A 115,343-nucleotide genomic window follows, 5' to 3' on the forward strand; every position below is an offset into this window, starting at 1 on the left:
TCTAAACTACCAAAGCCTTCAAAATGACTGCCACTGGCGTTCGTTAAAATCACCACATCGGCACGGATAATTTCCGCCAGCTTTTTAATTTCGCCAGGAAAGCTGGTGCCCGCTTCAATCACAGCCGCGTCATGATCACCAGTGAGTTCAAGCAAGGTCTGCGGCACACCAATCTGATTATTCAAATTAGCGCGTGTTTTTAGCACATTTTTTTCGTCAAGAGATTGAGCCAGCCAATCTTTTACGGTTGTTTTACCGTTACTTCCCGTAATCGCGACAACAGGGCCAGTAAAAGCCTCTCTAATGGCGTTCGCTATGCGCCCATAAGCCGCTACAGTGGACGCCACTCTGATGTAACTCGACACCGAAATATCCTTTTCAGACAGCACGGCGATGGCGCCTTGATCCATAGCCGATTGCGCATAGTCATGCCCATCAAAGCGCTCACCTTTAATGGCAACAAACAAGCAGCCGCCATGAATCTTGCGAGTATCAGTAACCACATTCTTAATGACTTGATCTTCCCCAATAAGCACACCGCCACAAAGACTCGCGATTTGAGACAAGGAAAGTTTAATCAACATAGCCATTTAGCACCTTTGCCGCTTCTTCTTTATCGTCAAAATGATGCTTTACACCATTCACATCCTGATACGTTTCATGCCCCTTGCCCGCGATCAAAATAATGTCGCCACGCGAAGCGGTCTCAATGGCTTTTGCAATCGCACTGGCACGATCCACATCAACATTCACCTCTGACGCAGGTGCGCCAGCAAGCGCATCATTAATAATCTGCTCTGGGGATTCGGTGCGCGGGTTATCCGAGGTTAACCAAACACTGTCTGCAAACGCTAACGCCGCCTGCAACATCAAGGGACGTTTGCCTTTATCGCGATCACCACCACACCCAAACACACACACCAAACGCCCTTGAGAATGTTCTTTTAACGCTTGCAACGCGACCTTTAGCGCATCTGGTGTATGGGCATAATCCACAACCACTGCCGGCCCTTTTTCTGACACCACCCTTTCCATGCGACCAGGCGCCCCTTGCAAGGACGACAACGCAGAAATCAATAGCGCTTTATCCGCTACGGTGGACCATAAACTAGCTAAAGCGGCCAAGGCATTTTGAATATTAAAACGCCCCAGCAGTGGCAAAAAGACCGCATCTTCACCGTCTGGATGACACAATGTAAAATGACAACCATTGGGCGCCAAACGCAGAGAAGTAGCATAAAAATCAGCTTGCGAATTGCTCTCACTGTAATAATAACGCTCGCTGTCTGACGACAAACCTTGCGCCATAAAAGAAGCATACGGATCGTCCAAGCAAAACACCCCGCGAGTCACCCCCGGAAAAGAAAACAACCGACGTTTTGCAGCCGCATAAGCGTCCATAGTGCCATGGTAATCTAGGTGATCACGAGAGAGATTGGAAAACACCGCCGTTTGAAACGGCACGCCATACAAGCGCCCTTGATCCAAAGCATGTGAAGACGCTTCAAAGGCCACAAAATCAATCGATTTAGACGCCATATGGATCAGCAATTCATGCAATGACAATAGATCTGGTGTGGTTTGATTCGCCTCTTGCAGCGCGCCAATCGGCCCCACCCCAAACGTACCAATCAAACCACTAGAATGACCAATAGACTCAGCTAATTGAGCCAAGTAGTAACAAATCGAAGACTTACCATTGGTCCCCGTTACCGCCACCAAAGCGGCTGGCGGAAGCCCGAAAAATGAATACAGACACGCCACAAGAAAGGCCGCTGGATCGTCCACATGGATCAGCTGCAAGCGATCATGGGTCAATGAAAGATGCCCAGGCACAACAGCCACCTGACCACCCAACTCAGCCACTTTATCTAAATAAAGCCAGCCGTGACTGGTCACCCCTGGTAGGGCAAAAAAGACCCCATTAGGGTCCATTTTTCGGCTATCCGTTTCTAAATGAGTATAGATCTGACTGGCGGCAGGCTCATCGACGGTAAGCCCGACTAAATTAAGAAGCTGAGCATGCGTCAAATTAGCCATATTAATTCCCTTGCGCCACCCGATATGGCGCTTTTTTTGTATCAAGTCGCACTTCACGCAACCCATCAGGTAAGTCTGGTGAAATATTTAAAATCGTCAGCGCCCCTTCCATCACACGGGAGAAAACCGGTGCTGCGACTTCACCACCATAATATTGACGACCCTTTGGATCATTGATCATGATAACCATGGCCAAGCGTGGGTTCGAAGCAGGCGCAAAACCTGCAAACATAGCGTTGTATTGATCATACTCATACCCTTTTGAGCCGACCCTGTGCACGGTTCCTGTTTTACCCGCTACGCTGTAACCCGGTATTTTAGCCGCTCGTCCTGAGCCTCGCTGCACGACAGCCTCCATCATTTTCGTGACATTTTTAGCCACTTGACGCGGAATCACTTGTTTACCAACAGGCTTGCCATCTTGTTTGAAAATACTTACCGGCACACGATAACCGCCATTAGCCAAGGTCATATAGGCTTGCGCTAACTGCAATGTAGAAACCGATAAGCCATAACCATAAGAAAGCGTTGCCACTTCAGAAGGGTGCCACTTGGGATGAGACGGTAGATTCCCCGTCGCTTCACCAGGAAAACCAATGCCAACAGGAGAGCCAATACCAAGCTCATAATCTATGTTCCAAATGGCATCTTGAGGCAAAGAAAAGGCAATTTTAGAGGCGCCAACGTTACTGGATTTAACCAGTAATGTTTCTAAGTTGATTTTTCCATAATTGCCTTCGTCTCGAATCGTAAAGCGCCCAATACGCAAGTAACCAGGCGCTGTATTAATGGTTGATTCTGTGTTGTATTGGCCTGACATAAGCGCCGCCGACACCGTGAAAGGCTTCATCGTAGAGCCCGGCTCGAATAAATCGATCACGGCACGATTTCGTAACTCGTCGTATTCTAACGTTGAACGATCATTTGGGTTATAAGATGGTTGGTTGACCATGGCTAAAATCTCACCGGTCTTCACATCCAAAATCACCGCAGACGCCGATGTGGCTCTATGCTCAGTCACCGCCGCTTTCAGCTCTCTGTAGGCAAGGTATTGCAAACGCAGATCAATGCTTAATTCTATATTTTGACCAGGACGCTCTGGCTCATCTTCGCCGATAGAGCGCAACACATTGCCATTCAAATCTTTTAGGAAGGTGCGCTTACCAGGTTTTCCCTGTAACGCTTTATCATAAGCAAGCTCTATCCCCTCTTGGCCTTTATCATCAATGTTGGTAAAGCCAACCACTTGAGCGGCCACTTCTCCGGCAGGATAAAAACGTTTGTATTCACGGGTTTTGCTAACCCCCACCACATGAGCAGCCATGATCCGATCCGCTTCATGAGGTGCAACTTGTCGCTTCAAATACATGTAAGAGCGATTTTTGTTGCTCTCAAACTTGTCTTGCAACCAAGCACGCCCAACCCCCATAGCATCAGCCAAATGCTTGATTTGCTGACTCGGTGTTTTCCCCTGCTGTGGGTCCTGCTCCATATTCCAAAGCGCTTTTGGATTGGCAATCAAGGTCCATGTTGGCGTACTGACCGCTAACGGCTCACCACGGCGATCGAGAATCATCCCCCTTGTCGCAGGAATAGATTCACTTCTCACCGCACGCATCTCTCCCTGATTCTGCAAGAATTCTTTATCAACAACGGTCAGGTAAAAAAGACGGCCGCCTGCGACTAGAAATAATACTAGCGCAATGCCGTACACAAACCTAAAACGCCATTTTCCTGGACGGTGAGCACCGTTTTCAATATTCATGGTTTAACTATTATTAATTCATCCTGAGTGGGGGAATGCATGTGTAAATCCTTGATGGCAGCTTGCTCTAATCGACTCGGCTGAGTCAGAGCACTTTGTTCTAACAACAGCTGCCCCCATGTAACCTCATAATTCACTTCATCTTTCTTTAACGCTTGAAGATGAGAAAAATCTGTCCTGAAATCATAAACTTGTACAACGACTAAAATAGATATCATGGCTAAAACAACGATACCGAGGCTGGTAGGCCAAGGAGAAAAACGTTGCTTAATCACTTATCTTCTCCAGCACACGAAGCACCGCACTGCGCGATCTCACGTTGTCGCTCACTTCCGATTCTGAAGGTTTAATCGCCTTACCAATGGTTTTAAATTTAATGTCTAAATGCGCATTACGAATCGGCAAATGACGTGGCAATTCAGGCCCTTTCGCTTTCAATTTCATAAAGCGTTTTACGATGCGATCTTCCAAAGAGTGGAAACTAATCACCACCAAACGACCACCGACTTTTAAAGACTCGGTTGCGGCTTCTAATCCGGTTTCCAAATCCCCTAACTCGTTATTAATAAAGATTCGAATACCCTGAAAGGCTCGGGTCGCAGGATTTTTTCCTTTTTCCCAAGCTGGGTTGGCTTCCGCCACGACTTTAGAAAGCTGTAAGGTAGTGATGATTGGCGTGTGGGAACGGTATTCACAGATGGCTTTGGCGATGCGTCGCGAAAAACGCTCTTCGCCGTATTGATACATCACATCGGCAATTTCTTTTTCCCCAGCAACCGCAATCCATTCAGCCGCACTCATCCCTTTATCAGGGTTCATCCGCATATCAAGCGGACCATCATTCATAAAACTAAAACCACGTTCAGCGTCATCTAATTGGGGCGAAGAAACGCCCAAATCCATCATAATGCCGTCGACTTTATCGACACCAAACACCTCATTAATGTGCTCAGCCATGGCCGCAAACGTGTCTTGTACAATCGTAAAACGCGAATCTTCAGACTCCAGCGCTTTACCAAAACCAATTGCCACTGGGTCTTTATCAAACCCCAATAATTTACCGTCGTTCAATCGGTCTAACACTAGGCGCGTATGACCACCTCGCCCGAATGTCCCGTCGACATACAGTCCGTCAGTGTTGGTCACTAACATATCTACCGACTCATTTAACATCACACTGATATGTTTTGAGGTCGCGTCTGTCATAAAGAGATATCCATCATAATTTCTGGTTGCAGTTCATCGAGTGATTCTTGAGATAAGTAGTCGTCGCGCTGGGACTCCCACTCATCTTGACTCCATATTTCTAATTTCTTCCCTTGCCCAAGCAAGGTTACTTTGCGGTCTAAAGCGGCAAAATCACGCAATGGGGCTGGCAATAAAATCCTTCCCGCTTTATCCACTTCTAAATCTGTAGCATGACCAACCAAAAGTCGCTGAAGCCGTCTTGCCTGTGGCTGAAAACTTGGCAACTTATCCAATTTTTGCTGGATCTGTTCCCACTCAATCAATGGATAAAGCAATAAACACTTTGACGCTGGATCAATAGTGACGACGACACCTTCCTCTTCGTATTGAGCAAGTTCATCACGTAGGCGGGCCGGAAGCGTCATACGCCCCTTTGCATCCACACTCACTTGATGAATTCCACGAAACACGGCCATATCCCACTTATCGACACTTTATCCCACAATTTAACACCATTTGCTAAAAAGAGTAAAAAAAAATGCCCAAAATAAGCAAAAATAGATGCAATGATTCCGTAAAGACGCATTAAAGGAGATTTTTCAGAGAAAAACGCACAAAAAAGACAAGCTCTGTCTCAAGCAAGGGATTCAACGCGTTGGGATTGGTATTACAAAAAAAGAAGGGGGAAAAAAAGCAAGTTGGCCGATAAGCCGGGTTCTGTCGTGAACAGTCATTCATCTAATACGTACATCACTGCACGTCTTTAGCAACCTACCCGAACTCAGCGCGGGTCACGCCAATGAGTTCCTATTTGGTCTTGCTTCAAGTGGGGTTTACCTTGCCACGAACTGTTACCAGTCGCGCGGTGCGCTCTTACCGCACCATTTCAACCTTACCGGTAGTAAACTACTTAGGCGGTTTATTTTCTGCTGCACTTTCCGTAGGCTCACGCCCCCCAGGCGTTACCTGGCACTTTACCCTGCGAAGCCCGGACTTTCCTCCCCCTCTTACGAGGCGGCGACTGCCTAGCCAACTTGCGACGCGCATATTACTGACCTCGCCGCAGAATAACAAGCACTTTCTTGCAAGCGCCCCAAAAGCCCTGCAAGAAAGCCAAATAAACACTAAACCAAAGGCACTTTAAAGCAGACCTCTAAGCCGCCTTGCGGTCGGTTTTTCGCCTCGATACAGCCATTATGAGCGTGAATAATACGTTTAGAGATGGTTAAGCCCACACCAAAACCACCGCTATTTGCCTCGCGCGCTTCAGACGAGCGATAAAAAGCATGGAATATTTTTTCGAGTTTTTCCTCAGGCACACCAGGGCCATTATCACGTACAAAGATAAGGGCATTCCCCCCTTTCTCTTCCGTGGCCACCTCGATAATGCCACCCTCACCCGCGTAGAAACACGCATTACGCAGCACATTCTCAATCGCATGACGCAACTGCAAAGGGTCGCCCAATAAGGTTTTTGGCAGGGTGCCAGACTTGGTAACCGAAATGCCCTTAAGCTGACTTTCAAAACTCACATCAGCAACAATTTCATCCAGCCATTCTTGCAAGTGCACCGTTTCTTTACTCAATGCCGCCGCTTCAAGACGACTGAGCGTCAACACCTGTCCAATCAACTCATCCAACTCATGAAGCTCAGTTCGAATTCGGCAAAGGTAACTTTTCTGCGACTCGACAGCGAACTTATCTTCTGCGATCGTCAAAGCCACTTCCATCCGAGCCAGCGGCGTTCTCAATTCGTGAGAAACATCGCGCATCAAACGCTCTTTGGATGACAGCAAGGTATCGATGCGCACCGCCATTTCATTAAACTCTTGCGCCAGCTTACCTACCGCATCACTGCGCCTTGCAAGCTTATCCTCTACCCGCGCCGACATGTCCCCTTGACCAAATAGCCGAGCCACACGTTGCAGCTTCAACAATGGACCAAGCAGCCAGTAAGCCAACACCCCACTAGAGACCAACAAGCCCAATAATGACAATGCAATCACCAAACCAGGCGCCAAAGAGTCTATCTCAGGGTTCGGTCTAAAAATTAATAGGTATTGGACGTTATTCGCACCAATAACCTGGATAAACTGACTGTGTAAGAAATCCGCAGCGGGACGCCCATCCGCTCTAGCGCCTTTACTCAACGCGCTTCCTGCCGTCGTGCCACTTGTGTCGTTTTCACGGAAATTTCTTGGCAGCGGCTTAAGCAAGGGACGACCATTTTCTTGGTAAAGATAAATATTACCAGACAAGCGTTTTTCCGCTTTTTCTGCCTCCCCTTTTAACGCCGCTAAGCCAAATTTTTCGTACCCTGCTACCAGTTGAACACCAATATCACCTAATAAATCAGCAGACACCTGGTTATGTTTCTGGACAAATTCAACAATTCCCAAACCAATACTTACGACCACAGTATTAGAAAGCAGAACCACCAGAAACACGCGCAAAAAAGTACTCTTCATAAACTATTAAACGCCCTGTTCACTTGCTACAAAAATATAACCCACACCGCGCACTGTTTTGATTCTAGGATCGCCATTCTCCAGATTACCAATTTTCTTACGCAAGTTACTGATGTGCATATCCAAACTACGGTCATACATTGTTAACTTTCGACCCAAGGCTTTTTCGGACAATTCTTGCTTAGTCAACACCTGACCCGGCGCCATCAACATACACTCAAGCAAGGTGTATTCAGACGTAGTCAGCTCAACCAACTCACCTTCCAAGAAGACACTGCGATCTTTACGACGCAAAAGCACACCCGACAACTCGATATCCGCCGTTGGATCGTCTTCTTTCTCTTGGCTAGCTCGACGCAAGATGGCTTTAATACGAGCCAACAATTCACGTGGGTTAAACGGCTTAGACAAGTAATCATCCGCCCCCATTTCCAAACCTAGGATACGATCAATATCGTCTCCTTTCGCCGTCAACATAATAACGGGCACAGAACTTTTATTACGAATCTGTTTGAGTGTTTCAAACCCATCCAACTCAGGCATCATGACATCTAGAATCACAATATCAGGCATATCAGCTGCCATTAACTCCAACGCTTCACGACCATTCCATGCGTGAGCAACCTGGTAACCTTCACCATCAAAGTACTCTTTGATCAAATCAGACAAACGTGCATCATCATCCGCTAACAATAACTTCATCATAATTACCTTATCTCTTTTAAATAGATTCATTCTCTTACGACGCAAGTGCGTCCGTAATATCAATTGTAAATATTACCTTAGGGATAAATAAAGACCTGCCCCCATTTTCACTCTATTTACAATTCATACTAATAAATGACTCCTTCTCACTAAAAGCAAACAAAAAAAGCCGCATCAGCGGCTTTTTTGTCTATTTCACAAGCAATTAGCTTTTGAAAGGGTCACGCAAAACAATAGTTTCGTTGCGATCGGGACCCGTCGAAATAATATCAACAGGCACACCTACATGCTCTTCTAAGAAGCGAATGTAGTCTTGTGCATTTTTAGGCAGCGCTTCAAAGTTTGGCGCACCCACTGTCGATTCACTCCAACCAGGAAGTTCAACATAAACAGGACGTGCTTGCTCATAGCCTTCACTATCAACAAGAGAGCCAACCACTGGATTGCCATCGGCGTCAGCGTAAGACACACATACCTTGATCACATTAGAACCGTCTAGTACATCCAGCTTAGTTAAGCATATGCCAGATACTGAGTTGATCTGTACTGCGTGACGAAGCGCCACAGCGTCAAACCAACCACAACGACGAGAACGACCTGTTGTTGCACCAAACTCATGACCACGAGTACCAAGGCGCTCGCCATCTTCATCAAACAATTCAGTTGGGAAAGGACCTGAACCAACGCGCGTTGTGTAAGCCTTGGTGATACCCAAAACATAATCCAGATACAAAGGACCGAAGCCAGTACCTGCAGGGGCACCGCCAGCGGTTGTATTGGAAGACGTCACATAAGGGTAAGTACCGTGATCCACATCCAACAATGAACCTTGCGCACCTTCAAACATGATGTTGGCGCCAGACTTTCTCAAGTCATGCAAAATGGAAATCGTATCCGCAACCATAGGGCGCAAGAAGTCCGCCATTTCCAAACCTTCCGCGTAGACTTCGTCGTAAGAGATAGGCTCAACTTTATGGTAGCTTGTCAAAATGAAGTTATAGTACTCAAGCACTTCTTTCAGCTTACAAGCAAAACGCTCAGGATCCAGCAAATCACCAACACGAATCGCACGGCGCGCTACTTTATCTTCGTACGCAGGCCCGATACCACGACCCGTTGTACCAATTTTTTTCTCGCCTTTTGCAAGCTCGCGAGCTTGGTCCATTGCGATATGGTAAGAAAGGATCAACGGACAAGCCGCACTCACTTTCAAACGATCAACCGCAGGCACACCCTGTTCTTGAAGATCAAGCACTTCTTTCTTCAACGCAGCAGGAGACAGCACAACACCATTACCAATGATGCACTGAACACCTTCACGCAAAATACCAGAAGGAATCAAATGCAGAACTGTTTTTTTGCCATCAATAACCAAGGTATGACCCGCATTGTGGCCACCTTGAAATCGCACTACCGCTGCAACATCTTCAGTAAGTAGATCAACTACTTTACCCTTGCCTTCATCACCCCATTGGGTGCCTAGAATAACGATATTTTTACCCATAATATCAGGTCTCATCTTGATAGTTCTTAAAGAAAATCTATTGTTCGGCCGACACAAGCTGCCAAGCATCATCAACAAACACTAACGTAAAATCTATGGCGTCTACACAACCATCGTCCAACGCCTCAATCACTCGATATCCCTGAGCTCGCAATGCATTCACTTTCAACCACAAATCATCACTTTCGCAGACAGGAGACAACACAGTTTTTGGCGCCACAACGTCAATATTGGCCAGTGCCACCAAGGCTTTAACATCAGTACTAAAGCCAGTTGCTGGTCGAGAACGACCAAAAACTTGTCCAATATTGTTATAGCGACCACCTCGAGCAATGGCGTTACCATGCCCTGGAACGTAAGCCGCAAAAAGCAATCCGGTGTGGTAGCTATAAGACACCAAATCGCTCAAATCAAAATGCAATCCTATACTAGGATAGCGGCGAGCAACGACGGTGCTCACATTCGTTAGCAACGCCAGCGCACCATCAATCGACTGACTGATACCGCCTAACCCTTGAACAGCGGTTTTCAACACTTCAACACCGCCACACAGGCGAGGCAAAAGCACCAACCACTCAGACTGTTCTTGAGCCACGTCTAAATGTTTCACAAAAGCATCAAGCTCAGGAAGATCTTTAGCATTATAAAGTTCAAGCAGCTTACTTTCTTGATCATCGGTCAAGTCACAAGCGGCCAACACACCTCGCACGATATTAACGTGACTAAGGTCTAACACTAGATTTGATAGTCCCGCAGAAAAAAGCGTTTCCAACATCAAAGACAAGACTTCGATATCGCTCTCTAATCCACCGTGACCATATAATTCTGCACCCAGCTGTATTGGGCTACGAGTACCATCCAAGCCTGCTGGCATAGTGCGCAACACACTACCGCAATAACTCAAACGCTGAACACCTTCACCTTTAAGACAATGCGCATCGATTCGAGAAACCTGCGAGGTAAAATCTGCACGCACGCCCATAAGACGACCAGATAATTGGTCAATCACCTTAAATGTTTCGATTTCTAGGTCTGAGCCTGCACCGATAAGGAGGGAGTCTAGGTATTCTAAGAGAGGTGGGATTACAAGATGATAACCCCAACTTTCATGGAGATTCAGCAGGGTTCTTCGAAGATGTTCTATTTTAGCGGCCTGTTCAGGCAACGCCTCATCCACACCTTCAGGAAGCAACCAACGGTCTGCTAATGTCATTAAACTATATCCTCTTAGCTTCGAGTCAGTAAAAGGAGCATTAATCCAAGAAACATACTAACCACACCCAGAATACGCAAATTCACATCGGAACTCGCGAGTGCTTTCACCATGATTCGTCTCCATAACTGAGGAGCTAAAAACGGCAAAATTCCCTCGGCGATCAATAACAGGCTGACGCCAATAAGCAGCGACTGCAACAATTCCTGCATAGACTCTCTTTATTTTGACCATTAAAAAACCGGGCAGGACCCGGTTTGTGTAATAGTACCATGTTTCCTATTTCAACAAATAGGCTTCACGATCCAATATTGCTGAATAATTCATCCTTACTTAGAAGGAGTAGAACTATTCAAATACTTAAAGAACTCGCTATCAGGTTTAAGCACGAACAAATCCTTCTTACCAGAGAAACTATCTCGGTAAGCCTGAAGACTACGATAGAAATCGTAGAACTCTGGATCTTGCTTGTAGACTTTAGAATAAATAGCAGCCGCTTGCGCATCACCGTCACCGCGAATCATTTCCGCATCACGTTGAGCTTCCGCTTCAAGAACCACACGCTGACGATCTGCATCCGCTCGGATACCTTCCGCCAACTCAAGACCTTTCGATCTGTGCTCGCGTGCTTCACGCTCACGTTCCGTTCTCATACGCTGGTAAACAGACTCACTCACATCTGGCGGTAACTCGATTCGCTTAACTCGAATATCAACAATTTTGATACCCAACTCAGACTGAGCCACTTTATCCAAATTATCGCGAAGCTCTGTCATCAACTGATCACGCTGACCAGAAACCACTTCATTCATGGTGCGCTCACCAAACTGGTTACGCAAACCTGTATCTACTCGAGAAGAAAGCACTCGGTTAGCCACAAATTCATCACCTGAAGTCGCCTGATAAAACTTAGCAACCGATTCAATCTTCCATTTAACATAAGAATCAACGATGACCGCTTTCTTCTCAAGTGTTAAATATCGCTGTGGACGAGAATCCATTGTCAAAATACGTGAATCAAATTTCTTCACATCATTTACAACAGGGATCTTAAAATGAAGACCCGGCTGAACATCCGCTTCAACAATCTCACCAAATTTAAGCACGACAGCGCGCTGAGTCTCTTTCACGACATACAAAGTCTGAGACGCAACCAAAATAGCAATCAATGCAGCAAATAGAATTGAAAAAGAAAGTCCTTTCATTAGTTTCTCCCCTGTCTATTTACCGTCGTACCTTGGCGCTTACGAATCTCATCAATTACTTGATCCGTTATCGTGCCAATACTGCCAGAATCAAGAGACTTAACGTCTACCTTGCTTCCTGAAGCTTGATTTTTCATCAACTGGTCTAGAGGCAGGTACATCATATTGTTACCGTCTTTTGTATCCACAACGACTTTGTTGGTATCTTTATAAACAGATTCCATTGTTTCGATATAGAGACGACGACGCGTCACATCTGGTGCTTTCACATACTCACGGTAGAGGCGATCAAAACGATCGGCCTGACCACTCGCACGCGCCACTATTTCAGAGCGATAAGCTTCGGCTTCTTCACGAATTCGCTGTGCTTTACCACGCGCTTCAGGAATCACACCATTAGCGTACGACTCAGCCTCATTACGAACACGCAATTCATCTTCTTTCGCTTTAATAACATCATCAAACGCTTCTTGCACTTGCGTTGGCGCTTGCGTGTTTTCAACGTTAACTTTAGAGATCAATAAACCGGTACCGTAAGCATTATTGTAATCCTGTAGACGCACCTTAACTTCAGACGCAAGCAACTCACGACCTTCCGTCAAAATCTGATCCATTTCAGAACTACCAACAACATGGCGCAAAGCACTTTCTGTTGCTTGAGCAAGAGACTCTTCAGGATCACGCACATTCAAAAGGAAATCTTTTGGATTTTCTACTGAGTACTGCACAGAAACACTTACATCAACAATGTTGTCATCAACCGTTAACATCAGCGCTTTATGATCATGAGAACGTACTTTTGTCACGTTCACCTTACTAACAGAATCTATTAATGGCGCATTCCAATGTAGACCAGGCATTACTGTTTCGTAGTACTTACCCAATCTTAGAACAACACCACGCTCTTGCTGATCCACCTGGTATACGCCTGACGCTGCCCATAAACCAAGCAAAGCGATCAACACGATGGCAACTAAGCCACTACCAAATTTTCCAGAAAAACCAGAATCACCACCACCGCCAGAACCGCCTTTACGGCCTTTCTTGACGCCTAGCATCCCCATAAGCTTTCTAAAAGCTTCGTCAAGATCAGGCGGACTTTGATCATTGCCACTGCCTGCTTGACGACCCCATGGGTCATTACTATTGGAATCCTTCTCACGACCGTCGTTTGGGCGATCCCCATCTGTACGGTTTTTATCCGGATTCCATGGGTCCTTGTCGTTATTACCCGGTTCATTCCAGGCCATACTACATCTCCACTTTATTTTAATGATAATCAAATCTTGAGTTATGCAGCTTCAATCTGATCTTCAGACATTCCAGCACGCGCTAGTATTTGTAAATAGTCCTTTTTTGGCAACCTAACTTCTAACACAGATTGCCCAAATTCATCATAGCGTTCGGAGCGAACCGCTCCTTGCTCAAACAACATAGCCCTTAAGCGGCCATATTCATTTGGTAATACCAGCGTTTCATTGAGTACATCTTCCGCCAAAAGTTCCGCAATCGCTTGCTGTAATAATTCAATACCCAATCCATCGCGAGCTGACACCCACACCCGAACAGGTTTGCCATCCGCATCTCGATCTATTCGAGCTTCTGAGCCTGGCAACATATCAATTTTATTAAACACTCTTAACGTCGGCACTTCATCAGCGCCAATTTCTTTCAGTACACTTTCCACTTCCGCGATGTTTTCATCTCGTGATATATCCGCCGCATCCACAATGTGAAGCAACAGATCCGCCTCAGAAGATTCTTTCAATGTCGCCTGAAACGCTTTTACCAAGCGGTGCGGCAACTGTCGAATGAAACCAACTGTATCGGCCAACACCACAGAACCAATTTGCTCTAGGTCCAAGCGTCGTAACGTCGGATCCAAGGTTGCAAACAATTGGTCAGCGGCATACACATCCGCGCCGGTAGCACGATTAAACAAAGTAGACTTGCCCGCGTTGGTGTAACCCACCAAAGACACAGTCGGCACCGCAGAACGAGAACGCGCTCGACGGTTTTGATCACGCTGAGAATTTACCTTATCCAAACGTTTTTGAATGGACTTGATACGCTCACGCAACAACCGACGGTCTGTTTCAAGCTGGGTTTCACCTGGGCCGCCTCGTACACCGATACCACCTTTCTGGCGTTCCAAGTGAGTCCAACCTTTCACCAGTCTTGTCGACATATGCTGAAGCTGGGCCAATTCCACTTGTAACTTACCTTCATGGGATCGCGCACGCTGGCCAAAAATATCCAAAATCAATCCTGTGCGATCAAGCACACGACAATTTAAGAAATTTTCTAGATTTCGTTCTTGGGAAGGAGATAAGGAGTGATCAAAAAGGACGACTTCTGCCCCTTCTCGATCAACAATACCTTTGATTTCATCTAATTTGCCGGTACCGACAAAATATTTGGAATCAGGTCGCAGACGAGATCCGGTAACAACCGCTATCGGATCCGCACCCGCTGAGATGGAAAGCTCAACAAATTCTTCCGGTCCATAGGACACACGCTGATCGTGAAAATCCATATGAACCAATACTGCAATATCACCACTATCGGGGCGTTCAAAAAACAAATTAATATTCCTCAGTTTGCCCTGTTAACAGCAAACTATTCAGTAGCGTCTTCCGGCTGATCAGGAGAAGGGACGCGTATAGTACGAGAAGGCACAACAGTAGAAATGGCATGCTTGTATACCATTTGACTAACGGTGTTTTTCAAAAGAATCACAAACTGATCAAAGGATTCGATTTGGCCTTGAAGTTTAATACCGTTTACAAGAAAGATAGAAACAGGCACTCTCTCTTTACGTAAAACATTTAGATAAGGGTCTTGTAATGATTGCCCTTTCGACATTGGAATCTCCTTTAGCAAGCGCAAAAAATAAAATTAATCTTAGTAAAACAATACGGTAGATAGTACACGAAATCTTTCTGTATTTCCCCTATATAATCCTGCTTTCTATGTAATTCAAGGCCTGAGGAATAAGATCTTTTGCCAAACTGTCGAAAATCATCAAATCCTCCCAGCCTCGCAGCCAAGTTAGCTGCCTTTTCGCTAGCTGGCGAGTAGCAACCACTCCCTTAAAGATAGCATCTTCAAGCAAATCGTCACCATTTAAATAGTGCCATAGCTGACGGTAACCAACACAGCGCATAGAAGGAAGGTCAATAGACAAATCACCACGCCCATACAAGGATTCCACTTCTTGCAAAAAGCCTTGATCCATCATGTCGTAAAAGCGCTGCTCGATTCGTGCATGAAGCACGCTTCTTTCTTTTGGCATGACCGCCAAATTCACCATCTCAAACGGCAATGAAACAGGTGTCTGCTCAGACCACCATTGCGTCATTGATCGGCCCGATACTCGATACACCTCTAACGCTCTTTGCAAACGCTGAGGGTCATTCGGGTGAATTCGCAAAGCCGACTCAGGATCCACTCGCGCCAACTCCTCATGCAGCGCAGGCCAGCCTTTCTCCATCGCCTCTTGCTCAAGATCCGCTCTGATTTTGTCATCCGCACTTGGTAGTGGCGCCAACCCTTTTTGCAAGGCGTTAAAGTACATCATGGTTCCGCCAACCAACAAAGGCGTTTTACCCGCCGCGATAATCTCCTGAGATTGCGTCACCGCATCCTCAACAAAGTCCGCCGCCGAATACGATTCCAAAGGGTCAATGATATCAATAAGCCGATGGGGAGCTTTCGCCAATGTGCTGGCGTCCGGCTTAGCCGTCCCAATATCCATCCCCTTGTACACCAAAGCAGAATCAACACTGATAATTTCATAACCATGATTTTGCGCCAGCTCAACCGCCAACCCAGTTTTACCAGACGCCGTTGGCCCCATTAAACACACAACACTTGGCTTTGCCATACTAGCGCCCTCGCAAAAATAGTTTATCAAGATCAGACATTGTCATCTGAGTCCAAGTCGGGCGACCGTGATTGCACTGACCGCTTCGCTCGGTAATTTCCATGTCGCGCAGCAAGCTGTTCATTTCAGCAATCGTCAATTTACGATTGGCACGCACCGCACCATGACAAGACATGGTCGCCATCAACTCATTCGCCCTAGCCTCTAACAGGTCAGACACCCCATTTGCAGACAGATCGCTGATCACATCACGCACCAAGGCTTCAGTATCCGCTTTAATAAGAATAATCGGCACTTCGCGCACCATGACACTTTCTAGACCGGTGCGCTCAACCCTAAAGCCAAACGCAGAGAATACCTCGCCATTTTCCTCTACCAGATCCGCCTCGCTTTGCGACACAGACACATTGATAGGCACTAATAACGGCTGAGTGGCGATGCTTTTTTCATAGAACGAGGTCTTCATTCGCTCATACACAATGCGCTCGTGCGCTGCGTGCATATCCACCAGAATCAAACCATTTTCACTTTCCGATAAAATATAAACACCGTGCAACTGAGCAACCGCAAAACCCAAAGGAGGAACCGTTTGGTATTCTTCTTGTACACTGCCAGCAAAACCTGTCGCCACATTCAATGATGGCGCTGGGGTTTGCCGAATCTCACCGGTCAAAGGGTCAACCTGCTCATTACCAGCCGCCGGCGCATAACCGCCAGATGACGCATAGTCATTCGCATAACCAGACAAGCTTCGCATGCCTTCGAGTTGGCCCGCCACCTGATCCACTGCCACACGAGACTGAGGCGCGCGCATCCAATCGGTACTGTTCACCGGGCGATTCGCCAGAGGCAACGCGGATTGTTCGGTAATCGCCGCTTCTGGTTGCGCGACACCCTGAGAAACACTCAGACCACCCTCACTCGCCCCTTCAGTTTCGGACTCAGGTCGCACATCCGCAATCGCCTTATGAATACGACTGAACAAAAAGTCATGCACCAAACGGCCATCACGAAAGCGTACTTCATGCTTTGTTGGGTGCACATTGACATCCACCGTTGCAGGGTCTAATTCCAAATACAACACAAACGTAGGGTGTCGACCGTTGTACAAAACATCTCGATACGCCTGCCTTACCGCATGCGCCACCAGCTTATCCTTGACCACACGACCATTAACAAAGAAATACTGAAGGTCGGCTTGAGAGCGAGAAAAAGTCGGCAAACCAATCCACCCCCACAAACGCAAGCCGGCGGCTTCCACATCAATGGTCAGTGCATTTTCAATGAATTTTTTACCCAACAAACTGGCCAATCTGTGCTCAGCATGCAACTGATCGGTCACCGGGCGCAGGTCGTAAATTTGCTTACCGTTATGGCTTAATCGAAAGCCGGTATCGTAGCGACTCAATGCCAGTCGTTTCACCACCTCTTCAAGATGGTTGAATTCGGTTTTTTCCGTGCGCAAAAACTTGCGACGCGCTGGGGTATTAAAAAACAAATCGCGCACATCTATCGTCGTGCCTTTCGGGTGAGAGGCAGGGCGCACAGAGGTGCTCATATCCTTACCTTCGGTTTCCACCCGCCAAGCCTCAACTTCGCCTTCTGCCTGTGAGGTCAAATGCAAACGCGACACAGAACTGATACTCGCCAACGCCTCACCACGAAAACCCAGCGTTCGTACGGCTTCCAAATCATCGAGCGTAATGATTTTACTGGTCGCATGACGACTCAACGCCAACGACAAATCGTCCTTCAATATACCCACGCCGTTATCACGAATTTTGATACGCCTCACGCCGCCCTGCTCAACATCGATATCAAGCTGGGTCGCTCCGGCATCCAAACTGTTTTCAAGCAACTCCTTCACCACAGAGGCAGGACGCTCAACCACTTCACCAGCGGCAATTTGGTTTGCTAAACGAGGGGATAAAAGATTAATTCTTTGCATGAACTGCCTTTTATTGAGAAAAGGCCCCTGCCAAAAGGCAGAAGCCAGTAAAGATTAACTTGCGGGAATAAGAAGTTTCTGGCCAATCCAAATTACATCGTTTTTAAGCGAATTCGCACTTCTTAACGCACTCAGAGAAACATTATTACGTCGCGCAATTTGAGAAAGCGTGTCTCCCTTGGCCACAGTGTAAGCGTAACCAGCATGACGCTGCTGCTTCCATGCCACCAAGCTTCCTTTTGGTGCGTTTTTTGTAAAATACCCAACAATGCCGCTCGAAATAGCCGACGCCAGTTTATAACGGTAAGTTTTGCTGGATAAATTTTTAGCCTCGGTGCCATTCGAAACAAAACCGGTTTCAATCAAGATAGAAGGAATGTCTGGGGATTTTAACACCACAAAACCCGCTTGCTGAACCGAGCTTTTATGAAGTCGAGCCACGCCTTTTAAATCATTCAGAACACTATTCCCCACATTCAAACTCATTTGAATGGTGGAGTTCATCGACATATCCAACAGTACTTCTGCCAACAACTGATCCTTATCATCCAGCGATATGCCGCCCACAAGGTCGGCTGAGTTTTCTTGTTGCGCTAACCATCGCCCCATTTCAGAGGACTTACCACTTAATGACAGCGCCCACACCGAAGCACCGTGCGCGCTCGCCCGAGTAAAAGAGTCCGCATGGATAGAAACCATTAAATCTGCATTCGCCTCACGCGCCACTTTAGAGCGGTCACGCAACTTCAAAAAAACATCCGTGGAGCGCGTCAATACCGCCTTAAAACCATCCACCTTGTTGATTCGCCTGGCCAGTTCTTTCGCAATAGACAACACAATGTCTTTCTCACGCACTCGATATTTACCAAGAGCACCTGGGTCTTTCCCCCCATGCCCTGGGTCGATGGCGATAACAATATCGCGTTTAGCGCTCTCAATGCTCGCCAAGCTTTTAACCGTTTTGGCAACTTGCTTTTTGCCATAACTAAGCTCCACTAAAATGCGTGGACCATAACCACCACTGGCCGCTAATACGGTGCTTTTCGCTCGAACTTGCTGTGACAAGTCCAATACAAAACGAACCCCATCGTTACGACGCGCGTAGCGCACTCGCATCAGCACCCCAGAGGATAAGGCCGATAAATTGTTAACGACCTTTTCACTCAATTGAACCTTACTAATATCCAACACCACGCGGTCGGGGTTAGACAACGGAAACATCCGATGCTCCGACGCAGCAGACAACTCAAAAACCAAACGGGTAACACCGGCTTGTTGCCCTACTCTAATATCACGAATTTCTGCCGCCGATACATCAAAAGACACCAACAACAAAAAAAAATGGCAGAAAACAAACAGGTAAGTGCGAAATTTATTATGCATATCAGACAGCTAGCTAGTATATGTGACACACTATAACTGCTGACTAAGTGGATCTCAATCTTAGTCAGAAGAAAGACATTAACGGGGCAATCAATTTAACGCGTTAGCCAAACCACTGAGCGCCAACTGTCCTCTCTTTGTCCCCGCCTCCACTAACACCTTACGACCTTGCGCAATGCGCTCAATAGACACAACCACATCCGCGTCAGGCAAGACACCTTGGCCCATTTCGGCCCATTCAATCAGGCACAAACCTTGATCAGAAAAATAGTCTCTAATGCCCATGTACTCTAACTCTTCAGCATCCCCCACTCGATACAAGTCAAAGTGAAACACCTCAAGCCCGGTAAACTCATAAGGCTCAACGATCGTATAGGTTGGACTTTTGACAGGCCCTTCGTACCCTAAACCACGCAACACACCTCGAACCATGGTGGTTTTACCCATTCCCAAGTCACCTTCAAGGTATACAACCGCCCCTTTTTCAAAGGCTTGCGCTAAGCTCGCACCAAATGCTTCCATCGCTTCTTCGCCGTAAATTTCTTTTTCAACCTGCATTAACTCGTTATTCCTCAATAGTGTCTGATAATTCAATCCAAATACTCTAATACATCATAGGGCTGAGCACGATGAACCCCTCTCTTTCCAGCCATTTCGCCGGCGGCATAATTGTGCCAAGAAACCGCCATTAAAGCAGCCTCTAAAGGCGTTTTATAATACGCAAGTGTCGCACCCAGCATACCGCTCAGTACATCACCAGATCCGCCCTTGGACAGCACTGGCTCAGATTTTCCCGCAATATAAACCTGCCCTTGGGGATTTGCTATCACAGACGCTAGGCCTTTTAACACCACCACACAAGCGTATTGCTTCGCCAACGCCACACTCGCCTCAATAGGAGAACGGTTAATGGCATCGATACGCCAACCTAATAGCCGAGCAGCCTCACCCAAATGGGGGGTAATAACAGACCCCTCGGGCAAGCTTACATCACTCAATTGCGCCAACCAAAACAACCCATCCGCGTCCAAAACCAACGGCAGGGACAACGCCATCACACGCTGAAATAACGCCTCCCCCCATTCCTCTCGACCCAAACCTGGCCCAAGCACCACCACAGTGTCTTTTCGAATACCCAATGACATTGCTCGCTCATGGGCAAGGTCGAACGCCATGACATTAGGGTTTCTAACCAGAGAAGCCGCTACATGTTCACCACGAGTCATCAAAGCAACCGTACCAGCGCCCGATTTCGCCGCCGCTTCACTGGCCATAATCGCTGCCCCACCGTAACCATGATCGCCGCCAAACACAGCTACATGACCATAGCGCCCTTTATGGCTGTCGGCAAAACGCGGACAAGGCTTATGCTTAGCTAACTGGGCCACATCAAACCAATCGATTTGCTCGGAAAAAGAGGCAACAGCAAGAGACGAACGATCCCCTTCTGACATGGCGGACAACAAGGCATTCGACCCTAAATTCTCATTAACCAAGCGCCCCGAGGCAATGCTTCCCAACCCTAAGACATGACCAATTTTAGGCTGCACCATGGACAGGGTAATATCCGCCGCCACGTACGCTTGCGCATAACCTGTATCGGCATCCACCCCCGTGGGTAAATCAATGGCCATTACCGAGGCACCTGCTCGCTTCGCACGATTAATCCAATCAACAACCGAACACAAAGCATCGTCAAGCGGTAAACGCGCACCAATGCCCAGCACACCATCAACCACCACAGACCCAACGCATTCACGCAGAGCGTCAAATGGTTCGATGTCCACACCATCCGCAAGCGCCAAATCAAACGCTTTTAGTGCATCACCCCGTCGTTCGGTTTTTGCACAATCCAAAACCAATACATTCAACTCAGCTTGTTTTAATAAGCGCGCCAATAGAAGACCATCGCCGCCATTATTGCCACCACCAACCACAATGACAAAGTGCTGGGAATCGGGCCAATTTATGGCAATATGCTTAAACAGCATTTGGGCTGCACGCTGCATCACAGCAAAAGGGTCCCTCTCAGCCGCAAACAGACGCTTTTCTATTTGCCTGATGGCCGCCACGGTGAACACTGGCTGAGCAACAAAGCTTCCAATATGTTTGATCATCTTCATCACCTATAAATACACGCTAAGGTTATCTATGGATTGGCTACTTATTTCACTTATTGCGATTGCGGTTGTACTAACTGGCATTTCTAAAGGCGGCTTTTCAGGGGCATTTGGCATTCTCGCCGTCCCACTGATCTCACTAACAACCTCCCCCATGCACGCAGCCGCCATCATGCTTCCTATATTATGTCTTATGGATCTTTTTACCGTGCAAAAGTTCTGGAAAAAATGGGACACAGCACAACTTAAAAAATGCATTCCACCGGCCATTATAGGCGTGATTATTGGCGGTTTAACAGCCAATTGGTTTTCTGAAGACTGGCTAAAGACGTTAGTCGGGCTCATTGCCATTGGCTTTTCCATTAACTCATGGCCAACCGAAAAACGAAAACGCACCCTTAACCCGCTCAGCTTTATCGCGGCAAACGCCTGGTGCACACTCGGTGGTTTCACCAGTTTTATTGCCCATGCCGGTGGCGCACCAATGAGCGTTTACCTGTTAAGAGCAAAGCTCGATAAAACACGCTATGTGGCCACCGCCGCGGTTATTTTCGCCACCATCAACTACGTAAAACTGATCCCATACACCTTGCTCGGAGAATTTAATACTCACACAGTGTTACTGTCTCTAAGCTTCGCTCCACTGGCCTATCTGGGTGTTCAATTGGGCGCCTGGCTACACTACAAACTGTCTTCTGACGTGTTTTTTAAGTGCATCTTTGTGTTTTTATTTTTAACGGGGCTCAAACTTACTTACGATGGCCTATCCGCCATTCTATAAAAAAGGCGCGCTGGTTAAGCGCGCCTTTCAAAAAGCAAAGCTCAGCGATTACGCGAGGCCAAACATGGTTTTTCGATAGTGCTGCAACTCACCAATGGACTCCATAATATCATCCAGCGCCAAATGCGCCCCTTTCTTAGTAAACCCTTCTAACGCCTCTGGCTTCCAGCGTCTTGCCAACTCTTTAATCGTACTCACATCAATATATCGATAATGGAAAAACGCTTCCAGCTTCGGCATATACTGGTATAAAAAGCGACGGTCTTGGCCCACACTATTCCCACAAATTGGCGACGCGCCAGCGGGTAAATATTGCTCTAAAAACGCAATGGTTTCTGACTCTGCTTGCGCCATACTGATGTCTGATGACAAAACGCGTGCCGTCAATCCTGACTCACCATGATGCTGGGTACACCACTCATCCATGGCGTCCATAACGGCTTTTTCTTGATGAATAACAAGATTCGGACCTTTCGCCAGCACATTAAGATTTTTATCGGTTACCACAGTGGCAATTTCGATAATGGTTTCTTTCTCAGGATCCAATCCGGTCATTTCTAGATCAATCCACACTAAATTTTCATTACTAAAGCTCATCTTCGTCCAAATCCTTTATTATCAATGCTAAGCATTATACTCTATGCCCCTTACTATATGACCAGTCGAATCTAATGTCGAAGCGAAAACTAACCAAACAACAAACTTGGCGAATTGAAAGAATTCAAAAAGAACGTGTAGAACGCACACAAAAGCGCGATGAGCGCGCCGAAGAGGTCTTACAGTCGTCAGATCTTGGCCCAGAGACAAGCGGAATTATCTTGTCGCACTTTGGCACCCAGGTGGAAGTTGAGGGTATCCAAGAACCTTTCATAGGCGTCGCGACACGCTGTAATTTGCGCGCTAACCTAGGCCAGCTCGTTACTGGCGACAAGGTGATTTGGCGTCCAAAACAGAACGAAGGCGGTGTTGTGGTTGCGACCACCCCTCGCGTTACCTCCCTGTCTCGTCCGGACATGCACGGCCGACTCAAACCCGTGGCCGCCAACATAGACCACATTGTCATTGTGATTGCCGTTGAACCAGAAGCGCACGCGAACCTGATCGACCGTTATTTGGTCGCCGCAGAAACAGTGGGCATTCCACCGGTTATCTTGCTCAACAAAAGCGACCTGATCAACGAGAAAAACAAAGCTGGGCTCGACACGTTAATGAGCACCTACGAGAAGCTCGGCTACCAAATCATTCGCACGTCAATTTCCAATCAAGCTGGCATGGAATCCCTATACGATTTTATGCAAAACAAAACCAGCGTCTTTGTTGGTCAGTCTGGAGTGGGGAAATCCTCTTTAATCAGCACATTGCTGCCTGGCGTGGACATCACGGTCGGGGAATTGTCGCAAAAAAGAAAGAAAGGCGTTCACACCACAACGGCGGCTCGCCTATTCCACATGCCTAAAGGGGGAGATCTTATCGACTCACCTGGTATCCGGGAATTTGGTTTGTGGCATATTTCAGAAGACGAATTGTTAAATGGTTTCATTGAGTTTCGTCCGCACATTGGCTATTGCCGATTTAGAGACTGTGCCCATGAAAAAGAGCCTGGCTGCGCTATTCTAGAAGCCCTTGAAAAAGGCGAAATAGAGCAACACCGCTTCGAAAGCTACCTAAGAATCAAGCAGTCCATCCGAGACAATAACGCCTTCTAAACGAAGGCATTATGCTTTATCACCCAGCACTCCTAAGCAACCCTCTGCTTAGAAAACAGACTCAGGCGACAACTTCAAATCTGCTTGCTTAATCGTTGGGCCGTAATTCAGCTCATTGCGCTTTAACAAGGTTTTATAAGCGGAATCGGTCAGCAATGTAATGCTAATACGACGGTTTTCTGGGCTATTTGGGTCCACTCGATTGTACGGCACCGTATCAGACAAACCGATTACTTGCGCCACTCGACGATCCTCCACTCCGCCTTCTTCCAAGATTTTTCTGGCGGCATTGGCTCGACGCGAAGACAAATCCCAGTTATCCAATCCATTACCACCAAATTTTACCGAATCCGTATGCCCAGTGATCGTAATAGGATTACTCACCTTGGCAAAAATAGGCGCCATACTCAGCAAGATGTTTTCAAAGTCTGGAATAAACTGCGCACTGCCGCGCTCAAACATTGGCTTATCTGGATCATCCAACAAGGTAATCCGCACCCCTTGAGGGGTAATTTCAATGCGAATATTGTTCATTAAGGCGTTGCTTAAATTCATATTTTTAAGATCTGCCTGCAGCGTTCGGTTCATTTCCTCCAGCTCTTTCTGACTGTCGTCTTTGGCTTTTTCTGTCTGCTTATTCAACTCTTTTGTACTTCCTGGGTCAGGCAAATCAAGGTCCAACTTCTTTTCCGTACTTTTTGCCGGACTGCCGCCTAAATCAATCGGCTCAGCACTAAAGCCTGACTTTGACTGCCCAAGAGGGTCGTTAAAATAACCTTGAATCACCACCAACTCTTGAGGAGAGGCAACGTTGATCACCCACAACACCAAGAAAAAAGCCATCATGGCCAACGCAAAATCCGCTAAGGCTATTTTCCAAGCCCCGCCATGATGACCGCCTTTTTTGACTTTTTTTACGCGACGAATGATGATGTCGCCAGAACCTACCGCCATAAAACAGCCTCCACTTCCATCAACCGCGATGCACTCATCGGTACTGTTTCAATTGGTCAGACAGCTCAATAAAGCTTGGTCTCATTTCTGGCGGCAATAACTTACGGCCGGTTTCAGCAGCAACCGGTGGCGCGTAACCTGACACAACAGAAATCAAGCACGACTTAATGCACAAGTAGGCTTTTAACTCATGAGCCCCTAAATTTTCCAAATGCGCAGAAGCTGGGCCAATAAACCCATAAGCAAAGAAAATACCCAAAAAGGTTCCCACCAACGCCGCCGCCACATGGTTGCCTATTTCAGTCATAGGACCGCCAATCGACCCCATAGTAATGACAATCCCCAACACCGCGGCCACAATACCAAACCCAGGTAAGGCCTCCGCCACTCGATTCACCGCATGACTCGGCGCCAACAGCTCTTCACCAATTTGCTCGATCTCAGAATCCATAATCGCTTCAAGCTCATAAGCAGGAAGCCCGGTTAGCGTGAATATGCGGTAATTATCGGTTAAGAAGTTCACTATCTCGTGATCCCTCAACACATCAGGAAAGCGAGCAAATAATTCACTCGTGAAAGGCGACTCAATATCATCCTCAATGGCCAAGAAGCCATCTTGACGGCTTTTCTGAAACAAAGAATAGATCAACCCCAAAAGCTGGAGATAAAATGTTTTATTATGACGGCTCCCGGTAATCACCTGAGGCGCCATAGAAAGTACTTTTTTCTGCAAGGAGAAAGGGTTCGCCATCATGAATGCACCCAAAGCGGCACCACAAATGATGAGAATTTCAAACGGCTGCCATAGAACAGCCATATTACCGTGCGATGCTAGATAGCCACTTACTACACTGATAATAACAATCAGCATGCCCGCTAACGCAAACATATATTCTTCCTTAATATGACAAAGTATGCTCTTTAATAAATATACAGTATGATTAATGGAATCAAGTATTTTAGAGCTTTTAATGCAGCGACCTATGAAAGACAAGTCACCTTACGGCCTCAACAAATGGCTACGTTTTCTTAAGGATCACAAGCTACCTGTTAGGTCCGAAAACTTAGCGAGCTTAAAGAAACACATATCGCATCCAGATGCTACCATTGAAAACCTACAAACAAAAATCAAACGAGAGCCACTTGTCGCCTTTGCTCTGCTTAATCAAGCAAACAAAATCATCCCAAACAAACGCGGCGAGATAAAAAACCCTTATCACGCAGGCTCCATGCTTGGCATGAACGGCATCAAGCAGAGCTTTACAGACCTGTCGCCCTACACACACTCTAACAGCAATCCAGCCCACGTCGCCTTCTTGCAAGAGATACAAACCAGCTACGAAGCCGCTGGCATCGCCAATCGCTGGGCCAGCGGAAAAAGCACCGAGCACGAAGAGATCTTTTGGATAACTTTTTTTAGAAACACACCGCGCTGGTTAATGTGGTTTTTTGCCTACCCTGTCATGGAACGCCTACAAAGCAAACTTGCCGCAGGCGAAAACGCCGCCCAAGCAGAAATAAGCGTACTCGGCTGTCGGATTGATGAAATCACCGTGCACATGTGCAAATACTGGAACGCGCCTCGCGCTATTATAGAGTCTTTTCTAACCAGCCATGTGCCCAGCAACGAAGAGCTCAAAACATTAGCAAGGCTCAGCCACACCCCCGATCAGCTTCCAGGTTTTATCGAAGACAAACGACTAACGATCTTAGCAAACAGCCCGTTAATGTTTGTTTATTGTGCCAACAAGCTCATCCAAGAGGCGTTATTGCACGGCTGGCAAGGCAACACGCTGCATTTTTACTACCGCGTGATTGCCACCATCACCCACGATTACTTAGGCAAAGCAATCCAGAACGCCCATCTAGGTTGTGCTGAGGCCGCGACCCTTTATCTACACACCGCCAAAGTGCCACTTGCCTGTCAGCTATTATCGCCCACTCTGTACTCACCAGTTCGCACTAAAAAAGCAACGCCTGCTCACATTCCCAGGTCTGCAATGGATAAGCTCAAAACACAACTGAGCAATCCGGCGTTAAAAACAAAAGAAAAACTGAATCTAGCCCTTAAAACCATTAAACTCACCATACCCAATGCCCAGCAGGCTATTTTACTCAAGCACACCGACGGTAAAATCAGCCCCGCCATGCAATATGGGCAAGACGTTAGCATCATCAAAAATGTAAAATGGAACATGCCATCGTCACTGTTTAAAAAAATGATCCAAAAACGTTCTGCTATTCACTGCCAAGGAAGCACATTGTCGGACTTGATAAACGACCTTCCTTATCTAGCAGACAGCCTTATTGATCAAAATGGCCATTTAATACTCGCGTCCACACCGATATCAGAAACGGAAACTGGCATTTTTTGGCTAACCACATCGAATGGCTTCAACGATAAAGATTATTCAAATTTAAAAAAGATTGTGATGCTGATTAGCCACAACCCAAGAAAGACACTTTAGACTAGGAAAAACTTGTGACCAAAGATCAACTTTTTGCGTTCGCGCAACAAATAACACCTCAAAAAACCCTTTCCAGAGTGATAGGAAAAATTGCAGAATGCGAAACATCTTGGGTTAAGAACACCTTCATTACTCAATTTATTAAAAAATACCAAGTAGACATGTCTCAAGCGATCAACAGTGATCCACTGTCTTATCGCAATTTTAATGATTTCTTCACCCGCGCAATTCGCCCTGAGCTTCGCCCTATCAGTGAAGAAAGCAACAGCATTGCCTGCCCGGCTGACGGCGCTATCAGCCAGCTTGGCAACATCGAGCATGGCACCATATTGCAAGCCAAAGGTCATCACTACAGCCTTACAAGCTTATTGGGTGGCGATGCCGCTTTGTCCGATCAATTTCTAGGCGGCTCTTTTGCAACCGTGTATTTGTCGCCAAAAGACTACCATCGCGTGCACATGCCTCTAACAGGCAAACTCACCAAGATGATCCACATCCCTGGCAAGCTGTTCTCTGTCAACAAGGTAACGGCCGAGCAGATACCCAGCGTTTTCGCTCGTAACGAACGCACCGTATGCCTATTTGATACCGAAGCAGGCCCCATGGCCGTGATTCTTGTGGGCGCCATGATAGTGGCCAGCATTGAGACCGTCTGGGCAGGCCAAGTTACCCCTTTTAACAAAAATGTGGTGACTTGGGATTACAGCGCCCTTAATGACGTAGTGATTAAGAAAGGCGAAGAAATGGGCCGCTTTAAGCTAGGCTCTACGGCCATTGTATTATTTGGCAAAGACGCCGTGAACTGGGAAGAAAGCCTGCAAGCAGAAACCCCAACCACCATGGGCATGCCATTTGGCACCATCAAATAAGCCATTGACGCTGCGACACTAGATTTTAGACAATAAAAAGCCTGCAATAAGCAGGCTTTTTTTGACTCTCAAACAGGATAACCTTGAAACAGGCTGCCTTGAAAACAAGCGTCGCGGCACAGTGCCCGCAACGCAGTAATGCTATGGCAACTCGTCTTCTAACTGCTCTTTTGGTGCAGGAATAAGATCTTCTCGGGTTACCTTCATCGTGAGCAGCAAGTTCGCCGCCACAAAGATAGAAGAGTACGTACCGATAAGAATACCGAACAAGAGCGCTAGCGAGAAGTTATGAATCGACTCGCCACCGTAGAAGAACAACACAAACAAGGTAAACAAGGTGGTTAAGGACGTGATAATAGTACGTCCCAGCGTTTGGTTGATCGATAAGTTAATCAAGTCATAAGGCTTGATGTCACGCAGAATACGGAAGTTTTCCCGAATCCGGTCACAGACCACAATGGTGTCATTCAACGAGTAACCAATCAGCGCAAGAATCGCCGCCAATACGGTTAAATCGAATTCGTAACCGAACAAAGAGAAGAAACCCAATGTAATGGTCACATCGTGAACCAAGGCAATCACCGATGCCAATGAGAACTTAAACTGGAAACGCACCGCAACGTAAATCATCACGATCAACAGCGCCAGCAACATACCTAAGCCGCCCTGCTCTCGTAACTCTTCACCCACTTGTGCACCCACAAATTCAGAACGCTTCAAAGACACAGACACATTGCCGTTGTCTTCAAGAGTAGACAATACCTGACCACCCAGTTCTGGCGTGTAAGCATTTGCCATGCGCACAACAACATCCGTTGGTGAACCAAAGTTCTGCACAACAACGTCACTGTAGCCGCCTTTATCCAGCAGACCACGCACCTCATCAAGCTGCGGCGCTTGCTGATAAGACACCTCAATCAAGGTACCGCCGGTAAAGTCCAAACCAAACTTAATACCCTTGGTCGCCAAAGAGGCAATAGAAATAAGGATCAGCGTAATCGAGAACAAGGCCACGACTTTACGCATCGCCATAAATGGAATTTTTGTCACTTTCATGGCTTTCTCCTTAAATGTACAGTTTCTTGTTAGCACGTCCGCCGTAAACAAGATTAACTTGTGCACGCGTCACGACAATCGCCGTAAACATGGACGTAAGAATACCCAGCGACAAAGTAACCGCGAAGCCTTTCACTGACCCAGTACCGACGGCGAACAAGATAATCGCCACCAACAAGGTCGTAATGTTGGCATCAAAGATGGTCGTAAAGGCACGGTTAAAGCCGGAATGAATCGCCTGATGACTCGGGGTTCCGCTCGCCAACTCCTCTTTGATCCTAGAGAATATGAGCACGTTGGCGTCCACCGCCATCCCCATGGTCAGCACGATACCTGCAATCCCCGGAAGCGTTAACGTTGCCCCTAGAACCGACATACAAGCGAGCAATAAAACCACGTTCAAGATCAAAGAAACGTTCGCAAACAAACCAAACAGTCGGTAATACGCCAACATAAACAGCATCACAACCAACAAACCAATCTGCGCAGAAACCATACCTAAATGAATGTTTTCAGCACCCAAGCTTGGCCCAATGGTACGCTCTTCTACGAAGTAAATTGGCGCCGCCAACGCACCCGCTCGAAGCAGCAATGCCAACTCAGACGATTCGCGTGAACTATCAAGACCAGTAATCCTGAACGAATTACCCAAGGTGGTTTGGATGGTCGCTAAAGAAATGATGCCTTTTTCACTGTAGCTCTTACGAACTTCTTTCAGTTTGCCATCTGTTTTAACAAAGCGAACCCGTGATTTGTGCTCAATGAAGACAACCGCCATGTTACGACCTACTGCCGCACGCGTGACTTTCGCCATCTTCTGACCACCCTTAGAATCCAAGCTAATGTTCACTTGAGGACGGCCATTTTCATCAAAAGAAGAGCTCGCATCAGACACGCTATCACCAGTGATAATAATGTCTCTGTCTAAACGCGCCGTACGGCCACTGCCATTACGGAAGTTCAAGGTTTCAACATCGCCACCCTTATCATCCAATCCAGCTTCCAGATGGAACTCAAGGTTGGCGGTCGCACCGATAATACGTTTTGCTGTTGCAGTATCTTGCACACCAGGCAATTCCACTACAATACGATCGCTACCCTGACGCTGCACCAACGGCTCAGCCACACCCAACTCGTTAACACGGTTACGTAATGTGGTTAAGTTCTGCTGGATCGCATAAGACTCGATGCTTTTACGTGACGCATCTGTAAAGCCTGCGTCCAAGTAGAAGTCCGAACCGTCTTGGCGCGTACTGTAAACGTACTCATTGAATTGATCTTTCAACAGCGACTCTGCTTTATCAAGATCCGCTTCTTGCAAGAAACGAATTGAGAGCACGCCATTGTCAATGCTGACACTGCGGTAACGAACACGTTCCTTACGCAGCGCGGCTTTCATTTCACTGGAAGCCACGTCCAGCTTCTGCTTAAGCGCCGCTGGCATATCAACCTGAAGCAAGAAATGCACACCGCCACGTAAGTCTAAGCCAAGTTTCGCAGGACCCGCACCAATAGACGACAGCCAATCTGGCGTCGTTGGAACAAGGTTCAATGCCGTCACATAACCATCACCTAACGCAGCAGCCACAACTGGCTTAGCCGCTAATTGGTCCTCACCACTATTGAAGCGCAAGGTACCACCAGCAGAGGTCAGCTCTGCTTTTTTCAAATTTATATGGGCGTCAGAAAGCGCCTCTCTTGCTTTTTCTAATGTGCGCTCATCAACGACAGTCGTTGTTTTTTGAGTGGAAATTTGCAACGCCGGATCATCCGGATACAAGTTGGGTACGGCGTAGATAACCCCTAACGCCAATACAAGAAGAATTAGCAAATACTTCCACAAGGGGTACTTGTTGAGCATGAAAAATCCCTTACACCTAAAATTAAGACAAACTAAAATAAGAAAAGCGCCTAAGAAAGGCGCTTTTCAGGGAAGGTTAGATGGATTTCAACGTCCCTTTAGGTAGCACAGCCGCTACTGAAGACTTTTGGAACTTCATCTCGATGTTCTCAGCAACTTCTAGTACAACGTAGTTATCATCTACACGAGATACTTTACCTAGTACGCCGCCGCCTGTTACCACTTCCGTTCCTTTTGCCAAAGAAGCAATCAAGTTTTTATGCTCTTTAGTACGTTTTGCTTGTGGGCGCCACATAAGGAAATAAAAGATAACGACAAAGCCGCCAAGCAACACTAGGTTGAAAATGCCAGCACTAGCTGGTGCTGCATCTGCCGCGTACGCGGATGAGATCAATGAGATCATGGTGTTAAACTCTCCAATGGTTTATGAAACTGTGGGCCACTCTTTTATGAGCAGCCATTATAAATTGATTATTATTCACTCAAAGGTGGCGTTTCCATGCCACGCTTCGCATAAAACTCATCAACAAAGGCGTCAAATCTACCTTCATCGAGCGCTTGACGCAATCCCGCCATAAGCGTTTGGTAATACCTTAAGTTATGAATCGTGTTCAATTGAGCACCGACCATTTCCTGACACTTATCCAAATGATGTAAATAAGACCGAGAAAAGTTTTTACAAGTGTAACAATCACATTCTTTATCTAATGGGGCTGTATCGTGACGATTTGAGGCATTACGAATGCGCACAACGCCATCAGAAGTGAACAAATGGCCATTACGCGCATTACGCGTTGGCATCACGCAATCGAACATATCGACACCGCGACGCACACCTTCCACCAAATCTTCTGGCTTACCAACCCCCATCAAATAGCGTGGCTTGTCTTCTGGCATTTTCGGCGTCACATAATCCAACACCTTCATCATTTCGTCTTTTGGCTCACCCACTGACAAACCGCCAATGGCATAACCATCAAAGCCGATGTCTACCAAGCCTTCTAAGGATTCATCGCGAAGGTTTTCGTACATGCTGCCCTGAATAATACCGAACAACGCCGATGGGCTGTCGCCATGTTCTTTCTTCGAACGCTGCGCCCAACGCAGACTCATGCGCATGGAATCCGCAGCACGCTCAGGCGTCGCAGGATAAGGTGTACATTCGTCGAAAATCATCACAATGTCAGAGCCTAAGTCTTTTTGCACCTGCATAGAAATTTCAGGACTCAAAAAGACTTTAGACCCATTAATTGGAGAACGGAAACTCACCCCTTCTTCGGTAATCTTACGCATCTCACCCAAAGAGAAAACCTGAAAACCACCGGAATCCGTTAGAATCGGTTTTTTCCATTGAGTAAAGTCATGCAAGTCACCGTGCGCCTTCACCACTTCAGTGCCTGGGCGCAACCAAAGGTGAAACGTGTTACCTAAAATAATATCGGCACCAATTTCTTCAATGTCTTTGGTCAACATCCCTTTTACGGTACCGTAAGTACCTACCGGCATAAACGCTGGCGTTTCCACTTTACCTCGAGGAAAAGTCAGCGTTGCACGACGCGCCTTACCTGATGTTGTGTGAAGGTCAAAGTCCATAAAACATTCTGGACGCTTATCTGACATACGTCTTATTCCTCACTCTGCGGGCCTTTGGCCTGCTCATTTCGCGTAATAAACATGGCATCGCCATAACTAAAAAAGCGATATTCATTTTCGACAGCCGACTGATACGCCGCCATCACGTGATCGTAACCAGCAAATGCACTGATTAACATAATAAGCGTTGATTCTGGCAGGTGGAAATTCGTCACCATGCAATCAACGGTTTTAAACTGGTAGCCTGGGTAGATAAAAATACTGGTGTCGTCTTTCATCGCCTGAAGCTCACCGCTTTGGCTGGCCGACTCCAAACTTCGCACACTTGTCGTACCCACCGCAATCACTCGACCGCCGCGGGCTTTGGTTGCCCTTACTTGCTCAACAACGCTGTCTTCCACTTCCACATACTCAGCGTGCATGATGTGATCTTTCACATCCTCCACTTTGACAGGCTGAAAAGTGCCTGCCCCTACGTGCAAGGTAACAAAAGCCGTCTCAACCCCTTTGGCTTTGAGCTGCTCTAATAAGGCTTCATCAAAATGCAATCCTGCCGTCGGTGCTGCCACAGCGCCAGGCTTTTGATTGTAAACCGTCTGATAGCGCTCTTGGTCGCTGTCTTCGTCAGGACGCTCTATATAAGGCGGCAATGGCATATGCCCTATGCGCGCCAACACATCCAAAACCGGCTCAGCGAACGAGACGCGAAACAAAGGCCCTGATCGATCGACCATCACCGCTTCGATGGCTTCGCCTTTGTCTTGCCCAAGAATCAATTTGTTGCCAGGCTTTGGTGATTTACTGGCTCGAATGTGCGCGAGGGCTTCTTTCTCGCCCACGATACGCTCAATCAATATTTCAATTTTGCCGCCGGACTCTTTTTGTCCGAACACGCGCGCAGGAATAACCCGCGTATTATTAAAGACCATTAAGTCGCCAGGGCGAACCAAGTCTAGAATATTAGGAAACTGCAAATGCGCCAGATCCCCACTCACCCCATCAAGGTGCAGCAATCGGCTCGCGGTTCTATCCGGCATCGGATAGGTAGCAATTAGTTTTTCTGGTAAGTCAAAGTGGTAATCAGAAACTCGCATGATAAAGAAAACGACCTAGAAAAAATGACCCAGCATTTTAGCGAATTTCCACCGAAAAAGGTACGACCATAAAGAAATACCTGAAACATAATCAAAAAAAGGCGAAGTGAGTGTTGACAGGAGATTTATTTCATATAAGATACGCCTCACCTTTTTCAAGGCCAGTGTGGTGGAATTGGTAGACACGACGGATTCAAAATCCGTTGCCTTCGGGTGTGGCGGTTCGAGTCCGCCTACTGGTACCAACATAAAAAGCCCTGATCTTCGATCAGGGCTTTTTTTTTCGTTCCTTAATGGAATGTTCAATAATCATGCATTAGGAACCTGCACTATGAATCGTCGCAAAAAAATCAAAGACATCTATGATAAGCGCATGAAACAAGCCAATCTGAAGGTGAATCCGAAGAAAGCCAAAGCCAAGTACATTTCGAAAGCGGAAAGAGCGAAGCTGGAAGCGGAAAGCGCGGCAATCAGCAATGGCGAAGTAGAAAACACAGAAAGCCAAACAACAGAAGCGACTGACGACAACCAAGCCTAGTCGCTCCTGTTTATTATTTTTCCTGCCTTTTCACAAAAGACGAACTAAAAACGTGCCCGGAAATGCCATTCATCGGGCGCCATTTGGTTTTTAATAGACTGACGAATCCCATAATCAATCTCCGCACTGTCTTTGTCGTACAAACCACACAGTTTTAGCGCATTATAATGGTCCACTTGCAGCCCAAGGTACTCATACACCACGCGGGCGCAGCATGGCATTCTCTCGCCACTCCCTGATACCCCCAAGCGCAAACCATTTAAACGATCGACCCGATTCTTAAACGAAGGGAACAAAATCGTTTGCGTCATCTCCACACCGGTTAACGACTCGTAATCCATCAAGAAAATACGATCAGAAAGAAACTGCACCATCCCCTTATAAAGGTTATGAAACGGTTTGCTCCGACCTTCTTCTAATAAGCGTTCCGTTCTTTGATAAAACGCTTTGCCATCGCGTTCTTCAATGCAGATCAAGGTACGCAATATATTCCCTGGGTGCGCCATCGAAAAATAGTACTCGTAATAGTACCCGTAATACTTTTCTAGGCCGCCTTGGCCTAGCTCACTCAGCTTATCCAGATGCGCCACCTCAACCGAAGTACGACTGCCCTGTACTTGCGACGCCGGTCGCATTTGCACCAACTGCAAAAACTGATGATGTGGCAACACAATCTCGTGATGCTCGACCCCAAAAAACTCACAAAAGCGACGCATGGTGTTTGCCGAAGGTCGATTTGTACCGCTTAAATAGCGATTAAACTGAGGCCGATTAATGCCCAACCGACGACACACTTCCGACGTCGATTTGTAATAACTGCATAACAATCGCAAGTTATCTTTAAAGTCATCACTCATAACCAATTTTACTCTCCCCAAATTTAGGGCGCCCATTCTAAAGCAAAAAAAACCAAAGCCGAACCTAAGAATAGTGCAAGTTGAATCCTTATTAGCATCAACTAGCGTCAAATAGTAACAAGTCACAAACTATCTAACAGGCATCAGCTCTTGTTCAATTAGCCCTCGCTGAATTTGAATAAAAATAGTTTATACATTCCTTTATAGGAGCACACACATGCTTTCCCTTCTAAGCGATCTTTTATGGAGTAAAATCCTAATAGCCGTTCTTATTGGACTGGGTCTCTGGTTCACTCTGGCCTCTCGTTTTATCCAGTTTCGTTACTTCGGTAAAATGTTCTCAATCCTAACTGCTCGTCATCATGAAACAGACGGTCATTTAAGTTCTTTCCAAGCACTAATCCTGTCTGTTGCTGGTCGTGTTGGCGGCGGTAACATTGCCGGTGTTGCGGTTGCGATTACCTTAGGTGGCCCTGGCGCGATCTTTTGGATGTGGGTGGTTGGCCTAATGGGCATGGCAACCAGCTTCATCGAGTGTACCTTAGCGCAAATTTACAAAAAGGCAGAGCCTGATGGCACTTACCGTGGCGGTCCTGCTTATTACATCGAAAAAGGCCTTGGTACAAAATGGAAATGGCTTGCCGTTATTTACTCCATCTTGCTATTAGCGACCTTTGGTATTGCGTTCGTCGCATTGCAATCTTACGCTGTCGCCAACTCCCTTAAAGACGCATTTGGCATCCCGCTTTCTTACAGCGGCATTGGTTTGGCCATTGTGGTTGGGATGATTATTTTTGGTGGTGTAAAACGCATTGCAAAAGTTGCGGAAGTACTGGTGCCCGTCATGGCTGGCGGCTACTTGCTGATCGCGCTTGTGGTCTTAGCAATGAACATCACCGCCATTCCTGACACCCTAATGATGATTGTAAAAAGTGCCTTTGGCATAGGCCCTGCTATTGGCGGTGGCGTCGGCGCGGCCATTTTGATGGGTGTAAAACGCGGACTGTTCTCCAACGAAGCCGGTCTAGGCAGCGCGCCAAACGTGGCGGCGGTTGCTTATGTTCCTCACCCTGCTAGTCAAGGTGTGGTGCAAGCCTTCTCCGTGTTCATTGACACCATCCTATTATGTACATGTACTGCGCTGATCATTCTTTTAGGCACAGCCTATGACCCAAGCACTGTCTCTGCGGCTGATGGCATTGCATTAACACAAGCGTCCTTGGCCACTCACATTGGTGAAACCGGCCGAATTTTTGTCAGCATTGCTCTATTACTGTTTAGCTTCAGTACCGTTTTGTACAACTACTACCTAGGCGAAAACAGCTTAAGCTACCTAACCAAAGACAAGAACAACCCTTGGTTAATGAATGGCTTTCGCGTATTGATCCTTTTCCTATGCTGTATTGGCGCCGTATTAAACCTAGGCACAGTATTCTCTTTTGCCGACTTGACCATGGGCTTACTGGCACTGGCTAACTTGCTAGCACTGGCGCTTTTGTTCAAAAAAGCACGATCTGTTACCAAGGATTACGACGACCAAGTCAAAGCAGGGGTTGCACAGCCAAGCTTTGACTCTGCGAAATTCCCTGAGCTGGATCTGGATAAAGACGCTTGGCCTGAAATCAACAAAAGTACGAAGTAATACCCCCATACCACACCTTAATTTCTAAGGTGTGGTTCTCTTTTTCGGTAATGAGGACTAGAAAAATGACGACACGCTCTGAATACGATTTACTTGGCAATATGGACGTTCCCGCTGATGCTTTGTATGGCATCCAGACTCAGCGTGCGGCACAGAACTTCTCTATTACCGGCGTTCCTATTTCACACTTTCCTGAGTTAATTAAAGCGCTTGCAATGGTCAAAGCCGCTGCCGCTCGTACGAACCAAGAAATGAACTTACTGTCTGCGGAAAAAGCCGACGCCATCGTCTTTGCTTGTCAGGATTTAATCCAAGGCGATCACCACGATCAATTTATTGTGGACGTTATTCAAGGCGGCGCAGGCACATCAACGAACATGAACGCCAATGAAGTCATCGCCAACATTGCCTTGGGCAAACTGGGCCATGAAAAAGGCGAATACAAATACCTTCACCCAAATGACGATGTAAACCGCTCACAGTCCACCAACGACGCTTACCCAACAGCGGCATGCCTTGGCATTCAATTTGCTGCCGATAACTTTGTGCCTAGCCTAGCGTCCCTTAAAGAAGCACTAGAAGAAAAAGGCAGAGAGTTCGCACACATTGTCAAAATGGGCCGTACTCAACTGCAAGACGCGGTACCAATGACACTGGGCCAAGAATTCGACGCCTTTGCGGTAACACTTGGTGAAGACATCGACCGCATCAGCGAAGCCTGCGCCCTACTTTGTGAAGTAAACCTTGGTGGTACCGCGATTGGTACAGGTATCAACACCACAGAAGGCTACGCTAAATTGGTCGTTGAGAAACTGGCGACGATTTCAGCCAAACCATTGGTGCCTGCAAGTAACCTAGTCGAAGCAACCTCCGACATGGGCGCTTTTGTGTTCTTCTCTGGCATCTTAAAACGCCTCGCGATTAAGCTAAGCAAAATGAGCAACGACCTACGCTTGCTTTCTAGTGGACCTCGCACCGGTCTTGGTGAAATCAATCTTCCTGCCATGCAACCTGGCTCTTCTATCATGCCTGGTAAAGTAAACCCGGTGATTCCAGAAGCCATGAACCAGACTGCGTATCAAGTTATCGCCTCTGATCTGGCGGTTACACTGGCTGCCGAAGCGGGTCAATTGCAGCTCAACGCAATGGAACCTATGATCATTTATAACTTGCTCAACTCATTGAAAATGCTGAAAGAAGCCTGCCATATGATGGAACATCGCTGCATTCGAGGCATTAAAGCCAACGAAAGCATCTGTGCTGGGCATGTTGAAAATAGCATAGGTATTATTACTGCACTTGTTCCTCATATCGGCTACGCTAATGCGTCTCGCATTGCTAATACCGCCCTCAATACAGGCAGCACGGTCAGAGCATTAGTGATTGAAGAGAACCTGTTGTCAGAAGAGCAGCTAAACACGCTTTTAGACCCGAAATCCATGCTATCTCCTAGTAAGGTTGGCGTATGAAATCTCAAGTTTTAATTCTCTATACCGGTGGCACCATCGGCATGGTACAGACAGACCAGGGCTTAGCCCCTGCGTCTGGCTTACAAGAACGCATTGAAATGGCGATGGGCGCAAGCTTGCCAGACTTACCAAGCTTTGAGGTACTTGAGCTCTCCCCTTTAATCGACAGTGCGAACATCACGCCGAGCAGTTGGACCAAGTTGGTGACCACCCTGGCCACTCATTGGCAGGATTACGATGGTTTTATCATTCTTCATGGCACAGACACCATGGCTTACACCACCTCTGCCTTGTCTTTTATGCTGGGTGCGTGCGATAAAAATGTCCTAGTCACAGGTTCACAAATACCGCTCGGCATGAACCGCAGCGATGCAACCAGTAACTTGCAAGCAGCCTTATCTTTGGCGTGCAGCCACCCAATCACAGACGTCAGTCTGGTATTTGATGGCAAGCTGATGCGCGGCAATCGCGTTCAAAAAGTCAGCAGCGGACGCTTCAAAGCTTTCGCCACCCCCAATGATGAGTTACTCGGTGAAATTGCCATCGACATGCAATTGCACTCCGAGCGCATGCTCGATAAGCCCCAAGAGGCAAATCCGCAACCTCTCTCAGAAAGAGCTTTGACCTTCAAAGAAGGCGCGGTGGCCGTATTGACGCTTCATCCGAGCCAGCCAATCTCTATGTACCGAAGCTTGTTAGACGATGAGAATTGCCAAGCCATTGTCTTGATGACGTACGGCGCGGGCAACGTACCGGACCAAAACAGCGCATTTTTGGACTTCTTGAGCGAAACCTTGTTGCGCAAAAAAGTCGTGGTTAATCTAACCCAGTGCTTGCATGGTGGTGTTTCACAAGGGGCTTATGCCGCCGGTTCCATACTGTCCACCATGAAGGTGTTGAGTGGCTATGACATGACGCTAGAAGCCGCCTTTTGCAAACTGCATTTCCTATTGGCACAAGGCAATGATTACCAAGCCATTTTAGAAAAATGGGACACCAATCTCTGCAACGAGTTTACCGTTTAATCCGTTAATCTAAAACGCATTAAAAAAGGGTTTGAAGGCAATCTTCAAACCCTTTTTTATCTTTAAAGCATTGTTTAGTGATGAACCACCAAGCCTTAATATCCCTCTCCCGATAAACTCACACTAAACACTATTAGTAATCACGCAGAAAAAACACTCAATGCGTTTTATCGCGTTACTAAACCGCTTCACTTCCTGTAATCTAAATCCAAAAAATAGCGAACGCGATATAACATTGTGCTAACCCATCGTTCTCGATGTTGCTGTCACAGGAAATGTTTATCTCACACTGGCATAGAGAGTATAAAAAGGAATAGAGTCATGCGCATATCTCCCGAATCATTGAGATTGTTCATCAGTGTCATCGAACAAGGTTCCATTTCACGCGCAGCCGAAGTCAACCATATTGCCGCATCCGCCATTTCAAAACGCATAAAAGAATTAGAGATTTTACTTCACACGCCTCTTATTATGAGAAACAACAGAGGTATTAAGCCAACACCAGCAGGAAGAACACTAATCAACCTCTCAAGAGGCGTGTTAAATCAGCTGGATGATATATACGACCAAATGAACGATTTTTCCCACGGGGTAAAAGGACAAGTTCGTATGGTGGCTAATATTTCAGCGATCAGTCAGTTTCTTCCGAAACAATTGCGTTCCTTTTTAAATAAACACCCTCTTGTTCAAATTCATTTAGAGGAGAAGATCAGCAGCGAAATCATTAGAGCCGTGGCTGAAAATGAAGCGGACATTGGTATTGTGAGCACAGCTTCAGATGACTACCCTAACCTTTCTATTTACCCTTACAAAACAGATCGTCTGGTTGTTATTACCCCAATAGGCCACCCACTCAACCTAAAAAAAGACGTCATGTTTGTCGACACATTAGATTACGCCTATGTTGGATTGCATACTGGCAGCGCAATCAATAACCAAATGCTTAAAACCTCTTTTGCAGCCAATACTCCCTTGAATATGCTCATACAAGTCACCAACTACGAAGCCCTATGTAGCATGGTCGAATCCGGTTTGGGTATTGGCTTAATGCCTATCGACATTGCTCGCCCTTATATTAAAACCGCTCGAATTGAAGCTATCCCGTTATTAGATGAATGGGCGCACCGAGATTTAAAACTGTGCATCAGAAACTCAAATGAACTACTCGATGCGGCTTATTATCTCTTGGATCATTTACGAACAACATAACCCCCCTTTCCAGCCATCTCCTAATGAGATGGCGGCCTAACATATCAATTCTTTAACCAAACGCCTCTTTGGAAGATGATAATCCTATCAAATAATAAAAATAGCTGTAAAGGTAGGCAACAATGGATCATCAACATTCCGCTACTGAAAATCAATCTACGGACATGCAAACCACAGAACTGCCATTAAAAGGGGTTCGTGTTTTAGAGCTTGGGTCTCTTATCGCTGGCCCTTATGCCGGTAGCATATTGGCCCAGTTTGGCGCTGAAGTCATAAAAGTAGAGCCTCCAGGCAGCGGCGACCCGCTCAGAAAATGGCGAAAAATGTACAAAGACACATCCTTGTGGTGGTACTCACAAAGTCGAAATAAAAAGTCCATCACGCTAAATCTAAAGTCTGAAAAAGCACAGAAAATCATTCAAGATTTGGTTAAAAATGCAGACATAGTCATTGAGAATTTTCGCCCAGGCACACTTGAGAAATGGAATATCGGCTGGGAGCAATTGTCCGCCATAAACCCAAAACTCATTATGTTAAGGGTTTCTGGTTATGGTCAAGACGGCCCTTATTCTTCACGCCCTGGATTCGCCGCCATCGCTGAGTCCATTGGCGGCTTGCGCCACCTGACTGGCTATCCAGATCGCGCCCCTGTGCGCGTGGGTGTCAGCATTGGGGATACGCTGGCATCTCTTTACGGTGTGATTGGCGCCATGATGGCCATGCACCACCTGAAAAACAATAATGGCGCAGGTCAATTTATCGATGTGGCACTCTATGAATCAGTATTTGGCGTGATGGAAAGCTTGATACCAGAATATGGGATGTTTGGTTTTATTCGAGAACGAACCGGCGCCAGCATGCCTGGTATAGCGCCATCGGGTTCTTACACCACACAAGATGACCGCTATATAGTTATTGCCGCCAACAGTGATAGCATTTTTAAACGCTTCATGAATGCAATAGGACGCAGCGATTTAGCAAACGCCCCTGACTTAGCCCAAAATGATGGCCGTGCTAAACGCTCAGATGAATTAGACATCGCCATTCAAACATGGACATCGACCCTGCCATTAAAAGAAGCGTTAGCGGTATTAGAAAACGCTGCCGTCCCTTCTAGTGGCATCAACAATGCAGAAGATATTTTTAATGACCCCCACTTTCACGCCAGAGAAATGATCGTCGAACACCCTCTTTCTGAAAGCGATACGATTTCTTTGCCCGGCATTGTACCAAAGTTAAGTCTGACACCAGGAAAAACAAAATGGTTAGGCCCAAAATTGGGAGAACACACAGAAGAAATCTTAAACTCCATTGGCATTGACGCTGAAAATGTCGAATTACTACGCACAAATGGCGTTATTTAAGAGGTGTTTATGTTCACACAAAACTTCCCAGCTAACGTGCTTATTAATGAAGTCGCGACCAGAGATGGATTCCAAAGTGAGGATATATTCATTCCCACAGAGAAGAAGATCGACATGATTAATCGACTCTCTTTATTGGGGCTAAATAAAATAGAAGTTACTTCGTTCGTTTCGCCCAAAGCCATTCCTAATCTACGTGATGCGGAGCAAGTATTAGCAGGTATTAATCGTAATCCGGCGGTGACCTATGTGGCACTCGTTCCAAATGAAAGAGGCGTAGAAAGAGCGCTGGCAAGTAAAGTTGATGAAGTAAACTTGGTTATGTCTGTCAGTGAATCTCACAATCTGGCGAATATGCGCATGACATGCGATCAGTCGTTATTGCAATTTAAACAGATAGTGAAACGCTTAGAAGGGAGTAATATTAGGATAAATGCTTCATTAGCCACGTCTTTTGGCTGCCCATTTGAAGGTATTACACCTCCTCAAAATGTCATTGATACAATACATAAATACCTAGATATTGGTATTCAAAGTATTTCTGTAGCGGACACCACAGGCATGGCATCGCCAAGACAAGTCTACGAATTATGCGCCCAGATAAAAGACATTTTTCCTTCTCTTGAAACCACTCTGCACCTTCATAATACTCGTGGTATGGGACTCGCCAACGCCATCGCTGGACTAAATGCAGGAATAGAACAATTAGATGCATCCTTAGGTGGAATTGGCGGCTGTCCTTACGCTCCTGGAGCAACAGGTAATATTTGTACGGAAGATTTAGTTCATATGCTAGAGTCCATTGGATTAAATACTGGCGTCGACTTATTGGCATTATTAAAAATAGCTCGAGAATTACCCGATTTATTAGGACATGATATTTCGGGGCAAGTGGCTAAAGCAGGTTTGAGGACAGAGACACGACCTCTATCAGAAAGTGTCATTGAACTTAAAAGGAGAATGTCACAATATTAAAAATGCTCCAAATATAAAAAAAACATTAATGATTTATAATAAAAACAGGACAAAATCATGAATTACAAAACTTTATTAACCGCTGGGTTATTAACCTCTGCTTTGACTTTCTCACTCTCCGCTGCTGCAGAAACTACGCTTAGAATCTCTTTACAGCTACCCTTGACTCACCATCTTGGAAAGAACCTTATGGACTTCAAAAAAGAAGTCGAGGCAAAAAGCCAAGGTGATATTAAAGTTAAAATATTTCCTTCCGCACAATTATTTAAAGACAGTGAAGTGCATCAGGCAGTCAGTTCAGGCGCCATTGAAATGGGCGTAATAAGCCTATCTCAATTAGCCGGCACTATCCCAGCGGTAGACATTTTTTACGTTCCTTTTATGTTCCCAAGCCAAGACAAAGTTGAAGAAGCCACTCAACCAGACAGCCCAGTACGAAGCTTATTAGACGATGCCATTTTAAAAACAGGTGTTCGCCCACTGTGGTGGCAAGCCTATGGTGGCGTCGCCCTTCTCTCGAAGAAAAAAGCCATCAAACACCCTGCAGATATGGAAGGAATGAAAGTTCGAGTGTTCGGTAAAACACTGGGAGAATTTGTCACTGCGGTTGGCGGCGCGCCAACTTCCATGTCAGGCTCAGAACAGTTCCTCGCCTATCAAAGAGGCACGGTTGATGCCGGTATGACGGGTGTATCTGCCGTTGGTCCAAGAAAACTGTATCAAGTGATGGACTATCTGACGCTAACAAACCACGCGGATATTGAATTCATGACCATCATCAATGAAAAAACATGGGAATCTTTATCCGCTGGCGATCAAAAAATCATTTCATCAGCCGCTCGCGATGTTGAGGTCCAGCTGCGCAATAAAATTAAGAAAATTGAAAGCGATGCCGTTGCGGATGCAGAAAAGCACATGACCGTCATTCGCCTAGACGATAATGACATTGCACAGTGGAAAGAAGCGACTACCTCGGTACAAGAAACGTACCTTAAAAACTCTGGCCCACTTGGCGCCAAAGTTCTTCAAGCGGCTGAAAATCTTTAATACTTAACGCCCGCTGCGAGCGTTTAATTGCTCGCAGCGATTTTCTTGCTTAGGAGCATGGTAATGCCTAACACCGAAGAAAAACACACAGACTCTACTGAAAGTAGAGAACATGATCCTGCTTTATGGGTTCGATTAAATTATAAATTAATAACCTATTGTGGCCGTCTCTCTGCTGTCTTTTATGTTGCCATTACGATCATAATTACTTATGAAGTAGTCGCTCGATACATTTTTACCGCCCCCACCATTTGGTCAGAAGATATTTCTTTGCTGTGTCAAATATGGGCCACCTGTTTAGGTGCAAGTTGGGCGCTGCAAAATAAAACCTTGATTCGAATTGATTTCTTAACGAATTTATTGGGATTAAAAGCCAAAAAAATATCTGACTTCTTCTCTCTTCTTTCCATTACTTTTTTCTCTGGAGTCATCTCTTATTACGGTTACCAGTTAGTTGTGGATTCCATTTCTATCGGTGCAGCCTCTGCAAGCATGCTAGGACTTCCTCTTTGGATAACAAAATCCGCCATTCCCATTGGCTTTGGATTACTCACGCTACAATCTGTTCTGGAGATGATTTTATTATTCACCAGAGAGTATAAAAACCATCAAGAGGTCTCACTATAATGACCATTGTTTTATTGTTAAGTTTATTAGTCGTGACCTTATTGATGGGTATTCCCGTTGCATTTTCATTGGGAGGCATTGGGCTTGCCATGCTTCTTTATGGCGGTTTTTCGCCAATAATGGCACCCATGGCTATTTACTCTTCATTCGATAGCTTCATTCTTTTGTCTGTCCCTCTCTTTTTAATGATGTCGAATATACTGCTTCAAGGTGGTGTTGGTCGGGATTTATTTAGAGCGGTTCAATCTTGGGTAGGTCATTGGCCTGGTGGTCTTGGTATCGCTACCATCGCGTCCTGCACCATATTTTCTGCTATTTCCGGTTCATCCGTCGCAACAGCTGCAACCATCGGAAGCATTGCCATCAATGAAATGACAGAGCGAGGCTACAACCGCCCCTTTGTCTACGGGTTAATCGCGGCAGGTGGCACCTTAGGTATTTTAATCCCCCCTTCTATTCCTATGATTGTGTATGGGGTGATCACAGAAGAATCTATTGTGGACCTTTTTCTCGCGGGTATTGTGCCTGGCTTGTTAATGGCTTCAGGGTTTATTCTTTATTGTCTTTTTTACGCTCGATACAGCAAAGACTATATCGCCAGCGAGAAAGCCACTAGCGCAGAACGTAAGTCTGCCACCTTGCGAGCATTACCGACTATTTTCTTGGCAACCATCATCATTGGCGGTATTTATACTGGTATTTTCACACCAACAGAATCTGCTGGCGTTGGCGTGACAGTCTCGCTTGCTATTGTGATTCTGATGAGAACTTTCAGTGTCGAGAAATTCAAAGCCGCCGCGATGAATACGATGAAGCACACGGTGACTATCTTCTTAATCATTGCCGGCGCCAAGGTATTTAGTAAAGCCATTACCCTGTATCAAATACCACAAGATATCTCCATGTTAGTCAGTGAAAATATCTCTGAAGTGGGTTTATTTATTGCGGCAGTGTGTTTTATTCTATTAATAATGGGATTCTTTTTAGAGTCTGTTTCTATGTTATTGATTATGATGCCTGTGCTTTATCCGTCACTCGGATTATTAGGCATTGACCCAATATGGTTCGCCATTATTTTTGTCATAATGATAGAGTGCGCTTTAATAACCCCTCCCGTAGGTTTGAATTTATTCGTCATACAGTCAGTCTCTGGTGGGCGATCATCGGAGATAATAAAAGGGGTTTGGCCATTTATAGTAATAATGCTTCTTTGCTTATTACTGGTTTATTTCTTTCCCGGTATTGCGCTATATGTCCCCTTTAACTTTTAGCGTTAAATAAGCAACGAATTCAGCACCTAAGCCGTTTACACTGACGCAGGCAAAAAAAGGGTTTGAAGATAGTCTTCAAACCCTTTTTTCTAGCAATCGTTATTACTTTATCGTGGCGGCGGTTACCAAGATAACGCTGAGCACAATCATAGCGCCACCAAACCATTGTCGCATGTTCATTTTTTCTGAGAAGCGATATTTAGAATAATATAGAGTGCCTAAAATCTCTAACTGGCCTAGAGTTTTCACCATCGCTGGATTGACTAAAGCAAACGCAGTAAACCAACCAATTGATCCTAAACCACTCATTATTCCAACCCTCCAACTTAGCTTTCGGCTTTTTCTAAAGGGTGTCATAAGGTCACGACTTTTGACAATCTGAAGGCCACACAAAATAGCCGATTGCAACAGGAGAACATACAGCAAGGTGACGCCTGCACTGGTCATAATAGAACCGTCAAATGAATGACTCGCCAAGGAAGCCATAACAGAAGTAATGGCAAAGCAAAGCCCACTTCCCAAACCAAATACAAAAGACACATCGCGGTGAATGTTCGCTAAATTCTTCCATTTAATGCTCATCACCAGGGCACCAAACACACCAAAACCTATGCCTAACCATGCCATTGCCGATAAGCCATAATGCAAAATGGGCAAGCCTATTAAGGCCGCCAATACAGCCTCAGTCTTGGCTAATAAAGTACCCAAGGCAAAGCTGCCAGACTGAAACACTCGGAGCATGAAATAAGTCGCCATGATTTGTGCCAACGCACATATAGTGGCGGCAATAAAAAATGCGGACCCAGTTGGCAATGAAACACCACCAAACAACACAATACAAAGCAATAAATAACCAGTAACCAGAGGCAAAGCATATAACGATCGGGCCATAGTCGCGTGCAAAAAGCCCGCTTCCTTCGCCAAAGTATTTTGATAAGCGGTGCGAACCGACTGGCACGCTGCCGCAAACAAAGTGATAAAGACCCACATAAAAACAACGCTTTCCTAGAGAGATATTAAGGGCGCTAAGCATGACGTCAGAGGCATCATTTGTAAAAGGGATTGGTCAGCTGAATTGGCCAAATAAAAGGGATATTTACATGTGAGGCCGCATTACGCTAAGTCATGGTGCGAAACACTAGAAAGCAGGTCGTGAAGAGAGAGGATACGGGCCTTTACCCCATCATTGTTCTATTTTTTCCAGCGCGCTTTGCTTGATATAACGCATCATCGGCTCGCTTCAATGCCGTTTCATAGGACGTATCGGAGGGGATGATTTCTGCGATACCAATGCTCACGCTAATCACAGAGGCGAGGCTTTTGGCAAAAAAACGATTAAAATGTGCTTCAAAACGTCCATGCAAGAGTTCTGCAAACACCATCGCTTGTGCCAGTTCAATATTCGGCAACGCAATCACAAACTCATCCCCACCAAAGCGACAAGCCATTCCATCATTATTCAGGCTACCTCGACAAATGTGCCCAACCGCCATAATCACTTCGTCGCCAACAAAATGCCCCAAGGTGTCATTAATGGTTTTTAGATTATCAAGATCAAAGACTAAAATTGAAGTGGGCTTATTACTCTCTACAAAGGTGCGGTAATGGGTCATTAAGTCACGCTCTAACCTTCTGCGATTAAACAGTCCCGTTAACTGGTCCGTATCGCTCAACTCCCTCAACTTAGCTTCCATATCATGCCGCTCAGTGATATTGCTCGCCATCCAGAGCACGACAGGTTCATCATCCACCACAAAATTCAATTTCTGAATACGCCCTTCAAACCAAATTGGGTTCAGCGGCCCGTCTTCAACATCCGTATTCACTTCTTTAATGCTGAGTTCATACTCTCTAATCAAAAGTGCTTCGGTTTCTAACGCCAGTTCAATTTGCTCTAAAAACCACGCGGCCTTATCAGCCGACACCATGTCAGCAATACGCAGCCCCATCAAGCCCTCACTGCTGTGATAATAACGCTCGTCATGACCTCCAAATACAGCCACGTATTTACCACTTCGCGATAACACAAAAGCAGGGTCTGGTAAGGCCTCTAACACCATCGCCATCTGCTCGATACTAATCATACTTCTACTCCATAGAAAGATTATTGATACACGATTGCAGATACAGCGTTTGACAATCTATTTAAATGCCTAATGATAACCCATAACATTTAGCGCGTGATGATGAAAAGCACAAGCCTAAGCAGCTTATCAGGAGAAAATAATCGTCTAAATTAACAACAAATCGTTGTCAATAATTCAACAGCAGAGCAATTTATCTTCAATCAGATAAGCAATACCATGTCCGCATCATGATCGCACACAATGCGATCGTCCACAGTATATCTATAAAGAGACTTTAGAATGATCCAGCAGCCAACGCTTTTTATCTCTCATGGCTCCCCAATGATGGCTTCGGAAGTCAGTGACACTTCTGTGTTTTTGAGCCAACTAGGGCAAGAATTAACGACCCCCAAAGCGATTGTTGTTTTTTCTGCCCATTTTGATCTGAGCGCCGACATCGTTATTACTTCCGGCCAACACCCTGAAACGATCCATGACTTTTACGGTTTTCCTAAGGCGCTTTATAGCATTCAATATAAAGCACCAGGCGCGCCTCTATTGGCTCAGGAAATTGCGTCTTATTTTGAAAAGGCTGGCTTAAACCCAATATTAGACAGCACACAAGGCTGGGATCATGGGGTCTGGATTCCCCTTAGATTGATGTACCCAAAGGCCAATATTCCTATCGTGCAAATTTCGATTAACAGTCGCTTAGGCACACAGCAGAATTACCTTTATGGTCAGCTCGTTGCGGCATTAAAAAACGATAACATTTTGATCATTGGGTCTGGCGGCGTTAGTCATAATTTAAAAGAAGTATTTAACCGTAAGCCGACCGAAAACCGCGTAGCCATGGTGACCAGCTTCACGGATTGGGTACATGAAAAACTGATCAACAAAGACCTTGATGCCCTATTGAATTATGAAGAAGAAGCGCCTTTTGCACGCTTTAATCACCCTACTCCAGAGCATTTTTTGCCGTTAATTGCGGCGCTAGGCAGCAGTGACTTAAGCAAGGTAGAGCGCCTTCATAGCACGGTTGAAAGAGAGGTACTGGCCCTAGACACTTACCTATTCGCATAAGAGCTCAGAAAAGAATCGCCCGCAGCCCGATCATACTTCGGGCTTTAAAAACACCAGGCAATAAATTACGTACAGCGCCACCACGCCCCACGGTACGGCATACCACCAAAAGCTGGCAACCGAGCCGCCTTTCCAATATTGAACCAACACAATAATGGCCGTAATAACAAAGGACAGCGGCAAAACAAAAAAAGAGGAACTTAATACCTGATCGTCAAAAGGCGTCAATGCATGATGCTGAGCCACGGCACCACCGGCAAAGATGCTCGCAATGACCATGTAACCGCCCAGCCCCAGCTGCACAAATGTCCCTATAACTACCCACATTAACGGCATGATTGATCCTTAGAAAAAACGCGATTTCATGATGTTTTTTGTATTATCAAAGTGACATATTTCTACACCACATCCAAGCGCAACACCTTAGTCGGGCCCGCTCGAAACGAAGGCGTCAACTTGCTGGCTTCTTTCATATGCGGCGTTTCATGATGCGCATGCCAAGCGGCTTCACTGGCCCAACGTTCAGTCAGAACAAGCTGATTCTCGTTGTCAGACACTCGATGAAGCTCGTATTCAAAGCAACCGTCCTCTGCTAGCACTAACGGCTTTAGCCTGTTAAAAAGGCGAACCTGCTGTTCTGCTTTCCCAGCTTGAACCTCTATCAAGACAACCAGTTTCACTTCCTTATCCATTTCAAACCTCTTTTTTAATGTCCCCTTACCGCCAGCTATCGCCACGCGTTAGGCCTCGCACTACAAGCACCTTTCTTTTGTAGAAAATCCAAAAAGGCTGTTTCTAAACATAAATTTACGCGATTTAACGGCCAAAGCAAGCAGCCTGTCACACCGGATATCGATGCGCTTTTCAAACAACAGATTCTCAAATAAATATATTTTAAGCGTCACCCGATTCTCTATATCGCTTCTTCAAAAATAGGCACATACTGATTTTGTTGCGCATAGAGAAATTCAAACCGCACAACAAGCGCCCTCAGGTTGGCTCAAACTGACTTCAGGTTTATTCAGTTTACAACGAGTGAAACGATTATGAGTAAGGGTCAAAACAGCAAAAAAGATTCCAAAAAGAAACCTCTGTTAACCGCCAAAGAGAAAAAGGCCGCAAAGATCACGAAGAAATCCACCATTACTAGCGTGCTGCATAGCTAAGCCGTATTCAGAGCTAAAAATCCAACTCTAGAGTTGGATTTTTTACGTGACAAATACACTATTACGCAGAAGCTTTTGCCATCAATGCCACTAAAGACTGCTTCAGCTCGTCATCCACAATATCACCGTCTTTCATAACATCGTAAAAAGAAGGAACGCTTAAGCTTCCTAATACATTCGCTTGGAAAAACGGCAAGTTATTTAACGCAAGCGCCAACACACTTTTCGCCCCACCAGGCCCAGGAGAAGTGGATAACGCAATAACAGGTTTATTTTGATAAACCTTAGTCACCAAGCGCGACGCCCAATCAAAGGTGTTTTTATAGGCCGCGGTATAACAACCATTGTGCTCAGCAAAAGACACCACCAGCAAATCCGCTTCGGCGATCTCATCCAAGAAGGCCTGAGCTTCGCTGGGAACACCAAATTCTTTTTCACTGTCTTCGCTGAACAGCGGCATAGCAAAGTCATTCAAATCCAACACTGTGACGGTCGCGCCTTCTATTAAGCCTGCAGCATAAGTTGCCAGCGTTTTGTTTATTGACTGCGCGCTCGAACTTGCACCGAATGCCAATACTTTCATGGTTGTTCTCCTTGTTTGGGTTAGCGTTTTGTTCACTTTTTTTTGATGGTACTATTTTTACACTGATTTGATGATTCAGACTATCCTTCAAAAACCTTTTGTTCGTTTTGCCATTGTTGGCAGTATTGGCTTTCTCGTTGATCTCACTTGCATGATCCTGCTTTCCCTTTGGCTATCGCCGATGCTAGCAAGAACGGGCTCATTTTGGATTGCGGCAACCTCTAACTGGGCATGGAATCGACATTTTACTTTCCGCCATGCCAACACCATGAACCCTAAAGAAACACTGCAACAATGGGGACATTTTCTTTTTTGTTCAGGGCTGTCTTTTATTCCTAATTGGGGATGCTATTACTTTTTGATGAAGTTTGTATTACCTAACTCTCACCCCCATTCTCTGCTGTGGCCTTATGTCGCCATGGTGCCTGGCATCGTCTTGGGGTTGTTTTTAAATTATGCTTTTTCTCGATTTTGGGTGTTCAATCGCAAGCCTGCCTGCCCTTAGGCACAAAAAAAAGACCGCTGATGAGCGGCCTTTTGTACAGTGAATTATCCGTGTTTGATTTCCTTAAGAGATCCTAGCTTAGGTATTGATGACGTAAACCCAAAGCCATCGAGAAACATCAGACCTCTTGTTCTAATGGGAACAACACGGTAGCGGTACAACCTACGTCATCATTGTTTACTAAACTAAATTCACAACGATATTTCGCACAAATATCACGCACAATCATCAAGCCCAAACCATAACTTTCACCGTGCGGTTTACCATCCAAACCACAGCCTGTGTCTACTACTTTAATCTCATTATCCAGCATAATAAGCTGAATCAAGCCTTCTTCAGTGCATGCCAGCGCGTTCTTAACCAAATTACCGATAAGAATATGCAAAGCCGCAACCGGCAACTTCGTATGCACGACACCTTGCGCAAGGGTTTCTAATACCACCGACGACTTCGGCTGATAGTCTGTATGAGCACGGCAGATTAAGTTCAGCTCTGCTTGCGTAACTTCTCGAAACGAGAGGTTTTCAGGGTCCTCATCTCGGGTTAATGACAACAAGGTGGTAATGTAATCTTCCATCTCTTGGCACGCATGTATCATGCGCACTCGCTGACGCTCAATAAACTCTTTAGAGTCTGACTTGCCCAATAAGGTCAACCCACCTCGCATGACCATCAGAGGCGTTCTCAGCTCATGACTCGCATTACGGTTAAAGGCTCTTTCGCGATCAATCAGGCTTCTAATCTGATTCTGATAACCGTTCAAGTGATCCACTAATTGATGTATTTCGCGTGTTGCTGCGCCATCAGGAATCGGAATCGGCACGAAATCCTCAGGGCTGCGTGATGCTAAGTTTTTCGACAAGCTCGACAAAGGGGCCGTCAAGCGACTAGATATACGCATTACGACCCATAAGCTGACCACCAACAACAACAGAGAGATAACCAATTGGATGGTTTGAGTATCAAACATCTTGGCTTCACTGGTTTCATAAATCTCATCGTAGTGGATCAAATAGAGGTCTCGCACTTGCCCATTGATCGTCACTTTCTTAAGCATGGAAAAAAACTCAAGATTCGTATCGGAATCTGAGTCTAGGTGATAAGTCTTATCGTCAGACACATCGTCTTCTAAAACCACCCAAGAAGGTAAGTTCTGTTTACCTAAGTAAGCCTCTGAAAACGGAGGAACAGAAACATGAGTGAGTGTCGTGCCCTGAAACATCTGGGTCGCCGTCGCAATGTCTTTATCCATACGGGTTTTGGCGTAAATCGATTCCATGTTTTCTATCATCGACACCAGCATAGAAAAATGGAAAGCAATAATCGCGAAAGCAACGATGGAGAAATAAGTAACGGTTAATTGTTTAGAGGTTCTTATCAGCTTCATTCTTCGCCTTCCGCCACTAAGCGATAGCCCACTTTTGAGATCGTCCTTAAGTAAGCGTGTTCAAACGGGCGGTCTATCAAGCTACGCAACTGATAAATATGACTGCGCAGTACTTTGCTGTCTGGCTCTTCATCGCCCCACAAAGCATCACAAATCTCTTCTTTGCTCACCACTTCCGGCGCACGGTTCATTAGGCATTTCAAAATAGTGTATTGCGAAGGGTTAAGAGAATAACGACTGCCTTCCCTTTGTAGCACTCGCGTGTTCATGTCCAAGGTCAAAGCACCAAAGGTTAACACTCGGTTGGCGACCCCGCCGTTACGACGGCGAATTAGCGCCTGTAAACGCACATCCAAAATTTCCAAGTCAAACGGCTTAATCAGATAATCGTCTGCGGCATGAGTAAAACCATTCAAAATGTCGTCTTTTGTGTCACGCGCTGTGAGCATCAAAACCGGTGTGTCTTTACCGCTTTCTCGTAATAATCGACAAACGGTTAACCCGTCCATTTTAGGCAACATGACGTCCAAAATAATCGCATCGTAATGCCCATTTTTTGCCAGTTCAAGGCCTTGCACGCCATTATTTGCGTAGTCCAGAATGTCGCCTTTGATTTCGAAATAATCGAAAATAACCCCAGCAATATCTTTGTGATCTTCAACCAATAGTAGTTTCATTCGTTCTCTGTCTCTGTCTGCCTAGCAAGGTCGCATCTGTGCTAGGCTAAATTAGGCGCATTAGCATGAAAAAAAAGTGAATCACCTTTTTACGACACCCCATTGAGTAACATGTCAGTATTCAAATCAGAGTACGCAAAAGGTGAATCATGAGTGCAGTACCCTACCTTTATAAAGCACCAACAAGAAAGCCAAAATCAGAACAAGCATTGGTTAGTGTCATCATTCCTTTTTTAAATGAAATGGATGTACTCGCGGCCTGTCATGAAAGGGTTTGTCGCGCTCTAGATGAGCTTGGTCAACACTGCGAAATCATTTACATCGATGATGGTAGCACAGACCTCAGCTGGCGCCTCGTCAAAACCTTTCGCCATACAATCCATCAAGTACAATGCTTGCGATTAAGCCGTAATTTCGGTAAAGAAGCGGCCACCAGTGCCGGGTTAAAAGCGTCCACGGCGCAATGCGCCATTCTACTGGATGCCGACTTACAAGACCCGCCAGAATGCATCAAAGACATGGTACAAGCGTGGCGAGAAGGCGCTCAAGTGGTGGAGATGCAACGTAAAGCACGCCATGGAGAAAATTTCCTGAAGCGCTTTAGCGCTCGTCTGTTTTACAAACTGATGTCGAAAATGAGCGATCAGCCGATCACTGAGAACGTCGGTGACTTTCGCCTGCTGGATCAAAAAGTCGTGTCCGTGATTAATGGCTTACCAGAGCGCACTCGCTTTATGAAAGGCTTGCTTGCGTGGCCGGGCTTTAAACGTACCATTTTGCAATTCGACCGAGACCCTCGTTTAGCTGGCACCACAAAATGGAATTACCCAAAACTGATTCATTTGGCGCTCGAAGGCATTACCTCTTTTAGTACCAAGCCTTTGCGCTGGGCGACCATGGCGGGCATTTTCACCTCCCTGAGCGCGTTTATTATGGCGTTAGTGATACTCACCAAAACCCTTATTTGGGGAGACCCGGTGACCGGTTATCCTTCCACCATGTTGATGATTTTGTTTTTAGGCGGCATTCAGCTCCTGTCGATTGGCGTGCTTGGCGAATACGTCGGGCGCCTGTTCATTGAATCCAAACAACGACCACTCTATGTCCTAATGGAAGAGTCTTTAAACCGCCCCACTTTTGCCCATCAGGAACTAGAGTATGCCCCGTAATACAAACGCTTTACCCTCTTCAAAGAGCCTATTATTGCTGCTGCTTGGCTGTGTCGTAATACGCTTATTATCCTTGAGTCTCTACCCATTGATGGACACCACAGAAGCACGCTACGGCGAAATGGCCCGCATCATGGTAGAAACAGGAAACTGGGTAACCCCCATGTTTGATTACAATGTGCCATTTTGGGGAAAACCGCCAATGTTCACCTGGTTGAGCAGTGTCGGATTCAGCCTCTTTGGTATCACTGAACTGGCTGCTCGACTGCCTCATCTTTTGGTGGGACTAGGCGTACTTTGGTTGACCTATTTATTGGCAAAAACCCACTTTCAATCAAGAAGAATGGGGCTGTTTTCGGCCAGTGTACTCGCCTCCACCTTCTCGTTTATCCTGATTTCTGGCGCCGTCACAACCGATACCGCATTAACCTTTTCCATTACCCTTAGCATGGTCAGCTTCTGGTTCGCTTGGAACAAAAAACACCCTATTTGGGGTTACCTATTCTTTGTTGGTTTGGCGCTCGGCATGCTCTCAAAAGGCCCGCTTGCTCTCGTACTGGTTGGCATCAGTTTGACGCTTTGGTTGCTGCCTAATGCCCGTTGGAAAAAACTCTGGCAAGCTCTACCTTGGGGTTATGGTAGCCTTCTGTTTTTACTGATTGCCTTGCCTTGGTATGCACTCGCGGAATATCGAACCCCCGGATTTTTGGATTACTTTATTGTCGGCGAGCACATCAAGCGCTTTGTTATTGGTGGTTGGCAAGGGGATTTATATGGCACCGCCCACGAGAAAGTCCGTGGCACTATTTGGCTTTATGGCGTAGTCGCCATACTGCCTTGGACGCCCATCATCATTGCGCAATGGGTCAGGTTGCTGAAATCCGGTCAGGACACTCAAGAATCCGCCAATGGCTTCGGTTGTTTCTTACTCTGTTGGCTGCTCGCGCCACTGCTTTTGTTTACCTTTGCGGGGAACATTTTATTAACCTATGTCATGCCTGCTCTGCCGGCTGCCGCGCTCTTAGTGGTTCATTACCATCACCAAAAAGCGCTGCCGTCTTGGCTTTATGGCGTAGGTTTTATTACCCCTGCTATTTTGATTGTGTTTATTGGCGCTCTTCATTTTCACTATGGTGACGCTCGTTCAGAGGCCAATATAATGACCAGCTGGAAAGCGCAAAAAGAACACGCCGATGCGGATCTGTTTTACTTAAGACACCGACCATTTTCGGCCGAGTTTTATTCAGCAGGTAAAGCCTTACAGCGCTCCCGAGCACTAAACTCTTGGTTGCCTTCGCAACATCAGCCTTTTTTCATCGTACAACGAACTGATAGTCAGGAAAGCTACCCGAACTGGTCTTGTTCAGAAAGAAGCCAAGTGCACAAAGAAACGCTCCTGTATTGCCATCAATAGGTTTTTAACAGCCAAAAAACAGACGTAAAAAAGGGAGCCTGCGCTCCCTTTTTTTATCCGTATTCTTCATTCACCAGATAAAAAGCGTTTTAAATGGCAACCGAGCCATAACTGGGTTCTGCATGCGCATTATTAAGTGCCGAAGAGGCATGGGCCATATACACAAAATTACCCGTTTCATTGGAGGTGGTCGCCGCTGGCACTAGGTCCACATGGCTCCACGCCATTTTACGTTCGTCTCGCGGCGAAATACCGATGTGTTTACGGTAGCAGCGGCTAAAATGCGGGGTGGATATAAAGCCACAAGCGGTGGAAATTTCCACGATCGACATATTCGACTGTTTTAATAATTGACGAGCTCGGTCTAGTCGCAAACGCAGATAATAGCGCGATGGTGAACAATCCAAATATTTATGGAACATGCGCTCTATTTGCCGACGCGACACATCCACAAAGGTCGCCATTTCATCCAGCTCTATTGGTTCTTCTAAGTTATTTTCCATCAACTGAATCACATCGACCAATTTGGGTTTGCAGCCTCCGCCATTATTCAATTGGCGCAGTGGCATACGTTGCTGATCAGACTCAGTACGAATACGTTCACAAATAAACATATCAGACACCGCATTCGAGAGCTTTGCACCATGCTGACGAGCAATCATGGTCAAAAACATGTCCATTGGGGCGTTGCCACCGGATGAAGTGATTCGATTGCGATCAATGGAAAAGAGCAAATTATTGCAATTTACTTTAGGAAAACGCTCTTGCAAGGCGGTTAAGCACTCCCAATGAACGCTGCAATTATATCCATCCAACAAACCCGCATGCGCCAACACATAAGCCCCAGTACAAATACTGCCTAAGTGAACACCCTTGCGGGCTTTTTGCTGTAACCAAGAGACCTGCTTCGCGGTAAAGGCACGGGTAATATCTAACCCACCCACGACAATAATCAAATCTAGCTCAGGCGCATTCGCAATGGAAAAATCTGGTGTCAGGCTCAATCCATCACTCGCGGATAAAGGCTGTCCATCCTCAGAAATGAGTTGCCAGCTATACAGCTCTTCTGCGGATAACTGATTGGCCATTCGCAATGGCTCTATCGAGGAAGCCAACGCAATCATGGTGAAATGATCCAGTAGTAAAAACCCTACCTTGATCACCTTTTTTGCCTCGTGAGGAGATACTGAGTGTGTTGTCGTAGCCATGTCTGTGCCCTCTTATTTTCACTCTTTAAACTTAGGCAAAATTCAGACCAAGATTAAAGAAAATACTATTTTTATTATTTAGGGTAAAACCACATCAATATAACCAAGCCAAATGGCAGTTAAACGCTTTTTAAGCACAGAAAAATCAGGCGTTTGATAAAAAGACGCATAAGCAAAAAGACGTTTCTATTTACGGCTCAAGTCATGTCAGATAAGACACCCTCCTCAACCCTTAAATAAAACGTCTTTTACGGCTCTCTTTTTGTCAGGCTAAAACGCCGTCGTTTTTCTGTTTTCGCACTGTTTTAAATCACCATTGCTCTTTTATTGATCCAGCATTTAACAAAAATAGCCTGTTAATTAAAATTCTACAACAACATTAGACTTAGGCACGGTGCAACACGACAGAACATAGCCGTCTTCTACATCTTCATCGGTGATACCACCGTTATGATCCATTTGAGTTTGGCCTGTTTTCACCAACACTTTGCAAGTACCGCAGATTCCCATACCACAAGCTTTGGGGATCATTAAGTCCAGTTTTGCGGCCGCGGTGTGCAAGGTTTCTCCCGCAGAAACTTGGATACTTTTGCCGGTATTGGTGAACTCCACACGCAGTAAATCTTCTTGGTTAATCGCATCGGCTTCTGCTTGCGCGACTTCCGCTTGTTCTAACGCATCTTCCACCACATTGTCTGGGGTCGCGCCAAAGGACTCTTCATGGTAATGAGACATATCAAAACCATGTTCTTGCAGTAATTGTTTCACTGCCTTCATATAGGGCGTTGGGCCACAGCAAAAAATCTCTCGCTCCATAAAATCTGGCGAAATCATTTTCAACTTATCTTCATCAAAGAAACCGCGATACCCTTGCCATGGCAACCCGTTTTCCATGCGCTCGACAATCAAGTACAAACCAAAATTATCCAAACGCGATGCCATATGATCCAGCTCACGAGGGTAAATGACATCACGAGGCGAACGCGCACTATGGATAAAAGTAATGTCCACATCGGCGTTCGTATCAAACCACCAACGCGCCATCGACATGACGGGGGTAATCCCCACGCCACCAGACAGAAGCAGAACTTTCTCGGCGGCAAAATCAATGCAGTTAAACTGACCGACAGGCCCGTGCACTGCCACTTCACTACCAATGACCATGTTGTCATGAAGCCAATTGGACACTTCCCCACCCGGAACACGCTTCACCGTAATAGAAAAACTGTAAGGCACCGATGGCGAGCTCGAAATGGTATAAGAGCGCATCACTTGCTTGTCATTGATCTCTAATTCCAAGGTAACAAATTGCCCAGGCTTAAAGAAAAACATCACCGGTTGTTGCGCCATAAAACAAAAAGTGCGCACGTCCCACGTTTCATGAATTACTTTTACGCAACGCACATTGTGACGGCCATTAACCCAAGTTTGAGTGTTTACTGGGGCTAAGTAATCCGCGTTTACAGCAGGAGTCGAATCAGTCATAGAAAGTTCCCAATTAGTGACGCTATTGTCTGGTATTTCGCTCATTCTCGTTCGACTTTGTGCGCACCAATTAACTCTAAACGACAATAACTTGCTCATTGCAGTCAAGACCACGTAATTCAAGCCATGAGCGGTCGATTTGAATGTCACAGCATGTCGCGATTAGGCATTTTAATAAGCCGTCATTGGGAGAAGATAAGCCTAATGTTATCGCTCAAGAATCCTCCATTCGGCGCGCTTGAGTAGCAAACAAACCACCGTCAGTTTGACACCCCATGCACTATTCTTTTTGTTATTAAGGGTCCAGAAAGATGAACCAAAACGATCTACTCAATGTCCGCCACGCTACCCTTGATGAGGCTCGCACTGACATGCTCAGCGCACTGGATAAGCGCCTCAAAAACCACTCTTTGGAAGCCGCGCTCTATAACGATCCGCACATGTTTCGTATTGATATGGAAGAGGTGTTTCAAAAAGAATGGTTGTTCGTTGGCATGACCAGTGAAATCCCCAAAAAAGGCGACTACTTCACGGTTGAGGTAGGACAAAACCCAGTATTAGTGCTGCGTGATGCCGACGGCAACATAAATGCCTTCCACAATACTTGCCGCCATCGAGGCTCTATCATTTGCAGCGAGCATCGTGGCAAGGTTGCCAATCTCGTTTGCCCTTATCATCAATGGACCTATGATTTAAAAGGCAAGCTGTTGTTTGCTGGCACCGAGATGAATGAGAATTTTGATAAAACACAGCATGGCCTAAAACCGACCCATTGCAAAAACGCTGGCGGTTTTATTTTTGTGTGTTTAGGCGAGACCGCTCCTAACGATCAATTTGATGAGTTTCTAGCGTCTCTTGATGAGTACATGGAACCCTACGATGTGGAGAACACCAAACTGGCGGCGGAATCGACCATGTACGAACGCGCCAACTGGAAGCTGGTACTTGAGAACAATCGCGAATGTTATCACTGTGCAGGCAGCCACCCAGAATTATTGAACACCTTGCTCGAATGGGACGACACAAACGACCCTCGTGCCCCACAAGATTTCTTAGACCATTACACTGCGCAAGCGGCAAAATGGGACGCCGAAGGCATTCCCCATCAACACAAAAGCTTTGGTTCGTCGCAGCGCAACCGCATGGTGCGCATGCCATTGAAAAAGAACACCAAGGTCATGACCATGGATGGCAGCGCCGCTTGTCAAAAAATGCTCGGCCGAGTGAAAAACCCTGAACTGGGCTCAATGCGAATTTTGCATCTGCCTAACTCTTGGAACCACATGCAATCTGATCACTTTATTGTGTTTCGCGTGTTACCGGTGTCGGCTCAAGAAAGCATAGTGACAACAAAGTGGTTCGTGCACAAAGACGCGGTAGAAGGCGTTGATTACGAGCCAGAAAAACTGCGTCACGTCTGGGATGCCACCAACGAGCAAGACAAAGTACTTGGCGAACGCAACCAATTAGGCATTAATTCCATGGGCTATCGGCCAGGGCCTTATTCAGAAACCTATGAATTTGGCATCATTAACTTTTTAGAATGGTACGCCAATACCATCAAGAAAAACCTGCAGGCACCCTAACGATAACTGAATGTCAGGCACAAAAAAACGGGCGCTTACAGAGCGCCCGTTTTACTGTGATTCTGATGGTTTCACGCTCACATCATGAGCCAATAATCCGCTTATGCTATGCCAGTAAAACTGACAAAACGACGCAATAGCGCTTTCACTTCCGGCAGAACGGTTACTTCATTATGCTCCATCTCTTGGCAAAGCTGCTGCACAAAAGAGATCTGTTCAGGGCATTCTTTTAACCAGGCTAAGGTCGCATCACGCACCTCTTCTAAGCTCTGCTCTTGGCGAATAGGCGCCCCGAGCGCGATCAGCTTTTCTTTAAAATCTACTTCATCAACCAAGTCTACAATCATCATAGTTTAGTACCTAGCGAATCACTTTTTCTTCTAGTAAAAGATCAAAAATAGCGCGTGCTTTTTCTTTCGGCGTTTCGTTTTTCATCACCTTGCCAGTGCCCCCTTCGGGTTTTGCCGTGGCCGCTTTGAAGCGTTCAGCCGCGGTTTTCGCTTTCACCGTTTTTAGACGTTTCGGACGAATTTTTGCCACCGACTCTTGCCAATCTACACGAATCTGATCCACTTCACCAACACTCTCGACGCTTTCTACTGTCGCTCGTAAACCAACGGCAAAGGCACTTTGGCGAGCCGCTTCCGCGGCATGGTCCATGCTCGCTATAAACGGCAATTGAATGCTCACTGCACGGCGCTGCCCACGAGGCAAGGCCAACAGCACTTCCGCCTTGCCATCCTTAACTGCGACAATATCCGCCACCCGCGCCACCACAGGCCAGCCTAACGCGTGCGCCAATAAATACGGCACCATACCAGATGACTCGCCGCTTTCAGCACGGACACCGGTCAGCACTATGTCGATGTTTTTCTGTTCTAAAAAACGCTGTAGAACAGGCACAGCATCGACGCTATCCTCTTGTTTTAAGACGGTTAAAGAAGGCAAGCCCATGCCTGCATATTGTCGTAATACCGGGTCATCTGGGTTACCAACATGAAGCACAGTCAAGGCCGTATCGGCTAATTTCAAACCAAGCTCTACCGCCCGTGAATCTTGTTCTGCGCGTCGTGCACGCCCCGATTGAGGATGACGCCCCACCGACACTAAGGAAACAATATTAAGCGGCATCACTGTTCTCCTGTTTTTTGCTTCCTTGCTGATTTCCATGCTCACTGGCATAAGCCTGAGCAAGCAGCATCAGCTCTGATAACACAAGGTCGCTATCGTCAATCACACTTAAATTCGCCCGCTTTACCATGTCGCAACCGGCATCCGTGTTAATGGCTATGATTTTGTCGCACTGGCCGATTCCCTGCATATGCTGAATCGCCCCTGAAATCCCCACGGCCATATACACGCGCGCGGTGACCCAGGTGCCAGAAGCGCCCACTTGGCGAAAACGCGGCATAAAACCGTCGTCCACCGCCACCCGACTCGCCCCTTCTGTGGCGCCCAGCGCCTCAGCGGTCTGATGAAATTGCGGCCAATTATGAATACCATTGCCCGCGGATAGGATGAACTCAGCCTCCGCTAATGGAATTTCATTAGGGTCCACCGCCACCTGACCTCGATCGAGCATGCGAGGCGTGTGCTCATGAAAAGCAGGCATTTCCAACGGCAAGACTTGGTGACGCGTTTCATCAATGGCGTTGCCACACTCTTCTAACACCATCACAATACGCGGTGTTTGTCTGGCAATATCAAGGCTGCCACCAGCGCCACGACAAACAACCTTCTCAGGCGTCACTTGCCATGCTTGTGAGGCAGGTCGCTCTCCTAAACTCGCCGCGAGACGCGACGCTAAATCCGTACCGCCATGCACGCTGTCTGGAAACAACCAATGTTTTGGCGCCCAGGTTTCCTCCATCTGAATTAACGCTGCCGCTCTCGCTTCAGGGGAAAAACCATCAAACTCATCACTTGTTCGCTGTATCAAACGATCCACCCCAGCAAGATCAAAGTGTTCCTCTTTGGTGTCTCCAAAGCACACGGCGACCACCGCGCCCTTGCCTTCCATGTCCGCTTGCAAAGCATGAGCGAGGCCTAAAATGTCTTTATCATGAACAGACAAGCGGCCGCCGACTAAATCTGGCACCACAAAAATATAAAAATCAGGGGCCGTCACCGTATGCAATGGCAATACCGTGTCCGATGACTTTGCCTGATGAGGCTGGCTGACGGCTGCCCCATTGCCCTTAAGACGATCTATTCGCTTAATGCCATTAGGGCCAATAAAACCAATTTGATGAGGGTTTTTACGGGGCAATCCACTCGGCCCAATAACATGCCCTAATCCCTCGCTGATCACCTCATGATGCTGCGGGTGCAAACGATTTCGTGCAATCCATTCCTTACGAGGATCTCGGCGCACGATAGCGGATGAAGAAGTCGTCATTCATGCACCTCCTCAATAAGCTGACCTAGCAGAATTTCAGCGATGTCTTTGACCACTGGACGCGGCTCAACCACACCTTCTAGCATCGCCGTACATTGCTGACAGCCTACCGCGACTAACTCAGCCCCAGTCTGGGTAATGTCTTCCATTCGCATGTCTGCAATTCGTCGCTCCCCTGGAATATCAGTAATAGGTGCGCCACCACCGCCACCGCAACAACGGGAGCGAAAAGCCGAGCGCTCCATTTCCGCGATCTCAATGCCTAATGATTCTAGCAGTGCTCTTGGCGCCTCGTATTCGCCGTTGTAGCGTCCCAGATAACACGGATCATGATAGGTGACTTTGCCGCCTTTAAAAGCGCTCAGTTTGAGTAACCCCTGTTGCACCAATTGATTCAAGAAGGTGGTATGGTGAAGAATCTCAACGCCTTGGCCTGACCCTCCTTTAGACAAGACACCATCCACATCAAAATCACCGTATTCATTGCGCAAACAATGGTAAGCGTGAGGGTCAGTGGTGACTATTTTGCTAAATTTATACTTACCAAGCGTCGCCAGATTACGCGTCGCTAACTGCTGAAAGGTAGCGTCGTCGCCCAATCGTCTTGCCACATCGCCACAATCAAGTTCTTCGTCACCTAAAATAGCGACGTCCACATTAGCGGCTTTCATTAGAGCCACAAAAGCTCGGAGAATACGCTGACTGCGCATATCAAAAGCGCCATCGGATACCCAAAACAAAACCTCCGCGGTTTGCTTTTGTTTCATCAAGGGCAAATTCTGATCCGCCGCCCAATGCGTTCGGCTCGCTGGCGCATAACCGTTTGGATTGTCCGTCGCTATGATATTCTCTAAGATCTCAGCGCCCTTATTGGGTGTTTTGCCTTTTTCCATTGTCAGAAAGCGTCGCATATCGACTATTGCGTCCACGTGCTCAATCATCATAGGGCACTCTTCAACACAGGCACGACAGGTGGTACAAGACCATAACGTATCAGCATCAATGAGACCGGCGGTGATCACATTATCGATCCCACCTTTGGCGTTGCCCAACACTTTTGCGTCGCCCTTGCCGGCTGGATAAGGGCTGCCGGCGTAGTTGGCATCTGTGCCGCCCGCCAAACCAACCACCATATCTTGAATCAACTTTTTCGGGTTCAATGGCTGTCCAGCCGCAAACGCCGGACACATGGCTTCGCATTTACCGCACTGCACACAAGCGTCAAAACCGAGTAATTGGTTCCATTTAAAATCGCTCGGTTTGGCCACACCGTGAACATCCCCACCCAATACGGCAGGTTTTAACCCAGTAGAGCGACCACCCCCAAAACGCTCAGGGCGACGATGAAAAGCAAGGTGCAAAGCGCCAGCAAAAGCGTGCTTCATCGGCCCGCCCCACGTCATACCAAACAGCATTTCAGACAAACTCAAAACAATGCCGATCGACAACACCAGCGTCAGCAACCAACTGCCAGTGCCTTCAGGCAAAATGTCTGCCATAGGAAGCGTGAGCACAAAAAAAGTCAGCGAAAACATCAATAAGCTTTTCGGCAATCGCATCCAAGGCCCTTTCGATAAACGACTAGGGGGATGTAAACGACGCTTCGCAATGAACAGAGCCCCCACAAACATCAGCACCAGAGACACCAATAATGCCCCCGCCAGCAGCTGGCTAGTGACACCAAACACATGCACCAAGATCACCAAAATCATCGACAAAACAAAACCACCGGCCGTCGCCACATGGCTGCGAGACATATATTTGTCCCGTTCCACCACATGATGAAGGTCCTGCAGATAGCGTCTTGGCAGCGCCAATAAACCCGCCACTATGTTCACTTTTTCCGGCTGCCCGGCGCGCCATAAATTGGCTCGCCGCACCCCTCCGATCACCGCCAACACAAGCAGCGTCGTAATTAAAACTGAAGGTAACCAGTCAATAACCATGATGAATCCTCATCAACGAGCGCTCTAACCATTAAAGATCTTTGCAAAGGCGCAAAGCATCATACAGCGCCGCATGCGTATTTCGCTGCGACACACAATCCCCAAGACGCCATAAAATCATGCCATCACTCGCCGCGTTACCCTCTGCTTCGAGCACAGGTTGAGGCTTGATATCAAACAAGGCTTCCATGTCGATTTGCCCCTTATTGCAAGACGAGGCTTTTAAGGCGTAATACAAATCCTCGTTTGGACGCGTGCCATTCTCCACCACCACTTGATCCACCACGCGTTCTTCTTGCTGGCCTGTGTATTCGTTTTCTAACACCGCCACCAGATTGCTCCCTTCGCGGTAGACTTTTTCCAAAATCAAATCAGAAGACATGATCACGTCTTTTTCATACAGCGAACGGTAGTAAGTCGGAAAGGTGGTACCGCCAATGCCAACACCGGGCTTAATGTCATCCGTAACCAGCTCCACCAAGGCGCCTTTTGAGGCCAAATAATCCGCCGCCGACATGCCTGAAAACTCGCAAATCGTGTCGTAGATCAGCACGTTTTTACCCGGCTCTACCTTGCCACTTAAAATGTCCCAAGTGGACACCACCAAGCCTTCTTCTGCGCCCCACTCTGGGTTTTGCTCAAGGAAAGGGCGGCCACCGGTGGCCAAAATACAGACATCAGGGTTCAGGCTTTTTACCAAGGATTCATCGGCTGCCGTATTGAGTCGAATCTCAACGCCTAAGCGCTCCAACTCCATAATTAACCAACGACTAATGCCTGCAATTTGATCCCGCTGTGGTGCTTTTGCGGCCAAGGTAATTTGCCCGCCGAGCTCCTCAGCCCTTTCTATTAAGGTGACGTTATGACCACGCTCAGCCGCAACTCGAGCAGACTCCATGCCGCCAGGGCCACCACCAATCACAACCACATTACGAATCACTCCGGTGGTTTTCTCTATGGTATGAGGCAACCCCATGTATTCTCGAGAAGTGGCCGCATTTTGAATGCACAACACGTCTAAACCTTGGTATTGGCGATCGATGCAATAGTTTGCGCCGACACATTGGCGTATTTGATCGACCTGATCCATCTTGATTTTGGCAATAAAGTGCGGGTCAGCAATGTGCGCGCGGGTCATGCCGACAAAGTCCACATAGCCGCCTTCAATAATACGTTTGGCTTGGTTTGGGTCTTTAATGTTCTGGGCATGTATCACAGGCACAGACACCACGGTTTTAATGCCCGCAGCAAGGTGCAAAAACGGTTCTGGCGGGTAACTCATGTTGGGGATCACATTGGCCAAGGTGTTGTGAGTATCACAACCTGACCCGACCACACCGAAATAGTCGATCATGCCAGTGTCGTCAAAGTATTTGGCTATTTGCTTCATGTCTTCGTGGTTTAAACCATCAGGGTGAAACTCATCCCCCGAAATGCGCAAACCGACAACAAAATCTGGCCCCACTTCTGCGCGCACCGCTTTTAGCACTTCCATGCCAAATTTCATGCGACCTTCAAACGTGCCGCCCCATTCATCGGTACGTTTATTGACTCGTGGCGACCAGAACTGGTCGATCATATGCTGGTGAACCGCCGACAATTCAACACCGTCTAAGCCCCCTTCTTTCGCGCGGCGTGCCGCTTGGGCAAAGTCGCCAATGATGCGCCAGATTTCTTCCACTTCGATGGTTTTACAGGTCGCACGATGCACAGGTTCACGAATACCAGAAGGCGACATCAAGTTTGGCCAGTTTTCGCCATCCCAACGGGAGCGACGTCCCATATGGGTAATTTGAATCATGATCTTACCACCGTGTTTGTGTACCGCGTCGGCCAGATTTTGAAAGTGCGGAATAATACGATCGACGGACAAATTAACGGAACTCCACCAGCTTTGTGGGCTGTCGATCGACACCACGCTGGAGCCACCACAAATACACAAACCACAACCGCCTTTGGCTTTTTCTTCGTAATACTTCACATAACGGTCTGTTGTCATGCCCCCATCGGTGGCATATACCTCCGCGTGAGCCGTGCTGACGATACGGTTGCGTATCGTCAATTTGTTGATGTTTAATGGCTCGAACAACGCATCATACTGGGACATAATAGAACCCCGCCTTATTTAAAATAACGGACAACAAGTCAAAAGATTACAGTGGTGACACCGAGAAGTAGCCCACATCGCACCCTTCTTCTGCAGCACTCTGTGTTTGAATGGCTTGGCTGCGCACTGTCAGCCCTTGGCTTTTGGCCACCTGATCGAGCGCGCCAGCGAACCAGCCGGTGAACATATAATCCACCTTGCGATTCACCTTACAACCGTGTTCTTGCTGATAATGGTACACAAAGGCGGAGTTTTCTAAGCGCACCTTAGCGGTGCCGTTTGCCACATCCAAGGCTTCGGTAATAAAAAAGCCCCAGCCCCGTTGTGAAAGACGTTTTAGATAATGGTGCCACACTTCATCGCCGCTAAAGCCGTGCAGTTCAGCTTCTTTTTCACACCAAAAATACGCAGATTTATAGCCGGCTTTGTAGAGAATTTCGGCGTATCTATCCGCGCCTATTTCGGCTTCAATCGCCATATGGTTATTAACGAAAAAATGGCGTGGTACATACAGCATTGGCAAAGCATCGGTATTCCAAACACCGGTGTCATCATCGACGGCAATTGGCATTTCTGGCGCATGAGTTCCCATAATTTTTTTCCTAAGACATTGGTCGCTAGATTGATTAACTGGACATTAAAACCCTATGAACGAAATCGCTTGAACGTCACAACAAGAACCTCTTATTCTCCCCAGACGTTCTCAAGCAATGACACCCAATTCTCGCCCATGATTTTGCACACTTGACGCTCGCTGAAGCCGCCTTTCAATAAGGCCTCGGTTAGGTTAGGAAACTCGCCCACGGTGCGAATGCCTTTCGGGTTAATAATCTCCCCAAAGCGCGTTAAACGGCGTGCATAGCCTTTGTCATGAGTTAGGTATTCGAAGAAGTCTTCGCCGTGGCCTTGGGTGAAATCGGTGCCAATGCCAATGGCGTCTTCGCCCACTAGGTTGTAGATGTAACGAATCGCTTCTACGTAATCGTCGATGGTGGCATTGACGCCTGCACGCAAAAAAGGCGTGAACATGGTAACGCCCACAAAACCGCCATGATCGGCGATGAACCTAAGCTCTTCGTCGCTGCGATTGCGAGGGTGCTCTTTTAGCCCTGACGGCAAACAATGAGAATAAGCGACCGGCTTGTTGGATTCGAGAATGACTTCTTTGGCGGTATTAGGCCCCACATGAGATAAATCACACAGCATGCCGACGCGGTTCATTTCAGCGACTATTTCACGACCAAAGCCGGATAACCCGCCATCCCGCTCGTAACATCCGGTGCCGACCAAATTTTGCGTGTTGTAGCACATTTGTACTATACCCACGCCAAGGTCTTTAAAAATCTGTACATAGCCAATTTGGTCTTCAAACGCATGGGCATTTTGAAACCCCATCATGACCCCAGTTTTGCCCTCTGCTTTTGCCCGATGGATGTCTTTGGTGGTGTACACCTTGGTTAATAAATCGCTGTTGGCTTCGATCAGCTGATTCATCTCAACCACATTACGAACGGTACCTTCAAAGTTTTCCCAGAAAGACACAGTACAATTAGCGGCGGTTAATTTTCCCTTGGCCATGTCTTCAAAGAGTTCACGGTTCCACTTCGCACAAATCAAACCATCGATCACTATGGCTTTATCATGTAGCTCTGCTGCGTTCATTGCTCTTCCTTCCTGATTAAAATCGAGGCTTTAAAGTTGGTAAACATCAATGAACTCAGTTTAATTTTTCGATTCGCGAGAGAGGTGGCTGGAAACGACTAGAGGAACACCAAAAGCGACTTGGCCAAAACGCACAACAAGGCGACTGCCCCATTAATACGAAAAAGGGATCATGAAAGGACACTAAGGGAACGAAGAAATAAAAAATGGCCCTGTTTATCTAGCGTGATAAACAGGGCCATGGACGATCGAACAGGCGGTGTTACGCGAAGGAAATGCTATTTTTTAACCAACAACTCTTCCAGTTTTAACCCTGTCGCTTTATGAATACTGCGCCACAGGTAATAAAAAATGCCCATCATCATGATCATAGACGGAATCGCAATCATCGGATAACTGTATAGCGTCATTTGCCCTAGCTCTTCATTGAAGGCTTCGGTGCCCGCTGGGCTGGTGACTATCCATTTCGCCAAGATGTAATTCATCGTCGCGGAAAAAGCAAAAGAGGCCACGATAAAATAAGTGGCTTTCATCAACTGACGCTCAAATTGAGCGGTACTGTTGTTTTCAGCAAGCTTTTGCTTAATGGCATCGACGTCCATGATAGAGGCGTTAAAAAACAAAGCGCGCACCAAAGGGTAGCGTGTAAAAGTAGACACCCACACACCGATGCCGATCAATGCAGGGATCGCGGCTTCTTTGATCGCTAGCCATTTGTTGTCCAGTTCAAACAAACCAATACTGCCAGTGAGCAACACACTCACCAACCCCAACAAGGCGATGAAATTGAATTTCTTGTACTTGATAAGCTCAAACAGCCCCCAACCAAGTGGGAAGGCAAGCGCAGCAACTAGGCCACCACTGACGCCAAGTTTGTCCTCACCGCTCATTTTCATCAGAATAAAAGAAGGCAAGATAACACTCACCATAAGGTCAACCATCGGACGTGGCTTGTGTGTGGGTGTACTGTTCATAATTTTGGGGTTCCAAGGTAAAAACAAAAATACTGTCGGACTATCATAAAGGAAAACGCATCCATAAAGGAAAACGCATCCATAAAGGAAAACATACCATAAACCACATAGACAATATTTGTCCGCAAAAGTGCCATACTGAGACACAACAAGATGCCAAACCTTGCGCGCTTTTCAGACCCTTGCCGGTTGAAAAAAAAGAAGCCGAGATGTTTCCACCTCGGCTTCTAAATAGACGCTCTTATTAATCAAAAACGCATTTATTTGCAGCCACACCCCTGATGCTTGTCGTCCAGTGATTGCCAGTTTTTCAGTTTACTGGTGCCACCAATGCCGGAGTTAAAACTGTTGGTCGGATCTGTTTTTTGATAAAACTCACGCAAAGCAGGCTTCGCAATGTATTCGTGCCCAACATTATGTTCCGCTGGGTATTCAGCGCCACGGGCGTCATAGCTGGATAAAATCTGTTTTTTAACCGCCTTCGCATCCACGCCTTTTTTCATGATGTAATTTTGATGCATCACGTGGCAGAAGAAATGGCCGTAATACATTTTTACCGCCACTTTATCGTCGATCTCTGGCGGCAATTGCTCAAACCAATCTTGCTCATTACGCGGGAATGCCACGTCAATGGTCATGATGGAACCCAGATCTTTGCCATTCATCACATGGTAACGACCCAATGCGCCACCGGTCACATAGCGGTGCAGAATCGCTTGATCCGCCTCGCGATCCGTACACTCTAGGAAATCCCCTTCGTTGTCTTTAAAGAAGTTTTCCAAGTAAGCTTTGGTTTCTGCAACACCCTCGTTGCTGGTTTCTACAATCCAATGATGTTCGTATTTGTCACGGTATTCTTCCATGCGTTTCGGCAAATGATTCGGAAACAGCTGGCTGATGTATTGCATCATACGATCTGAAAACTTGTTTGGCATAAACTTAAATTTGCCTGCCCAGCGATCGACCGCACGCTTTATGGCAAACATTTTAGGAATGTACTTGGTGCCCAATTTATCGATCACCAAGAAACTGTCTTTGCCGTATTTTTTACTGATGTCGTAACTGCTTCGGTGCATGTATTCGCCCGAAACAGGCAGGTTTTTAAAGGTCGACAACATATCTCGGCGCATTTGTTCCATTACCGCAGGATCGTTGGTGCCTATGTAGAAAACCTGATGTTTTTCAGGAATCGGGAAAGTATCAATGCGCACCGCAAACACCGCCAATTTACCGGCACAGCCTGATGCTTCAAACAAACGGCGAGCGTCCGCATTAAAGCGTGATGGCGTATCGGCGTCGACATCGCGAATCCGCTGTTGGTATTCGTTATCCGAGCCGCGTTTGTCTGGGAAATGAACGTCTTTTTCTTGATAACTTTGATTACCAAGGTTTTCTAACACTTGCTCTGGCGTATCGCCCAAATCAATACCAAGGTTGTTCACCAACTCCAGCTCACCGTCGCTTGTCACTTGGGCAAACAAGGACATTTCTGTGTACGCAGGACCGCGCTGCACCAAGGCACCGCCTGAGTTGTTACAAATACCACCAACAATCGATGCACCAATACAAGATGAACCAATCACCGAATGCGGTTCACGACCGAATGGTTTTAGCCTTTCTTCTAAGCCAAACAAGGTACTGCCGGCCAAGCCAACAATCTGCTTACCTTGATCGATCAATTGAATATCATCAATGCGCATGGTGCTGATAATCACAATCGGACGATCGTACTCTGCGCCATTCGGGGTAGAACCGCCGGTCAAACCTGTGTTTGCCGCTTGCATAATGACAATCACATCCGCCTTAACACAGGCTTTTAGTACTTTCCAAATCTCCACCAAACTGCCCGGTCGCACCACCGCATACGCATTACCACCACCAAGGCGAAAGCCCTGACAATATGGCTGCTTCTTGTCTTCATCCGTTAAGGTGTATTGACTTCCTACAATGGCCTTTAATTCAGTGGCCAAATCTAAGCTAAAACTGGATTCTGTCATAAAATGCTTCGTAACATGTTGATGGAGGGGCGGTAAGTATACTCGACTCAAGCGACGATAAAAAAGTGTCATCTTCATTAGATGAGACATAAAAACCGGTTATATAGACAATTTTCTCTTACAGAAACTTTTCGCGCTTTCTCGACCTGCGCCGCAAGGTCATCGGTGACGAACCGCCATTAACAAATCTCCCACTGCGAGCACGAATTATTTGCTGCTAGAATGAAAAGAAACTCGACCCTAAACAGGCTATTTTTAAGGCGGTTCAGATATGAAATTAATAACGCATTCTCAGAAAGTGGCCTTAGCGGCTGCGATGATACTTCTGGTCGGTTGCAGCGCCTCGCCCACAGGGCGCACCCAGTTCGTTGCCCTACCCGACAGCCAACTGGATCAAATGGGCACAGAATCCTTCACCACAATGAAGAAAGAAACCCCCATTTCTGATGACGCTCAATTGCGCCAACAAGTACAATGTGTCGCAGACGCACTGATCGCCATCTTACCGGATGATTATCGCAACCAAAAATGGGAAGTGGTGCTGTTTGACGACAAACAAGTTAACGCCTTTGCCCTCCCAGGTTATAAAATTGGCGTCTACACAGGCCTGCTTAGCGTCGCAGAAAATCAATCTCAACTCGCCGCGGTCGTAGGCCACGAAATCGCCCATGTGATCGCCCGCCATGGTAACGAAAGAGTCTCCACGCAAATGGCCACCAGCCAAGCTCTGGCATTAGGCTATCAATTAAGTGGCGAAGAGTCGGTAGAGAAAACCGCGATTTTCCAAGCACTCGGCATCGGTGTGCAAGTGGGGATTATTTTGCCATTTAGCCGTACACATGAGTCCGAAGCGGATTTACTGGGCTTAGAATACATGGCCAAAGCCGGATTTGACCCAAGAGAAAGCGTAACACTTTGGCGCAATATGGCCGCCGCCGGCAGCAGCAAAACACCAGAGCTGCTATCAACCCACCCCTCCCATGACACCCGTATCAACGACTTACAAAGCAACATGCCGGCTAATCTCGCCGTCTATGACACCCTTGTCGCCCGCCATAAACAGGCAAAATGCTACTAACCACCCCTCAGGGTAAAACGCCATCAACAAAACGCGTTTTACCCTCATATCAAGACAGGCACTTCATAAAGTCTATTAAAACAAACACTTAATATTCGGCTTACAAAAAACGTAGCCAACCTCTTTGCGCCTAGGAAATGAATAAAACAATGATGATAGCCGTGCCAGGCACTTCATAAAGCCTATTAAAACAAACACTTGATATTCGACTTACAAAAAACGTAGCCAACCTCTTTGTTCTTATGGAATGAATAATGATGATAGCCGTGCCAGGCACTTCATAAAGTCTATTAAAACAAACACTTGATATTCGGCTTACAAAAAAATGTGGCCAACCTCTTTGCGCCTAGGGAATGAATAAAACAATGATGTAAACGATAAGAAGAAGGAATGAGGCTAGAGCGCACATTCTCGTTGAGTGAAGTGGTTATTTGGCTGTTTTTGGCCATGAGAACCCCTCAACGCCATGCTGATACCTTGTAATTTATTCGACTATTTCAATCAGGCGAGTCGCTGAGCGCTTTTTCGATTGCGTCTGCGATGGTGCGATTCGCAATACTGGTCAATGGACGATGCCTGCCCGACGACTCTTCCTGTTCTGGCTTCGAACTCGGTTGCAATACACACCCAGTTGTCAGACGAGATATTCAATCGCTGTAGGATGGGAAGTAAGGAGGCATCAATCGAGCCTTTTTTGCCCTCTTTCACTATGCGCCCTGTCATATCGACTAGCTCTAAATAATCTGCGAGTTTAAAAGGCAAACCGTTGGGCATGCCTTTTCGTGGATGACCGACAAAAGGATGCAGCGTCTTGGGCTGGCTGTTTTCTTTCACGGCAAGCACTCGCTTCTTAATGCTGGTGAAATCGGAGCTTTCTGGAGTGTCACTAATACCCGACCTGACTGGGTTTAGATCCACGTAGACCATGCAAGCGATAAGCGCCGCTTCGTCCAATAAAGCCTGGGATTTAAAGCGTCCTTCCCAGAAATGGCCGGTGCATTCGTCTTCTAGATTGGCTCGCCGTGCAATCGGCTCGTTAAGTTCTTTCATAAACCAGCTAATGTCTGTTAAGCGTGCTCGATAAGTTTCAGCGGCGGCTTCCACTACAGAGGTCACATAAGCTGGAAGCGTGCCGCCAAGCATATATTGCTGAGTAAAGGTCGTGCCTTTATGAAGCTTATGCCAGCGCTCTAACACCTCCACGACAGACCAGTTTTTCACAGTCTCTGAATCGATATGCAGCACAACATGAAGATGGTTACTCATCACCGCATAGGCACACACATCGATCGAAAAGACACTCGCGAGGAACAGCAAACGATGCTCGACCCAACTGCGTCTATGTTCGTAGCTCGCACCTGTAAATGGATCCTCACCGCACAAAAAAGCACGACGCACACATCGAGCCACGCAATGATAATAAGGGGTATCGTCTAAGCATACTTGCTGACTTCTGGGCATTGGCATAATCCCGTTCCTCTTCCTTGAGAAAACAAAAATTAAGTATAGAAGAAGTCTGAAAAATAAACCGAAAAGAGCGGTAAGTACCGTGGTTACTGGCTTTTTCGTATGCCTGTCTTGGGTATTCTCAAATGAACTGTGTCACCCACCATTAAAACCCCGTAAAATCCCGATTTTTAGTACGTGTGTGCTGTTAAGTGAAATGAAATTAATAAAAGAGACTATAGAATGACCGAGCAAGTTCAAGTAATCGCAACGCACAATGGCAACTTTCACGCAGACGACGTATTTGCGGTAGCCGCGCTTAAACACATTTTTCCATCGATAGAATTAATACGCACACGTGACTTAGACGTCATAGCCAAAGCCGACATTGTGTTAGATGTAGGTGGGATATACGACGCAGAAAAAGACCGTTTTGATCATCACCAAAAAGGCGGCGCAGGGGCGCGAGAAAATGGTATCCCGTTTTCATCATTTGGACTGATTTGGCAAAAATACGGTCTAACAATATGCGCAGGCAATCAAGAAGTCGCCAACTCATTGGATAAAAACTTAGTATCCGCCATAGACGCAATAGATTGCGGACACGTAGAAGGCGTAGCAACCGGCATTAGCCTGAGTCAAACCATCTCAATGTTTAATCCTACATGGCAAGAAGAAAGCGATTTTGATGCCTGCTTTGATGAAGCCGTTGCCTTTGCATCGCGTATATTAACTCGATTCATTGCTGCAGCAAGCGGTGGCGTAAACGCAAGAAGCATAGTCGCCAACGCCATAGAAAAGGCCGCGGACCCAAGAGTGATCGTTTTAGAACAATACACGCCATGGAAAACCACTGTCCTTAAGTTATCGCAAGACGCCTTGTTTATGGTTTACCCATCCCAAACAGGACAATGGCGCATACAAACCGTGCCCGTTGAACTTGGCTCATTTGAAGACCGTAAAAAGCTCCCCGCACCTTGGGCAGGCTTGTCTGATAAAGAACTGCAAGACGTAACCGGTTTAGACGATGCCATGTTCTGTCACAACGGTTTGTTCATCGCAGGCTGTGCCTCGTTTGAAAATACAATGAAAATGGCAAAAATGGCGTTGGATTATTAACCCATAAAAAAGACCAACATAGGACAGGCACCGTTAAACCCCAGTAATAACAAGGGTTTTGATATGCCTGTCCTATTTTACTTCTATTTTCCCCTCACCTTATTCACCCTATCCTGCTCTCCCTGCTAACCCTCTCTTTCTTGAGCAAATAAATTCAAGCATAGAAAAGAGACGAAAAACCTAAAACGCTGTTTTTATTGGGTTTTATGTTTGCCTGTCTCAGATCGTTAGGTCTTTGCTACTCTGTCGCATTCGTTCTACTAAAAAGTCTACCGCCGCTTTTACTTTTGGTACTAAATAGCGCTGCTTTTGATACAGCAAATAAACCGCCATATTAGCATTTTGAGTGATGGCTAACTCATGCTCAAACTTGAGTTCTTGCAACGCCCCTGACTCAAGATAGCCATCGAGCGCCCATCGAGTGGACATTAAAATGCCCTCCCCCTTACAGGCTTTTTTGGCAAGCCACGATCCGTTATTTGAAATAGCGACCGCAGGCCCTGAAACATCATGCCATTGCTCATCTACTTTGCACAACCAAGGCGTTGGCCCTGTTGGCGTTTTAAAATACAGGCCACTATGGTGCTTTAATTCCATCGCATTCGCAGGCATTCCGTATTTGTCTAAATAACCGGGTGACGCGACAGGAATAAAGCCGTTATCCATGAGCTTTATGGCTAACACCCGTTCATTGGGCGCATAACCACCACGAATCGCAATATCAACATCGTCACGCCCAAGTGTCGATAGCTCATCGCTTAAGCTAACATCCAATACAATCTCGGGGTACAAGGCGCTAAATTCGTCAAGCAGCGGCAGCAAAATTTTGTCGCCAAAACCCACCATAGAACTGATCCGTAAGCGCCCCATTGGCGTAGTTTGATAACTACGAACCGTCTCGTGGCTTTGCTCTAGTTGATTTAATATTTGCTGAACATCGTTATAGTAAATTTGCCCGACTTCTGTCAGCTTAACAATTCGGGTCGAACGCTTTAATAAGGTCGCCCCCAAACTCTTTTCTAAATCGGCAACGCGTCTCGACAACGACGACGGCGGCACATTAAACATCTTCGCCGCTTTGGTAAAACTGCCCGTTTCGACGACTTTGCTGAAATAGCGTATTGCACGTAGTTGATCCACTCACTTCTCCACCAAAGGAATAGCTGGTTATCTTCGCTTTATTATTGCCTTAAAAGCAATAGTGATTCGTTTTTACCCCTATATATAAGTAGATTAAAACCAGTAATAATGACCCTAACGTAAGCACTGCAACCTTGACCCTCATCGCGGTGTGTTAAACACAGAGGCTCAACTTGCGCCCTCATGATGGAGCACTGACCTATGATTACTTTGCACGGTTTTGCGGCTAGCAACTATTACAACCTAATCAAACACCTGCTGCTCTACAAAGAGCTGCCGTTCCAAGAAAATCTTCTCTACGCTGGTAGTGACGAGTTACTGGCCATCAGCCCAGCGGGAAAAGTGCCTGTCATCACCACGGCCGAAGGCCTGTATCTTTCAGAGTCGAGCGTCATTTGTGACTTTATCGAAGAGACTTACCCTGCCATTCCGCTATACCCTGAAAATGCAGGGGAACGTGCGGTTGTGCGCCAAATCATGAAAGTGGCAGAGCTGTATTTTGAGCTGCCTAGCAGACGATTTATCCTTTATGCCTTCTCAGGCACTGAAGCGCCAGAACCGGTTAAAGCAGAAGTACGCGAAGTATTAACACGCGGTGTGACTGCCTTACGTCGCTTATGTCAGTTTTCACCTTGGATTGCCGGTGAGCAATTCACCATGGCTGACATCTACGTTTATTACGTTAACAGCATCGTCAGCAAGTTTGGTGCGAGTCAACTTAACTGGGACCTACTGGCAGAAATTCCTGGTATGAAAGCGTGGAACGAATCCATGAGCCAATCTGCCATTGCCCAAACAGTAGAAGCAGATCGCTTAGCAAATTGGCCCGAATTTATCCAAAAGGTAACGGCTCAGATACAAGCGGCGAAGACGAAATAACACTCAGCGAGAAACACCAAGACCAAACTATTTATCAACAAAGCTTAACCACACAACAAGCTGATAGCGTCGAAAATTCATCATTTTTAGGAGATTATTCAAATGACAGACACAAACATCCAACTTACGTCAACCATCAACGAAGACAACACATTAACACTGGCTCTACAAGACATCGGCATGCCACAGCCTGGTGATGATGAAGTGGTGATTCGCATCGAAGCCGCGCCCTTAAACCCATCTGATTTAGGCGTTCTATTCAGCGCAGCAGACATGTCTACAGCAACCCAATCAGGCACTCAAGAAAGCCCGGTCATTACAGCGGATGTGCCCGCTCAATTTATGCCATCGCTTAAAACACGTGTCGGTAAAGCAACGCCCGTTGGCAATGAAGGGGCTGGCACCGTTGTCGCGGCCGGCGCATCGCCTGCCGCACAAGCATTAATGGGGAAAACCGTCGCCGTTATTGGTGGTGGCACTTATCGTCAATATCACTGTGCCAATGTACAAAGCTGCTTACCCTTAAAAGAAGGTACGACCGCCAAACAAGGCGCCTCCTCTTTTGTTAATCCGCTTACCGCACAGGCCATGGTGGCCACCATGCGCGCAGAAGGCCACAAAGCCATTATTCATGCCGCTGCAGCCTCTAACCTTGGTCAAATGCTCAACCGTATTTGTATTGCCGATGGCGTTGATTTAATTAATATTGTCCGTAAACCAGAACAGGAAAAACAGCTGCGTGATTTGGGCGCCAAATACGTTGTTAACTCAAGCAGTGATACTTTCCTTGCGGACCTCACCGCCGCGATTATTGAAACCGGTGCAACGATAGCGTTTGACCCAATTGGTGGCGGCCAGCTAACCAGCGACATTCTTAACTGTATGGAAACCGCCGCTGCACGCGATATGAAAGAACACACCATTTATGGTTCAGATACGTTCAAACAAGTTTACATTTATGGCGCACTGGACCGCGGCCCTATCACCCTAAATCGTAACTTCGGTTTTGCTTGGGCGGTAAATGGATTCTTATTATTCAATGCACTGGGCAAATTGGGCACAGAAACAGTCGCAGCGATGCGCAAACGCGTTGCAGAAGAAATCACAACGACCTTTGCAAGTCACTACACACATGAAGTGTCATTAGCAGAAGCATTACAACTGCAATCAATAGCGGGTTATGCGAAGCAAGCGACAGGTGAGAAATACTTAATTACACCTCAGAAGTAGTGATAATGAAACGGTGACGCTTTAGTCATTAAAAAAGCAGATACTGAATGTCAGTATCTGCTTTTTTTGCTTGCGAACTCGTCGAATAAAAACAGTACAACAGTGATAATAAAGGCTGTCTTTAGTTAATCAGCAACCCGCTTGCGTGTTAGCGCTATGCCTAAAATGATTAATAACATCGCCGCTAGGCTGTGCCATTCAATGACTTCACCCAAAAGAAGCGCGCCTGTGAAATACGCCACAACAGGAATCACGTAATTAATGTACGACAGAAACGTAGGACCTGCCGTAGCGATAACGCTAAACAAAATAATGGTGCCATACGCCGTTGGCCCAACACCTAACCACAACATGGATAACGTAGCTTTTAAAGAATAGCTTTGTTGCCAAGGTAAATCTTGCCACAGCCACAATGGCACGACAGCAATGCTCGAAACAATCGTCATGCCAGCCGCGGTGACAACAGGGTTATAAGAGGGTAATCGCCTCACCAAAATGGCATTTATCGCATAACTAAACGTCGCGAGTAAAATCAATAGACCACTCAGTAAGTTACTGTGAGCGCCGACCAACGACGGCCAAAGCACAATCGCCACACCAGTAATACCTAGCAAAAAGCCGAAGATTTTAAAGCGATTGAGACTTTCCCCTGAGACAAAATAGTGTGCCAAAATCATGGTCGCCAGCGGCATAAATGCCATCAACAACCCGGTAATGCCTGAGCTAATATCCTTTTGCCCAGTGGAAATCAAAAAGAATGGCAACAAGTTACCCGCAAGACCCAGCAACAAAAATACCCCCCAAGCCAAGGGTTCCGTAGGCAAGCGCCAACCCTTAGCATACATAAAGAGAGTAAGAACAATCGCTGCAATCAAGACCCTTAGAGAGACAATTGCCAAAGGGCTAAAGCTTTCCAACGACACAGCGGTAAACATAAATGACGTCCCCCACAGCAAAATAAGCAACAGCAGAGAAAGCCAGTTTTTTAAAGTAGGTGTGTCATTGTGAGCCATATGATTGATCCAATTAGCATTCTTACCGCATATATAAAAGAGAGAGTGTACCCGACAAGCCCCCACTTGTTTGATGTTTTTAATGCCCGCTTTCTTCAAGGCCATATTGAATAGTAAGCCTCTCTTTAGACACTCGAGTGCCGCTCCTGATGAGAGCACAAAGATTAATCGTAAATAAGATTAGAGGATACGAACTAACACTTTGTTTTTATTAGGCTTTAAGTATGCCTGTCTTGGTTAGGAGGCGCCTGTCTTAGTTAGGAGGCTAATCAATAAACTTAAAACTTTCAGCGCCATCAAAGTGCTTAACTCGCACTGATTTATATAATTCGGGGTCTGCCATACGAGTGTTGATAGCAACTCTATTTGTACCATCATCTCTTTTTTGCGTGTAATGCGTGGTGCAGCCACAATTTGGACAAACGTGATATGACCGTCGTTTATTGCCCCATAAGTAGACTTTTGAATGTTCTTGCTGCGTAATCTCTACTTGATCGGCTGTGTAATATGCCCACAAAGCACCAATCCTATGACAATTTGAACAATTACAGCTTGTTATCGTTTCAAGTAGTTTCTCAAACCTAAGAGTGATATTTCCACAATGGCACTTTGCTTCAATCATGAGATGTATTCCTGGTATTTAACGCCCGCATTTTCGGAAGGTTTGTAGCGCAGTGGAAAATCAGTCCGACAAACTGCACTTGTTAATCCTGTCTTGATTGGTTGTTGTTTTTATTGGGTTTTAAGTATGCCTGTCTTGGATGGGCTAGCACTTGTTAATCCTGTCCTAATTGGTTGTTGTTTTTATTGGGTTTTAAGTATGCCTGTCTTGGATGAGCTAGTAGCTCATATGATGCTACCTAAGGCTTTTTTACCTAAACCTTTGCCTCACACTGAGCAAAACCAGCTATTCGCTCTAGAAATGCCAGATAATACCATGCAGCCTAGTATAAGTTCTGGCGAAGTCATTTTAGTGTCAAAAGCCGATAGCAAGGCAGCTCTATCAACAGGGCTATTTCTTGTAGAAACAAGCACAGAAATTACTATAAGGCGTTTAAAACCTAATGTTGCAGCTACACAGATTAAGGTGTGTTGTGATTCTGAACAATATGATGATGAAACATTGAGTAAGGATGAGTTTAAACAATCTACTCGAGTGCTTGGTAAAGTCATCGGGACTATGATCAAAGCAGTAATGTAAACTGTTTTAAAACTTTAGGATCCACACCAAAAGCAGCGAATGAGCCAGTACAGATTAAACAACATCCATTGATTCTGATACTGGCCAAGCTTTAGCTTCACCAAAAATGGATTCAATACCTTCTTTTATTTCCGAGATATCATCAAGATACAAGACTCTGAGATTTTTTATCGCTCGCGAACAGACCACATAAAGCAAGTTTTGCGTATTGATGTGCTTTTCTTGATCTTCAGAATCAGCAAGTAATTGCTCTTTTCCTTCCTCATTGCTTTGCACAACCTCGAAATAGTTTTTAAATTTATCTTTATTCTTGCTGCCAAAGTTATGCTCTAAAATGATGGCAACATTTTTATATTCTTCACCCTTAGTTCCATGATAAGTATGGTAAATAATTTCGCCCTTTTCGATACGGTCAATAAAGTTAACCCAATTTATTAAGGATTCAATTGGCAATGCTAATACTTTGTCTATTTTTTCTTTGGCTTTATCTTCATCTTCAGAACGGCCATTCATTAAATAATTAATGCTTTCTAGTAATGTTTCTCGAAATACGCCAGAAGAAATTTCTTTGCCCTTGTCATAATTAATTCGATTAATTAATACATGACTTAATTCTTCTTTTACCTTACTACTCTCAAGTCTGTCATAAATTAAATCGATCCAGTCTTTAAATGATTCACAATTTTTATTTTTTAACTCACTTATAACCAAAGAAGCCTTGGCAAAAGTTATATCTTTTCTTTTTTTCGATGATCCAAAAATATAGTAATAGGATATTTTTCCTTGCCGGATATCTTGGTAGAGCTTAATAACGCGATAAATAGCTAATACTGTCGGATGCAGTTTTTCTAGATCTTGGGATAATATTTGGATATTTAGATCATTATAAAAAATATCCGACTTTTGAAACACTTTATAGACATCATCAAAATCATTAAAGCTTGCCAAGAGCCTATTTGTTAATACTAGGCAGTGGATTTTAGTTTCTTTATGATTTTCACCTTCAGACTCTTCATTATCTTTTATAAGGTCTTTTTTATATTCAGAGAGAAACGCTTTAGCTGTCGCTAACTTATCTGCTGCGTCATTATTGTACAAGAAACCAACAGAGCCATTATTTCGATTGTCAAAGATAGGGACTTGCTCTATTTCGTCATCTCGAATCTTGTTAGCAACATCGATAATTTGTTGATGTGAACGCCGATTGAATTTTTTCTTGATAGTATCAAGCCCATTATGAAGTTTTGTGATATGCCGCCCGACACCACTATCGTAAATACATTGAGCCGTATCACCAAAGTAACCTACCACCCATGCTTTCTTATTCTCTATCGCGTAATCATGAATAATTTTGACAAATTTAACCACGCACTCATGAGTATCTTGATATTCATCAATAAGAAAATAAGGATAAGTATCAATAATAATACGACAAAGGGTAGGATATCTTTGAACCAGCTTCAATCCATACTCAAGTAGAGTATCATGGCTAAACTTCATGTAATGGAGTCTGTCCGAATTGACCTTACTTTCATACTTAACTTTTTTATTCTCTCCTACTTCAATGCTTACTAAACACTCTTCAAGCTTTTGTTTTTTATAGAATAGACCAACGACATACTGGAAGTTTTTTACATTTTTTAAACATTGAAGGAGAAAATCAGGTTTATGAATATCGGTATTATTTGTATAAGCACTATTAAAATCTCGTGTACTTAATTTTTTAGATTGATAGAAAAGATCTCTAGTTTCCTTAGTAAACTCAATAAACTCTTGTTGCTTAGAATCATCAAGAGCATTAAAAAATTTAGCTTTATCTGAGGAAAGTAAATCTTGTTCAATTTGCTCAATAACTTCTTCTATTTTCTCTTTATGGCATATCAAAAGTTCTGGCTGAGCTCTTTTGATTATTTCCCATAATCTTTCATGGATCGTTGAAACATCTACAATGTCTGAGTTACCTAATCGGTTTTTGATCTCATTTACTGCAACATTGGTGTAGGTGATGCACGCCACTTTTTGTGGACTTTTTGTAGCGGCTATTTTATTAGTTGTGACGTATTTTAACGTTTCGATCAGCGCATACGTTTTACCCGCACCAGCCCCCGCATTAAAACGAAAGCTTTTGAAACCATCAATATGCTGGTTAATATTTTTCTGTATACCTAGTTCTTCAATCTCATTTTTCGTCATCAGATGTAGCCTCCGTACTTTCTGTTACTGTATGTTCAGTGTTTACGTCAGCAATAGTGTCACTTAATGAAGGTTCATCATTACTTTTTAGCTTAGTAATAAGCCAACCTAAGCCATCTTTTAGGTAGTTTGGTAATTGAGGTAAGTCGGCATCATCTTCTGCCGAAAGAAGGCTAAATAACAGTTTATTTGAGAAGTCACTTTTACTATTTGAGAGTTTTTTCTGTAGTTTATATGAATTGTTGATTAAGTTTTCTCGTGACGCTTCACCACCTTCCGTTAAAATCTCGTCATAGATTTCAGGCTTACATTCTTTAAGCACGTCATTAAGTACATCATTTTGATGATTGGTTAGGATTAACGCCTCTTCTAAGCTTGTCGCATGTTGCTCCTTAATAGAGTCTTTCTGGAAAACAACATAAAGACTCTCATCTTCAAAATACTCTATATTATCAAGTTGTTTTGCTACGTTTTCATCCTTACCTGTCAGTATCCGATTAAACTCAACCAGAGTTGAATTAGTCGTTGTACGTCCATTAAGGTTTGTTATTTGAGCATAATGTGGGTCTGAACCTGCCTTATATGAAGTATCATCGTTTTTTCCTTGTTGTTCACATATTCTACAAGACTCACTTTCTTTGTGCTTTTCGTTCTTCTCACATTTCTTACGCTTAATATCCAAGTCAGTCACAATCAAGCTAGGGATGCTAAGCGTTTTTACCAGTGGCAAATACAATTTCCCGTGAGCACCATTGATGTTAAATACAGAAATATAATAATTACTAAGAATAGAATCTTTCTCTAAGTAGTAATTCAGTAAAGTTTCTTCTGTAATACCTTCAACAAAGATAATCGCATCAGAGAAAAACAGCTCTGAAACTTTGTATTTTATATGTTTCTTAATAAAAGTAAGGTTTTCATTTTGTTTATCATCTCCACTAGAAACAACAGCTTCATCTGTAAGGTTTATGGCTTTAACATGCTTGTTGATTGAGGTTAAATAATTAAGATTATTGAAGGTGTTACTACTGTGAATCTTACTATTCACGATATGGGAAGAATGAGTGGTAATCGCTATCTGGCATTGAAGTGTTTTTTTATCGTCTGACGAGCTATTTGCAATTTCAAGTGCCTTTGTTACGGCATTATCAATACGTTTAATAAAAAATTCTTGCATCTGAGGATGCATAAAGGCTTCAGGCTCTTCAATAAAGAGTAAGTTAATACAACTAAAATGGCTTTTATCTTCATAGCTGTCTACAAAATGTATGATTTCACCAATAATGTTTAATAGATTAATATACCCTAAGCCAAACTGATCTTCTGGAATATAATCATCTCCATCCCTGAAGTTGTATTTAATTAATCCTTTCATGATTGCATCGTAAGTGACGTTACCTGACAGTTTCAAATCAACTTGATTGGTTTTTTCTATTTCACTCAATACACTAGAAATATCATTACTTTTAGAACCTACATCACTAGATATTTGCTCATTTATCGTTTTGATGCTTTTTGTCAAACTTGAGCTAGAAGTTTTGTCATTAGCAAATTGAAAATCAACTATTTTGTTAAAAACATTACTTAGCACATCTTTTTTAAGGTGTCGGTTAGCTTTAATTTCTTTAATATTTATCAGTTTTTTTAGAGAAAATTTTTCTGCCAAATTCTCATACTTATCTGTGAAATGAGTTATATAAAGATTACCTTCTGCTTGAATATCGCTAGTCTCTCTAGAAAGTAAAGCGTAGAACATCTCAAACTGCTCTACCTCATCTGAATCAGTAAAGATTTTACTAACCTCTTCTTGAAACATAGATTCTTCGACAAGAACTGTCTTAACTAAAATACGTACGTCAACTGGTTCACCATTACTTTTTTCGCTAATTGATATAAAAGGAGAAAGGTAAGTCATCAAATCTTTATTGCTAAAGTCTACTTTAAATCTCAAAATGAACTTTAAAGTAGGTGTTTCTAAGCTTTCAAATTTTTCTGTTTTATTAGCGTCAAACGCTTGTTTGTACTTGTTGAACAAGCATTTTAGATAGGAGAGATTAAAGTCTGATGCGGAAGGCTGTTTATTCTGACATAGCATATTCAATGCATTTACGACGGTAGTTTTTCCAGAATTATTTTTGCCTATGATTAAAGTAGTTGAAGGTGCAATTGCTGACTTCGTTTGACCCTCTTCTGCATTAGCATCGATAATTTCAGGCTTAACGAAGTGTATTGTATTATCTGTAGTGCCAAATTTTCGATAGTTTTCAATGGTTAAACTTTCTAAATACATGGAGTTTTTCCTTTTTACATTTAATTAATCCATTAACATAATTAATCACCTACTCAGTATGACCTCAAATTACAAATACCGCCCCTCTAAATGCTTTCTAAGATGCGTTGCATTTAGGGTTTCACCCGTTGCGCGTTTGACGAGTTCGTCGGTGGTGTGGAGTGAGGCTTGTGTCCAGATGTTGTCGCTGAGCCATTGGAAGATAGGGCTTAGATCGCCGCTTTGAATAGCCATCTCTATATCAACCGTTTTGGTCATGGTGGCTTTGTATTGGGCGGCGTACATGGCGCCAAGGGTGTAACTTGGGAAGTAACCGAAGGCACCGTCGGTCCAGTGGATGTCTTGCATGCAGCCGTTTTTGTCGTTGTCTTTGGTGGAGAGACCAAGGGATGCTTTCATTTTTTCATCCCACAATGCGGGCACGTCTGTGTGTTCGATGACGCCGTTGATCAGGTCTCGCTCGATCTCGTAACGTAGGATGACATGAGCTGGGTAAGTGAGTTCGTCGGCGTCCACTCGAATGAAGCCTTTCTCTACTCGGGTGTAGATTTTCTGTAGGTTCTCTTCGGCAAACACTGGGTCTTGATGCGCATTAAAGGCATCCGCTGACAGTCGTGACAAGTGTGAAACGAAGGCTTTGCTGCGCCCTATTTGCATTTCAAAGAACAAGGATTGGGATTCATGAATGCCCATGGAACGGGCCTCGCCCACAGGCAAGCCAGCAAAGGCGTTTGGCAAGCCTTGTTCGTACCGCGCATGGCCAGTTTCGTGCACTATGCCCATTAGCGCTTGCACGAAATCTTCTTCATCATAACGCGTGGTAATGCGCACATCCGATGGCACGCCACCACAAAATGGGTGCACGCTTTCGTCTAAGCGACCGCGCGCAAAGTCAAATTTCAGCAGTTTCATGACTTCTAGGCCGAGGGCTTTTTGCGTGGCACTTGAATAGCGACCCGTTGGCATGATGATGGATTCAGAACGCTGTTTGGCTAAGGCTTTTTCAATCAACTCGGGAAGCCAGAGTTTCACTTCTGAAAACAACACATCCAATGAGGCGCTACTGGTGCCTGGTTCAAACTTATCGAGCATGGCGTCGTAAGGGGTAACACCAAGAGCGTCGCCTCGTATTTGCGCTTCTTCGCGGGACAAGGCAACGACTTCTTTCCAGTTTTTTTCAAAGCCTGCCCAATCGTTCTCTTGTCGTTGAGTGCGCCAAGCGTGCTCGCATTTAGAACCCGCCATGGATTGTGCTTGCACTAAAGCTTCAGGAACGACCGTCGCTTGCTGCCATTGGCGCTTCATTTCTCTAAGGCTGGCTTGCTGTTCGCCGGTTAATGCTTCTTGCTCGGCCTGACCAAACCAGTCTTCCAATTGTGGCTGGGTAGATAATCGATGAACATGGACAGACAGTTCCGCCATGGCGTTTGAGCGCGCGTCATTGCCACCAGCGGGCATGTTAGCGGCGGCGTCCCAACCGAGCATCGCTTGTGCGTGGTTAAAATGATGAATGGTTTGGTAATGGGCACTAAGCTGATCGTACTTTGACATAATTCTATTCTCTTTAAATTCGAGCGTTTTCTCATTCGAGTAGCGTCTGTGTTTTCATCATAATATTACATGCTCCCTGAGCGGGATAGCTTCCCATTGCCATCAAATCCATCCTGTAAGTCATTATCTGCACTCATTCTTTTTCATAATCCGCCCCAACGAACTACTTTATAGAGTAGCAAGCTGATTATTTATTAAACGCTCACCGATCCATGCTTCATGATTAGAGCAAAACCAGACAGCTCAAAGAAATGAAAAAAATGAGCAAAAAATACGCATAGACAAGGTGGATTTTTTTAAATATAGTGACTTCACCCCATTAAGTACTATTGTATAACAAATAGAATTTTCTGGATCAGATCATATAATAAGGATAAAAAAAATGATGACACTCCGTAGACACCTAAAGCAAATCGCAAAAGTTACATTGATTGGTGCCGCCTTCGCTGCATTAGCGACACCAGCAAGTGCAGACACTACTCTGCGTGGCGCCAGCATGTTCGATGAACAGCACGCATTCACAAAAACCTTGATGAAATTTGATGAACTCGTCACCCAGTATTACAACGGCGATGTGACCTTTGATTTACGCCTGAATGGCGAGCTGGGCGTGGAAAAAGATTATGTCACCTTCTTGAATCAAGGCGTGGCAATTGATTACACCATTTTAGCCCCATCCAACATGGCACGCTTTGCGCCTTCTATCCCCCTTATGGACATGCCGTTTCTTTTCCGTGATCTAGACCATTGGAATGCCGTGCTGTCGAGCAATGTGCTAGAACCGCTGGAAAAAGAACTGTCTGAGAAAGCCGACATTGTCATTGTGGGTTACGCAGGCGGCGGTACACGTAACTTAATCTCCAGTGAAAAAATCGCCAATATGGATGAGTTGGCAGGCCACAAAATGCGCGTAATGGGCGCACCGATTCAAGCTCAAGTCTTTAATGCGATTGGTGCAGCGCCTTCTGCGATTGCCTACAACGAAGTGTACAACGCCATTCAAACTGGTGTGGTAGACGGTCTTGAAAACGAAGCCGCCAGTATTCAGAACTTAAAGTTCTATGAAGTGGCGCCTTACCTAACAAAAACTGCCCACTCTATTACCGTTCGCCCTATCGTATTCAGTGGTAAAAGCTACCGCAAATTACCCAAAGACCTTCAAGCGGCCATCATGAAAGCAGGCAAAGAAGCCGGTGCTTTTGGGCGTGAGCTTGAGTCTCGTGAAGATGCGATCAAGTTGAAACAAATGGCAGACGCAGGCCAAATCAAGGTGTCTGAATTTGCCAATCGTGAAAAATTACTCGAAATGGTCAAACCTGTTCAAGATAAGTATGCCGCAAGCCTTAACGCGACGGATTTGCTAACGGCCATCCGTAACAAATAATACCTTGCGTTGAAAAGCCATTGCCCTCTCCGTGCGCGACCTCGTTCACGGAGAGTGTATTTTCATTCACGCATTCTATCTTGGAAGATTTTTTATGATTAAACGCATTTTGGAATCGCTGTGTAACATTCTGCGGGTACTACTAGGCATACTGGTAGGCGTCTTAGTTATTCCTGTCGTGATGCAAGTTGTCGCTCGCTACACCGGCATTATCCCTGTCTATTTATGGACCGAAGAGCTAGCCACCTTTATTTTTGTCTGGGTCGTGATGATCGGCTCTGTGATCGCCGTCTGGGACAATATGCATTTCGATGTCCAAGTCATTCCAGATAGTAGCAACCCGCTTATTCTGTTTATTCAACAGGCCATTGTTTATCTGCTCGTCGGCCTCTTCGGAATTTTATTCGCTTGGTACGGCGTCGATTATGCGAAGTTTGGCTATATCCAACACTCCGTCATGATGAACGCCAACTTACTGGTCACACACATCACTATTCCTCTTGCTGGTATTTTATGGGGTATTTTCTCCCTTTACCGTATGTACGAAGCCTTTGAGCACTATCGTGCCACTTCTAAAAGGATTGCTTCATGATTCTTACTACTGGACTCGCATGCGCACTCTTAGTGGGCGGCTTTATTCTCTTGGTGGTCGTCCGCGTGCCCGTTGCCTTTGCGCTGGGCCTTGCCACCATCCCTGTTATTGCACTGGAAATTCGCTTAACCCCTTTTATCATCATCGACCGAATGTTTCAGTCGTACAATTCCTTTATTTTGCTGGCGGTGCCCTTCTTCTTGTTGGCCGCCAACTTAATGAACTCGGGAAAAATCACAGACAAGCTCATTGACCTCGCCAGAGTACTCACAGGCTGGATGCCCGGTGGTTTGGGTCACGTCAACGTCGCCGTTTCAATGTTGTTTGCCGGCATTTCTGGCTCCTCGACGGCCGATGCCGCCGGTTGCGGGAAAATCTTGATCCCTGCGATGATCAAAGAAGGCTATGACCGACGCTTTGCCATTGCCATTACCGCCTGTTCATCCGTTATGGGGGTTATTATTCCGCCCAGTATCTTGATGATTGTGTGGGGCGGCGTTATGCAAGTCTCGGTCGGCGCGTTGTTTCTGGCCGGTGCTGTCCCTGGCATCATGATTGGTTGCGCCCTGATGGCCACCGTTTATGGTTTTGCCAAAGTGTACGATTACCCGATTGCTCTGAAACCAACTTGGTCTTCGACGTTTAAAGCCTTTAAAGGTGCTGCGCTTGCCATGCTGACGCCAGTATTTGTAATCGTTGGTATCGTGGCGGGCATAGTGACTCCGACAGAAAGTGCCATTATTGCAGCGGGCTATTCCTTGTTTCTAGGCATGGTGGTTTACCGCACGGTGACGCCTCGTGAAGTGGGGACAATTTTATACGATACCGGCCGCTTCGCGTCCATCTCGCTCTTTGCCATTGGTACTGCGTCTGTCTTTGGTTGGCTATTGGCCTACTACAATGTGCCGCGCCTGATCATCAGCTTGATCACCGACATGGAATTAAGCAGCTTTGGAACGGCCTTGATCATTGCCTTCTTATTCTTGTTTTTTGGTCTCTTTATCGATGCGATTCCGACCATTATCATTTTAGGTACTGTGCTATTGCCGGTGGCCATTCAAGCGGACATATCCCCTGTGGTGTTTGCCATGATAGGCATTATTTCGCTGGCATTCGGACTGGTGACGCCCCCCTATGGGCTCTGTCTACTGATCTCCGCCTCCATTGGGGGGATGAACGTCATCAGTGTTTTGAAACAAGTGGTGATTATCCTTTTGCCTATGCTATTGATTTTGTTACTGGTGATCATGTTCCCAGAAATCTCTCTCTGGTTACCAAGAACCTTGATGCCAAACACATTCAATTAGCCTAACACCCGCATCGTCTGCCTAAGCGTATGACGATGCGGACAAGGTGTTAACCACAAATATTAAACCATCGAGCAGCCAGCCAAAGGTATCAGTGAACACCCCCTGATAGGCCCACTGTCGATGTAAAAAAGAGCAGGAAATAGCATGGATTATAAAAACAAACTGGTGCGTTTCACCCCCAACCGTGTATGGCGCACCTACACTGGCGGCAAAATTCTGGATGAGCTAGAACAAAAAGCCGAGCCCAAAGATTCCCACTTCCCTGAAGACTGGATCGGTTCAACCACACAGGCGGTAAACCCAGACCGAGAAGACATAGTCGAAGGTTTGTCCCATGCGGTGGTCGGAGCAGAAAGCATTCGTTTCGACACCCTGTTAGCGCTAGACCCAAGCTACTTTTTAGGCGAGCAACACACCAAGGCCTTTGACCTTAACCCTATGTTGCTGGTGAAGTTTTTGGACTCCTCTGTGCGTCTGCATTTTCAAGCACACCCGACCGCAGAATTTGCCCGCGAGCACCTCAATAGCCACCACGGCAAAGCAGAAGGCTACTACATTCTAGAGGTTCGCGAAGACATCACTGAGCCTTATGTCTATGTCGGCTTTCAGCATCCGCCTTCGCGTCGTGCTTTTAAAGACATGATAGAAAGACAAGACATTAGCGCAATGGAAGCCTGTTTTGAGAAGATCCCAGTAAAGCCCGGCGATTGCTTGTACATTCCAGGCGGCTCGCCTCATGCCATTGGCGAAGGGATTTTGATGGTTGAGATTATGGAGCCTTCGGATTGGGCGGTACGCTTTGAATTTTCCAAAGCGGGCTACACCATGCCAGAAGAAGCGCGCTTTATGAAACGTGACCTTGAATTCTGCATGGATGTGTTTGACTTCACTCAGCTGTCAGTACAAGACGCCATTAACACCTTTTATCAGCAACCTAAAATAACACGTCAGTATTCGGATCAATCGTACCAAGAGAGCTTGATTGATGACGCTGTTACCGACAAGTTCCGCGTTAAAAAATCCACCATCACAGGCTCGGTAAATAAAGCCGAACAGGACTTTTACATTGGCATTGTCGTTCGTGGCGAATGCCGTATTCAAGTGGCTGATGAAGTCACTCAACTTAAACAATTTGATCGCTTTTTCTGCCCAGCCGGTATCGACAGCGTCACCATTGAGTCCTCTTCTGGCGTGGAAATTCTGGAATGCTATCCACCCGCTATCACCTAGCAAGATGGCACTGTGACCGACAATAGCTTGGCCAATAACATGGCCATTTGCTGTCATTAAGGTCATGGCAAATAACTCGCTCTTTCAGGTGCATGACGCTCATGCGCCTAATGGCGTCACTTACGAATAAAAATAATGTGTTTCATAGGGAGAACATAAGATGACAAAACCAACAATTGGATTTATTGGCCTAGGCCTAATGGGTGCGGCCATGGTCGGTCGCTTGCAATCTTTGGGTTATTCATTGACCGTGATGGGCAATGTTTCCCGTCCTAGAATCGATGCCGCTGTTGCGGCCGGTGCGGTGGAAGCAAAAACCGCCAAAGCCGTGGCTGAAGCCAGTGATATTGTGATGCTGTGCATGGATACATCCCACTCGGTTGAAGGGAGAATGCGCGGCGATGACGGCGTAATCAGCGGCTTAAAGCCTGGCACCATCGTCATTGATTTTGGCACGTCTCTGCCTGCTTCAACCCAAGCATTAGGGGAAGAAGTGGCGGCCGTAGGCGGCACGTATTTAGACGCACCATTAGGCAGAACCCCAGCTCAAGCCGTGGATGGTCTCTTAAATATCATGTGTTCTGGCGACGCCGATGCGTTTGCGAAAGTACGCCCTGTGCTTGAAGACCTGGGCGAAAACGTCTTCCATCTAGGTAAATTAGGGTCTGGACACACCATCAAACTGATCAATAACTTCTTTGGCATGACCACCGCCAGCGCCATGGCTGAAGCTTTTGCCATGGCAGATCAAGCCGGGGTCGATCGCCAAGACCTTTACGATGTGATGTCAGCAGGACCATTACGCTCTGCGATGATGGATTTTGTGAAAGCCTATGGGGTCGACGGTGACCCAAGCAAACTGGGCTTTTCGATTCGAAACGCTTCTAAAGACGTGGGCTATTACCGCCAGATGGCAACCGACCTTGATGCCAAAAGCATTATGTCGGTCGGTGCTGACGAAGCCTTCTCCAGCGCGGTAAAACAAGATATGGGGGATAAAATGGTCTCTGAGATGGTCGATTTCTTCACCAGCAATCTCCGTAACTAATTCAAGTCCTTTCGCTGACGATCCATTTAAGGCGCGTTCCTAAAAGAAATCTGCTCAAGGAATTTAGCTAACATAGTCAGCGAATGATGACCCTCTGCTTTTCTACCTAAACCCAGCGATCTTCCATCGCTGGGTTTTTCTTTTATAAAAACCCCATGTAGACCCTATCCATTCAGCCACCTATTCAGCCACCCAAAGACGTTTTTCTGCCCTTTCTTAGAGGCCAAAAAATGCACAAAAATAGACAGACATTCGTTTCAAAAGTTACAAAAGGCCTCTTTAGTTTCATTAACAAGTCGATGACTTCCGCTTCAGAAGAAGATTGATAGACTGCGCCGCACAAATAAAACAAACAGAAAGTGAGATCTCCATGATTACAAACGATACTGTGCAGGCGCCAAATCAAGGCGCTCAAAAAGTTATCTTGGCCATTGCTGCCGCGATTATATTGTTCGCTACTTTTGAAAATAAAATGCCAGGTGGCATGATTGGCGCATTAGGTGCCATGGCCATTATCGGTTTTATCCTAAATTATATTGGCGATAGAACGCCTATTATCAGCCAATTTTTCGGTGGCGGCGCCATCGTGGTAATCTTTGGTTCTTCTTACCTTTTCCATAAAGGCGTCTTTCCTTCCCAAACCGCCGACCAAATCACGACCTTCATGAAGAGCGGTGGTTTTCTTGCCTTTTACGTTGCCAGCCTAGTCACCGGCTCGATTTTTGGCATGAGCACACAGACGCTGAAAAAAGCCGCGTTAAAATACATTCCTGTTATTTTGGGTTCTGCCGCGGTTGCCTGCTTATTAACCGGCCTTGTGGGCGTCTTGGTTGGCAAAAGCTTCTACGACTCAGTGATGCTCATTGCCTTGCCTATTATGGGTGGCGGCATGGGCGCAGGCGCAGTGCCTTTGGTGCAAATCATGTCTGGCAAAACCGGTATGGATGCGCAGACTTTAATGTCTCAAATGGTGCCGGCGCTGGCCATTGGTAATGCCATCGCCATCGTAATGGCAGGTTTGCTCAACAAACTGGGCCAGGTGATGCCAAGTTTGACGGGCAACGGCGAGCTTATTCGTGGTGCTGCTGCTGAAGTAGAAAGCGAAGAGAAAGACGCGACTATTGATCTAAAAATGCTGGCCATTGGTGCGCTCTTGGCAATCTCTATGTTCTTCTTTGGCACGCTGCTGTCTATGGCCATTCCGATGCACCCTTATGCATTAATGATCATTTCGATCGCGCTGATTAAGGTCTCTGGCTTGATGCCAAAAGCGTTCGAAGACTCTGCTCACGCTTGGTACAAATTTGTGGTGGGTAATCTGACACCTGCTTTGCTGGTTGGTATCGGTGTGGCTTACACCAACCTAGACCAAATCCTAGCGGCCTTAACACCTATGTACTTTGTGTTGGTGTTTGTCACTGTCTTGGGTGCGGTCATTGGCGCAGGCTTGATCGGCTGGATGATGGGCTTTTACCCAATCGAAGCGGCGATCACTGGCGGTCTTTGCATGGCGAACATGGGCGGTACTGGCGATGTTGCGGTATTGGCGGCGAGCCGTCGTATGCAGCTGATGCCTTTTGCTCAGATTTCCTCGCGTATTGGCGGTGCCTTTATGCTGATTCTGGCCACCCTTGTTGTGCAAGCACTGGCGTAATCTCCGTTAAGAAGGGGGCGATCCGCCCCCTTCTCTTATCTCTTCTTAGTTCATGCTGTATAATCGCGTCCCCAATCATTTTGACCTTGATGCACGTATGACGCTTAAGTCTTATCTTGCCCTTATTACCCTATCGACCGTTACGCTCATTGTGATTGTAGTGGGTTTGGTGCTGGGCTATTCCCTTCAAAATGCCTACTTAGAAGGCATTACTCAACGGGGTTTAGAACTCGGTCGAGTCATTGCCCATAATGAGAAGGTGATTCAAGCGGTTGAGCTAAGCAATCAAGGCACCTCAAACGACATCGAACACTACATTGAGACCCTGCGCGCTCAAACCGATGCCTCTTATATTGTTGTGGTGAACAAAAAAGGCATTCGTCTCAGTCACCCTAACCCTGAACGAGTCGGTAAAGCGTTTGTCGGCGATGACATCTTACCTGCCCTGCATGAAGGAAAAGACAACACCTGCGTCGCCACCGGCACCTTAGGTAAAGCGATTCGAAACTCCATTCCGATTCGTCACCAGGGCGAGATCATTGGCGCGATTAGCATCGGCTATTTGTCGCAATCTACCAGCACGCTTATTTACAGCCACCTTAAAGAAACCGGACTGTTAGTGGGGTTTGTGTATTTGCTTTGCATCGTCATTGCGGTTTTCTTATTGATCAAGTTAAAGCGGACATTTCTCTCGTTAGAACCCGAAGAAATTGTGCAAAAGTTCAAGGAGCAAGAGCTTCTGCTGGACAGTATCCGCGATGGCATTGTCGCCATTGATGAGCACCAACACATTACCGCCATCAATAGCACAGCGGTCGAATGGCTGGACAAAAACATCCCCAGCAGACAACAAGTGGTAGGGGAATGTCTGAGTCTGCATTCACAGCATTTGTCGCACTTTGCATTAGAAGCCAAAGGGCAAATTAGCAAACGCTCATTCAGCCTAGGGAAGCTCAATTTCATTGCTAACCTGTACCCAATGCAGCATAAAAAAGACCAGTTTGGTTACGTCATCGTGTTTTACCCAAACCACGAAGAGAAATCCCTTGAGCAAGAGCTGATTACCACCAAAAACTACGCCGATTTGCTGCGCACCAAAACACACGAGTATTCCAATCGCCTCAATGTATTATCTGGCATGCTACAAGCAGAGCGCTACAAAGAAGCCATTGAGTACTTGCAACAAGAAAGCGATGGCTATCAAAAAATACTGCGCCAAATCATTCAATCCATTGAAAGCAGCGCCATCGCAGGCCTGATCTTGGCCAAATACAGCAAAGCCATCGACTCGAACATCACCTTTCATGTCGATAACGATTGCCAGCTTAGCGACTATTCACCTCACACTTCTGAGAGTCTGGTCACCCTGGTTGGCAACCTGATTGATAATGCCTTGTTGGCCGCTTGGACCAACCGAGAAAAACGCAGGCCTGAAATCAGCCTGTATATTAGCGATCGCAGCGCCCACATCATGATCGAGGTAGAAGACTCAGGGGCAGGCATTGCGAAAGATCTGGAAAACCGCATTTTAGATTTTGGTATCAGCAGCAAACATAGCTCAGAACAACACGGTATCGGGTTATACTTGGTGAAGAAGATTGTAGATCAATACCAAGGCAGCTTAGACTGGGAACGCAGTGAAGCAAACACCACGGTATTTAGCGTATATTTAGATAAGCAGGCTCTCTCCCAATGAACATCATTCCTGTCATGATAGTAGAAGACGATATTCGCGCCAGCTATGTGCTTGAGAACACCATTAATCAACATCCGAATTTTGAGGTTGTGGCGGTGTGTGAAAGCCTGTCTGATGCTAAAATCAAAGCGCAGGCTTTTTCCCCAGAACTGGTGATGGTGGACATCACATTACCGGACGGCAATGGCATCGATTTAATCCGCACGCTAAAAAGCGACGGTTTTCATGGCGCTTTTATCATGACCACAGCCGAACGCGAAACCAGCACCATTGAAAGAAGTATTCAACTGGGCGTGATGGATTATCTGGTTAAACCCATTCGCATGTCGCGAGTCTTACAAGCGTTGTCAGACTATACCGAGTTGCGTCAGCAGCTTTCCAAAGCGATCAAGATCGACCAACAAAGCATTGATGCCCTATTTCGTAAGCAAACCCATTTGGACAAGAGTCGCAAAACCCCGAAAGGCATCGATCAGAAAACATTGGATGTGCTGAACAAGCACTTAGAAGAACGGCAAGAAGCCACATTTACCGCGGAGGAAATAGGCAATGCGATTCATTTAAGCCGCATTACCGCGAGGCGTTATTTGGAGTATTTAGAAGCCCAAGGGCTTGTTGAAATGAGCTTGGACTACAAAACTGGCGGTCGCCCCAAACAACGCTACACGAAAATCGTCGCGGTTTAACGCAACAAAGCATTCAACTCATCAATCGCCGCCGCCCACTCAGAGTCTTTTGACCACTCTTGGCTTAGAAAGGTCTTTTGAGAATCATTAAAACAACTCGCTTCGGTTAATTGCACCGTACTAGGCAAACCGCCGTGGGCGTCGACAAACTGATCGACATCCGCTTGCTCTTCACCTAAACCTAGTTGTGCAAATAAGCCTAAAATCGTGTGAGATGATGTATCCATAACGCGTCTCCTTTATTTAAATAAAGCGTTTAACGTTGCAAGAAAGCAAATACTCTCTGCTTTTAACATAGACTATGCGCATTAACTCTCCCATCTTTCTGGAGAAAACGAAATGAATCGAATCTGCCAATGGGCAAAAAACATTTTTCAACGTCAGACAATCACCTACCCCATTATTCTCATCGGCATTGATTACCCTAGCTTCTCATTGGCCAAATACCTTCAAGAAGAAGCAAAAGACATTCGCATAGTGGCGCTTATTGATGAAGAACCTTGGACCAACAAGACCCAAGTACATGGCATCACAGTGTATTATCCTAGCGACTTAATGACCTTGGCCGACAAGTATCAAGCGCAGCTGATTGTTGCCATAGACGGCCAACAGCCTGCATTAACCCCTGAGTTAATAGCAGACATCTCTGCGTCCAATACCAGATTGGTACAATTGCATCACCACACAAGCAACGCAGAGCAACTCAAAACACTGTACCAAGCTTTAGAGGCGAATAGCCAATAACGAGAGACTATCGATAGACCTTGGCGAGTGCCAATTGTTGATTAGGAGCCATGTTATGCAGTGCGTTCATCATGGCTTCTTGTGACGACATAGACACCGCTTTTAAACGGTCCGATGACACTATTGCCGGTAAGGCTAAATCATCACGTTCAGCCAATACCTGCTTAAAGGCGGCCACATCGATGGCGTCTTTGCCTCGTGTGACTCGCTGCCTCTCTTCTGGGGTTAATGTCGCGACTCGGCCACCTGGCAGGTAAATGCCTCCGGTCACAAAATCCACGCCAAACGCGACCACGCCAGGTACAAAAAAGAACAGTAAACCGACCGCATCCAATAGGGCAACACCCACGTCTATCGTGCCTGTGGTCTGCCCTCTTCGCTCTGGATAAAGCAAGGTTCCACACGCACTCAACTGTGTTACTAACAAGCTGGCGACGACTCCACGCACCCATATTTTTGACTGCATCCTGTTCTTTATTCTCTGCATTTCGTGCTCTCAATATCTGTTGTCCGATAGGCAGCACTCTAGCTCGAAGCGCCCACGACACGCAAACCCTGTCATATTTATTCCCTATTCCTTGCGAACTACACAGTCGTCATCAGGTCATCCAGCTTGTCCACTATATAGTTACCGATCGGAAAAGCACTGGTCGCAGCAGGAGACGGTGCATTACACACATGCAAAGATCGTGGGCTATTCGCAAACAGAAAATCATGCACTAGGCTGCCATCGCTCATCACCGCTTGAGCACGAATGCCCGCTGGGTAATCTTGCAAATCTTCCAATGTGATTTGCTCACAGTACTTTCGTACTTGGGCCAAATAACCGGCTTTAAACCAAGAATTTTTGGTCTCTTTTAGCCCTACTTGCCAATTCTGTCCGATCAAACGCCAGAAACCAGGAAAGCGCACCATGTCCCAAATATCTCGTGGGCTAATATTAATCGCGCCATAACCTTCACGCTTCCAGCCTTGCACGGCATTGGGTCCTACTGTGACCGAGCCATCGATCATTCGAGTTAAGTGCACGCCTAGAAATGGCAATTCAGGATCAGGAACCGGGTAAATAAGATGGTTTACGATTTGGCTGTGTTTGCGCGGTAATTGATAATATTCACCACGAAACGGAATGATTTGAAAATCAGTAGGAATCTTCAACATACGCGTCAGTCTGTCGGCCATTAACCCTGCACAGCACACCAGATAACGGGTATTGATTAAGTCACTGCCAACATGGATAGAGACTTTTTCATGGCTTTCTTGCAACGCGGAAACCTTGCAGCCAAAACGGATTTCACCGCCTTTTTGCACAAACAGTTCGGCTAATTTTTGGCAAATCTCTCGATAATTGACAATCCCCGTCGCAGGGACAAATAAGGCGGCCACCCCTTTTACATTCGGTTCTCGGCGATACAGGGCATCGCGATCCAGACGAAAGACTTCCAGTTCATTTTCTTGGCAACGAGCATAAAGCGCGTTCATGCGCTCTTCTTCTGCGGCGTTGGTGGCGACAATCAGCTTGCCACATTCTTCAAATTCAATGCCGTGCTGTTGGCAAAAAGCTTTGGTTGCAGCGGCGCCTTGCTTACAGAAAGAGGCTTTTAAGCTGCCCGGCGCGTAATACACACCCGCATGAATCACACCTGAGTTATGACCCGTTTGATGCTGCGCCACTTCCTGTTCTTTTTCTAACAATAAAATCCGATACATGGGATAACGTTGCTGCAGCTGCCAAGCGGTTGATAAACCAACGATGCCACCTCCGACTACCGTAATATCGTATTTGACGCTTTCTGAATCATTCATCCACTGTCTCTTTTAATTGTTTTAAGAAAATTTAAACACGGGCTTTGTATTCGATAACAAACGCATCTGGGTCACTTTTATATCGCTCAAGACAAGACTGGCAGATGCAATCACGGCCAACAGATGACTCAGGCAAAAGGGACAACAATGAAGCAGGAACCGCCACCACAAAACACCAGCACTCACCATCTCGGTCGCATAAATTTGACGCTGAACAAAAAGGGCAATTCATCATAAACCAAGCGCTCTATTTAGGTGATAAAAAAGCAAAAAAAATCCCTGCCGAAGCAGGGATTTTACTATAGCTGTTGGTCTAGAACTATTAGCCTAAAGGCTAGTTGTCTAAGCCGATCTAACTAGAGAGTATCTAGCTAGTCAAGCAACTTACCAGCCAGTAAGTTCTTTAAGGCCAGCACCGATGTCAGCTAGAGAACGTACAGTTTTAACACCTGCGTCTTCTAGAGCAGCAAATTTCTCATCAGCAGTACCTTTACCGCCAGAGATGATCGCGCCAGCGTGACCCATACGCTTACCAGCAGGTGCAGTAACACCAGCAATGTAAGATACAACAGGCTTAGTCACGTTTGCTTTGATGTAAGCAGCCGCTTCTTCTTCAGCAGTACCACCGATTTCACCGATCATAACAATCGCTTCAGTCTGAGGATCGTTTTGGAACATTTCCAATACGTCGATGAAGTTAGTACCTGGGATTGGGTCGCCACCGATACCAACACAAGTAGACTGACCGAAACCAGCGTCCGTTGTTTGCTTAACCGCTTCGTAAGTCAAAGTACCAGAACGAGATACGATACCTACTTTACCTGGCATGTGGATATGGCCAGGCATGATGCCGATTTTACATTCGCCAGGAGTGATTACGCCTGGGCAGTTAGGGCCGATAAGACGAACACCTAGAGAATCACACGCAACTTTACAGTCAAGCATATCAAGAGTCGGGATACCTTCAGTGATACAAACGATTAGTTTGATACCAGAGTTAGCCGCTTCAAGAATAGAATCTTTACAGAAAGGAGCTGGAACGTAGATAACAGACGCTTCAGCGCCAGTTTGTTCTACTGCTTCTTTTACTGTATTGAAAACAGGTAGGCCTAGGTGAGTTTGACCACCTTTACCTGGAGTTACACCACCAACCATTTTTGTTCCGTAAGCAATCGCTTGCTCAGAATGGAAAGTACCTTGTCCGCCAGTAAAACCCTGACAGATAACTTTAGTATCTTTATTAATTAATACAGACATTATTTGCCCTCCGCAGCTTTAACAACTTGAATAGCTGCATCTTTAAGACTTGTAGCTGCAATGATATCAAGATCAGATTTCGCTAGTACTTCGCGACCAAGGTCAGCATTCGTACCTTCAAGACGTACAACAACAGGCACTGTAACGCCTACTTGTTCTACCGCACCAATAATACCTTCAGCGATCATGTCACAACGAACGATACCACCGAAAATGTTAACCAAAACGGCTTTAACATTGTCATCAGAAAGGATGATTTTGAACGCTTCAGCAACACGTTCTTTTGTCGCGCCGCCACCAACGTCTAGGAAGTTAGCTGGCTTGCCACCGTGTAGATTAACGATGTCCATTGTACCCATTGCTAGGCCGGCACCGTTTACCATGCAGCCAACGTTTCCGTCTAGAGCAACATAGTTAAGTTCCCATTGTGCTGCATGTGCTTCACGCTCATCTTCTTGAGATGGATCGTGGAACTCTTGCATTTTCTTCTGACGGTAAACAGCGTTGCTGTCGATGCCGATTTTGCCGTCTAGGCAATGAAGGTTACCTTCGTCAGTGATTACTAGAGGGTTGATTTCTAGCAATGCAAAGTCGTAGTCGTGGAACATTTGAGACAAACCAAGGAACACTTTAGTGAACTGTTTGATTTGAGCTGGGTTAAGACCCAATTTAAATGCTAATTCACGAGCTTGGTAAGGTTGAGCGCCAACCAAAGGATCGATGATCGCTTTGTGGATTAGCTCAGGCGTTTCCTCAGCTACTTTCTCAATCTCAACGCCGCCTTCAGTAGACGCCATGAAAACAACACGACGAGTAGAACGGTCAACAACAGCACCAAGGTACAATTCGTTAGCAATGTCAGTGCAAGATTCAACAAGAATCTTAGCCACTGGCTGGCCGTTTTCGTCTGTTTGGTAAGTAACTAGGTTTTTACCTAACCAATGTTCTGTAAATGCTGCAACTTCTTCATAAGAATCAACAAGTTTTACACCACCTGCTTTACCGCGACCGCCAGCATGAACCTGAGCTTTAACAACCCATTTGTCACCGCCAATTGTTTTCGCTGCTTCGACTGCCGCTTCTGGCGTGTCTACTGCGTACCCTTTAGATACTGGCAGACCGTATTCAGCAAAAAGCTGTTTAGCCTGATATTCATGTAAGTTCATTTGATTCTTCCGCTCATCTGAATGATTGACATAAGCTCTGTCTGTTAAGACAGAAATTACCGGCACAAGGCCGGCAAATCTAATTTTTTATTAACGCTTTTTACGGTTTGCAATGTGGATGGCATGACCATCTACTGCCAACGCCGCTTCGTGTACTGCTTCACTTACTGTTGGGTGAGCAAATACAGTCAAGGCGATGTCTTCCGCTGTAGAGCCAAATTCCATTGCAATTACCGCTTGTGCGATCAAGTCAGCCGCATGGCCACCAATGATATGGCAACCCAAGATGCGATCTGTTTCTTCATCAGCAATGATTTTAACAAAACCGTCAGTGTCGTTAGCAGCCATTGCACGACCAGACGCCGCGAATGGGAATTTACCAACTTTGTATTTAACGCCTTCTGATTTCAATTCCTGTTCGTTTTTACCAACCCAAGCAAGTTCTGGGTGAGTGTAAATAACAGAAGGAATGCAATCGTAGTTCATTTGCGCTTTGTGACCAGCAATAATGTCTGCCACCATCACACCTTCTTCAGATGCTTTGTGTGCCAACATTGGACCACGAACGATATCACCGATAGCAAATACGCCAGGTACAGAAGTACGGCATTGCTCATCAACGAATACGAAACCACGCTCATCTAGCTTGACGCCAGAATCGTCAGAGAAACAACCTTGAGTGAATGGCTTACGGCCAACCGCAACGATCAATTTGTCGAACGTTTGCTTCTGCTCTTCACCTTTTGCATCAAGGTAAGTTACTTCTACTTCTTCACCGTTGATTTGGCTGCCAGTTACGCGAGCGCCTAGGCGAATGTCTAGATCTTGTTTTTTGAAGATCTTAGCCGCTTCTTTCGCTACGTCTTGGTCACAAACGCTTAGGAAAGAATCCTGCGCTTCCAATACAACGACTTCAGAACCAAGGCGAGCCCATACAGAACCCAACTCTAGACCGATTACGCCAGCACCGATAACACCAAGACGCTTAGGTACTTCACGGAATTCCAACGCACCAACGTTATCAACGATGATGTCACCCGTTTGTGGTGCAGGTGGGATATCAACCGGAATAGAACCTGTTGCCAAAATCACGTTTTCTGCGTCCATAACAGTAACGGTACCGTCATGCGCTGTGAATTCAACTTTTTTGTTCGCCAGTACTTTACCAAAACCTTCAAGGCTAGTAACACCATTGGATTTGAAAAGACCTGCAATGCCGCTTGTCAATTGATCAACAATTTTGTCTTTACGATCAACCATGGTATTTACATCCATAGCCACATCGCCAACGCTAATACCGTGAACGCCGTAAGACGCTTTAGCATCATGGTATTTGTGTGAAGAATCCAAAAGCGCTTTAGATGGGATACAACCCACGTTCAAACAAGTTCCGCCCAAACGAGGCTTCTCTTCTTTGTCTAACCACTTTTCGATACAAGCCGTTTTTAGGCCTAATTGAGCCGCACGGATAGCAGCAACGTAACCACCAGGGCCGCCACCAATAACAATAACATCAAATTTAGTAGACATAATGCGTTTCCATTTATCTTGTCGAACTGCGACAACCCTCAAGGGTTGCCGCAAAATCAATTCGTACCTTTAAAATTGGTGCGAATACTTAGATTTCAACCACTTACACTTCAAATACTGAGCAAATCGCTTAGATTTCAAGTAGCAGACGAGATGGGTCTTCTAGAAGGTCTTTAATCGTCACCAAGAACTGCACCGCTTCTTTACCATCGATCATACGGTGGTCATAAGAAAGCGCTAGGTACATCATAGGTTGGATGACAACTTGACCATTAACCGCCATTGGACGCTCTTGGATTTTGTGCATGCCCAAGATCGCTGTTTGTGGTGGGTTAATGATTGGCGTTGATAGCAAAGAACCGAATGTTCCGCCGTTAGTGATAGTGAAAGTACCACCTTGCATATCATTCATACCAAGCTTGCCATCACGTCCGCGTAGTGCGAAGTCCATGATAGTTGACTCGATATCAGCAAGTCCCATCGCTTCTGTGTTACGAAGCACTGGCACCATTAGACCACGGTCAGTCGATACAGCAACACCGATATCTTGGTAACCATGGTAAACCATGTCGTTGCCATCGATAGAGGCGTTCACGGCAGGGAAGCGTTTTAGCGCTTCTGTCGCGGCTTTCACGAAGAAAGACATAAAGCCAAGCTTAGTGCCATTGTGCGTTTTAATGAACAGATCTTTGTACTTCTTACGAAGTTCCATGATCGGGCCCATGTTGACTTCGTTATAAGTCGTCAATAGTGCCGCTGTTTGTTGCGCTTCAACAAGACGCTTAGCAATCGTAGCGCGAAGACGAGTCATAGGAACGCGTTTTTCGATGCGACCTTCTTCTCCTAGTGCTGCGACTGGCGCTGGTGCCGCTGCTTTCGCCGCTGGCGCTGCTGCTGGTTTCGCTTTCACTGCTGCATCGACGTCTTCTTTAGTGATGCGTCCGCCTTTGCCAGTGCCTTTTACTTGTGCTGTCGTCAAACCTGCTTCAGCCAATGCTTTACGAGCAGCAGGACCTGCTACACCGTCTTCATCAGATTCTGCGGCGGCAGCGGCTGGCGCTGCGGCGGCAACCGGTGCTGCTGCACCAGTAGCGCCTACTAGGAAATTCGCTAGAATTTCGTTGCTTAGTACCGTTTCGCCTTCAGGTTTTAGAATCTCACCGATCACACCGTCTGCAGGCGCAACCACTTCTAGAACCACTTTATCGGTTTCGATATCAACGATGTGCTCATCGCGTGCACAGGCTTCACCTGGCTGCTTGTACCAAGTTGCTACTGTGCCGTCGGCAACAGATTCAGGGAAACTTGGTGTTTTAATTTGCACACTTTCTTGCGCAGCAGCAGGCGCTGCGGCGGCCGCTGCAGGTGCCGCTGCTTTTTCAGCTGGTGCAGCAGAAGCCGCTGCGCCAGATTCGAAAATAGCCAACACTTCGTCACTTAGTACAAGATCGCCTTCCGCTTTCAGTACGTCTTTTAGTACACCATCAGCCGGTGCAACCACTTCTAAGACAACTTTATCGGTTTCGATGTCGACGATATGCTCATCACGAGCACAGGCTTCACCTGGTTGTTTGTACCAAGTAGCGACGGTACCGTCTGCTACAGATTCTGGAAAAGTAGGTGCTTTAATTTCGATACTCATTTGATACCCTTATCTCTCTGACAGGCTATGGTGCTAGCCAACTAATGCGTCGTTAACCAGCGCTTCTTGTTCTTCAACATGGATAGACATATAACCAGCGGCTGGCGCAGCAGACGAAATACGGCCTGCGAAACGAATTTTCAGCTCTGGGTACAGTTTTTCCAATACTCGGTTCATACGGTGACGATTGGCATGCCAAGCACCTTGGTTTTTCGGCTCTTCTTGACACCAAACTAGGCTCTCAACATTTTTGTACTGCTCTAACTCTGACTCTAGGTCATCGTATGGGAACGGGTACAATTGCTCCAAGCGAATCACAACAACATCGTCTTTTTCAAGTTCTGTACGACGGTTGATCAAATCGTAATAAATCTTGCCGCTACATAGGACAATACGTTTTACTTTGTCTGCAACCATCGTTTCGGATGTATCAGGCAATACCGTTTTGAAGCTACCTTCTGCCAAGTCTTCTAACGTTGAGATCGCTTGCTTATGACGCAGCAAACTTTTAGGAGACATAATAACAAGCGGACGACGCATTGGGCGAATCGCTTGACGGCGTAAGATGTGGAAGATTTGCGCTGGCGTTGTAGGAACACATACTTGAATGTTGTATTCAGCACACAACTGCAAAAAGCGCTCTAATCTTGCGGATGAATGCTCAGGACCTTGACCTTCATAACCATGAGGCAACAGCATTGTTAGGCCGCATAAACGTCCCCACTTATGCTCACCACTGGTAATAAATTGGTCAATAACTACTTGCGCACCGTTAGCAAAATCACCGAACTGTGCTTCCCAAATAACAAGCCCTTTTGGCGCTGTTGTTGAGTAGCCATATTCAAAAGCCAATACCGCTTCTTCTGACAAGTATGAATCGTACAAGTCCATAGTAGGCTGACTTTCAGATACATGTTTCAGAGGAACAAAGGTACTGCCGTCTTTTTGACTATGGATCACAGCATGACGATGCGAGAAAGTACCACGACCAGAATCCTGACCGGTAATACGCAGCGGGTAGCCCTGCTCTAACAAGGTCGCAAAGGCTAGCGTCTCAGCGTAACCCCAGTTTAGAGGTAAGGCGCCGGCGGTCATTTTATCGCGGTCTTGGTAGATTTTCTGCACTTGACGCTGAACCACAATACCATCAGGAATCACGGTCAACTTCTTAGCCACTTCTTGCAATTTAGCAAGTGGGTAGCTGGTATCACCCGCGTCTGTCCATTCGACACCTAAGTAAGGTTTCCAATCAACAAACAAATCAGATTTTGGCTCTAACACCAAGCTCTTAGCAACGTGACGACCGTTATCCAAGTCTTCACGGTTTTCGCTTACCATGCCAGCAGATTCCGCTTCGGTAACCACATTTTCAGCGATCAAACGATTTGAATAAAGCGTACGCGTCGTCGGCAACTTGCTGATCACGCTGTACATTAGAGGCTGAGTACCAGAAGGCTCGTCTGTTTCGTTATGACCACGACGACGGTAACAAACCATGTCAATCACAACATCACGGCCAAACTCGTAACGGTAATCCAATGCCAGCTGAGTAATAAACAATACCGCTTCTGGATCGTCACCGTTTACATGGAAGATAGGCGCTTGGATCATTTTCGCAACATCGGTTGCGTACTCTGTTGAGCGCGAATCGTCTTGACGGTTCGTCGTGAAACCAACTTGGTTGTTGATCACAATGTGAACCGTACCACCTGTGTGGTAGCCACGTGTCTGAGACATCTGGAATGTCTCCATAACAACGCCCTGACCTGCAAAAGCGGCATCACCGTGGATAGAGATAGGCACCACTGCTTTACCTGTTGTGTCCTTGCGGCGATCTTGACGAGCGCGAACGGAACCTTCAACAACAGGTGAAACGATTTCTAAGTGAGACGGGTTAAACGCAAGCGCGATATGTACTTCGCCGCCAGCAGTCATCACATTAGAAGAGAAACCTTGGTGGTATTTAACGTCACCAGATGTTTTAACCAGCTTCAACTTGCCTTCAAATTCATCAAACAAGTCTTTAGGGCTTTTACCTAAGGTGTTAACCAAGACGTTTAAGCGACCACGGTGAGCCATGCCAATCACAACTTCTTTCGCACCCAGTGCGCCAGAACGTTGAATTAACTCATTCACCATAGGAATTAAACTTTCACCGCCTTCAAGACCAAAGCGCTTAGCACCTGGGTAACGACTTGCTAGGTATTTTTCTAGACCTTCTGCTGCGGTTAAACGCTCAAGAAGATTTTGACGTGTTTCTTTAGAATATTCAGGGCAGGATCTTACTGATTCTACACGCTGTTGAAGCCACGCTTTTTCTTGCGTATCAACAATGTGCATGAATTCATAACCTATGCTTCCGCAGTAGGTTTTTTCAAGTTCAGCGATGATTTCGCTTAACTTCATTGAGTCTTTATTAAAGAACAAAGAACCCGTTTTAAATTGAGTATCAAAGTCCGCACCAGTTAACTGATGATAACTAATGTCTAAATCAGCCACTTTTTCACGCTTTTGCAATCCTAATGGATCAAGCGATGCGTGCTGATGACCTCGTACTCGGTAAGCGTCAATTAATTGAAGAACATTAATTTGTTTTTGTTCGTGATCAGAACCGGCTGCTGTACCTGTTGAAACAGGCATTGAGCGAAACTTGTTTTTGCCAAGTTCCAAGAACTGCTGTTGAATCACTGAATGAGGAAGATCTGTTGACTGTGCTTCGCTAACGCGAGGCAACTGATCAAAACATTTTCTCCACTCTTCCGATACTGAGTTCGGATCGACTAGGTAGCTTTCAAACAACCCCTCAACGTATTCCAAGTTACCACCTGAAAAATGAGAGGTGCCCCATAGCAACTCCATTAAACTTTCGTGCATTCTCGATCACCCTTATGTTCGAGCCAGCTACCGGGGTCCCGGTATGAATCCATCATGTTCGATCGATCACTTTATCAGGCCCGTAAGGCTGTTAAAGCCTCGATTTATTGTCAATTTGTCACCATTTCTGTCCCATTGCATTTCATACCAAACCATGTCGACAGCACACCTCCGTGACACTGTTTGCCGAAGCAATAACCGCTATGGTTTCTCTAAGTACATCCCTGCAAGCAGAGGACAAATTTTAAATTCTTTTTACTCAGTTCTCTACACCGAAAGATGCAAAAACGGCGGCATTGAAGACTAGATTCAAGCCGCCTGAGCATAATTCACTCTATTACAATAAAGTGAACCATTTATTACTTAAGTCGCTCTTTGCAAAAGCATGGTACGAATGTTACCAATTGCTTTTGTAGGATTTAATCCTTTAGGACAAACGTTGACACAGTTCATGATGCCGTGGCAACGGAAAACACTGAACGGGTCATCTAATTCGCCTAAGCGCTCTTGTGTTGCTGTGTCACGGCTGTCTGCTAAGAAGCGGTAAGCCTGTAGCAAACCAGAAGGTCCGACAAACTTATCAGGGTTCCACCAGAATGATGGACACGCCGTAGAACAACATGCACACAAGATACATTCATAAAGGCCGTCAAGCTTTTCACGCTCTTCAGGACTTTGCAAACGTTCAATCGCTGGTACTGGCGTATCGTTGATAAGGAAAGGACGAATTTTTTCGTACTGTTTGTAGAACTGTCCCATATCAACTACTAGGTCGCGTATTACTGGCAAGCCAGGAAGCGGACGCAAGACAAGCTTGCCGTTCTTCGCAGCTTCTGAAACCGTGGTAATACAAGCCAGACCATTTTTACCTGACATGTTCATGCCATCAGAACCACACACACCTTCACGGCATGAACGGCGGTAAGAAATACTAGGATCTTGAGCTTTCAACAAGTTCAACACATCCAGAACCATCAGATCTTTGCCTTCTGGCAGATCAATCTGGTAATCCTTCATGTATGGAGCATCGTCCACTTCAGGATTGTAACGATAAATACTAACTAACATTCCAATTACTCCTTAGTATGAACGAACTGTAGGTGGAAAAGCTTCCATCGTTTTCGGTCCAAAGTTTACGTCACGTTTCGTAACTGCTTTGCTCGCAGGATGGAACAATGAGTGTTTCAACCAGTTTTCATCATCACGCTCAGTAAAGTCATTACGGGCATGCGCACCACGACTTTCTTTACGGAATTCTGCTGGAATAGCGGTTGCTTCTGCCACTTCTAACAAGTTCTCAAGCTCAAGTGCTTCAACACGTGCGGTGTTAAACGCCTGACTCTTATCGCTAAGGTTTAGGTTTTCTACACGCTTACGGATCTCTTCAAGCGCTTTCAAGCCTTTCTGCATCATCGCACCTTCGCGGAATACGCCAAAGTACAACTGCATGACTTTTTGAAGTTCTGCACGAACCGTAGCAACATCTTCGCCGCCAGTCGAATTATTCAGACGGTTTAAACGAGCCATGGCTTTTTCAATGTCCGTGTCGTTAGCATTAAGCGTGTCAAAACCAGCGTCTAGCACCTTCTTAACATGCAAACCAACAGCACGACCAAAGACCACCAAATCAAGCAGTGAGTTACCACCTAGACGGTTCGCACCGTGGACAGATACACACGCGATTTCGCCACATGCATACAAACCATCGATGATCACATCTTCGCCTGAGTCGCTTTGCATTAGCGCTTGACCACTGATGTTAGTTGGCACACCACCCATCATGTAATGACAAGTAGGAATTACTGGAATCGGCTCTTTTACTGGATCTACGTGAGCAAAAGTACGAGACAACTCTAGGATACCAGGAAGACGTTTGTTCAACGTTTCTTCACCTAGGTGATCAAGTTTAAGCAATACGTGATCGCCTTCTGGACCACAGCCACGACCTTCTAGGATTTCAAGAATCATAGAACGTGCGACTACGTCACGACCGGCAAGGTCTTTCGCGTTTGGCGCATAACGTTCCATGAAACGCTCGCCGTCTTTGTTGATCAAGTAGCCACCTTCACCGCGACAACCTTCTGTCACAAGTGTACCGGCACCGTAAATGCCCGTTGGGTGGAACTGCCACATTTCCATGTCTTGAACAGGGAAACCAGCGCGCAACACCATACCAACACCATCACCAGTGTTGATGTGTGCATTGGTTGTAGACTGGAAGATACGACCCGCACCACCTGTCGCCAATACCGTTGCTTTTGCTTTAAGGTAAACCGTTTCGCCTGATTCAATACAGATTGCGATAACACCAACAACGGCGCCTTCACTGTTTTTCACAAGGTCAGTTGCGTACCACTCATTTAGGAAAGTAGTACCGCCTTTCAAGTTTGCTTGGTAAAGCGTGTGTAGCAAAGCGTGACCAGTACGGTCAGCTGCAGCACAAGTACGTGCCGCTTGTCCGCCTTTACCGAAATCTTTTGATTGGCCACCAAAAGGACGTTGGTAAATACGACCATTCTCTTTACGAGAGAAAGGCAGACCCATGTGCTCAAGCTCAAATACCGCTTGTGGACCAACAGAACACATGTACTCGATTGCTTCTTGGTCACCGATGTAGTCTGACCCTTTTACGGTGTCATACATGTGCCAGCGCCAATCATCATTTGGATCTTCACTTGCGATTGCACAGGTAATACCACCTTGTGCAGAAACTGTGTGTGAACGCGTTGGGAATACTTTCGTTACACACGCCGTGTCTAAACCGGATTCTGTCAATTGCAATGCGGCGCGCATACCAGCACCACCGCCACCAATTACAATGGCATCAAAAGAAATAGTACGAATATTTGCCATTACTTAAAGCCCCCAAAGAACCTGAATGCCCCATACGATGTAAACAAACATCAGTAGACCGCATAGCGCTTGAAAAAAGAAACGAATACCGGTTGGTTTAATGTAGTCAGTTGACACAGACCACAAACCAATCCAAGAGTGCATACCAATGGACAGCAGCATCATTAAACTAAAGATACGTACCCAAGTGGTCTCGAATAACGCACTCCACTGATCAAATGTTAGATCAGGGTGCAACAACAAGTAACCGATAATAAAAACCGTGTACAAGGACAAAACGACAGCAGAAATACGCTGCATCATCCAATCATAAAGACCAGAACGGCCGAAACTTGTGATTTGAGTTACCATATCCACACCCCTGCTAAAACGATTAGGACGGCAGCGATCACTAGATTAGCGATGGCAGCTTGGCGCCCACTTTCTAATTCTTCAAAATAACCAAGATCCATAAACAAGTGTTTAATACCTGCTACGAAGTGGTACATCAAAGCGGAGACAACACCCCAAATAATGAACTTCGCTAGGAAGTTGTTTTGAAGCATATCAACAACGTGATCAAAACCTTCTTGAGACTCTAAAGAGACATCAAATGCATAAAACAAGAAGATCAAACCTACGAAAAGAATGATTCCTGTTGCACGATGGAGAATTGATACTATTGCTGTTACGGGCTGCGATATTGTTGAAATATCAAGGTTGACTGGTCTTTTTTTACTCACGACTCTTTACACCATTTTATCGATTGAATGGTCAATCACGACCCAATATCTATATGCAGATACACACTCATTGTTATAAAGTGCTACTGCATCATAGGCCTGCTTTGAAAATCCCATCGATTTGCAAACGAGTTTTGGTAAAGCAACTACTCTTTATCTCAATACGTCGGCAAATCAATGAAATCATCGGAGCCGCAATTATAGACCAGCAAAATTTACTAAGACAAATAGACAAGAGTAAGGGTTTTCAATGGTCATCATTCACAAGCTGAATGTAACCATAAGCTAAAACAATAATGGTATTAAATTACAAAAAATAAACCCGTTTTTTTTGACAAATACCTCTTATTTTTCAACAAGTTAGATGCATAGAGCGTATTTTTCAACCACAGGAAAACCACCCGTTTTGTCAGATAATTACAAACAAAAGACCAAATATGCAAGTAGTTTGCAAATGCATAAGATTGACTTTTATAGTGCGTAGACAGTACTTTTTGCCCACCTTCTGGGCTAAGCGCATAATTCTGTCACTTCTTAGCCTCGGATCAGAATATGAAGGAGACCATAAATGGCCGATAAAAAAGCTCAACTTACAGTAGATGGGATCGATAAAACCATCGAATTACCTGTTCTTTCCGGTACGCTAGGCACAGACGTTATTGACGTACGCTCGCTAGGCTCAAACGGTATCTTCACTTATGACCCTGGCTTTATGTCCACAGGCTCATGTGAATCTGCCATTACTTATATCGACGGCGAGGCAGGCATCTTGCTTCACCGCGGTTACCCTATTGCACAATTAGCAGAACATTCTGACTATTTAGAAACCTGCTACCTTCTTTTATATGGAGAGCTACCAGACAAAGCTCAAAAAGAAGAGTTCGAAAGAACGGTTGGTAATCACACTATGGTGAACCAATCTATGCACAAGTTTATCGAAGGCTTCCGTAACGATGCCCACCCGATGGCGATCATGTGCGGACTAGTAGGTGCATTGTCTGCTTTCTACCAAGACCACATGGACATTAGCAATCCAAAACACCGTGAGATTGCGGCTTTTCGTTTAATTTCGAAAATGCCAACTCTGGCGGCTATTTGTTTTAAATACTCTAAAGATCAGCCAGTTATGTACCCACGTAACGACTTATCTTACGCAGAAAACTTCTTGTACATGATGTTTGCAACACCTTGTGAAGAGTATGTTGTTAACCCTGTTTTTGCGAAAGCCATGGATCGAATTTTCATCCTACACGCTGACCATGAACAAAACGCATCGACCTCTACGGTACGCCTAGCCGGTTCTTCTGGCGCTAACCCATTCGCTTGTATCGCCGCTGGCATTGCAACGCTTTGGGGACCTGCTCACGGCGGTGCCAACGAAGCAGTATTGTCTATGCTTGAAGAAATTGGCGATGTTGAAAACATCGACGAATTCATCGCAAAAGCGAAAGACAAAAACGACCCATTCCGTCTAATGGGCTTCGGTCATCGTGTTTATAAAAACTTTGACCCTCGCGCCAAAGTAATGCGTGAAACGTGTGACCAAGTATTAGCAGAACTGGGCATGTCAAATGACCCATTGCTAAAAATTGCCAAGCGTCTTGAGCAAATCGCCCTAGAAGACCCTTACTTCGTAGAGCGTAAGCTTTACCCGAACGTAGACTTCTACTCAGGTATCATCATGAAAGCCATTGGCATTCCAACCAGTATGTTCACGGTGATTTTCGCCATGTCTCGTACTATCGGCTGGATTTCTCACTGGAACGAAATGATCAGCAGCCCTTACAAAATTGGCCGCCCTCGTCAGCTGTATGTCGGTAAAACAGAAAGAGATTACCCTACTGACAAGTAGTTAATGACGACTGAGTTTGCATAAAAAAGCCGCGCTATTTCTAGCGCGGCTTTTTTTTGTTTTACATTACCCTAAAAAGACTACTCGTCTTCTTCTACTATCTCGGTCACTACTTTGGCGGAACACTTAACGCACTCCCCTTCAATCCAAACCTTATCCTTGTCTTGGTATTCCACAGGGTTGGTCATCCCAAGGTCCATTTCCATGCACTCATTACACCAAGTCTGACGCAAAAAATCTTGCTGCTCATCGGCAGGACGGGCAAAAAAGTCGACGGTTTGTACTGTGCCTTCATTTACATCTGTCACTATTGAACTCCATTGTATTTAAAATATTCGTCCGCAGCGGGTTCTGGCGTGCTGACGACAGGTTGTGCAATCACTGCAGGTGTTTCGCCATCAGACGGCGCACTGGCCTCTGTGTCTGACACTGGTGGCAACACAGCCACTGGCGGCGGATTCGTTACCTGCAACACACTGTTTAACGAGATGCTGTTGATGAGCTTTTGCTTGCTGCCATTGATCGCGATCGAGAAGAGCACCACGTCATCTTTAGCGCCCACAACGGACACATCTCTCACCACACCGACTCTTTCAAGGTAGGTTTGCACTGTGTTTAACGCACTATAACTGTTGATCCCAGACACCTGGACAGTCATACGACTCTCCGCTTGGTTGTTTCGAACCGCGGCATAACGAGTGGAAAACACTTTGGCCATCGCCGCGCTGGCTTGGTCTGTTAGTGCCGACAAATTATCGCCGCTCAACGTAAAGCGCTGAGAACTGCCGTCACTTAATAGCACCAGCAAGCTGCCACTCAAACTGCCCGCGTAATCTGCCACCCGAATGGCCGCCACCGCGTCTGTTTGATAACGTTTACTGGCTTTGCTTATACTGCCTTCAAAAAAGCCCCATACATCGGCCGATGAAATGGCATTCTTATCAACCGAATCAATTAAGGGCGCGTAAATAGGCACGCCATACATGGCCGCCGACGACGCCAGATTATTAAGCAGATCGGACGGTGCGTTTGCACCTGATAATTGACGCACACCGCTGTCTTCACTCACCGCCCACACTAATACAGACGGACGATCTTCTCCCCAGACAGGCAAATTGTGTTGCGACAGAAAGCGATCAATGGATTCGGCATAAAACACCACGGTCACTTGCTTTCCTGCGACCAATTGACCATCAACAGGCAACAATTGACTTAATGCGACAACCGAATGCTGAGCAACCCAAGTCGGCGCCTCTGACTGCGCCTGCTTTAACAAGTCGCCAGTGATCGCCGCCTTGTCCCCCGACACTCGAACCAACACTTGTTCAACCGCTTGCGCAAAGGCTTCATTAAGCATTTGCGCTTCCGAATCGGTCACCGGCAATTTTATTTCAGCCCGATAAAGGTGCTTAACCGGAACCGCATTGGCGAATGACACAAAAAAAACACTGAATAAAACTATTAATATACGAAAATTCATAACCCTTCCTTCGTTTATTTGCTTATTCTACTGTCTTAATACCAAAGAACCATAGCCCTAATGCGTCACTATGCTAAAATGCATTTTTTTCCTCGTACCATGATAAGGCATAGGCAATGACCAAGTCGGATAAAACATCGATTAGTTATAAAGACGCGGGCGTTGATATCAACGCAGGCAACCAACTTGTTGAGCGCATTAAAGGCGTCAGTAAAAAAACTCGTCGCCCTGAAGTAATGGGTGGATTGGGTGGGTTTGGCGCATTAACTCGTCTTCCAACCAAATACAAAAACCCCATTCTTGTTTCCGGCACAGATGGTGTAGGCACCAAGCTGCGCTTGGCTATGGACCTTAACAAACACGACACTATTGGTATTGACCTAGTGGCGATGTGTGTTAATGACCTTATCGTCGCTGGAGCAGAACCACTTCTTTTCTTAGATTACTACGCAACGGGTAAGCTAGACATAGACGTGGCAGCCAATGTGGTCACTGGCATTGGCGAAGGCTGTCTTCAGTCTGGTTGTGCCCTTGTGGGTGGCGAAACCGCTGAAATGCCTGGTATGTACCACGATGGCGACTACGACCTAGCGGGTTTTTGTGTCGGCGTTGTTGAAGAAGAAGGCATTATTGATGGCAGCAATGTAAAAGCTGGCGACACTTTAATTGCATTAGGTTCTTCTGGCCCTCATTCAAACGGTTACTCTTTGATCCGTAAGATTCTTGAAGTCAGCAAAGCCGATCTAAATCTAGACATCGACGGTGTAGCACTAAAAGACGCCCTAATGGAACCTACTCGCATTTATGTGAAATCCATTCTGAAATTAATGGAATCCGTTTCTGTTAATGCGCTGTCTCACATTACCGGTGGTGGTTTGCTTGAAAACATTCCACGCGTATTGCCAGAAAGCGCCGCCGCTCGCATTGATGCAAGCAGCTGGAAACGCCCTGCCGTGTTCGATTGGTTACAAGAACAAGGTAACGTTGAGCAAGAAGAAATGTACCGCGTCCTAAACTGTGGCGTTGGTATGGTGCTTGCTATTGACGCTGACAAAGCAGAACAAGCCTTAGCCATCTTAAAAGCAGAAGGCGAAAACGCTTGGATCATCGGTGACATTTGCGAGCGCAATGGCGGAAAAGAAGTACTGATTTCCGACCTTGAGGCCAATGCATGAGTTTTCCCATCGTTGTCTTAATCTCTGGCAGCGGTAGCAACTTGCAAGCTTTGATTGATCAAAGCTTGCAAGGCAAGCTCGACATTACGATCAGCGCTGTAGTGAGCAACAAAGCCGATGCTTTTGGCTTAGAAAGAGCCCGTAAAGCAGGCATACCGACTCATGTTTTGGATCATAAAAGCTTTGGCAGTCGAGAGGAATTTGACCAGTCACTGCAAGAAGTGATTGATCAATACCAGCCTAAACTCGTTGTTCTAG

General features: G+C 46.0%; 105 protein-coding genes, 1 tRNA gene and 1 other RNA gene (2 of these 107 cut by a window edge). 37 read left to right on the forward strand and 70 right to left on the reverse strand.

Annotated features, from left to right (window positions below; translation table 11 throughout):
* The 21 genes from murF to ACIGBN_RS03780 all read right to left on the reverse strand — a co-directional run.
* Positions 1 to 584 carry the 5' portion of a UDP-N-acetylmuramoyl-tripeptide--D-alanyl-D-alanine ligase gene (gene murF / locus ACIGBN_RS03680; RefSeq protein ID WP_396663709.1) on the reverse strand. 763 nt of this gene lie to the left of the window's left edge, so the window shows 584 of its 1,347 coding nt (coding positions 1-584); its start codon is at positions 582 to 584; its stop codon lies off the left edge, out of view.
* Positions 574 to 2,040 (reverse strand): UDP-N-acetylmuramoyl-L-alanyl-D-glutamate--2,6-diaminopimelate ligase, encoded by a 1,467-nt coding sequence (locus ACIGBN_RS03685; RefSeq protein ID WP_396663711.1) that lies wholly within the window; start codon positions 2,038 to 2,040, stop codon positions 574 to 576. Before ACIGBN_RS03685 ends, murF begins: the two co-directional genes overlap by 11 nt.
* A 1-nt stretch (position 2,041) precedes the next feature.
* Complete coding sequence (locus tag ACIGBN_RS03690; RefSeq protein ID WP_396663713.1) at positions 2,042 to 3,805, reverse strand: peptidoglycan D,D-transpeptidase FtsI family protein; 1,764 nt, start codon at positions 3,803 to 3,805, stop codon at positions 2,042 to 2,044.
* Positions 3,802 to 4,080 carry a cell division protein FtsL gene (gene ftsL, locus ACIGBN_RS03695; protein WP_341563797.1) on the reverse strand — a complete coding sequence of 93 codons (279 nt, stop codon included), beginning with the start codon at positions 4,078 to 4,080 and terminating at the stop codon, positions 3,802 to 3,804. The genes ACIGBN_RS03690 and ftsL overlap by 4 nt, the downstream gene beginning before the upstream one ends.
* Complete coding sequence (gene rsmH / locus ACIGBN_RS03700) at positions 4,073 to 5,011, reverse strand: 16S rRNA (cytosine(1402)-N(4))-methyltransferase RsmH (RefSeq protein WP_133003219.1); 939 nt, start codon at positions 5,009 to 5,011, stop codon at positions 4,073 to 4,075. Before rsmH ends, ftsL begins: the two co-directional genes overlap by 8 nt.
* Positions 5,008 to 5,463 carry a division/cell wall cluster transcriptional repressor MraZ gene (gene mraZ / locus ACIGBN_RS03705; RefSeq protein ID WP_133003218.1) on the reverse strand — a complete coding sequence of 152 codons (456 nt, stop codon included), beginning with the start codon at positions 5,461 to 5,463 and terminating at the stop codon, positions 5,008 to 5,010. The genes rsmH and mraZ overlap by 4 nt, the downstream gene beginning before the upstream one ends.
* Positions 5,464 to 5,683: 220 nt before the next feature.
* Positions 5,684 to 6,030: RNase P RNA component class A (gene rnpB / locus ACIGBN_RS03710), an RNA gene on the reverse strand.
* An 87-nt stretch (positions 6,031 to 6,117) separates the two neighbouring features.
* Complete coding sequence (locus ACIGBN_RS03715) at positions 6,118 to 7,461, reverse strand: ATP-binding protein (RefSeq protein WP_133003217.1); 1,344 nt, start codon at positions 7,459 to 7,461, stop codon at positions 6,118 to 6,120.
* Between the two features lie 6 nt (positions 7,462 to 7,467).
* Positions 7,468 to 8,166, reverse strand: a complete 699-nt coding sequence (locus ACIGBN_RS03720; RefSeq protein ID WP_133003216.1) for a response regulator transcription factor — start codon at positions 8,164 to 8,166, stop codon at positions 7,468 to 7,470.
* Positions 8,167 to 8,371: 205 nt separating this feature from the next.
* Complete coding sequence (locus ACIGBN_RS03725; protein ID WP_396664272.1) at positions 8,372 to 9,670, reverse strand: adenylosuccinate synthase; 1,299 nt, start codon at positions 9,668 to 9,670, stop codon at positions 8,372 to 8,374.
* Between the two features lie 37 nt (positions 9,671 to 9,707).
* Positions 9,708 to 10,883, reverse strand: coding sequence for an ATP phosphoribosyltransferase regulatory subunit (locus ACIGBN_RS03730; RefSeq protein WP_396663717.1), 1,176 nt, complete (start codon positions 10,881 to 10,883; stop codon positions 9,708 to 9,710).
* A gap of 14 nt (positions 10,884 to 10,897) precedes the next feature.
* Complete coding sequence (locus tag ACIGBN_RS03735) at positions 10,898 to 11,095, reverse strand: DUF2065 domain-containing protein (protein ID WP_133003214.1); 198 nt, start codon at positions 11,093 to 11,095, stop codon at positions 10,898 to 10,900.
* A 117-nt stretch (positions 11,096 to 11,212) separates the two neighbouring features.
* A complete protein-coding gene (hflC, locus tag ACIGBN_RS03740) occupies positions 11,213 to 12,088 on the reverse strand; it encodes a protease modulator HflC (RefSeq protein ID WP_133003213.1) in 876 nt (291 codons plus the stop codon).
* Positions 12,088 to 13,338, reverse strand: a complete 1,251-nt coding sequence (hflK, locus tag ACIGBN_RS03745) for an FtsH protease activity modulator HflK (RefSeq protein ID WP_396663720.1) — start codon at positions 13,336 to 13,338, stop codon at positions 12,088 to 12,090. Before hflK ends, hflC begins: the two co-directional genes overlap by 1 nt.
* A 41-nt stretch (positions 13,339 to 13,379) precedes the next feature.
* A complete protein-coding gene (gene hflX, locus ACIGBN_RS03750; RefSeq protein WP_133003211.1) occupies positions 13,380 to 14,672 on the reverse strand; it encodes a ribosome rescue GTPase HflX in 1,293 nt (430 codons plus the stop codon).
* A 35-nt stretch (positions 14,673 to 14,707) separates the two neighbouring features.
* The gene (hfq, locus tag ACIGBN_RS03755; protein ID WP_115898762.1) at positions 14,708 to 14,953 is read right to left on the reverse strand and encodes an RNA chaperone Hfq; all 246 of its coding nucleotides are present in this window, start codon (positions 14,951 to 14,953) and stop codon (positions 14,708 to 14,710) included.
* A gap of 88 nt (positions 14,954 to 15,041) precedes the next feature.
* Positions 15,042 to 15,974, reverse strand: a complete 933-nt coding sequence (gene miaA / locus ACIGBN_RS03760; protein WP_133003210.1) for a tRNA (adenosine(37)-N6)-dimethylallyltransferase MiaA — start codon at positions 15,972 to 15,974, stop codon at positions 15,042 to 15,044.
* Position 15,975: 1 nt separating this feature from the next.
* Entirely contained in the window at positions 15,976 to 17,922 is a 1,947-nt protein-coding gene (gene mutL, locus ACIGBN_RS03765; RefSeq protein ID WP_396663723.1) for a DNA mismatch repair endonuclease MutL, read from the reverse strand.
* A 54-nt stretch (positions 17,923 to 17,976) separates the two neighbouring features.
* Positions 17,977 to 19,305 (reverse strand): N-acetylmuramoyl-L-alanine amidase, encoded by a 1,329-nt coding sequence (locus ACIGBN_RS03770; RefSeq protein WP_133003208.1) that lies wholly within the window; start codon positions 19,303 to 19,305, stop codon positions 17,977 to 17,979.
* Between the two features lie 90 nt (positions 19,306 to 19,395).
* A complete protein-coding gene (gene tsaE / locus ACIGBN_RS03775; protein WP_396663725.1) occupies positions 19,396 to 19,863 on the reverse strand; it encodes a tRNA (adenosine(37)-N6)-threonylcarbamoyltransferase complex ATPase subunit type 1 TsaE in 468 nt (155 codons plus the stop codon).
* A 32-nt stretch (positions 19,864 to 19,895) separates the two neighbouring features.
* Complete coding sequence (locus ACIGBN_RS03780) at positions 19,896 to 21,422, reverse strand: NAD(P)H-hydrate dehydratase (protein WP_396663727.1); 1,527 nt, start codon at positions 21,420 to 21,422, stop codon at positions 19,896 to 19,898.
* 34 nt (positions 21,423 to 21,456) lie between these two features.
* Between ACIGBN_RS03780 and ACIGBN_RS03785 the strand changes: the two genes are divergently transcribed.
* Positions 21,457 to 22,206 (forward strand): sulfite exporter TauE/SafE family protein, encoded by a 750-nt coding sequence (locus ACIGBN_RS03785; RefSeq protein WP_396663729.1) that lies wholly within the window; start codon positions 21,457 to 21,459, stop codon positions 22,204 to 22,206.
* A gap of 48 nt (positions 22,207 to 22,254) precedes the next feature.
* Here ACIGBN_RS03785 and orn read toward each other — a convergent pair whose 3' ends face one another.
* Positions 22,255 to 22,803, reverse strand: coding sequence for an oligoribonuclease (orn, locus tag ACIGBN_RS03790; protein ID WP_133003204.1), 549 nt, complete (start codon positions 22,801 to 22,803; stop codon positions 22,255 to 22,257).
* 74 nt (positions 22,804 to 22,877) lie between these two features.
* On the opposite strand from orn, the gene rsgA reads away from it, so the two are divergent.
* Positions 22,878 to 23,912, forward strand: coding sequence for a small ribosomal subunit biogenesis GTPase RsgA (gene rsgA / locus ACIGBN_RS03795; protein ID WP_133003203.1), 1,035 nt, complete (start codon positions 22,878 to 22,880; stop codon positions 23,910 to 23,912).
* 48 nt (positions 23,913 to 23,960) lie between these two features.
* Here the strand turns inward: rsgA and ACIGBN_RS03800 are convergent, their stop codons facing one another.
* On the reverse strand, positions 23,961 to 24,866 hold the full coding sequence (locus tag ACIGBN_RS03800; RefSeq protein ID WP_133003202.1) for a flagellar motor protein MotB: 906 nt from the start codon (positions 24,864 to 24,866) through the stop codon (positions 23,961 to 23,963).
* Between the two features lie 34 nt (positions 24,867 to 24,900).
* Positions 24,901 to 25,755: a flagellar motor stator protein MotA gene (motA, locus tag ACIGBN_RS03805; protein ID WP_133003201.1), complete on the reverse strand. Its 855-nt coding sequence runs from the start codon at positions 25,753 to 25,755 to the stop codon at positions 24,901 to 24,903.
* A gap of 82 nt (positions 25,756 to 25,837) precedes the next feature.
* On the opposite strand from motA, the gene ACIGBN_RS03810 reads away from it, so the two are divergent.
* Positions 25,838 to 27,334 carry an HDOD domain-containing protein gene (locus ACIGBN_RS03810; RefSeq protein ID WP_396663732.1) on the forward strand — a complete coding sequence of 499 codons (1,497 nt, stop codon included), beginning with the start codon at positions 25,838 to 25,840 and terminating at the stop codon, positions 27,332 to 27,334.
* A gap of 14 nt (positions 27,335 to 27,348) precedes the next feature.
* Positions 27,349 to 28,203: an archaetidylserine decarboxylase gene (gene asd, locus ACIGBN_RS03815; protein WP_341563811.1), complete on the forward strand. Its 855-nt coding sequence runs from the start codon at positions 27,349 to 27,351 to the stop codon at positions 28,201 to 28,203.
* Between the two features lie 141 nt (positions 28,204 to 28,344).
* On the opposite strand, the gene secF is transcribed toward asd, so the two are convergent.
* From secF to queA, 5 genes are all read right to left on the reverse strand, one after another.
* Positions 28,345 to 29,259, reverse strand: coding sequence for a protein translocase subunit SecF (gene secF, locus ACIGBN_RS03820; protein WP_133003199.1), 915 nt, complete (start codon positions 29,257 to 29,259; stop codon positions 28,345 to 28,347).
* Between the two features lie 10 nt (positions 29,260 to 29,269).
* On the reverse strand, positions 29,270 to 31,120 hold the full coding sequence (gene secD, locus ACIGBN_RS03825) for a protein translocase subunit SecD (protein WP_133003198.1): 1,851 nt from the start codon (positions 31,118 to 31,120) through the stop codon (positions 29,270 to 29,272).
* Between the two features lie 76 nt (positions 31,121 to 31,196).
* Positions 31,197 to 31,523, reverse strand: coding sequence for a preprotein translocase subunit YajC (gene yajC, locus ACIGBN_RS03830; protein WP_133003197.1), 327 nt, complete (start codon positions 31,521 to 31,523; stop codon positions 31,197 to 31,199).
* Between the two features lie 71 nt (positions 31,524 to 31,594).
* A complete protein-coding gene (tgt, locus tag ACIGBN_RS03835) occupies positions 31,595 to 32,713 on the reverse strand; it encodes a tRNA guanosine(34) transglycosylase Tgt (RefSeq protein ID WP_207923373.1) in 1,119 nt (372 codons plus the stop codon).
* Between the two features lie 32 nt (positions 32,714 to 32,745).
* A complete protein-coding gene (gene queA, locus ACIGBN_RS03840) occupies positions 32,746 to 33,807 on the reverse strand; it encodes a tRNA preQ1(34) S-adenosylmethionine ribosyltransferase-isomerase QueA (RefSeq protein WP_133003195.1) in 1,062 nt (353 codons plus the stop codon).
* Between the two features lie 160 nt (positions 33,808 to 33,967).
* Here queA and ACIGBN_RS03845 point away from each other — a divergent pair.
* Positions 33,968 to 34,052: transfer RNA gene (locus tag ACIGBN_RS03845), tRNA-Leu, on the forward strand.
* Positions 34,053 to 34,138: 86 nt separating this feature from the next.
* On the forward strand, positions 34,139 to 34,345 hold the full coding sequence (locus ACIGBN_RS03850) for a DUF2986 domain-containing protein (protein ID WP_396663735.1): 207 nt from the start codon (positions 34,139 to 34,141) through the stop codon (positions 34,343 to 34,345).
* Positions 34,346 to 34,389: 44 nt separating this feature from the next.
* Here ACIGBN_RS03850 and ACIGBN_RS03855 read toward each other — a convergent pair whose 3' ends face one another.
* Positions 34,390 to 35,202, reverse strand: coding sequence for a helix-turn-helix transcriptional regulator (locus ACIGBN_RS03855; protein WP_133003193.1), 813 nt, complete (start codon positions 35,200 to 35,202; stop codon positions 34,390 to 34,392).
* A gap of 217 nt (positions 35,203 to 35,419) precedes the next feature.
* Between ACIGBN_RS03855 and ACIGBN_RS03860 the strand changes: the two genes are divergently transcribed.
* The 9 genes from ACIGBN_RS03860 to ACIGBN_RS03900 all read left to right on the forward strand — a co-directional run bounded on the left by ACIGBN_RS03860 (position 35,420) and on the right by ACIGBN_RS03900 (position 45,831).
* Entirely contained in the window at positions 35,420 to 36,844 is a 1,425-nt protein-coding gene (locus tag ACIGBN_RS03860; protein WP_133003192.1) for a sodium:alanine symporter family protein, read from the forward strand.
* A gap of 65 nt (positions 36,845 to 36,909) precedes the next feature.
* Entirely contained in the window at positions 36,910 to 38,313 is a 1,404-nt protein-coding gene (locus ACIGBN_RS03865; protein WP_133003191.1) for an aspartate ammonia-lyase, read from the forward strand.
* Positions 38,310 to 39,338, forward strand: a complete 1,029-nt coding sequence (locus tag ACIGBN_RS03870; RefSeq protein WP_133003190.1) for an asparaginase — start codon at positions 38,310 to 38,312, stop codon at positions 39,336 to 39,338. Before ACIGBN_RS03865 ends, ACIGBN_RS03870 begins: the two co-directional genes overlap by 4 nt.
* 321 nt (positions 39,339 to 39,659) lie before the next feature.
* Positions 39,660 to 40,547, forward strand: coding sequence for a LysR family transcriptional regulator (locus tag ACIGBN_RS03875; protein ID WP_341563819.1), 888 nt, complete (start codon positions 39,660 to 39,662; stop codon positions 40,545 to 40,547).
* 122 nt (positions 40,548 to 40,669) lie between these two features.
* Positions 40,670 to 41,911 carry a CaiB/BaiF CoA transferase family protein gene (locus ACIGBN_RS03880; protein WP_396663738.1) on the forward strand — a complete coding sequence of 414 codons (1,242 nt, stop codon included), beginning with the start codon at positions 40,670 to 40,672 and terminating at the stop codon, positions 41,909 to 41,911.
* A gap of 9 nt (positions 41,912 to 41,920) precedes the next feature.
* Positions 41,921 to 42,886, forward strand: coding sequence for a hydroxymethylglutaryl-CoA lyase (locus ACIGBN_RS03885; RefSeq protein WP_396663740.1), 966 nt, complete (start codon positions 41,921 to 41,923; stop codon positions 42,884 to 42,886).
* A gap of 57 nt (positions 42,887 to 42,943) precedes the next feature.
* Complete coding sequence (dctP, locus tag ACIGBN_RS03890; protein WP_396663742.1) at positions 42,944 to 43,933, forward strand: TRAP transporter substrate-binding protein DctP; 990 nt, start codon at positions 42,944 to 42,946, stop codon at positions 43,931 to 43,933.
* 63 nt (positions 43,934 to 43,996) lie between these two features.
* Entirely contained in the window at positions 43,997 to 44,560 is a 564-nt protein-coding gene (locus ACIGBN_RS03895; protein WP_341563823.1) for a TRAP transporter small permease, read from the forward strand.
* Positions 44,560 to 45,831, forward strand: a complete 1,272-nt coding sequence (locus ACIGBN_RS03900) for a TRAP transporter large permease (protein ID WP_396663744.1) — start codon at positions 44,560 to 44,562, stop codon at positions 45,829 to 45,831. The genes ACIGBN_RS03895 and ACIGBN_RS03900 overlap by 1 nt, the downstream gene beginning before the upstream one ends.
* A 102-nt stretch (positions 45,832 to 45,933) precedes the next feature.
* Here the strand turns inward: ACIGBN_RS03900 and ACIGBN_RS03905 are convergent, their stop codons facing one another.
* Both ACIGBN_RS03905 and ACIGBN_RS03910 read right to left on the reverse strand, forming a co-directional pair.
* Positions 45,934 to 46,821, reverse strand: coding sequence for an EamA family transporter (locus ACIGBN_RS03905; protein WP_396663746.1), 888 nt, complete (start codon positions 46,819 to 46,821; stop codon positions 45,934 to 45,936).
* A 185-nt stretch (positions 46,822 to 47,006) separates the two neighbouring features.
* Complete coding sequence (locus tag ACIGBN_RS03910; RefSeq protein ID WP_396663748.1) at positions 47,007 to 47,915, reverse strand: GGDEF domain-containing protein; 909 nt, start codon at positions 47,913 to 47,915, stop codon at positions 47,007 to 47,009.
* A 282-nt stretch (positions 47,916 to 48,197) separates the two neighbouring features.
* On the opposite strand from ACIGBN_RS03910, the gene ACIGBN_RS03915 reads away from it, so the two are divergent.
* On the forward strand, positions 48,198 to 48,980 hold the full coding sequence (locus tag ACIGBN_RS03915) for a DODA-type extradiol aromatic ring-opening family dioxygenase (protein WP_396663750.1): 783 nt from the start codon (positions 48,198 to 48,200) through the stop codon (positions 48,978 to 48,980).
* Positions 48,981 to 49,010: 30 nt separating this feature from the next.
* Here ACIGBN_RS03915 and ACIGBN_RS03920 read toward each other — a convergent pair whose 3' ends face one another.
* From ACIGBN_RS03920 to ACIGBN_RS03930, 3 genes are all read right to left on the reverse strand, one after another.
* Positions 49,011 to 49,316: a hypothetical protein gene (locus ACIGBN_RS03920; protein WP_133003186.1), complete on the reverse strand. Its 306-nt coding sequence runs from the start codon at positions 49,314 to 49,316 to the stop codon at positions 49,011 to 49,013.
* Positions 49,317 to 49,378: 62 nt separating this feature from the next.
* Positions 49,379 to 49,672, reverse strand: coding sequence for a putative quinol monooxygenase (locus ACIGBN_RS03925; protein ID WP_133003185.1), 294 nt, complete (start codon positions 49,670 to 49,672; stop codon positions 49,379 to 49,381).
* A gap of 535 nt (positions 49,673 to 50,207) precedes the next feature.
* Positions 50,208 to 50,729, reverse strand: coding sequence for an NADPH-dependent FMN reductase (locus ACIGBN_RS03930; protein WP_133003184.1), 522 nt, complete (start codon positions 50,727 to 50,729; stop codon positions 50,208 to 50,210).
* A gap of 70 nt (positions 50,730 to 50,799) precedes the next feature.
* Here ACIGBN_RS03930 and ACIGBN_RS03935 point away from each other — a divergent pair, with 70 nt between their 5' ends.
* Complete coding sequence (locus ACIGBN_RS03935) at positions 50,800 to 51,234, forward strand: GtrA family protein (protein WP_396663752.1); 435 nt, start codon at positions 50,800 to 50,802, stop codon at positions 51,232 to 51,234.
* Positions 51,235 to 51,352: 118 nt separating this feature from the next.
* Here the strand turns inward: ACIGBN_RS03935 and ACIGBN_RS03940 are convergent, their stop codons facing one another.
* Positions 51,353 to 52,621: a sensor histidine kinase gene (locus tag ACIGBN_RS03940; RefSeq protein WP_396663754.1), complete on the reverse strand. Its 1,269-nt coding sequence runs from the start codon at positions 52,619 to 52,621 to the stop codon at positions 51,353 to 51,355.
* Positions 52,618 to 53,298, reverse strand: coding sequence for a response regulator transcription factor (locus ACIGBN_RS03945; RefSeq protein WP_133003181.1), 681 nt, complete (start codon positions 53,296 to 53,298; stop codon positions 52,618 to 52,620). The genes ACIGBN_RS03940 and ACIGBN_RS03945 overlap by 4 nt, the downstream gene beginning before the upstream one ends.
* A gap of 149 nt (positions 53,299 to 53,447) precedes the next feature.
* Between ACIGBN_RS03945 and ACIGBN_RS03950 the strand changes: the two genes are divergently transcribed.
* A complete protein-coding gene (locus tag ACIGBN_RS03950) occupies positions 53,448 to 54,467 on the forward strand; it encodes a glycosyltransferase family 2 protein (RefSeq protein WP_133003180.1) in 1,020 nt (339 codons plus the stop codon).
* Positions 54,457 to 55,881, forward strand: a complete 1,425-nt coding sequence (locus tag ACIGBN_RS03955) for a glycosyltransferase family 39 protein (protein WP_133003179.1) — start codon at positions 54,457 to 54,459, stop codon at positions 55,879 to 55,881. Before ACIGBN_RS03950 ends, ACIGBN_RS03955 begins: the two co-directional genes overlap by 11 nt.
* Before the next feature lie 89 nt (positions 55,882 to 55,970).
* Here ACIGBN_RS03955 and ACIGBN_RS03960 read toward each other — a convergent pair whose 3' ends face one another.
* Both ACIGBN_RS03960 and ACIGBN_RS03965 read right to left on the reverse strand, forming a co-directional pair.
* Complete coding sequence (locus tag ACIGBN_RS03960) at positions 55,971 to 57,089, reverse strand: GlxA family transcriptional regulator (RefSeq protein WP_133003177.1); 1,119 nt, start codon at positions 57,087 to 57,089, stop codon at positions 55,971 to 55,973.
* Positions 57,090 to 57,449: 360 nt separating this feature from the next.
* Positions 57,450 to 58,574 carry a hybrid-cluster NAD(P)-dependent oxidoreductase gene (locus ACIGBN_RS03965; protein WP_133003176.1) on the reverse strand — a complete coding sequence of 375 codons (1,125 nt, stop codon included), beginning with the start codon at positions 58,572 to 58,574 and terminating at the stop codon, positions 57,450 to 57,452.
* A 311-nt stretch (positions 58,575 to 58,885) separates the two neighbouring features.
* Here ACIGBN_RS03965 and ACIGBN_RS03970 point away from each other — a divergent pair, with 311 nt between their 5' ends.
* Entirely contained in the window at positions 58,886 to 60,160 is a 1,275-nt protein-coding gene (locus ACIGBN_RS03970; protein ID WP_133003175.1) for an aromatic ring-hydroxylating dioxygenase subunit alpha, read from the forward strand.
* 101 nt (positions 60,161 to 60,261) lie between these two features.
* Here the strand turns inward: ACIGBN_RS03970 and ACIGBN_RS03975 are convergent, their stop codons facing one another.
* From ACIGBN_RS03975 to dld, 9 genes are all read right to left on the reverse strand, one after another.
* A complete protein-coding gene (locus tag ACIGBN_RS03975) occupies positions 60,262 to 60,510 on the reverse strand; it encodes a hypothetical protein (RefSeq protein ID WP_133003174.1) in 249 nt (82 codons plus the stop codon).
* A 10-nt stretch (positions 60,511 to 60,520) separates the two neighbouring features.
* Positions 60,521 to 61,291, reverse strand: coding sequence for an electron transfer flavoprotein subunit beta (locus tag ACIGBN_RS03980; RefSeq protein WP_396663758.1), 771 nt, complete (start codon positions 61,289 to 61,291; stop codon positions 60,521 to 60,523).
* Positions 61,281 to 62,558 (reverse strand): electron transfer flavoprotein subunit alpha/FixB family protein, encoded by a 1,278-nt coding sequence (locus tag ACIGBN_RS03985; RefSeq protein ID WP_396663760.1) that lies wholly within the window; start codon positions 62,556 to 62,558, stop codon positions 61,281 to 61,283. The genes ACIGBN_RS03980 and ACIGBN_RS03985 overlap by 11 nt, the downstream gene beginning before the upstream one ends.
* Entirely contained in the window at positions 62,555 to 64,504 is a 1,950-nt protein-coding gene (locus tag ACIGBN_RS03990; RefSeq protein ID WP_396663762.1) for a (Fe-S)-binding protein, read from the reverse strand. The genes ACIGBN_RS03985 and ACIGBN_RS03990 overlap by 4 nt, the downstream gene beginning before the upstream one ends.
* 31 nt (positions 64,505 to 64,535) lie before the next feature.
* Positions 64,536 to 66,611 carry a dimethylglycine demethylation protein DgcA gene (dgcA, locus tag ACIGBN_RS03995; RefSeq protein WP_396663764.1) on the reverse strand — a complete coding sequence of 692 codons (2,076 nt, stop codon included), beginning with the start codon at positions 66,609 to 66,611 and terminating at the stop codon, positions 64,536 to 64,538.
* Between the two features lie 46 nt (positions 66,612 to 66,657).
* Entirely contained in the window at positions 66,658 to 67,203 is a 546-nt protein-coding gene (locus ACIGBN_RS04000) for a DUF5943 domain-containing protein (RefSeq protein ID WP_133003169.1), read from the reverse strand.
* A 92-nt stretch (positions 67,204 to 67,295) separates the two neighbouring features.
* Positions 67,296 to 68,273: a dipeptidase gene (locus ACIGBN_RS04005; RefSeq protein ID WP_133003168.1), complete on the reverse strand. Its 978-nt coding sequence runs from the start codon at positions 68,271 to 68,273 to the stop codon at positions 67,296 to 67,298.
* Between the two features lie 278 nt (positions 68,274 to 68,551).
* Positions 68,552 to 69,247 carry a VC0807 family protein gene (locus ACIGBN_RS04010; RefSeq protein ID WP_133003167.1) on the reverse strand — a complete coding sequence of 232 codons (696 nt, stop codon included), beginning with the start codon at positions 69,245 to 69,247 and terminating at the stop codon, positions 68,552 to 68,554.
* Positions 69,248 to 69,507: 260 nt separating this feature from the next.
* Entirely contained in the window at positions 69,508 to 71,244 is a 1,737-nt protein-coding gene (gene dld / locus ACIGBN_RS04015) for a D-lactate dehydrogenase (protein WP_133003166.1), read from the reverse strand.
* Positions 71,245 to 71,515: 271 nt separating this feature from the next.
* Here dld and ACIGBN_RS04020 point away from each other — a divergent pair, with 271 nt between their 5' ends.
* The gene (locus ACIGBN_RS04020) at positions 71,516 to 72,322 is read left to right on the forward strand and encodes a M48 family metallopeptidase (RefSeq protein WP_396663767.1); all 807 of its coding nucleotides are present in this window, start codon (positions 71,516 to 71,518) and stop codon (positions 72,320 to 72,322) included.
* 501 nt (positions 72,323 to 72,823) lie between these two features.
* On the opposite strand, the gene ACIGBN_RS04025 is transcribed toward ACIGBN_RS04020, so the two are convergent.
* Entirely contained in the window at positions 72,824 to 73,789 is a 966-nt protein-coding gene (locus ACIGBN_RS04025; RefSeq protein WP_396663769.1) for a transposase, read from the reverse strand.
* Between the two features lie 222 nt (positions 73,790 to 74,011).
* On the opposite strand from ACIGBN_RS04025, the gene ACIGBN_RS04030 reads away from it, so the two are divergent.
* Entirely contained in the window at positions 74,012 to 74,887 is an 876-nt protein-coding gene (locus ACIGBN_RS04030) for an MYG1 family protein (RefSeq protein WP_396663771.1), read from the forward strand.
* Between the two features lie 219 nt (positions 74,888 to 75,106).
* Here the strand turns inward: ACIGBN_RS04030 and ACIGBN_RS04035 are convergent, their stop codons facing one another.
* Entirely contained in the window at positions 75,107 to 76,027 is a 921-nt protein-coding gene (locus ACIGBN_RS04035) for a LysR family transcriptional regulator (protein WP_396663772.1), read from the reverse strand.
* A gap of 201 nt (positions 76,028 to 76,228) precedes the next feature.
* Between ACIGBN_RS04035 and ACIGBN_RS04040 the strand changes: the two genes are divergently transcribed.
* Together ACIGBN_RS04040 and ACIGBN_RS04045 are read left to right on the forward strand one after the other, a co-directional pair.
* Positions 76,229 to 76,906: a glutathione S-transferase family protein gene (locus tag ACIGBN_RS04040; protein WP_133003161.1), complete on the forward strand. Its 678-nt coding sequence runs from the start codon at positions 76,229 to 76,231 to the stop codon at positions 76,904 to 76,906.
* A gap of 102 nt (positions 76,907 to 77,008) precedes the next feature.
* The gene (locus tag ACIGBN_RS04045) at positions 77,009 to 78,136 is read left to right on the forward strand and encodes a zinc-binding dehydrogenase (protein WP_341567091.1); all 1,128 of its coding nucleotides are present in this window, start codon (positions 77,009 to 77,011) and stop codon (positions 78,134 to 78,136) included.
* Between the two features lie 125 nt (positions 78,137 to 78,261).
* Here the strand turns inward: ACIGBN_RS04045 and ACIGBN_RS04050 are convergent, their stop codons facing one another.
* Positions 78,262 to 79,149 (reverse strand): DMT family transporter, encoded by an 888-nt coding sequence (locus tag ACIGBN_RS04050; RefSeq protein WP_396663774.1) that lies wholly within the window; start codon positions 79,147 to 79,149, stop codon positions 78,262 to 78,264.
* Positions 79,150 to 79,414: 265 nt separating this feature from the next.
* Positions 79,415 to 79,771: a GFA family protein gene (locus tag ACIGBN_RS04055; RefSeq protein WP_133003157.1), complete on the reverse strand. Its 357-nt coding sequence runs from the start codon at positions 79,769 to 79,771 to the stop codon at positions 79,415 to 79,417.
* Positions 79,772 to 79,897: 126 nt separating this feature from the next.
* Between ACIGBN_RS04055 and ACIGBN_RS04060 the strand changes: the two genes are divergently transcribed.
* Positions 79,898 to 80,350 carry a helix-turn-helix transcriptional regulator gene (locus tag ACIGBN_RS04060; protein ID WP_396663776.1) on the forward strand — a complete coding sequence of 151 codons (453 nt, stop codon included), beginning with the start codon at positions 79,898 to 79,900 and terminating at the stop codon, positions 80,348 to 80,350.
* 54 nt (positions 80,351 to 80,404) lie between these two features.
* Here ACIGBN_RS04060 and ACIGBN_RS04065 read toward each other — a convergent pair whose 3' ends face one another.
* From ACIGBN_RS04065 to ACIGBN_RS04075, 3 genes are all read right to left on the reverse strand, one after another.
* Positions 80,405 to 82,543, reverse strand: coding sequence for a UvrD-helicase domain-containing protein (locus ACIGBN_RS04065; RefSeq protein ID WP_396663778.1), 2,139 nt, complete (start codon positions 82,541 to 82,543; stop codon positions 80,405 to 80,407).
* Positions 82,530 to 84,833 (reverse strand): AAA family ATPase, encoded by a 2,304-nt coding sequence (locus ACIGBN_RS04070; RefSeq protein WP_396663780.1) that lies wholly within the window; start codon positions 84,831 to 84,833, stop codon positions 82,530 to 82,532. Before ACIGBN_RS04070 ends, ACIGBN_RS04065 begins: the two co-directional genes overlap by 14 nt.
* A 69-nt stretch (positions 84,834 to 84,902) precedes the next feature.
* Complete coding sequence (locus ACIGBN_RS04075) at positions 84,903 to 86,384, reverse strand: carboxypeptidase M32 (protein WP_396663782.1); 1,482 nt, start codon at positions 86,382 to 86,384, stop codon at positions 84,903 to 84,905.
* A 382-nt stretch (positions 86,385 to 86,766) separates the two neighbouring features.
* Between ACIGBN_RS04075 and ACIGBN_RS04080 the strand changes: the two genes are divergently transcribed.
* From ACIGBN_RS04080 to ACIGBN_RS04115, 8 genes are all read left to right on the forward strand, one after another.
* Positions 86,767 to 87,768: a TRAP transporter substrate-binding protein gene (locus tag ACIGBN_RS04080; RefSeq protein ID WP_207923363.1), complete on the forward strand. Its 1,002-nt coding sequence runs from the start codon at positions 86,767 to 86,769 to the stop codon at positions 87,766 to 87,768.
* Between the two features lie 94 nt (positions 87,769 to 87,862).
* A complete protein-coding gene (locus ACIGBN_RS04085; RefSeq protein ID WP_133003152.1) occupies positions 87,863 to 88,360 on the forward strand; it encodes a TRAP transporter small permease in 498 nt (165 codons plus the stop codon).
* Entirely contained in the window at positions 88,357 to 89,667 is a 1,311-nt protein-coding gene (locus ACIGBN_RS04090) for a TRAP transporter large permease (RefSeq protein WP_396663784.1), read from the forward strand. The genes ACIGBN_RS04085 and ACIGBN_RS04090 overlap by 4 nt, the downstream gene beginning before the upstream one ends.
* Positions 89,668 to 89,814: 147 nt before the next feature.
* Complete coding sequence (locus ACIGBN_RS04095) at positions 89,815 to 90,900, forward strand: class I mannose-6-phosphate isomerase (RefSeq protein ID WP_396663786.1); 1,086 nt, start codon at positions 89,815 to 89,817, stop codon at positions 90,898 to 90,900.
* A 160-nt stretch (positions 90,901 to 91,060) separates the two neighbouring features.
* Positions 91,061 to 91,948, forward strand: coding sequence for an NAD(P)-dependent oxidoreductase (locus tag ACIGBN_RS04100; protein ID WP_133003149.1), 888 nt, complete (start codon positions 91,061 to 91,063; stop codon positions 91,946 to 91,948).
* Between the two features lie 370 nt (positions 91,949 to 92,318).
* Positions 92,319 to 93,602: a 2-hydroxycarboxylate transporter family protein gene (locus ACIGBN_RS04105; protein WP_133003148.1), complete on the forward strand. Its 1,284-nt coding sequence runs from the start codon at positions 92,319 to 92,321 to the stop codon at positions 93,600 to 93,602.
* Positions 93,603 to 93,699: 97 nt separating this feature from the next.
* Positions 93,700 to 95,298 (forward strand): ATP-binding protein, encoded by a 1,599-nt coding sequence (locus ACIGBN_RS04110; protein ID WP_396663788.1) that lies wholly within the window; start codon positions 93,700 to 93,702, stop codon positions 95,296 to 95,298.
* Positions 95,295 to 95,984 carry a response regulator gene (locus ACIGBN_RS04115; RefSeq protein ID WP_396663790.1) on the forward strand — a complete coding sequence of 230 codons (690 nt, stop codon included), beginning with the start codon at positions 95,295 to 95,297 and terminating at the stop codon, positions 95,982 to 95,984. The genes ACIGBN_RS04110 and ACIGBN_RS04115 overlap by 4 nt, the downstream gene beginning before the upstream one ends.
* On the opposite strand, the gene ACIGBN_RS04120 is transcribed toward ACIGBN_RS04115, so the two are convergent.
* Positions 95,981 to 96,211: a DUF2789 family protein gene (locus ACIGBN_RS04120; RefSeq protein WP_133003145.1), complete on the reverse strand. Its 231-nt coding sequence runs from the start codon at positions 96,209 to 96,211 to the stop codon at positions 95,981 to 95,983. The two genes, ACIGBN_RS04115 and ACIGBN_RS04120, sit on opposite strands and share 4 nt — an antisense overlap.
* A 112-nt stretch (positions 96,212 to 96,323) precedes the next feature.
* On the opposite strand from ACIGBN_RS04120, the gene ACIGBN_RS04125 reads away from it, so the two are divergent.
* On the forward strand, positions 96,324 to 96,728 hold the full coding sequence (locus ACIGBN_RS04125; RefSeq protein ID WP_396663792.1) for a nucleoside-diphosphate sugar epimerase/dehydratase: 405 nt from the start codon (positions 96,324 to 96,326) through the stop codon (positions 96,726 to 96,728).
* 7 nt (positions 96,729 to 96,735) lie between these two features.
* On the opposite strand, the gene ACIGBN_RS04130 is transcribed toward ACIGBN_RS04125, so the two are convergent.
* From ACIGBN_RS04130 to sdhC, 12 genes are all read right to left on the reverse strand, one after another.
* On the reverse strand, positions 96,736 to 97,194 hold the full coding sequence (locus tag ACIGBN_RS04130; protein WP_341563859.1) for a hypothetical protein: 459 nt from the start codon (positions 97,192 to 97,194) through the stop codon (positions 96,736 to 96,738).
* A 119-nt stretch (positions 97,195 to 97,313) separates the two neighbouring features.
* Positions 97,314 to 98,534, reverse strand: a complete 1,221-nt coding sequence (lhgO, locus tag ACIGBN_RS04135) for an L-2-hydroxyglutarate oxidase (RefSeq protein WP_133003142.1) — start codon at positions 98,532 to 98,534, stop codon at positions 97,314 to 97,316.
* A gap of 31 nt (positions 98,535 to 98,565) precedes the next feature.
* Positions 98,566 to 98,769, reverse strand: coding sequence for a cysteine-rich CWC family protein (locus tag ACIGBN_RS04140; RefSeq protein WP_133003141.1), 204 nt, complete (start codon positions 98,767 to 98,769; stop codon positions 98,566 to 98,568).
* Positions 98,770 to 98,918: 149 nt separating this feature from the next.
* Positions 98,919 to 99,791 (reverse strand): succinate--CoA ligase subunit alpha, encoded by an 873-nt coding sequence (gene sucD, locus ACIGBN_RS04145; protein WP_133003140.1) that lies wholly within the window; start codon positions 99,789 to 99,791, stop codon positions 98,919 to 98,921.
* Positions 99,791 to 100,957 (reverse strand): ADP-forming succinate--CoA ligase subunit beta, encoded by a 1,167-nt coding sequence (gene sucC / locus ACIGBN_RS04150; RefSeq protein ID WP_133003139.1) that lies wholly within the window; start codon positions 100,955 to 100,957, stop codon positions 99,791 to 99,793. Before sucC ends, sucD begins: the two co-directional genes overlap by 1 nt.
* Before the next feature lie 90 nt (positions 100,958 to 101,047).
* Positions 101,048 to 102,487, reverse strand: a complete 1,440-nt coding sequence (gene lpdA, locus ACIGBN_RS04155) for a dihydrolipoyl dehydrogenase (RefSeq protein ID WP_133003138.1) — start codon at positions 102,485 to 102,487, stop codon at positions 101,048 to 101,050.
* Between the two features lie 130 nt (positions 102,488 to 102,617).
* Positions 102,618 to 104,129, reverse strand: coding sequence for a 2-oxoglutarate dehydrogenase complex dihydrolipoyllysine-residue succinyltransferase (odhB, locus tag ACIGBN_RS04160; protein WP_396663796.1), 1,512 nt, complete (start codon positions 104,127 to 104,129; stop codon positions 102,618 to 102,620).
* A 33-nt stretch (positions 104,130 to 104,162) separates the two neighbouring features.
* Entirely contained in the window at positions 104,163 to 107,003 is a 2,841-nt protein-coding gene (locus ACIGBN_RS04165; protein ID WP_133003136.1) for a 2-oxoglutarate dehydrogenase E1 component, read from the reverse strand.
* Between the two features lie 363 nt (positions 107,004 to 107,366).
* A complete protein-coding gene (locus ACIGBN_RS04170) occupies positions 107,367 to 108,071 on the reverse strand; it encodes a succinate dehydrogenase iron-sulfur subunit (protein WP_133003135.1) in 705 nt (234 codons plus the stop codon).
* A 12-nt stretch (positions 108,072 to 108,083) separates the two neighbouring features.
* Positions 108,084 to 109,856: a succinate dehydrogenase flavoprotein subunit gene (gene sdhA, locus ACIGBN_RS04175; RefSeq protein ID WP_133003134.1), complete on the reverse strand. Its 1,773-nt coding sequence runs from the start codon at positions 109,854 to 109,856 to the stop codon at positions 108,084 to 108,086.
* Positions 109,857 to 109,859: 3 nt separating this feature from the next.
* A complete protein-coding gene (gene sdhD, locus ACIGBN_RS04180; RefSeq protein WP_133003133.1) occupies positions 109,860 to 110,207 on the reverse strand; it encodes a succinate dehydrogenase, hydrophobic membrane anchor protein in 348 nt (115 codons plus the stop codon).
* Positions 110,201 to 110,578, reverse strand: coding sequence for a succinate dehydrogenase, cytochrome b556 subunit (sdhC, locus tag ACIGBN_RS04185; protein WP_133003132.1), 378 nt, complete (start codon positions 110,576 to 110,578; stop codon positions 110,201 to 110,203). The genes sdhD and sdhC overlap by 7 nt, the downstream gene beginning before the upstream one ends.
* 568 nt (positions 110,579 to 111,146) lie before the next feature.
* On the opposite strand from sdhC, the gene gltA reads away from it, so the two are divergent.
* A complete protein-coding gene (gene gltA / locus ACIGBN_RS04190; RefSeq protein WP_396663800.1) occupies positions 111,147 to 112,430 on the forward strand; it encodes a citrate synthase in 1,284 nt (427 codons plus the stop codon).
* A gap of 80 nt (positions 112,431 to 112,510) precedes the next feature.
* Here the strand turns inward: gltA and ACIGBN_RS04195 are convergent, their stop codons facing one another.
* Together ACIGBN_RS04195 and ACIGBN_RS04200 are read right to left on the reverse strand one after the other, a co-directional pair.
* On the reverse strand, positions 112,511 to 112,738 hold the full coding sequence (locus tag ACIGBN_RS04195; protein WP_133003130.1) for a hypothetical protein: 228 nt from the start codon (positions 112,736 to 112,738) through the stop codon (positions 112,511 to 112,513).
* On the reverse strand, positions 112,738 to 113,910 hold the full coding sequence (locus tag ACIGBN_RS04200) for a DUF2066 domain-containing protein (RefSeq protein ID WP_396663802.1): 1,173 nt from the start codon (positions 113,908 to 113,910) through the stop codon (positions 112,738 to 112,740). The genes ACIGBN_RS04195 and ACIGBN_RS04200 overlap by 1 nt, the downstream gene beginning before the upstream one ends.
* A 116-nt stretch (positions 113,911 to 114,026) precedes the next feature.
* Between ACIGBN_RS04200 and purM the strand changes: the two genes are divergently transcribed.
* Together purM and purN are read left to right on the forward strand one after the other, a co-directional pair.
* A complete protein-coding gene (gene purM / locus ACIGBN_RS04205) occupies positions 114,027 to 115,085 on the forward strand; it encodes a phosphoribosylformylglycinamidine cyclo-ligase (protein WP_133003128.1) in 1,059 nt (352 codons plus the stop codon).
* Positions 115,082 to 115,343, forward strand: partial view of a phosphoribosylglycinamide formyltransferase gene (gene purN / locus ACIGBN_RS04210; protein WP_133003127.1) — the 5' end (the start) only. Its footprint extends 392 nt past the window's final position; only the first 262 of its 654 coding nucleotides appear in the window; the start codon lies at positions 115,082 to 115,084; its stop codon lies beyond the right edge, outside the window. Before purM ends, purN begins: the two co-directional genes overlap by 4 nt.

Origin of the sequence: Marinomonas sp. NPDC078689, assembly GCF_044542435.1 — a bacterium.
Lineage (GTDB): Bacteria > Pseudomonadota > Gammaproteobacteria > Pseudomonadales > Marinomonadaceae > Marinomonas > Marinomonas arenicola.

Excerpts from the sequence above, each read along its gene's own strand:
- ACIGBN_RS03810 (WP_396663732.1), top strand. The coding sequence starts at position 25,838 with ATGCAGCGACCTATGAAAGACAAGTCACCTTACGGCCTCAACAAATGG.
- ACIGBN_RS03955 (WP_133003179.1), top strand. The coding sequence starts at position 54,457 with ATGCCCCGTAATACAAACGCTTTACCCTCTTCAAAGAGCCTATTATTG.
- ACIGBN_RS03960 (WP_133003177.1), bottom strand. The coding sequence starts at position 57,089 with ATGGCTACGACAACACACTCAGTATCTCCTCACGAGGCAAAAAAGGTG.
- ACIGBN_RS04095 (WP_396663786.1), top strand. The coding sequence starts at position 89,815 with ATGGATTATAAAAACAAACTGGTGCGTTTCACCCCCAACCGTGTATGG.
- gltA (WP_396663800.1), top strand. The coding sequence starts at position 111,147 with ATGGCCGATAAAAAAGCTCAACTTACAGTAGATGGGATCGATAAAACC.
- ACIGBN_RS03910 (WP_396663748.1), bottom strand. The coding sequence starts at position 47,915 with ATGATTAGTATCGAGCAGATGGCGATGGTGTTAGAGGCCTTACCAGAC.
- ACIGBN_RS04125 (WP_396663792.1), top strand. The coding sequence starts at position 96,324 with ATGAATCGAATCTGCCAATGGGCAAAAAACATTTTTCAACGTCAGACA.
- secF (WP_133003199.1), bottom strand. The coding sequence starts at position 29,259 with ATGAAAGTGACAAAAATTCCATTTATGGCGATGCGTAAAGTCGTGGCC.
- ACIGBN_RS03895 (WP_341563823.1), top strand. The coding sequence starts at position 43,997 with ATGCCTAACACCGAAGAAAAACACACAGACTCTACTGAAAGTAGAGAA.
- ACIGBN_RS04110 (WP_396663788.1), top strand. The coding sequence starts at position 93,700 with ATGACGCTTAAGTCTTATCTTGCCCTTATTACCCTATCGACCGTTACG.
- rsgA (WP_133003203.1), top strand. The coding sequence starts at position 22,878 with ATGTCGAAGCGAAAACTAACCAAACAACAAACTTGGCGAATTGAAAGA.
- hflK (WP_396663720.1), bottom strand. The coding sequence starts at position 13,338 with ATGGCCTGGAATGAACCGGGTAATAACGACAAGGACCCATGGAATCCG.
- ACIGBN_RS03985 (WP_396663760.1), bottom strand. The coding sequence starts at position 62,558 with ATGACGACTTCTTCATCCGCTATCGTGCGCCGAGATCCTCGTAAGGAA.
- ACIGBN_RS04050 (WP_396663774.1), bottom strand. The coding sequence starts at position 79,149 with ATGGCTCACAATGACACACCTACTTTAAAAAACTGGCTTTCTCTGCTG.
- ACIGBN_RS03900 (WP_396663744.1), top strand. The coding sequence starts at position 44,560 with ATGACCATTGTTTTATTGTTAAGTTTATTAGTCGTGACCTTATTGATG.
- ACIGBN_RS04005 (WP_133003168.1), bottom strand. The coding sequence starts at position 68,273 with ATGAACGCAGCAGAGCTACATGATAAAGCCATAGTGATCGATGGTTTG.
- dgcA (WP_396663764.1), bottom strand. The coding sequence starts at position 66,611 with ATGTCCCAGTATGATGCGTTGTTCGAGCCATTAAACATCAACAAATTG.
- odhB (WP_396663796.1), bottom strand. The coding sequence starts at position 104,129 with ATGAGTATCGAAATTAAAGCACCTACTTTTCCAGAATCTGTAGCAGAC.
- ACIGBN_RS03970 (WP_133003175.1), top strand. The coding sequence starts at position 58,886 with ATGAACCAAAACGATCTACTCAATGTCCGCCACGCTACCCTTGATGAG.
- ACIGBN_RS03855 (WP_133003193.1), bottom strand. The coding sequence starts at position 35,202 with ATGAGTGATGACTTTAAAGATAACTTGCGATTGTTATGCAGTTATTAC.
- mutL (WP_396663723.1), bottom strand. The coding sequence starts at position 17,922 with ATGCAAAGAATTAATCTTTTATCCCCTCGTTTAGCAAACCAAATTGCC.
- ACIGBN_RS04010 (WP_133003167.1), bottom strand. The coding sequence starts at position 69,247 with ATGAACAGTACACCCACACACAAGCCACGTCCGATGGTTGACCTTATG.
- queA (WP_133003195.1), bottom strand. The coding sequence starts at position 33,807 with ATGCGAGTTTCTGATTACCACTTTGACTTACCAGAAAAACTAATTGCT.
- ACIGBN_RS04200 (WP_396663802.1), bottom strand. The coding sequence starts at position 113,910 with ATGAATTTTCGTATATTAATAGTTTTATTCAGTGTTTTTTTTGTGTCA.
- tgt (WP_207923373.1), bottom strand. The coding sequence starts at position 32,713 with ATGGACTTTGACCTTCACACAACATCAGGTAAGGCGCGTCGTGCAACG.
- ACIGBN_RS04025 (WP_396663769.1), bottom strand. The coding sequence starts at position 73,789 with ATGCCAATGCCCAGAAGTCAGCAAGTATGCTTAGACGATACCCCTTAT.
- ACIGBN_RS04100 (WP_133003149.1), top strand. The coding sequence starts at position 91,061 with ATGACAAAACCAACAATTGGATTTATTGGCCTAGGCCTAATGGGTGCG.
- sucD (WP_133003140.1), bottom strand. The coding sequence starts at position 99,791 with ATGTCTGTATTAATTAATAAAGATACTAAAGTTATCTGTCAGGGTTTT.
- ACIGBN_RS03875 (WP_341563819.1), top strand. The coding sequence starts at position 39,660 with ATGCGCATATCTCCCGAATCATTGAGATTGTTCATCAGTGTCATCGAA.
- ACIGBN_RS04085 (WP_133003152.1), top strand. The coding sequence starts at position 87,863 with ATGATTAAACGCATTTTGGAATCGCTGTGTAACATTCTGCGGGTACTA.
- ACIGBN_RS03945 (WP_133003181.1), bottom strand. The coding sequence starts at position 53,298 with ATGAAACTACTATTGGTTGAAGATCACAAAGATATTGCTGGGGTTATT.
- ACIGBN_RS03780 (WP_396663727.1), bottom strand. The coding sequence starts at position 21,422 with ATGATCAAACATATTGGAAGCTTTGTTGCTCAGCCAGTGTTCACCGTG.
- sdhD (WP_133003133.1), bottom strand. The coding sequence starts at position 110,207 with ATGGTAACTCAAATCACAAGTTTCGGCCGTTCTGGTCTTTATGATTGG.
- ACIGBN_RS03685 (WP_396663711.1), bottom strand. The coding sequence starts at position 2,040 with ATGGCTAATTTGACGCATGCTCAGCTTCTTAATTTAGTCGGGCTTACC.
- lhgO (WP_133003142.1), bottom strand. The coding sequence starts at position 98,534 with ATGAATGATTCAGAAAGCGTCAAATACGATATTACGGTAGTCGGAGGT.
- ACIGBN_RS04030 (WP_396663771.1), top strand. The coding sequence starts at position 74,012 with ATGACCGAGCAAGTTCAAGTAATCGCAACGCACAATGGCAACTTTCAC.
- ACIGBN_RS04120 (WP_133003145.1), bottom strand. The coding sequence starts at position 96,211 with ATGGATACATCATCTCACACGATTTTAGGCTTATTTGCACAACTAGGT.
- ACIGBN_RS03860 (WP_133003192.1), top strand. The coding sequence starts at position 35,420 with ATGCTTTCCCTTCTAAGCGATCTTTTATGGAGTAAAATCCTAATAGCC.
- ACIGBN_RS03935 (WP_396663752.1), top strand. The coding sequence starts at position 50,800 with ATGATTCAGACTATCCTTCAAAAACCTTTTGTTCGTTTTGCCATTGTT.
- ACIGBN_RS04170 (WP_133003135.1), bottom strand. The coding sequence starts at position 108,071 with ATGTTAGTTAGTATTTATCGTTACAATCCTGAAGTGGACGATGCTCCA.
- ACIGBN_RS04115 (WP_396663790.1), top strand. The coding sequence starts at position 95,295 with ATGAACATCATTCCTGTCATGATAGTAGAAGACGATATTCGCGCCAGC.
- rsmH (WP_133003219.1), bottom strand. The coding sequence starts at position 5,011 with ATGACAGACGCGACCTCAAAACATATCAGTGTGATGTTAAATGAGTCG.
- ACIGBN_RS03800 (WP_133003202.1), bottom strand. The coding sequence starts at position 24,866 with ATGGCGGTAGGTTCTGGCGACATCATCATTCGTCGCGTAAAAAAAGTC.
- ACIGBN_RS03990 (WP_396663762.1), bottom strand. The coding sequence starts at position 64,504 with ATGGTTATTGACTGGTTACCTTCAGTTTTAATTACGACGCTGCTTGTG.
- ACIGBN_RS03870 (WP_133003190.1), top strand. The coding sequence starts at position 38,310 with ATGAAATCTCAAGTTTTAATTCTCTATACCGGTGGCACCATCGGCATG.
- ACIGBN_RS04045 (WP_341567091.1), top strand. The coding sequence starts at position 77,009 with ATGACAGACACAAACATCCAACTTACGTCAACCATCAACGAAGACAAC.
- sucC (WP_133003139.1), bottom strand. The coding sequence starts at position 100,957 with ATGAACTTACATGAATATCAGGCTAAACAGCTTTTTGCTGAATACGGT.
- yajC (WP_133003197.1), bottom strand. The coding sequence starts at position 31,523 with ATGATCTCATTGATCTCATCCGCGTACGCGGCAGATGCAGCACCAGCT.
- ACIGBN_RS04080 (WP_207923363.1), top strand. The coding sequence starts at position 86,767 with ATGATGACACTCCGTAGACACCTAAAGCAAATCGCAAAAGTTACATTG.
- ACIGBN_RS04090 (WP_396663784.1), top strand. The coding sequence starts at position 88,357 with ATGATTCTTACTACTGGACTCGCATGCGCACTCTTAGTGGGCGGCTTT.
- ACIGBN_RS03940 (WP_396663754.1), bottom strand. The coding sequence starts at position 52,621 with ATGAAGCTGATAAGAACCTCTAAACAATTAACCGTTACTTATTTCTCC.
- ACIGBN_RS03720 (WP_133003216.1), bottom strand. The coding sequence starts at position 8,166 with ATGATGAAGTTATTGTTAGCGGATGATGATGCACGTTTGTCTGATTTG.
- ACIGBN_RS03950 (WP_133003180.1), top strand. The coding sequence starts at position 53,448 with ATGAGTGCAGTACCCTACCTTTATAAAGCACCAACAAGAAAGCCAAAA.
- ACIGBN_RS04165 (WP_133003136.1), bottom strand. The coding sequence starts at position 107,003 with ATGCACGAAAGTTTAATGGAGTTGCTATGGGGCACCTCTCATTTTTCA.
- ACIGBN_RS04070 (WP_396663780.1), bottom strand. The coding sequence starts at position 84,833 with ATGTATTTAGAAAGTTTAACCATTGAAAACTATCGAAAATTTGGCACT.
- ACIGBN_RS04000 (WP_133003169.1), bottom strand. The coding sequence starts at position 67,203 with ATGGGAACTCATGCGCCAGAAATGCCAATTGCCGTCGATGATGACACC.
- ACIGBN_RS03975 (WP_133003174.1), bottom strand. The coding sequence starts at position 60,510 with ATGATGATTGTAGACTTGGTTGATGAAGTAGATTTTAAAGAAAAGCTG.
- purM (WP_133003128.1), top strand. The coding sequence starts at position 114,027 with ATGACCAAGTCGGATAAAACATCGATTAGTTATAAAGACGCGGGCGTT.
- sdhA (WP_133003134.1), bottom strand. The coding sequence starts at position 109,856 with ATGGCAAATATTCGTACTATTTCTTTTGATGCCATTGTAATTGGTGGC.
- secD (WP_133003198.1), bottom strand. The coding sequence starts at position 31,120 with ATGCTCAACAAGTACCCCTTGTGGAAGTATTTGCTAATTCTTCTTGTA.
- ACIGBN_RS04130 (WP_341563859.1), bottom strand. The coding sequence starts at position 97,194 with ATGCAGTCAAAAATATGGGTGCGTGGAGTCGTCGCCAGCTTGTTAGTA.
- ACIGBN_RS03980 (WP_396663758.1), bottom strand. The coding sequence starts at position 61,291 with ATGCCGCTTAATATTGTTTCCTTAGTGTCGGTGGGGCGTCATCCTCAA.
- ACIGBN_RS04055 (WP_133003157.1), bottom strand. The coding sequence starts at position 79,771 with ATGATTGAAGCAAAGTGCCATTGTGGAAATATCACTCTTAGGTTTGAG.
- ACIGBN_RS03915 (WP_396663750.1), top strand. The coding sequence starts at position 48,198 with ATGATCCAGCAGCCAACGCTTTTTATCTCTCATGGCTCCCCAATGATG.
- orn (WP_133003204.1), bottom strand. The coding sequence starts at position 22,803 with ATGAGCTTTAGTAATGAAAATTTAGTGTGGATTGATCTAGAAATGACC.
- hfq (WP_115898762.1), bottom strand. The coding sequence starts at position 14,953 with ATGTCGAAAGGGCAATCATTACAAGACCCTTATCTAAATGTTTTACGT.
- miaA (WP_133003210.1), bottom strand. The coding sequence starts at position 15,974 with ATGGCAAAGCCAAGTGTTGTGTGTTTAATGGGGCCAACGGCGTCTGGT.
- ACIGBN_RS04020 (WP_396663767.1), top strand. The coding sequence starts at position 71,516 with ATGAAATTAATAACGCATTCTCAGAAAGTGGCCTTAGCGGCTGCGATG.
- ACIGBN_RS03770 (WP_133003208.1), bottom strand. The coding sequence starts at position 19,305 with ATGCATAATAAATTTCGCACTTACCTGTTTGTTTTCTGCCATTTTTTT.
- hflC (WP_133003213.1), bottom strand. The coding sequence starts at position 12,088 with ATGAAAGGACTTTCTTTTTCAATTCTATTTGCTGCATTGATTGCTATT.
- ACIGBN_RS03905 (WP_396663746.1), bottom strand. The coding sequence starts at position 46,821 with ATGTGGGTCTTTATCACTTTGTTTGCGGCAGCGTGCCAGTCGGTTCGC.
- tsaE (WP_396663725.1), bottom strand. The coding sequence starts at position 19,863 with ATGCAGGTTGAAAAAGAAATTTACGGCGAAGAAGCGATGGAAGCATTT.
- ACIGBN_RS04060 (WP_396663776.1), top strand. The coding sequence starts at position 79,898 with ATGCCTGTCTTGGATGGGCTAGCACTTGTTAATCCTGTCCTAATTGGT.
- ACIGBN_RS03725 (WP_396664272.1), bottom strand. The coding sequence starts at position 9,670 with ATGGGTAAAAATATCGTTATTCTAGGCACCCAATGGGGTGATGAAGGC.
- dctP (WP_396663742.1), top strand. The coding sequence starts at position 42,944 with ATGAATTACAAAACTTTATTAACCGCTGGGTTATTAACCTCTGCTTTG.
- ACIGBN_RS04040 (WP_133003161.1), top strand. The coding sequence starts at position 76,229 with ATGATTACTTTGCACGGTTTTGCGGCTAGCAACTATTACAACCTAATC.
- lpdA (WP_133003138.1), bottom strand. The coding sequence starts at position 102,487 with ATGTCTACTAAATTTGATGTTATTGTTATTGGTGGCGGCCCTGGTGGT.
- ACIGBN_RS04105 (WP_133003148.1), top strand. The coding sequence starts at position 92,319 with ATGATTACAAACGATACTGTGCAGGCGCCAAATCAAGGCGCTCAAAAA.
- ACIGBN_RS03865 (WP_133003191.1), top strand. The coding sequence starts at position 36,910 with ATGACGACACGCTCTGAATACGATTTACTTGGCAATATGGACGTTCCC.
- ACIGBN_RS03850 (WP_396663735.1), top strand. The coding sequence starts at position 34,139 with ATGAATCGTCGCAAAAAAATCAAAGACATCTATGATAAGCGCATGAAA.
- ACIGBN_RS03965 (WP_133003176.1), bottom strand. The coding sequence starts at position 58,574 with ATGACTGATTCGACTCCTGCTGTAAACGCGGATTACTTAGCCCCAGTA.
- ACIGBN_RS03930 (WP_133003184.1), bottom strand. The coding sequence starts at position 50,729 with ATGAAAGTATTGGCATTCGGTGCAAGTTCGAGCGCGCAGTCAATAAAC.
- dld (WP_133003166.1), bottom strand. The coding sequence starts at position 71,244 with ATGACAGAATCCAGTTTTAGCTTAGATTTGGCCACTGAATTAAAGGCC.
- ACIGBN_RS03785 (WP_396663729.1), top strand. The coding sequence starts at position 21,457 with ATGGATTGGCTACTTATTTCACTTATTGCGATTGCGGTTGTACTAACT.
- ACIGBN_RS03690 (WP_396663713.1), bottom strand. The coding sequence starts at position 3,805 with ATGAATATTGAAAACGGTGCTCACCGTCCAGGAAAATGGCGTTTTAGG.
- ACIGBN_RS03920 (WP_133003186.1), bottom strand. The coding sequence starts at position 49,316 with ATGCCGTTAATGTGGGTAGTTATAGGGACATTTGTGCAGCTGGGGCTG.
- ACIGBN_RS03880 (WP_396663738.1), top strand. The coding sequence starts at position 40,670 with ATGGATCATCAACATTCCGCTACTGAAAATCAATCTACGGACATGCAA.
- ACIGBN_RS03925 (WP_133003185.1), bottom strand. The coding sequence starts at position 49,672 with ATGGATAAGGAAGTGAAACTGGTTGTCTTGATAGAGGTTCAAGCTGGG.
- ACIGBN_RS03730 (WP_396663717.1), bottom strand. The coding sequence starts at position 10,883 with ATGACATTAGCAGACCGTTGGTTGCTTCCTGAAGGTGTGGATGAGGCG.
- ACIGBN_RS04140 (WP_133003141.1), bottom strand. The coding sequence starts at position 98,769 with ATGATGAATTGCCCTTTTTGTTCAGCGTCAAATTTATGCGACCGAGAT.
- motA (WP_133003201.1), bottom strand. The coding sequence starts at position 25,755 with ATGTTTGCGTTAGCGGGCATGCTGATTGTTATTATCAGTGTAGTAAGT.
- ACIGBN_RS04075 (WP_396663782.1), bottom strand. The coding sequence starts at position 86,384 with ATGTCAAAGTACGATCAGCTTAGTGCCCATTACCAAACCATTCATCAT.
- ACIGBN_RS03735 (WP_133003214.1), bottom strand. The coding sequence starts at position 11,095 with ATGCAGGAATTGTTGCAGTCGCTGCTTATTGGCGTCAGCCTGTTATTG.
- ACIGBN_RS03715 (WP_133003217.1), bottom strand. The coding sequence starts at position 7,461 with ATGAAGAGTACTTTTTTGCGCGTGTTTCTGGTGGTTCTGCTTTCTAAT.
- ACIGBN_RS03885 (WP_396663740.1), top strand. The coding sequence starts at position 41,921 with ATGTTCACACAAAACTTCCCAGCTAACGTGCTTATTAATGAAGTCGCG.
- ACIGBN_RS04065 (WP_396663778.1), bottom strand. The coding sequence starts at position 82,543 with ATGACGAAAAATGAGATTGAAGAACTAGGTATACAGAAAAATATTAAC.